A 114,176-nucleotide genomic window follows, 5' to 3' on the forward strand; every position below is an offset into this window, starting at 1 on the left:
TGCTGCAACGTCGCGCCGATGTCCGACGTACGCGTCGTCGTCATCGACTGCACCGAGACCGGCGCGTCCCCGCCGACCGCCACCGACCCCACCTGAATGCGCCGCGTGTGGCGGCGTATCGCGATCGGCCTGGCCGGCGGCACGGGAAGCCCCAGCGAGACCGGCTCTCCTGCTGTCATGTCGTCACCGCGTCCCGGCGACCGTCTCACGGACCGCGCGCAGCGACTCCTTGAGCGATCCCATGGTGGCGAGGACGGCGGTCGGCTCATATCCGCAGTGCGCCATGCAGTTGGCGCAGCGCGCGTCCTTGCCGCGGCCGTACTTGTCCCAGTCCGTCTCCTCGATGAGCTGCCGGTACGTCGGCACATACCCGTCGCTCATCAGATAGCAGGGGCGCTGCCAGCCGAAGAGCGAGTAGTTGGGGATGGCCCACGCCGTGCACGGGAAGTCGGCCTTGCCTTCGAGGAAGTCCAGGAACAGCGGTGAGTGGTTGAGCCGCCAGCGTGCCCGGTTACCGCCGGCGAACGACTTCTTGAACAGTTCCCGGGTCTGCTCGACGCCCAGGAAGTGCTCCTGGTCGGGGGCCTTCTCGTAGGCGTAGGCAGGCGAGATCATCATCTCGTCGACCTTGAGATCGTCATTGAGGTAGTTGAGCACCTCGATGATGGTCTGCGGGGTGTCGGTGTTGAAAAAGGTGGAGTTGGTGGTCACCCGGAAACCGCGGCGCTTGGCCTCCTTGATGGCCGCCACGGCCTCGTCGAACACGCCCTCCTTCGCCACGGACTCGTCGTGCCGTTCACGCAGCCCGTCGATGTGCACCGCGAAGGCGAAATACGGCGAAGGGGTGAATTTCTCGATCTTCTTGCGCAGCAGCATCGCGTTGGTGCACAGGAAGACGTATTTCCGCTTCGCCACCAGCTGCCGGACGATCTCGTCGATCTGCGGATGCATCAGCGGCTCGCCACCGGCGATGGAGACCATGGGCGCCCCGGACTCCAGCACCGCTCCGACGGCCTGGGCAACGGGCATACGCTGCTTCAGGATGCCGGCCGGGTGCTGGATCTTGCCGCAGCCCTCACATTTCAGATTGCAGGCGAAGAGGGGTTCCAGCTCGACGATGAGCGGAAACTTCTCACGCTTGCGGAGTTTCTGTTCAAAGAGGTACGTCCCGACCCTGATGGTCTGACGGAGCGGCATGGCCATCTAGCTCACCTCCTGGGGAGCAGCAAAGAACGGTGCCATTCATGGAAAGCCGGCAGGACGGCACGGAGAACGCGGAAGGCTGATATTCCACCGCGCACTGTGCCAATTCGGACGAGCTCATGCTCTGGAGCGTCCACGACCACCCGGACGGCCGCAACCGGGCGGGACCCGGCGCTCAGAGCACTTCGGAGTGTCGCCGCGGACTCCATGTCCACCGCGACCGCCCCCGTGGCGCGCAGTTGGGCCCGCTCCTGACCACGAATCACGTGGTCGGAGCCGGTCAGCGGGCCGGTGTGGACCGTACGCCCCGGCACGGCCCTGGCCAGCGCGTCCACCAGCAGTCCGGTGCCGGTACAGGGCGCGGAGCCGTTCGGGTACCGGGTCTCGTCGGCGACGATGAGATCCCCCGGGTTCATCCCGGGGACGAGTCCGGCACAGAACCCGGACGCGATCACGGCCGCGTCCCTGTTCCGGGTCTCTCCGAGCGCGCGTGCCACGGCGCGCTCGGCGTTCTTGGATCCCATGCCCGTACGCAGGACGGTCACCGGCCCCGCCTCGCGGGACCGGCCCGCGCGCAGGGCGAACCGCTCGATACCGAGCGCGCAGGCGATCAGCAGCGGCGCGGCGGGACCGGGTGCCGGACGCGACGACGGGCCGGAGGAGGGAGCCGAGGACGGCCCGGAGGACCGTTCCATCAGCTCCCCTTGCGGACGCCCGCGCGGACCGCGAGCGGCTTGGGCTCGCCGTGGAGGTACCGGCCGAGCGCGGTGAGCGGGAACACCTGCCGGTACAGGTGGTAGTTGATGGAGAAGTCCCAGGGGAAGCCGGTACCGGTGAAGTACGGCTCGTCCCAGGAGCCGTCCTCCCGCTGGGCCCCGGCGAGCCAGGCGATCCCCCGTTCGACGGCCTTGCTCTCCCGCTCGCCGGCCGCGAGGAGCGCGAGGAGCGCCCACGCGGTCTGGGAGGCGGTCGTGGCGCCGCGTCCGATCCACGCCTCGTCGTTGTACGAACGCAGATCCTCGCCCCAGCCGCCGTCCTCGTTCTGCACGGATTCGAGCCAGGAGACCGCGCGGCGGATCGCGGGGTGGGAGGCCGGCAGTCCGGCCGCGGTCAGCGCGGGCACCACAGAGCCGGTCCCGTATACATAGTTGACGCCCCAGCGGCCGAACCAGGCGCCGTTGGTCTCCTGTTCGGCGAGGAGCCACTCGATGCCGCGGCGGGTGCCGGGGTGGTGGGACTTGCCCTCGAAGGCGAGCATCTCCACGACATGCGCGGTGACATCCGCCGACGGCGGGTCGATGACCTCGCCGAAGTCACAGAAGGGCAGCCGGTTGGGGAACGGACTGGTGTTGTCGGCGTCGAAGGCGCCCCAGGCTCCGTTCCTCGACTGCATGCCCAGATTCCACCGGGCGCCGCGTTCGATGGCCGCGTCGAGCCGCTCGGCGTCCGGATGTCTGACCCGGCGCAGCGCGAGGATGACCTCGGCGGTGTCGTCGATGTCCGGGTAGTTGTCGTTGTGGAACTCGAACGCCCAGCCGCCCGGGGCGAGTCCGGGCCGGCGTACGGTCCAGTCGCCGGGGCGCACGATCTGTTCGCCGATCATCCAGTCGGCGGCCTTGACCAGGGCCGGATGGTCCGGGTTCAGCCCGGCGTCGGCGAGTGCGATGGTGGCGAGGCAGGTGTCCCAGACCGGGGACTGACAGGCCTCGATCATCCGGGCGCCGTCCTCGCGCCGGACGGCGAACCGGTCGAGCGATTCCAGACCGGCGCGCATGATCGGGTGGTCGAGGTCGTAGCCGAGCAGATGCAGCGCGATCACGGAGTAGACGGCGGGGGGCTGGATTCCGCCCCAGCAGCCGTCGTTCTCCTGCCGTTCGATGATCCAGCGCGCGGCGGCGTTCATCGCGGTACGGCGCAGCCTGCGCGGCGCGACCTTGTGGTAGGAGTGCAGCGCCTTGTCGAGGCGCTGGAACACGCCGTCCCAACTGGCCATGGGGGCGAAGGACTTGCCCGGGTTGGGGCGCGCGGGGTCGGTGTGCAACTCGTCCAGGGCGAACGGCGCGGGCCGGACGGGGCGCTTCGCGGAGACGATGGTGAGCGGCACGATCGTCTGCCGCGCCCAGCAGCCGAAGTCATAGATGTTGAGCGGGAACCACTTGGGAAAGAAGATCAGTTCGGGCGGCAGTTCCGGCAGGTCGTCCCACTTCCACCAGCCGAAGAGGGCGAGCCAGACCCGGGTGAAGACCCGGGAGCCCGCGATGCCGCCCTGTTCGCGCACCCAGTGGGAGGCGCGCGCCATGTGCGGGTCTTCGGGACCGTCTCCGGCGAGCCGCAGGGCGACATACGCCTCGATGGTGGCGGAGAGGTCGGCGGGACCTCCGTAGAAGGTGGCCCATGTACCGTCCGCGCGCTGCTCACCGCGGATGAAGAGGGCCGACGCCTCCGTGGTGCGCGCGTCCTGGACTCCGAGGAACTGGCGGAGCAGCAGATCCTCGGCGTCCATCGTCACATTGGTCGCCAGGTCGCCCTTCCACCAGCCCTGGGCGTCCTGCCTGCCGAGCAGATGCTCGACGGATCGTGCGGTGGCCCGCTCGGCGGCGACCCGAAGGTCACCGCCCGCCGCGGGGGTGATGGTTACGGTCGGTTCGCTGGCCGAGGCTGCGCGGGGTCCCACGGCCCCGGTGCTTCCGTCGGTCGTCGCTGTCATGGCTTCCCCTTCGTGCAGTGGTGTGCTTCTGCTGTGCTGGGGTCTCCGTCGTCCGGTGCCCTACGGGCTGTGGACGGCGACTGCGAGTCATATGGGAATAGTGATCATCTCTTTCGTACGACGACGAAGTCCGCGAGCGCGATGAGTTGCGCCCGGACCTGTTCCGGCATGTCAACTCCATCCAGGGCCTCGATGGCCACGGCGTGCTGCCTGCGGGCCTCCTGGGAGGTCCACTCCCGGCCACCCGCCTCTTCGATCAACGCCGCCCTGGTGGCGAACTCTTCCTCCGAGAAGGTCTCGAAATCATTGCTTTTGGCGTCGGCGGCGAGCAGTTCACCGAGCCGTTCCGACGCCGGGCCGCCCGCGGCGAGCGCGGCGACGACCGGCAGGGACTTCTTGCGCTGACGCAGGTCGCTCCAGGTCTGCTTGCCGGTGGCCTCCGGGTCGCCCCAGATGCCGAGCAGATCGTCAATGGCCTGGAAGGCAAGGCCGAGATGGTGCCCGTACGCCTCCAGCGTGTCGGCCGTACGGTCGTCGGCGCCGCCGAGGACGGCGCCGATGGAGACGGCGCAGGCGAGCAGGGCGCCGGTCTTGTTGCCCTCCATCGCCAGGCACTCCTCGACGGTGACCCGGTCGCGGTGCTCGAAGGAGATGTCCTGCGCCTGACCGTCGATCAGTTTGCGGGAAGCGGTGGTCAGCCGGCGTGTCGCGCGGCCCGCCTCGACCGTCCCGATCTCCAGAAGCACCTCATTGGCGAGCGCGAAGAGGGCGTCGCCGACGAGGATCGCCTGAGCGGGACCGTGCATCTTCCATACGGTGTCGCGGTGACGGCGCTGCTCGTCGCCGTCCATCAGATCGTCGTGCAGCAGTGAGAAGTTGTGGACCAGTTCCACCGCGACCGCGCCGGGGACGCCCCTCTCCGCCGGGGCGCCGGCGGCCTCCGCGGAGAGCAGCGCGAGCGCCGGGCGCACCGCCTTCCCGCCGTCTCCGTCGGCGGGCCGGCCCTCGGCGTCGATCCAGCCGAAGTGATAGGCCGCGACGGTGTCCATGGGCGCGGCGAGCCGCTCAACAGCGGCGCGCAGCACCGGCGTTGACAGGCTCCGCCCACGCTCCAGCAGCGCGTGGACGTCCGCGGTGTCGACAGCCGGATTCGCCGGGGGCACAGTCGGCACGGTCTCTCCTCTTGTTCCAGTACTCGTTGGTGCGGTACTCGGGCTCATGCCGCCTCCCGCAAGGGGTGTTCATGGCGGTGCCCCAGCTCGGAGAGGGCCGCGCCCGCGGCGCTGAAGCCGCTGCGCACCGCTCCCTCCATGGTCGCGGGCCAACCGGTGGCGGTCCATGCTCCGGCCAGGAAGAGACGGGGCGCGCGGGTGTGGGCCGTCGGCCGCAGTCTTCCCACACCCGGTGCGGGCGCGAACGTCGCGGTGCGCTCGCGTGTCACGAAGAAGTCCCGCACCTCCGCGCGCCGGGTGGCTGGAAGGAGTCGTTCCAGTTCGGGCAGATAGCGCGCGCGCAACTCCGACACCGGCGTGTCGATCTCGTCCTGGGCGGCCGACTGCGACACCGCCAGATACTGGCCGTCCTTCAGCCCGGAGGCCTCGGTGCGGTCGAAGACCCACTGGACCGGGCTGCCGAGCGCGGCGAAGAACGGCCGGCGCAGCACCTCGCGGTCGTACACGACATGGAGGTTGAGGATCGGCGCGGTGCCGATGTCCAGCAGCCGGTCGGGGTCCGACAGCGCGCCCCCGGGCAGCAGCGCGTGGGCCTCGCGCTGGGGTACGGCGAGGACGACGGCGTCCGCGTCGAGCCGCTCTCCGTCCATGTCGACATGCCAACCGCCGTTCTCCGCGCGGGAGACGGAGCTGACACGGGCGCGGGTCTCGGTCCGTACCCCCGCGGAGTCGAGTGCCTTGCGGGCGAGCGTGTCGTGCAGTTCACCGAGCGGGACACGCGCCCAGCCGATGTCGGCGGCTCCGGGCTCGGAGAGCAGCCCGGTCTTGAAGACCATCGCGGCGAGCCCCATGGACGCGTGCGGCGCGGTGGCGTTGAGGGTCGCCACGCCCACCAGGTCCCAGAGGGCCTCGATGGTGCGCTCCGACTGGCCGTGCCGGCCGAGCCAGGTGGCGAAGTCGATGCCGTCCAGCGCCGGATCGGCGGGGTCGAGCCGCTTCAGCGCGAGCGCGGCGCGCCCGACGGAGGCGCGCTCGGCCAGCGAGAGATGCGGATACGTCGCGAGCCCGGCGGCCAGGTGCAGCGGTACGGGCAGCCCGTTGCGGCGGATCCGTCCCAGCCTGGGGCCGCCGGCCGGGGCGACATCGAGTACGGGTACGTCCAGCCGGTCCTGGAGCGGCGCGAGCGCGGCGCCGTCCACCCGGTCCAGGAACCAGCGGTACGCCGTGCAGCAGCGCAGATACACATGCTGGCCGTTGTCCACGGTGAGGTCACCGCGCTGGAAGGAGAAGGCGAGCCCGCCGAGCCGGGGCCGCCCCTCGACGAGCGTGACCCGCACTCCGGCGTCGGCGAGCTGAAGGGCGGCCGTGATGCCGGCGAGTCCCGCGCCGACCACGACCGCGTGGCGGGACGTGCCCTCGGCCGTCGTCATTCGTGTCCTCCTCGCGCGTGTCCGTGACGTTTCGCCAGGACCGCCGGTTCCGTCACCGTCAGGGACGCGTCATGGCGACGCGGGGTTGAGAACCGCTGGTGCGCGTACGTGTTCCGGTGGATTCCGCGGGGCGTGGGGATCGGGCCGAATCGGGCGGAGAGCCGCATCAGCCACGCCTCCTGATGGTCTGCCGGGAGATCTGGCGCGCGTCGAGCCCCGAGAGCCCGCGCACGGCGACATAGGCCTTCTCACGTCCCGGCAGCGAGACCCGGCCGCGCAGCACGGCCTCGGGGTCGCGTGCGATGCGGTCGAGCAGCCGACGGTAGATACCGGCCATGGCGGCAACGCAGGCGCCACTGCGCCGGTCGAGCATGGGCAGCAGGCGCAGCCCCTCGGCGAAGAGCGAGCGGGCACGGCGTACCTCGAAGTGCACCAGTCCGGCGAAGTCGGCCCCCTCGGCCGGGGTCGCGCTGTGGAAGCCCGCGGAACAGCCGAACTTGGCGAGGTCGTCGGAGGGCAGATACGTACGGCCGTTGCCCGCGTCCTCGCGTACGTCGCGCAGGATATTGGTCAACTGGAGGGCGAGTCCCAGCGTGTCGGCGTACTCGGCGGCGCGCTCGGCGCCGGGCGCGCCGGGGGTGGTGCCGAACACGCCGAGCGACACCCGGCCGATGGCGCCCGCGACACACCGGCAGTAGGCCTTCAGGTCGTCCCAGGTCTCATAGGTGTCGCCGCGTACGTCCATCAGCACGCCGTCGATCAGCTCGTCGAGACCGCCGAGCGGGATCGGGAAGCGGCGCGCCGCGTCGGTGAGCGCGACGGCGACGGGGTCGGTGTCGTCCTCGTCCACCGCGCCCTTTCTGACCCGGTCCAGGAGGGCACGGGTGTCGTCGAGGCGTGCGTGCTTGGCCTCCGGGGCGAGTGTGCCGTCGCCGATGTCGTCCACCCGCCGGGAGAGGGCGTACAGCGCGGACATGGCCTGTCGCTTCTCGGCCGGCAGCAGTCTGATGCCATAGGCGAAGTTACGGGCCTGCTGCCCGGTGACGGCCTCGCAGTAGCTGTAGGCCGCCAGTACCGGCGCGGACATGGGCGTCTGTCCCTCCATGTTCCGGCTCACCCCTCTCTGTGCACACTTCGCAGGACAGCTCCCACTTCGCGCAGCAGACGCGGCTTGGTGGGTTTGGGCGGCCCGGGGAGCACATCGTGCCCGGCGGCCGCGATCGAAGCGAGGGCGGCACGCCCTCCGGCGACGAATCCGGCGAGCAGCAGCCGGAGCCTGCCGTGGACGCTACCCACCAAGGGGATGCCCTCATCCAGCAGCTGCCCGGCACGTTCGGCCTCGAAGGCCACCAGCGCGCGCACCGACGCGTTCGCGGTGCCCGCGGCCAGGTCCGCCTCAGTGACATGAAACCTTTTCATGTCCTGGGCGGGCAGGTAAATACGGTCGCCGCCGAGGTCCTCGGTGACGTCCTGGAGATGTTCGACGATCTGCAGCGCCGTGCAGACGGCGTCGGAGCGGCGGACCCGCTCGGCGCTCGCGGTGCCGGTGATCTGGAGGACGAGACGGCCGACCGGGTTGGCGGACAGCTCGCAGTAGGCGAGCAGGTCGTCGTAGGTCTCGTAGCAACGCACCAACTGGTCCTGGCGGTTGGCCGCGATGAGTCCGAGGAACGGCTCGGGGGTGAGCGTACGGCGCCGTACGGTCGAGGTGAGGGCGCGCAGCAGCGGATGCGCCGGAGCCGGGCCCTGCGGGTCGAAGACGCGCCGCAGATCGGCCTCGAAGGCGTCGAGCATGACCAGCCGGTCGTCGGCCCGGGCGGGTTCGACGCCCAGGTGGCGGGCGTCGCCGCCGCCGGGGGCGAGATCGCCGTCACCGATGTCGTCGACAAGCCGGGCGAAGCCGTACACGGCCATCAGATCGTCTCGCCACGCGCGCGGCAGAAAGAACGGGGCCACGGGAAAGTTCTCGTCGGCGGCCTTGTCCAGAGTGGTGCGCGCGGAGGCGTCGGAGCGTACCTGTGGGGGGCCCGTCATCGCGTGCTGCCCGGTACGGGGACGGCGGAATCCTCGCGGAGCTGGAGATTTTCCGTCATTGCCGTCACATCTCCCGTTCTACACTGCCGACCCAATACATCCCATTTCGGACACGCCGCCCGCTCTCCCGAGTACAGAAGGCTGTCAGGCGGGCGGGGCGCTCTGTGGGAATGACCCCACTTGCCGCGAATCAGCCCTGCACAGCTTACGTTGTACAACTAAGAGGAACACGTCGGGGTGATACGCGCATTAAAAGAGCGTCGCAATACATGCCAACCTTCCCCCGACCCACCGGACTTGACCGATCTTTGACGATCGACTCACCAGGAGGCCCCCACCGGCGCGGTCCGGCGGGGGCCCGTTCGATCGTGGCAGACCGGGCTACTTGCCGGTCTCCTTCTCGTACGCCTTGATGACCTCGTCGGTCGGGCCGTCCATCAGGAGCTCGCCCTTCTCCAGCCACAGCACCCGGTCGCAGGTGTCCCTGATCGACTTGTTGCTGTGGCTGACCAGGAAGACCGTACCCGCCTCCTTGCGCAGCTCGCGGATCCGCTGCTCGGAGCGGATCTGGAACTTGCGGTCGCCGGTGGCCAGCGCCTCGTCGATCATCAGGACGTCGTGGTCCTTGGCGGCGGCGATGGAGAACCGGAGCCTGGCGGCCATGCCGGAGGAGTAGGTCCGCATGGGGAGGGTGATGAAGTCGCCCTTCTCGTTGATGCCGGAGAAGTCGACGATGCCCTGGTAACGCTCCCGGATCTCCTCGCGGGTCATCCCCATGGCCAGACCGCCGAGGATGACATTGCGTTCACCGGTCAGATCGTTCATCAGAGCCGCGTTGACCCCCAGCAGGGACGGCTGGCCGTCGGTGTAGACCTTGCCGCTCTCGGCCGGCAGCAGACCGGCGATCGCGCGCAGCAGGGTCGACTTGCCGGAACCGTTGGTGCCGATCAGCCCGATCGCCTCGCCGCGGTACGCGGTGAAGGTGACCCCCCGGACGGCATGGACCTTGCGGACGCCCCGCGACTCCCCCTTGCCGCGGCGGAGTATGCGGCTGAGCGCGGCGGTGGCGCTGCCCTTGCCGCCGCCACCGCCGTTGACGCGGTACACGATGTGCACGTCGTCGGCGATGACCGTGGGGATACGCCCCTGCGTGTTGTCCTCAGCCACGGCCGTAGCGCTCCTCAGCCTTCCAGAAGTAGACGAAGCCGACGACGCCCAGGAGCACGGACCACGCCAGCGCGACCAGCCAGACATGCGCGGGCAGGTTCGACGAACCGTAGCCGTCGATCAGCGCGTACCTGACCAGGTCCATGTAGACGGCGGCCGGGTTGTACTGGAGCACGTCGGCGATCCAGGCGGGCTTGTCCTTGAGCATCAACGGGATCGAGAACATCACGCCCGAGGCGTACATCCAGGTGCGCATCACGAACGGCATCAGCTGGGCGAGGTCGGGGGTCTTGCTGCCCAGCCTCGCCATGATCAGCGCGAGCCCGGTGTTGAAGACGAACTGGAGCGCCAGCGCGGGCACGACCAGCAGCCAGCTCAGGGCCGGGTAACTACCGAAGGCCACCGCGACGGCGACCAGCACGATCATCGAGAACAGAAGCTGCTGGAGCTGCTGGAGGGAGAAGGAGATCGGCAGCGAGGCCCGGGGGAAGTGCAGGGCCCGGACGAGCCCCAGATTGCCGGAGATGGCACGGACACCGGCCATCACGGAGCTCTGGGTGAAGGTGAAGACGAAGACCCCGGTGACCAGGAAGGGCACGAAGACATCCTGCGGGATGCCCCTCTTGGTCCCCAGGATGAGACCGAAGATCAAGTAGTAGACAAAGGCGTTCAGCAGGGGGGTCGCCACCTGCCAGAGCTGGCCCAGCTTCGCCTGGCTGTACTGGGCCGTGAGCTTCGCCTGGGAGAAGGCCAGGATGAAATGACGCCGGCCCCACAGCTGCCGGATGTAGTCGCGCAGCCCTGGCCGGGCACCGCTCACCGACAGACCGTACTTGGCGGCGAGATCCGCCGCGGACAGACCGTCGTCGGGCGACGGGGGGGCGCTCACAGCGATCGCACCCTCTTGGGTTGTGTCACTCACAAGTTGAAACTTTCGTGTTCAAGATGCGCAGCCGGTCGGGCACGGGCGCGGACGGCCCGGCCCCGGGGGGTAAGAGGCAGGCGGCCTCTTGTCCGATGCTCTCAGAACCGAGCTTGTCAGATGACAGGCGGTCGGCCCAGCCGGGTCAGCCGCCATACCGTACGCCACTTCATCGGACGGCGCGGCCCGCACGGGGTGGCCCAGCCCTCCCGGAACCCGCCGAACCACGCCTTCAGCGCGGTCAGGGAAGGGCGCCGGACCAGAGTGAGCAGCACCCATACGCCGACATAGAGCGGAACGACGACGGCGGGCAGATTACGACGGGCGAGCCAGACCCGGTTGCGGGCAACCATGCGATGGTAGACCGCGTGCCGGGACGGCGGCATGGTCGGGTGGTTCAGCACCATGTCGGCGCGGTAGTCGATCATCCAGCCGGCGTCCAGCGCCCGCCAGGCGAGATCGGTCTCCTCATGGGCGTAGAAGAAACCGCCGGGCAGCGCGCCGACCTCCGCGAGGACCTTCGTCCGCACGGCGCTGGCACCGCCGAGGAAGGTCGTCACCCGGGAGGACCGCAGCGGGTCCGAGGCGCGCAGCCGCGGGACGTGGCGGCGCTGGGTGAGACCCGTCTCCGGGTCGGTGATCCGGAAGCTGACGATCCCGAGCACGGGATCGGCCGCGAAGGCCTCGCGGATCAGCTCGGCGGTGTCGGTGTGGGGCAGCAGACCGTCGTCGTCCAGGAAGAGCAGGGCGTCCACGGCCGAGCCGGCGGCCCCGAACGCCTCGATCCCGACATTGCGGCCGCCGGGGATACCGAGGTTCTCGGGCAGCTCGACGGTCCGTACACCGTCGGGGACGGCGCCCACGGGGGCGCCGTTCCCGACCACGACGATCTCGACCGGGTCGCCGTTCTGGTGGCGGACGGAGTCGATCAGCGCACGCAGTTCGCCGGGGCGGTCACCCATGGTGATGATCACCGCGCCGAGCCGCATGTCGCTCACCTCAGCCTGCTGGACGCCAGGATGGAGACGAGGTGCAGCAGGGTCTGGACGACGGCGATTCCGGCCAGGATGGCGATCCCGAGGCGGCTGAAGAACAGATCGCCGTGGACCACGTCCAGGATCGCCGCCACCAGGATGAAGAGGCTGGCCTCGATCCCGCCGACGAGCCGGTGGAACTTGAGCATGGCGGCCGCCCTGCGGGCCAGCGCCAGACCGGAGGAGCGGGGCACGGACGCCTCGTCCTTGACGGCGGGCAGTCCGCTGCGCTGACGGGCCACATCGACCAGATCGGTCTCGGCCTTGATCAGGATCGCGCCCAGCGCGGCGAGTGTGCCGAGGAAGGCCCAGAGCCAGTTCGTGGACGTGCCGTTCTGGTGGAAGACGTCCGCGCCGCGTACCCCGAAGCCGATCAGCAGAGCGGCCTCGCAGAGATAGTGGCCGATGCGGTCGAGATAGACACCGGTGATGGAGGTCTGCTTGCGCCAGCGGGCCACCTCGCCGTCGACACAGTCGAGCAGCAGATAGACCTGGAACAGGACCGCCGCGAGGATCGCGCCGGTGAGTCCGGGCACGAGAAGGGCGGCACCGCCGATGACACCCACGACCACCATGAGGTAGGTGAGCTGGTTGGGCGTGATCCGGGTGTTCACCAGATACGGGTCTATGTGCAGCGAGATCTCCCGCATGTACAGGCGCCCGGCCCAGTGCTCCCCGCTGCGCCGGTCCTTGACCCCCTCCGGGTGTACGACCGGGCGGAGTTCAGCTACTGATGGTCTTGGCATAGTCGGCGTACGCGTCCCTGATCTGGTCGGTGGACAGGTCGAGGTGCTCAAGGATGGTGAAGCGGCCCGGACGGGTCTGCGGCGCGTAGGCGACGGCCCGTACGAACTCCTCCACGGTGAAGCCGATCTCCTCGGGCAGCACGGGCAGCCCGTGCCGGTGCAGCACCTCGGTGAACAGGTGTGACTCCTCATGGGCGCCGCGCAGATGCATCGCGAAGGCGGCGCCGATGCCGACCTGTTCGCCATGGAGCGCGGCACGCTTGGGGTAGAGCAGGTCGAAGGCGTGGCTGATCTCGTGACAGGCGCCGGACGAGGGGCGGGTGTCCCCGCTGATCGACATGGCGATACCGGTGAGCACCAGCGCCTCCGCCAGGACGGTCAGGAACTCGTCGTCACCGGCCCCGCCGGGGTGGCGCAGCACGGCTTCGCCCGCGGTACGGGCCATGGCGGCGGCCAGTCCGTCCACCTGCTCGCCGTTGGTACGGTGCGACAGCTCCCAGTCCGCGATGGCCGAGAGGTTCGAGATGGCGTCGCCGATGCCGGACCGGACGAAGCGGACCGGCGCGTCCCTGATCACATCGAGGTCGATGACGACGGCGATGGGGGTGGGGACGCCGTACGAGCCGCGGCCGTTGTCGTTGTCGAGCGTCGCGACCGGTGAACACAGGCCGTCGTGCGAGAGGTTGGTGGCGACGGCCACCATCGGCAGGCCCACCCGGGCCGCCGCGTACTTCGTCACGTCGATGATCTTGCCGCCGCCGACGGCGACCACGGCGTCGTACCGCTTGCCCTTGATACCGTCCGCGAGCCTGACCGCCGAGTCGATCGTGCCGTCCGCGACGGAGAACCAGTCCGCGCCCGGCAGGTCCGGCGCGAGCCGCTCCCGCAGTACCTGTCCGGAGCCGTCGCTTATGGCCACGGCGAGCCGGCCCGAGCTGGAGATCCGCTGGTCGGCGAGGAGGCCCGCGAGATCGTCCAGGGCGCCGCGGCTGATGTCGACGACGACCGGGGACGGGATGAGCCGGGTCAGTACTGGCACGCGATCTCACGACCCTTCGCGAGGTCGTCGTGGTTGTCGATCTCGACCCAGGGGATGTCGCCGATGGGCGCCACGTCGAGGGTGAAGCCTCGGTTCACCAGCTCCTGGTAGCCGTCCTCGTAGTAGAGGTCGGGGTCGCGCTCGAAGGTGGCCTTCAGCGCGTCGGCGAGGTCCGCGGCGGCCTCGGGCTCGATCAGTGTGACGCCGATGTACTCGCCGGTGGCGGTGGCCGGGTCCATCAGCTTGGTGATCCGGCGTACGCCCTTGGCGCCGTCCGTGATGACCTTCATCTCCTCGTCGGCCAGCCGCTTGACCGTATCGAGGGCGAGGATGATCCTGCGGTCCTCACCGCGGGCCGCGAGGAGGGTCTTCTCGACGGAGACCGGGTGCACGGTGTCGCCGTTGACGAGGATCACCCCCCGCGTCAGCACATCACGCGCGCACCAGAGGGAGTAGGCGTTGTTCCACTCCTCGGCCTTGTCGTTGTCGACGAGGGTGAGCTTCAGCCCGTACGTCTTCTCCAGGGCGGCCTTCCGCTCGTACACGGCCTCCTTGCGGTAGCCGACGACGATCGCGGCCTCGGTGAGGCCGACCTCGGCGAAGTTGCCGAGGGTCAGGTCGAGAACCGTGGTGGTCCCCTCCCCCGCCGGGTCCACCGGCACGAGCGCCTTCGGCAGCGTGTCGGTGTAGGGGCGCAGACGCCTTCCGGCACCGGCGGCGAGTACGAGGCCGATCATGCGGGTTCTCCTTCGTCATGTACGGCGGGGGCTCCGGAGGACACCCAGAACCGGATGGACTCCGTGAGGGCGACCAGCGCCACGGCGACGGCGAGCACCGTCAGTTCCAGCGGGAAGTCGAACTCGCGCGTGGAGAGGGCGGCGGCCAGGGTGACCAGCAGCGTGCGGCCCTCGTGTCCGCCGAGTATCCGGACGAGGAGGCGGGGCGGGGCGCCGGCCCCGGCGCGAATGCGGTACACCGTGTCGTAGTGATGGTAGGCGACCGTCGCCACCAGCCCGAAAGCCGCGGGCAGCGCGCCGGGCACATCGGCGCGGGCGGCGAACACCAGGATGGTGGTGTACTCGGCCGACCGGAAGACCGGTGGGATGAGCCAGTCGAGGGCGCCGCCCATCCGGCGGGCGACGGCGAAACCCGAGGCCAGGACGTACACCAGGGCGCCGAGGACGAGCACGGCGCTGTCGAGGGGCGCATAGCCCGGCCAGGGGCTCTTCAGCGGCCCGAAGGCAGCCGTGGCGACGAGCGCGACGCCACCGGCCAGCGCGATCAGGAACGGCAGCACGCCGGGCAGCGCGCGGGCCGGGCGCCGCAGCACCCGTGCGACGAGCTCGGCGAGCGGTCCCGAGTCGGCGAGGTCCGCGAGGGCGCGGGCGGCCCGGTCGGTACGGGTGGCCCTGCGGGTCACCGAGCGCAGGACACGGCCGGCCGTGGTGTAGCAGGCGGCGAAGGCGCAGCCGATGAGCAGCGCGTAGAAGACGATGCGGGGCGTGGTAACGGCCGTCAGGACGGCGATCATCGCCCAGCGCTCGCCGATCGGCAGCACGATCATCCGGCGTACCCAGACCGTCCAGCCGACGCTGTCGAGTTTGCTGGAGAGGGCCGCGGTGGGGGTGCCCACGACGGCCTTGCCCTCGGTGTTCGCGGCCGTGGCGTCGACGTTTGCCTCGTTGAACGAGAAATCCACGACATGGCGGCACGTCTGGAGGACCATCGCGCCGAGAGCGAGCGCCCATACGTCGTCGCCGCCCCGCGCGGCGCCGAGCGCCAGACCCGCGTAGTAGGCGTACTCCTTGGCGCGGTCGAACGTCGCGTCCAGCCAGGCGCCCATCGTGGAGTACTGGAGCGAGTAACGGGCGAGCTGCCCGTCGGTGCAGTCCAGGACGAAGGAGAAGAGCAGCAGCAGGCCGGCGGCGACATAGCCGCCGCGGGTGCCGGTGGCCGCGCAGGCCGCCGCGATCAGCGCGGTGATCAGCGACGCGGTGGTGACCTGGTTGGGGGTCAGGCCGCGGCGCGCGCACCAGCGGGCGAGATAGCGGGAGTACGGGCTGACGCAGAAGGTGGTGAAGAAGCCGTCGCGGGCCTTCACTGCGGAGCGCAGCCGTACGGCCTCGTCGTCCACGGCGGCGACGGCGGCCCCGGCCTGTTCCCGGGCGGCGGCGTCGGCCGGTACGGCGGCGACGAGCGAGCCGAGTTCGGGGCGGGTGACGGCGGTGCCCGCGGCGTCGAGCGTGGTCGCGACCCGGTCGGCGAGCGGTTCAGACGGAGCCACGGCGGTGGCGGCCGTCCGCTGGGCCTCGGCCGCCGCGCCGCCGAGCGGCTGGGGGCCGTCCTCGTCCCCGTCCAGGGCGGTCATGGCGCGCAGCAGCGCGGCACGGGCGCCGGGCTGGGCGGTGAGCGCGCCGGGCACCGCGGCGGCCGGGAAGCGGGGGTCGGTCAGGGCCAGCCGCAGGGCGTGGACATGGCCGACGAAGCGGGAGTCGACCAGAGCGACACGCTCGGTCGCGGGGGCGGCGGCGAGCAGGCCCCGGGCCTCTTCCGCGCCCGGCGCGGTGCGTACGTCGAAGCCCAGCGACCGCAGATCGCCTTCGAGCGACGATCCGGGTACCGGAGGACCGGTGAGGATGGCGGTCGACAGACGAACTCACTCCTTGGCGCTGACAGGGCTGGGTGCGCGGCGAACGCCCCGGGGTCCGGGCTGCGGCACGTCGGCAGAGGCTATCGGATGAACGGAAGACTTAGTTCACCGACCGTTTACGTCCCGGACGCCATGATCTGAGCCGGGAGCAGCCCGCGTGGAGATCATCATCGTCGATCGACGGCCCGCCCCACAAACCGTGGGTGCCGGGGACGGGACCATGACGTGAACAGGACCTGAGCGGGGGCGCCGGAACGGACGTCCAGGCCCTCTCCGGTCGATCTTCCCGGGCCGCGAAGAACGGCCGGACAGGGCCTGGGGCCTGTCTTCAAAGGCGTGGGTGCCGGGCGCCGCCGGACAGGCGGGACTTTGAAGACAGGCCCTAGGGTGACGGCATGACGTGGCTGATCACAGGTGGAGCGGGTTATATCGGGGCACACGTGGCGCGGTCCATGGCCGCGGCGGGTGAGCGGGTCGTCGTGCTCGACGATCTGTCGACCGGTGTCGCCGACCGGCTGCCCGCACAGATCCCGCTCGTGCGGGGCTCCTTGCTGGACCGGGGGCTCGCCGACCGTACGCTCGCCGGGCACGGGATCACCGGAGTCGTGCATCTGGCGGCGAAGAAGCAGGTCGGGGAGTCCGTCGAGCAGCCGCTGATGTACTACCGGGAGAATCTGCACGGGCTCACGGTGCTGCTGGAGGCCGTGGTGGCGGCGCGGGTGCGGCGGTTCCTCTTCTCCTCCTCGGCGGCCGTGTACGGCGTGCCGGATGTGGAGTTGATCACGGAGCGGACGCCCGCCGTGCCGATCAATCCGTACGGCGAGACCAAGCTCGCGGGTGAGTGGCTGGTACGGGCGACCGGACGGGCGCACTCCATCGCCACCGGCTGTCTGCGCTACTTCAATGTGGCGGGCGCCGCGCGGCCCGAGCTCGCGGACACCGGAGTGTTCAACATCATCCCGATGTTCTTCGACCGGATCAGCCGGGGCGAGGCGCCGCGGATCTTCGGCGCCGACTATCCGACACCGGACGGCACCTGCATCCGGGACTACATCCATGTCGCCGATCTCGCCGAGGCCCATCTCGCGGCGGCCCGGTGGCTGGCCGGCCAGAAGGACGCCAGCGATCTCACGGTGAATATCGGCCGCGGCGAGGGCGTCTCGGTCCGGGAGCTGGCCGATCTGGTGGCGGAGGTCACCGGTGACCGTACGGAGCCGGTGGTCGAGGCGCGCCGTCCCGGTGACGCCGCGCGGGCCGTCGCGGCGGTCGGGCTGATCGCCGAGGAGCTGGGCTGGACGGCGAGCCGCGGTGTGCGCGAGATGGTCGAGTCGGCCTGGCAGGGCTGGCGACTGCACCATCCCACGGCCTCGGTCGGGTGACCGTGCCGCGCTCTGACCTGCGACCATTTCCGCAGGTCAGAGCATATGACAACGGTGTTCAGTGCCGTGTTGCCGGATACCCCCCGCCCGTAGTTCACTGACCTCGTCGGCAGTTCGGCCGGAGGACCGGGAGGCGTCTTCATGGGGGCAGGGCACAACCACGGGCACACACACGGAACACCACCGGCGGGCACCGCGACCGCCGCGTACCGGGGCCGGCTGCGGATCGCTCTGTCCATCACCCTGTCCGTGATGGTGGTGGAGATCATCGGTGGTATCGCCTCCGACTCTCTCGCCCTGGTCGCGGACGCGGCGCACATGGCGACGGACGCGGTGGGCCTCGGGATGGCCCTGCTGGCCATCCACTTCGCCGCGCGGCCCGCGGACGAGACGCGCACCTTCGGTTTCGCGCGGGCCGAGATCCTCGCCGCGCTGGCCAACTGTCTGCTGTTGCTCGGGGTCGGCGGCTTCCTGCTGTACGAGGCGATCGAGCGCTTCATCGCGCCGCCCGAGACCAGGGGCGGCCTCACGATCATCTTCGCCCTGGTGGGCATGGCCGCCAACATGGTCTCGCTCTCGCTGCTGATACGGGGGCAGAAGGAGAGCCTCAATGTGCGCGGCGCGTATCTGGAGGTCCTCGCGGACACCCTGGGCTCGCTCGCGGTGCTGGTCTCGGCCGTCGTCATCCTGACCACGGGCTGGCAGACTGCCGACCCGATCGCGGGCCTGCTGATCGGGCTCATGATCGTCCCGCGTACGGTGAAGCTGCTGCGGGAGACGCTGAACGTCCTGCTGGAAGCGGCGCCCAAGAACGTGGACATGAATGAGGTACGCGCACATATGCTCGCGCTGCCCGGCGTTGCGGACGTACACGATCTCCATGTGTGGACGATCACTTCCGGAATGCCGGTCCTCTCCGCGCATGTCGTGGTGGACCAGGACGCGCTGGACGCGGTGGGCCACGAGAAGATGCTCCATGACCTGCAGGGATGTCTGGGGCATCACTTCGATGTCGAGCACTGCACCTTCCAGCTGGAGCCCCGGGGCCACGCGGAGCACGAGGCGAAGCTCTGCCACTGACGCCCGTGAGGCGAACGAACATGCCCACGCGCTCGAAGTGCGGACACGAGGCTTTTGTACGGCAGACTTGGGCCCCGAGGCCCGATGCGAAGGATGGTTATGCCGACCACACCAGTCACTGCGGCGAACAGCCCGTCGAACGGCGCACAAGAAACGATCATGCTGGAGCTGGTCGACGAGCACGGCAATACCATCGGCACCGCCGAGAAGCTCTCGGCCCATCAGCCGCCGGGCAGGCTGCACCGGGCGTTCTCGGTCTTCCTCTTCGACGAGCAGGGGCGGCTGCTGATCCAGCGCCGCGCGCTCGGCAAGTACCACTCCCCGGGCGTCTGGTCGAACACCTGCTGCGGGCATCCGTACCCGGGTGAGGCGCCGTTCGCCGCCGCCGCCCGCCGTACCCACGAGGAGCTGGGCATCTCGCCGTCGCTGCTCGCCGAGGCGGGGACGGTGCGCTACAACCACCCCGACCCGGCCTCGGGGCTGGTCGAGCAGGAGTACAACCATCTCTTCGTGGGGCTTGCGCAGTCCGCGCCGAGCCCGGATCCCGTCGAGGTCTGCGAGACGGTGTTCGTCACCCCGGAGGAGCTGACGAAGCGGCATGGCGAGGCCATGTTCTCCGCGTGGTTCATGACCGTTCTGGACACGGCGCGCCCGGCCATCAGAGAGCTCACCGGGCCTGCCGGGGGCTGGTAACACGTCCCCTCGGCGCCTCCTCGGACGCGGCCGGCGACGGAAAGGGCAGCACCGCCCAGACGATCTTCCCGCCGCCGGCGGTGTGCTCCACCCCGCAGTTCCCGCCGGCCTCACGCGAGATCTCCTGTACGAGCAGCAGCCCACGCCCGCCGGTCCGGGCGTGATCCGTCTCCAGCGCCGTGGGCCGGTAGGGATGGTTGTCCTCGACCGACACCCGGATCCACGCCGCGCCGATGGCGACCTCGACGGCGATCTCCGGCGAGAGCAGGGCCGCGTGTTGTACGGCGTTGGTGACCAGTTCGGAGACGATGAGCAACACCTCCTGGACGACCCCGTCCCTGGCCGGTACGCGCTGACGTCTCAGCAGGTCACGTACGGCGTGTCTGGCCTGCGGTACGGAGATGTCGACGGCGGGTGCGGTGAACCGCCAGACCCCCTCGTACGACAGCGGCCGGGCCGGAACACTTCCGCGGCTCTCCATCGTGCGGCACCCACCCTTGCCTCGAACGGTGTCGTCCATCGGTACCGAGTCTTGGGACCGGGGCCGTCCGCACCAGAGACTGAACAGAAGTCAGCCGGAATTGGCGCGTCGCGACCGCCTTTGAGCGACACGACCAGAGATACGATCGCCTCTGCTCATCTGCTGGCGATTTCGGAGCGGTTGCCAGTGTCACGGAGAGCGGGGATAGCATCCGGCGCATGGAGCCCCAGCTGCTGCACACCGTCGCGGACGGCATCGCGACCGTGGTGATCCACCATCCCGCCAAGCGCAACGCGATGACCGCGCGGATGTGGCGGGAGCTGCCGCCGCTGCTCGCGGTACTGGCGGACGACCCCGCCGTACGGGTGCTGGTACTGACCGGCGAGGGCGCCACCTTCTGCGCGGGCGCCGACATCGCCTCGTTGCGCGAGCCGGGCCGGGATCCGGGGTCTCTGGCGGTGGCCGCGGAAGACGCGCTGGCCGCCTTCCCCAAGCCGACGCTCGCGGCCGTACGCGGCTACTGCGTGGGCGGCGGCTGTCAGCTGGCCGCGGCCTGCGATCTGCGGTTCGCCGAGGAGGGGGCGCGGTTCGGGGTCACTCCGGCACGGCTCGGGATCGTCTACTCGGAGTCGTCCACCCGTCGGCTGGTCTCGCTGGTGGGTCCGGCCACGGCCAAATACCTATTGTTTTCGGCCGAGTTGATCGAGGCGGAACGGGCGCTGCGTACCGGACTCGTCGACGAGGTGCTGCCGGAAGGCGAGTTGGGTGAGCGGGTGGCGGAGTTCGCCCGGGTGCTGGTCTCGCGTTCGCGGCTGACCCAGACGGCGGCCAAGGAGTTCACCGCGGGCCGTACGGACCGTGCGGCGTACTGGACGGCGCAGGCACGCGGCAGCGGCGACACCGCCGAGGGGGTCGCCGCTTTCCTGGAGCGCCGCGAGCCGCGTTTCAGCTGGACTTCCGGACCCGCCGGCGCGGGCGGAACGGTCACTGAAGGATGAAACGGCTCCCGTCCCGCATCTCCGCGACCAGATCCGCGGGCGCCTTGTCCGCCGAGCCCGCGTCGTAGGGCGGCCGCGGGTCGTACTCCGTCAGCAGCTGGACGGACTGGGCGAACCGGTCGCCGGCGAGCCGCCCCGCGAGGGTGAGGCCCATGTCGATCCCGGCGGAGACACCGGCGGCCGTGACGTATTTGCCGTCGGTGACGACACGTTCGCCAGTGGGCTCGGCGCCATACGCGCGCAGTGTCTCCACGGCCAGCCAGTGGGAGGTGGCCCGGCGCCGCCGTAGCAGCCCGGCGGCGGCGAGCAGCAGGGAGCCGGTGCAGACCGAGGTGGTCCAGGTGGTGGTGGCGTCGGCCGCGCGCAGCCACCCGAGGAGCGTCTCGTTCTCCATCTGCCGCTCCTGGCCGGGCCCGCCGGGCACCACCACCACGTCCGGCGCGGGGACCTCGGCGAGCGTCTTCCCGGCGACGAGCGAGAGAGAGCCGGCGTCGTCGGCCACGGGCCCGGTCTTCTCGGCGACGAAGAACGTCTCGGCGCCGGGGGTGTAACAGAGCATCTGGTAGGGACCGACGGCGTCGAGCGCGGTGAAGCCGTCGAAGAGGACGATCGCGATCTTCATAACGGACCTTTCATAGGGGTCCCATAGGGGTCGCTGGGACGCTGGATCGCTGGTCAGTGGGTGACGGGTGCGGGGGCCGGGCCCGGCCGGAAACGGCGGCGGTACTCGGCGGGCGCCGTGCCGAGGGCTCTGACGAAGGCGCGGCGCATGGCCTCGGGCGTGCCGTAGCCGCACGCGCGGGAGATCTCCTCGACGCCGTCGGCGCTGTCCTCCAGCAGCCTTCTGGCGTGTTCGACCCGTACGCGCTCCACATAGCGGCCCGGTGTCATACCGGTCTCCGCCCGGAAGGCGCGCGCGAAGTGACGCGGCGAGAGTCTGGCCCGCGCCGCCAGTGCCTCGACCGAGAGATCGCCGCCGGGGTGGTCGCTGATCCAGCTCTGTACCTCGCGCAGCGGCTCGCGCTGCGCGGTCTGAGCGGCGAGCTGGGCGCTGAACTGTGCCTGATTGCCGGGACGGCGCAGGAAGACCACGAGATGGCGGGCCACGGTGAGCGCCACCTCGCGGCCGAGGTCCTCCTCGATGAGGGCGAGGGCGAGATCGATGCCCGAGGTGACGCCGGCGGAGGTGGCGATCTTCCCGTCCCGTATGTAGATCGGGTCCGGGTCGACCTCGATGGCGGGGTAGTTCCTGGCGAGCAGGTCGGCGGTCCTCCAGTGGGTGGTCGCGCGGCGCCCGTCGAGCAGCCCCGCCGCGGCGAGCAGCAGGGCTCCGGTACAGATCGAGACGAGCCGTTCGGCGCGAGGCGCCCGCTCGCGCAGCCACGCGATCAGCAGCGGGTCGGGGCCGCGGGTGCCGTTTCCGCCGGGCACGACGAGCGTGTGCGGGTCGGGGGCCTCGGTGAGCGCGAGATCGGGGACGAGTGTCAGTCCGCTGGAGGTCCGCACGGGCGAGCCGTGGAGCGAAGCCGTACGGATCCGGTACGCGCCGCGGTCGCCGGTGGCGAACCCGGCTCCTTTGAACACCTCGACGGGCCCCGTCACATCAAGGCTCTGCACCTCGTCGAAGAGGACGACGAGTACGGATCGCTCTGTCATGGTTCTCATCCTGGGTCCGGTGGGCGATGGCCGCAATGACGAGTACCCCTCTCTTCCTGCCATTACGGGTCCGCCCTCTCCCCGTCCCGCCCCCGTCCTCTCCCCGTCCCGCCCCCGTCCTGTCTCCGTCCTGCCCTCGTCCCGTCCGCGTCCCTGTCGCGCGTACCGACCAGTCGGTAACGTACGGGCATGACCTCTCTGCCCGAGCGTGCCGCGCGGCGCTGTTACGCCGTCGTCAATCCGTTCCACTCGGCCCTCTACTTCTCCCCCGACCTCGGCCGCGAGTGCGCGCGCGCCGGTCTGGACAACGCGCGGGCCGCCTACTTCGTGGCTCGCGCAGCGCCCCTGGGGCGGGTCGGCGCCGGACCCGTCACCGCTGCCTTCTACAACTTCCGGCACGACCTCGTCGCCCGCCACATCCCGCGCTCCTGGGACTTCGTCTCCCCCGAGGACGCGCTCGGCGCGCGGCTGCGGGCGGTCGACTCACTGATGCGCCGGCTGCTGGGAGAGGAGGCCCTGGCCTCAAGGGAGCTGGCCGAGGCGGCGGAGCTCGCGCTGCGGGCCGCCGAGGCGTGCACGCGCCACGCGCGTCCGCTGTACGCCGCCAACGCCGATCTGCCGGTGCCCGACGCGCCGCATCTGGCGTACTGGCACGCGGCCACGCTGCTGCGGGAGTACCGCGGTGACGGCCATCTGGCCGCTCTGCTGAGCGCCGGGCTCGACCCGCTGGAGGCGCTGGCCAGCCATACCGCCAGCGGCCGGGGCATGGCACCGAAGTGGGTCCTGGCCACCCGGGGCTGGAGCCAGGAGGAGTGGGAGGCGGCCAGGGAGCGGCTGCGCGGGCGGGGGCTGCTGGACGCGGACGGTGAGCTGACCGCGTCGGGTACCGAGCTGCGCAAGGCCCTGGAGGACGAGACCGACCGGCTGGACCGGGCACCGTACGAACATCTGGGGGCGGCCGGCGTGGCCCGCCTCACCGAGCTGGGCGGGGCTCTCGCGGGGGCGGCGCGGGCGGCCGGCGCGTTTCCCGCGGACCTCATCGGAAAACGCTGAGTTCCGCGCCGCTCACGGCCCGTGCCCGTACGCGGGCACCGGGCCATGGGCTGCCGTACGGCCCCTGTCCGGTCGTCACCGCCGGTCGTGCCCGCTGATGTCGGTGCCACCTGCCACAATGCACACGGCGGACCACTGAACAGCGGAGCGTGATCGTGACGACGTCCATCGAAGGCAGGATCGCCGAGGAACTCGGCGTACGGGAGCGGCAGGTGAAAGCGGCCGTCGAGCTGCTCGACGGCGGGTCGACCGTGCCGTTCATCGCGCGCTATCGCAAAGAAGCGACCGAGATGCTCGACGACGCGCAGCTGCGCACGCTCGAGGAGCGGCTGCGTTATCTTCGCGAACTGGAAGAGCGGCGGGGAGCGATCCTGGAGTCCGTACGCGAGCAGGGCAAGCTCGACGAAGCCCTGGAGGCGCGGATCCGGGCCGCCGACACCAAGGCGCGGCTGGAGGACATCTATCTGCCGTTCAAGCCGAAGCGGCGTACGAAGGCGCAGATCGCCCGGGAGGCCGGTCTGGAGCCGCTCGCCGAGGGGCTGTTGAGCGATCCCTCGGTGGAACCGCTCGCGGCTGCCACCGCGTTCGTGGACGCGGACAAGGGGGTCGCCGACCCCGCGGCGGCGCTGGAAGGCGCCCGCGCCATCCTCGCGGAGCGGTTCTCCGAGGACGCCGATCTCATCGGTGAGCTGCGTGAACGGATGTGGACCCGGGGCCGGCTCGTGGCGAAGGTACGGGACGGCAAGGAGGAGGCCGGCGCCAAGTTCGCCGACTACTTCGATTTCGCCGAGGGCTTCTCCCAGCTGCCCTCCCACCGCGTGCTCGCGATGCTCCGGGGCGAGAAGGAGGATGTCCTCGATCTTGTCCTGGAGCCCGAGGAGCCGTCGGAGCAGCCGGGCCCGAGCATGTACGAGAACATGGTCGCGCGCCGCTTCGGCGTGGCCGACCGCGGCCGTCCCGCCGACAAGTGGCTCGCCGACACGGTCCGTTGGGCGTGGCGTACCCGCATCCTGGTGCATCTCGGGATCGACCTCCGGCTCCGGCTGCGGACCGCCGCCGAGGACGAGGCGGTACGGGTGTTCGCCGCGAACCTCCGCGATCTGCTGCTCGCGGCCCCGGCCGGTACCCGCGCCACGCTCGGGCTCGACCCCGGGTTCCGTACGGGCGTGAAGGTGGCCGTGGTCGACGCGACCGGCAAGGTCGTCGCCATCGACACGATCTACCCCCATGTCCCCGCGAACAAGTGGGACGAGTCGCTCGCGAAGCTGGCCCGGCTCGCGAAGGAACACTCCGTCGATCTGATCGCCATCGGCAATGGCACGGCGTCCCGGGAGACCGACAAGCTCGCGGGCGAGCTCTGTGCCAAGCACCCCGAGCTGAAGCTCACGAAGGTGATGGTCTCGGAGGCGGGCGCCTCCGTGTACTCCGCCTCCGCGTTCGCCTCGCAGGAGCTGCCCGACCTGGATGTGTCGATCCGTGGCGCGGTCTCCATCGCGCGCCGGCTCCAGGACCCGCTGGCCGAGCTGGTGAAGATCGACCCCAAGTCGATCGGTGTCGGCCAGTACCAGCACGATCTGTCCGAGGTGAAGCTGTCCCGCTCGCTGGACGCGGTCGTCGAGGACTGTGTGAACGGCGTCGGTGTCGACGTCAACACCGCGTCCGCGCCGCTGCTCTCGCGCGTGTCGGGCATCGGGGCGGGACTCGCCGAGAACATCGTGGCCCACCGCGACGCCAATGGGCCGTTCCGTTCGCGGCGCGCGCTCAAGGATGTGGCGCGGCTCGGTCCGAAGGCGTACGAGCAGTGCGCGGGCTTCCTCCGTATCCGCGGCGGTGACGACCCGCTGGACGCGTCGAGCGTGCACCCCGAGGCGTATCCGGTGGTGCGGTCGATGGTGAAGACGACGGGCAGTGAGGTCGCCTCGCTGATCGGGAACGCGTCGGTGCTGCGCACCCTGCGGCCCGGCGATTTCGTGAACGAGTCCTTCGGTCTGCCGACCGTCACCGACATCCTGCGCGAGCTGGAGAAGCCGGGGCGGGACCCGAGGCCGGCTTTCAAGACGGCCACGTTCAAGGACGGCGTCGAGAAGCTCGGCGATCTGGCGTCCGGGATGGTGCTGGAGGGGGTCGTGACGAACGTCGCCGCGTTCGGCGCGTTCGTCGACATCGGGGTGCACCAGGACGGTCTGGTCCATGTCTCCGCCATGTCCAGGAACTTCGTGAAGGACCCGCGGGAGGTGGTGAAGCCGGGTGATGTGGTCAAGGTGAAGGTGATGGACGTCGACATTCCCCGTAAGCGGATCTCCCTGACGCTGCGGCTGGACGACGAGGCGCAGCCGGCCAGGCAGGACCGGGAACGGTCCGGGGGCGGCGGCGGGCGGCCCCCGCAGCAGCGGCAAGGGGCGCGCGGTGGGCGAGGCGGCGGTGGCGGACGTCAGGCGACGGCCCCGCCGCCGGCCAACAGCGCGATGGCGGACGCCTTGCGACGGGCGGGTCTGACGGATCCGAACGGCGGCGGCAAGCGACGCTGAGGCCCCCGGACGCGGCGGTGCGGGGGCTCCGGAGATGGACGGGAGTCCCCGCGCCGGTGTCAGATCTCGGTGACCTTGCCGTCCGCCACATCGAGACGGCGGGTCGTATGCACCGCGTTCAGCATTCTGCGGTCATGGGTGACCAGCAGCAGTGTGCCGTCATAGGAGTCGAGCGCCGACTCCAGCTGTTCGATGGCCGGCAGGTCGAGGTGGTTGGTCGGCTCGTCCAGGACCAGGAGATTGACGCCCCGGCCCTGGAGGAGCGCGAGCGCGGAGCGGGTGCGCTCGCCCGGCGAGAGGGTGGTCGCGGGGCGCAGGAGGTGGCCGGACTTGAGGCCGAACTTCGCGAGCAGCGTACGGATTTCGGCCGGTTCGGTGTCCGGGACCGCCTTGCGGAAGGCGTCCAGCAGGGTCTCGGGACCATGGAAGAGGGCGCGTGCCTGGTCCACCTCGCCGACGACCACGCCCGAGCCGAGCGTGGCGTGGCCCGCGTCCAGCGGTAGGCGGCCCAGCAGGGCGGCCAGGAGCGTGGACTTGCCGCTGCCGTTGGCTCCGGTGATGGCGACCCGGTCGGCCCGGTCGATCTGGAGCGTGACCGGCCCGAAGTGGAAGTCTCCGCGCGCCACTTCGGCCGCGCGGAGCGTCGCCACCACCGCCCCCGACCGGTCCGCGGCGGCGATCTCCATCCGCAGTTCCCACTCCTTGCGGGGCTCCTCGACCACATCGAGGCGTTCGATCAGCCGCTGTGTCTGGCGCGCCTTGGCGGCCTGCTGCTCGCTCGATTCGGTACGGAACTTCCGCCCGATCTTGTCGTTGTCGGTCGCCTTGCGCCGGGCGTTCCTGACGCCCTTCTCCATCCATGAGCGCTGGGTGTGGGCCCGCGTCTCCAGGGCGGACTTCTTGTCCGCGTACTCCTCGAACTCCTCCCGGGCATGGCGCCGTGCGGTCTCGCGCTCCTCCAGATACGCCTCGTAGCCACCGCCGAAGAGCGTGATCTTCTGCTGGGCGAGGTCGAGTTCGAGCACTTTGGTCACGGTGCGTACCAGGAACTCGCGGTCATGGCTGACGACGACCGTGCCGGCGCGCAGGCCCGCGACGAAGCCCTCAAGGCGGTCGAGGCCGTCGAGGTCGAGATCGTTGGTCGGCTCGTCGAGCAGGAAGATGTCGTAGCGCGAGAGCAGCAGTGAGGCCAGACCCGCGCGGGCGGCCTGGCCGCCGGAGAGGGTGGTCATGGGCTGGTCGAGGCCGACGGTCAGGCCGAGTGAGGCGGCGACCTCCTCGGCCCGCTCGTCGAGGTCGGCGCCGCCGAGGGCGAGCCAGCGCTCCAGGCCGGTCGCGTAGGCGTCATCGGCGCCGGGCGCGCCGTCGACCAGCGCCTGCGTCGCCTCGTCCAGGGCGGTCTGCGCCGCGGTGACGCCGGTGCGGCGGCCCAGGAAGGCCCGTACGGTCTCCCCCCGGCGCCGCTCGGGCTCCTGGGGGAGGTGGCCGACGGCGGCGGTGGGCGGGGACAGCCTCAGCTGTCCGTTCTCCGGCGTATCCATTCCGGCGAGCAGCCGGAGGAGGGTGGACTTCCCGGCGCCGTTGGCACCCACGAGTCCGGTCACATCGCCGGGCGCGACGACCAGATCGAGCCCGGAGAAGAGTGAGCGGTCGCCGTGTCCCGCGGCGAGGTCTTTGGCTACGAGCGTGGCAGTCATCAGACCGCCGATCCTACCGGGGCGGATTCCGGTACGGTCCGGGCATGAGCGGCACAGACACTGATGTGATCGTGGTGGGCGGCGGAGTCATCGGGCTGACGACGGCGGTGGTCCTCGCGGAGGGCGGCCACCGCGTCGGGCTGTGGACCCGCGATCCGGTGGCGCGGACCACCTCGGCGGTGGCGGGAGCGCTGGTCTGGCCCTATCGCATCGAGCCCGCGCGCCAGGTCGGCGCCTGGCTGGAGGAGTCGCTGCGCCACTACGTACAGCTGGCGCGAACCCCGGACAGGACCGGGGTGCGTATCGTCGCGGGGCTGATGGCGGACACCCCGCTCGGGGGACTGGGCAGTTGGGCCTCCCAGGTGCCCGAGCTGCGCGAGGCCCGTACGGACGAACTGCCCGACGGCGTCGACCAGGGGCTGCGGGCCGCGGTCCCGCTGATCGACATGCCGGTGTATCTGCGCTATCTGAAGGCGCGGTTGCGCACGGCGGGCGGCACCGTCGAACGGAGGTCGGTCACCGGCTTCGCCGAGCCGGCGGCCGAGTCGTCCGTCGTGGTCGACTGCACCGGGCTCGGTGCCCGGGAGCTGGCGGGGGACGCCTCGCTGTATCCGGTGCGCGGTCAGGTGGTGATCGTGGAGAACCCGGGGATCGACGAGTGGTTCGTGGCGGCCGTCCCCGGCTCCTCCGAGACGACGTATCTGATGCCCCAGCCGTACGGGGTACTGCTCGGCGGCACGGCGAGCGATCACTCCTGGGACCTGAGCCCCGACCCCGCCGAGGCCGAGGCCATCGTCGCGCGCTGCGCCCGGATCCGGCCCGAACTGGCCGGGGCGCGGGTGCTGGAGCACCGGGTGGGGCTGCGGCCCGCCCGTCCCCGGGTGCGGCTGGAGGCCGTACCTCTGCCCGGGGGCGGGCGGGTGGTGCACAACTACGGGCACGGCGGCGCGGGGGTCACCGTGGCCTGGGGCTGCGCGGAGGCCGCCGCCCGGCTGGCTGCGGCCTCCGTCTAGATCGAGCCGGATCGAGCAGGAACGAGCCGGAACGAGCCGGAACGAGCGGTCAGCAGGCGGCGGGCGTCGCGGTCGTCAGGTGGTACTCCGCCCGCTCGTCGAGCAGCAGCGGAACCAGATTCCGCTGCGACTGGCGGAGCGGTACGAACGCGCCCTTGCCGTGCGGCACGGACACCACTCCGTGCAGGGCGAGCTCGTCCTTGACGTCCGCGTACTGGGCCGCGTCGAGACGGTAGCCGCACGGCGGGTCCTGGAGGATCTTCTCGGGGGCCGCGGGTTCGTTGTCGGCGCCGCCGAGATAGACCGGGCCACGGTCCTTGAGCCCGGCCAGCCGGGCGGTGGCCGTGGCGGTCACGATCCGCGCCCTTCGCTCATCGGTGAAGGTGAACAGGCCCTTCAGGGAGTCGAGTTGGCTGGTCACGCGGCGCCGGTTGTTGAGCGCCTCGTCGGCCTTCTCCGCGTCGGTGACGGGATCGACCCGGCTCTCGATCAGCAGGCCGATCGAGTGCTTGACGCCCGAGGCGTTGCGCAGGATGCGTTCCTGACCGTCGCCGGCGGTCTGCCTGATGGGGTCGCCGGTCACCGGGTCGGTCCAGATGCCGTAGGTGCCGATGGAGTGGCCGGCCGCGCGCGCGGCGGGCCGTACGTACCGCTCCGACAGCGCCTGCGCCTCGTCGTGCACCCGCGCGTCGGTGTTGAGATTGCGCGGCCAGAGGTCGAACAGATCCTTGTCGTAGTACGGCGGGGTGGCGCCGTACTCGTGCAGGTCGTAGATGATGTCCGGCTGACGGTCGCGGATGAGGGCGGCCATCGTGCGGCCCTCGGCCGTCTTCAGCGCGATGTGGTCGCGGTTGATGTCGACGCCGTCGGAGTTGCCACGGGTGTCGGCGGCCCGGCCGTCCGGGTTGGCGGTCGGGACGACGAGCACGCTCGTACGGGCCAGGAAACGCTGGGTGGCGCGGTCCTTGGCGTAGGCGAGATCGCGGACGGTGGTCAGACACGCCTCACGGCCGGACGGTTCGTCGCCGTGCTGGCTGCACACCAGCAGCACGGTGGCGGGCGCGCGCCGGGCGCCGAGCTCGACGAGCTGGAGCGGCCGGCCCTGTTTGGTGGTGCCGATGGTGGTGAGGGTGGCGCGGTCGCTGCCCCGGTCGACGGCGGACAGGAACTGCTGCTCCTGCGTCTGGCTGGTCCAGTTGGCGCCGTCGCTGGTCTCGAATTCCGTACGCGGCGGGGTATCGGCGCCACGACCGGAGGCGGACTGGCCGGAGGTGGCCTGGGAGGAGGTGGCCTGGGAGGAGGTGGCCTGGGCGGGGAGGGCCGCGATCGGCAGCACGAGGGCCGCGGTGGTCATCGCCAGGACGAGGGTGCGTAGACGGGGTGTCATCAGGTGCGGTCTCCCGGGATCGGAGGTGTCCGGCGTGGCTCGGCCACGCCGTTCGGACGGGACTCTCGGGGTGCGCCGCGCGGCGGGACGGTGCCGGTCGTGGCGCGGGTGAACGCCTCGGCTCCGCCGACGAGCGGCAGTTTCGCGGACGTTCGGGCCAGATCGAGGGTGAGGGTCGGGGTGGTGGACGGCGGGTCGATCAGGCCCTGGTCCGTTCCGCCGATGATCAGGGCGAGCCGGTGGCCCGCGGGTACGACATGGTCGCTCGCGGCGAGTTGGACGGTGAGGGTGTACGGCCTGCCGGGCGTGAGCGGGCGGCCGTGGCCGGCCGAGGCGTACGTGCCGAGATCGGCCCAGCCCCGGCTGAAGACGGTGTAGTCGACGTCCGCCGTCCTGGCCGCGGTCTCCCGGTAGCAGGAGCTGTCGGCGGTGGTGCTCGGGCCCCAGCAGGTGCGTTCGGTGAGGGTGGTGATGCCCTCGCCCGCGTGCCCGTAGTCACGGATGGTGTCGGGGCCGAGGTCGACAAGGACCGCGGACAGATGGGCCGTCGAGGTGGACGGGGTGGCGGTGACGGTCACCATGGAGGAGCCGGAGAGCCGTAGATCGCGGCTGAGCGGCTGGGTGACGAAGCCGGACTTGGCGGAGGTGGACCGGTCGATGTCCGCGGCCCAGTCGGACTCGCTCAGGCGCGGATCGTCCGTGAAGGTCTCGGTCGTACCGGGCCGGGCGGGGGTACGGCCGAGCGTGCCGACGCCGGGGACCGTGCCCGCGGCGGGCCGCACGGTGGTGGCGTCGGTGGTGCGCGGCGGCCACACCGTATCGGTGGTCCAGCGGTCGGGGGCGCGCTCGATGTCCGCCATGGGCTCGCGGTCGACGCCGTTGTCGTAACCGAGCAGATAGTGGTCGAACCAGCGGTGCAGGGAGGCGACCCATTCGGTGCGGCGGAAGTCGAACGGGTCGACATGGCCGGTCTGGGAGAGCCAGATCTTGCGCTCCACGCCCGCGTCGGCGAGCGCGTCCCACCACTGGCCGAGGTGCTTGGTGCGGACGTTGAGGTCCTGCATGCCGTGTACGGCGAAGACGCTGGCCCTGACCTTGTCGGCGTTCCGTACGTAGTCGCGCTCGCTCCACAGCCGGGTCCAGTCGCCGGTGCGCGGCGCTTCGTCGATCAGCCGCTGCTGGACGGCCTGGCAGCGGGCGCGGGCCTCGGGGCTCTCCACGTAGTCGGAGAGCCACTCGGGTCCCGAGTCGTAGAGGGGGGCGCCCTGGGCGAAGTAGTAGTCGTACCAGGAACTGATCGCGGCGATCGGGACGATGGTCCTGAGGCCCTTGACGCCGGTGGCGGCGACGCCGTTGGCGATGGTGCCGTCGTAGCTCTTGCCGATCATGCCGGTGGCGCCGGTGGTCCAGGAGGCCCGTACGGGGTCGGTACCGGTACGGCTGCCGTACGCGCGGGCCCGGCCGCCCAGCCAGTCGACGACGGCCTTGGCCGACAGGACGTCGGAGCGTCCGCCGATGTCGATACAGCCGTCGGAGCGGTTGGTGCCGGTCAGGTCGACGGCGACGAAGGCGTAGCCGCGCGGCACGAAGTAGTTGTCGTAGTGCAGCGGGAAGCCGGCGGGGTCGCCGTTCGCGTCATAGGTCTTCTTCTGGCTCTCGTTGCCGCGTCCGCAGCAGGAGTAGTACGGGGAGGCGTCCATGATCACGGGGATCTTCCGGCCCGACAGCGCGGCCTCGCGGGGCCGTACGACATCGACGGCCACCCGGTCGGTGCTGCCGTTCGCGTCGCCGTCGATCCCGGTGTCCACCCAGACCGACTCCCGGATGGCGTTCTCGTAGGAGTAGACGGGCTCGCTCTGACGCGGGGGCGACTCGGCCGTCACCGCCGTCGGCCGCAGGCCCTGTGGTCCCTGTGCTGCTTGAGCTCCCTGGGCTGTTTGTGCTCCCTGGGCTGTTTGTGCTCCCTGGGCTCCCGTCGGAGTGAGTAATACCCCCAGCAGCGCGGCCGAGGCTGCCGCGACCAGCGTTCTGCATGACCAGCGGGCGCCCCGCGCACGGATCTCCATGGGGCGGAAGGTACCCCCGTCAACTCCCGTGCAAAAGAGGGCAGTCGTGGGAGACGAGGGGAGGGCGGGGCCCGTACGGGGTGTCCGCGGCATGGCCATCCCGGGTGGCGCGGCACGGTGCTTTCCCTGCTGGGGCGGCATGGGAGCGCTCTCAGGGAATTGCCGGGAGCGGCTAGGCTGGGGGTTGTCCTGTCCGTTGTACGACGAGGAGCGCACGTCTTGACCGAGCCGTTCCCTGGGGCCCGCCCCACTCTGGAAGCCGTCGCGGCGCTCGCCGGTGTCTCCCGGGCCACGGCCTCCCGGGTCGTCAACGGCGGTGCGGGGGTGCGACAGCCGCTGGTCGAGAAGGTGCAACGGGCGGTCGAGGAGCTGGGATACGTACCGAACCACGCGGCCCGCACGCTGGTCACCCGGCGTACCGGCGCCGTCGCCGTGATCATCGCCGAGCCGGAGATCCGGATCTTCTCCGACCCGTTCTTCTCCCAGCAGATCCGCGGAATCAGCAAGGAACTGACCGCGCACGACTACCAGTTGGTGCTGCTGCTGCTCGAAGGCCCCGGTGACTACGACCGGATCGCCCGCTATCTGGCGGGCGGCCATGTCGACGGCGCGCTCGCCTTCTCTCTGCACACCGACGATCCGATTCCCGACATCACCCGGCGGGCCGGGATGCCGACCGTCTACGGCGGCCGGCCGGGCTGGACGACCGTACCGGACCACCGGGCCGTGCCGTATGTGGACGCCGACAACCGTGGCGGCGCCCGGGAGGCCGTGCGGTATCTGTGGGACCTCGGGCGGCGGCGGATCGCGCATATCGCGGGACCGCGCGACCAGACCTCGGCCACGGACCGGCTCGACGGCTACCGCGATGTGCTGCTGGGCGAGAATCCCGCGCTGATCGCCGAGGGGGCGTTCACCGAGGAGAGCGGGGCGCTCGCGATGACCGAGCTGCTGGAGCGGTGTCCCGATCTGGACGCGGTGTTCGCCGCCAACGATCTGATGGCCTCGGGCGCGCTGCGGGTGCTCAAGGAGCGCGGGATCGCGGTGCCGGACGAGGTGGCGCTGGTGGGGTTCGACGACATGGACTCGGTCGCCGCGGTCACCGACCCGCCGCTGACCACCGTCCAGCAGGACATCGAGGGGCAGGGTCGGCTGATGGCGCGGCTGCTGCTGCGCGGGCTCGACCGCGAGCGCGAGGGCGAGGGCGAGCGGGCCCCGGCGTCGGTGATCACCCCGACCACGCTGGTACGGCGGGCCTCGGCCTGAGCCGGGCCCGCCGTCCCTCGTTCGCCTGTCGGCAGGGGGGCTTGACCAGTACCCCTCCCGGCAACGTTCGCCCCGTCGCGGCGGCCGGCACGCGCGCTCGGCGTTGGCCACAAGCCCGGGTAGCTCCGCTACCAGGACTTCCGGCCGCCTTGCGATCACACGCACCGGCCGCCGCTCCTCAATGGGCGAACATTGCCGGTCGCGGCACTACTTCGACGCTGTCGAGCGGGCCGGTACGTCGAGTGTCGTACCGTCCGAGAAGGTGACGGTCCGCGCCACCGACTCGAAGTTGTGCGCCGCGTAGGTGCGGACGCCGCCCTTGCTGAAGACGGCCGAGGCCGGGACGGACCCGGTCACCGTCGGGTCGGGAGCGCCGAGCGCGTCGAGCGTGGCGATCCAGTGATAGGTGTGCGCCTTGGACTCACCGGCCTCGGGGGTGTACCCCGCGTTGCCCGCGTCCCACTTGGCCTTGGCGCCCGCCGGATCGGCGAGGGCCTCGAACTCCCAGAGGATGTCGCGCCATTCGACGGCCGGGCCGCCGTTCTCCCGTTCCAGCTCGGCGAGATTGCGCTGGATCGCCGCCTTCTCCCGGCCCAGATGCAGTGAACCGCCGGTCACGGGGAGGACGTTGATGCCGTGGATCTCCTCCGGGTTGGCGGTCCACCAGGTGGAGTACGCGCCGCCGCTGCCCCACACCATGCCGACCGTGTCATGGCCGAAGGAGGACGGGAAGACCTCCTCGTCGGCGTCGAACCAGTACTGGGCGATCGCCTCGGACTCGGTGGCCAGCAAGTAGCTTCCCAGATCGCGCAGTTCGGCGTCACCGGTGGCGGAGCCCCACAGGACGAGTGCGGCGCTGAGGTTGGTGGACTCCGACGACGACTCCTGGTTGTTGCCCGCGGCGAACCCCTGGTGTCCGGAGGCCCAGCTGTGGCCCGCGTACACATCGAAACCGCGCAGGAAGGGGAAGTCGGTGTCGGTACGGCTGGGGTTGGCGGCGTCGCGGACCAGTGTCTTCACCATGCCGCCCCAGGCGGAGTCGGCTGCCCACCGCTGGTCGTACTGGGCGACGATCGCCGCCGCGTACACGTAGTAGCTGTAGTGGAAGTGGTGATCGTTGAGTTCCGTGTCACTGCCGTAGGACGCCGGGTAGCCGATCAGCGTCCTCCAGTCCTTGTCGTACGAGAACTCACTCGCGCCGCCCGCCGTGAACCACTCCTCCAGCCGGCTCTTGAGCAGTCCGAGGAGCTTGTCGCGGGTCGCGCTCTCACCGATCTGGTCGGCCATGGGCACCAGTTGGGCGAGTCTGCCCAGTGCCTTTCCGGTCCAGTACGTGTCGGTCGCGCCCGAGAACGGATCGGCCGCGCCCGCCACCTCGTCCAGATAGCCCTTGAGCCGCGCCTGGTCGACGCCGCTCGACTTCGGCAGCGCGGGCAGCACCCCGGCGGACGCCTGGGAGGTGGTGAAGGAGGCGGCCTCGCGGACCTTCATCGTGCCGCGGGGTGAGACATAGGTGTACGGGGTCAGCGCGTCGGTGGTGTTCAGCCACTGGTGCCGGTAGAGGGCCTGGAGGGTGCCGGTCTCGGTGCCCTCCTGCGGCTCGGTGGTGAGGCTGTAGGTCGCCCTGACCGTGCCGCCCTCGGCGCTCCAACTCACCTTCGAGCCGGTGACGAAGCTGTACGCGTACTTCCGGTACGTGGCGAGCGCGTCGGTGGACGGGAGGACCGCCAGCGAGAAGTAGTCGGCGCCGCCGAGCCCGGCCGTCACGGTGGATCCGGCGACGGCCCAGTCGCTGCCGGACGGGGCGAACAGGGCGTAGTGGTGGCCCGCGACCGTGATACCGAGGACATTGCCGTCGTCGGCGAAGACATCGGGCGCGGCGGCGGTGGTGATCCGCGCGTCGCCGCCCGAGCCCTTGGCGTAGACGAAGGGCAGACCGTGGCCGATGGTGGCCCGCAGGGTGCGGGCGCCGTCGGACCAGTACGGCGTGACGGTCCAGTCCGACCAGGCGTCGGCCTTGGTGTCGGGCGAGTTGAGCCCGGTCAGGCCGAGGGTGAGATCGGCCTTGTGGGCGTATTCGTACTGGCGGCCGTCGCCGACGATCGCCGGGGTGGTCGGATAGCCGACCTCCAGACCACCCGCCGTCGCCTGATAGGTGAGGGGGTGGCCGTACATGGGGGTGGAGTACGGATTGTCGCCGTATCGCTGGAAGGCCAGCGAGGACCACCAGTCGTTGGTGGGCAGGGGCTGGTCGCGCGCGGCCTCGGTCACCTTCGGGGTGACGGGAGTGCCGGTGTTGGTGGTCGGACCGGATGTGCCGGCGGGCCGGCTGTCCGAGTAACTGCCGGAGCCCACAGGCACGTTGGCGGCCAGCGCCGGGGACGCGGCGGGGCCGAGGCCGACAGCGGCCAGGGCGGTGGCCAGAATCAGCGCCGAGGCGGCTCTGGCGCGGGAGACGGACATGGACGGCACCTCGAAAACATGGGGGGCAAGGGCGTCCGAGAGCGCTCTCAGATGGCAGGAAACGTAAAACTCCTGAAACAGAAGTGTCAATACGTCTGGCACGGACAGCAGTTCATGGCGAGCCTTGGTCCAGACCGACAGCCGTTATGTGTTCGAGTCTTGACGAAGGGTGGCGGGCCGGGGCACGCTCCAAGCCATCTCTTGAGAGCGCTCTCAACTACCTCTCGCGGGTACTCCGTTGTATTCCGAAGCCAAGGGAGGCTTCCCATGCCCAACGCCCGAGCCGCCAGGAGGGCCGCAGTCCGTCTCGGTGCGGTCGTGCTCTCCGGGGCACTCCTCGCCGCGTGCGGATCCGGTTCCTCGGGGGGAACCTCCGACAGCGCGGGTGGCAAGGTCACGCTGACGGTCGACCTCTTCGGATCGTTCGGCTACAAGGAGGCGGGACTCTACGCGGAGTACCAGAAGCTCCACCCGGACATCACGATCAAGCAGAGCGACACCGAGGACGAGGCCGACTACTGGAAGTCGCTCCAGACCCGGCTGGCCGGCGGGGGCGGGCTCGGCGATGTGCAGGGTGTCGAAGTGGGCCGGATCGCCTCGGTCACCCAGCAGCAGTCCGACAAGTTCGAAGACTTGAAGCAGTACGGCGCGGACAAGCTGAAGGACCAGTTCGCCGAAGCCAAGTGGTCCGCCGCCACCACGGAGGACGGCCGGATCCTGGGTCTTGGCACGGATGTCGGGCCCGAGGCGATGTGCTACCGCACGGATCTGTTCAAGCAGGCGGGGCTGCCGACGGACCGTGACGAGCTGAGCCGGAAGTGGTCCACGTGGGACGGCTATCTGGCCCTCGGAAGGGAGTACCAGAGGAAGGCACCCGGGAAGGGCGCCTGGATCGACAGCATCGCCAGCCTCTACTCGATCATGATCGGCCAGGAGAAGGAGCGGTACTACGACGCCTCCGGAAAGCTGATCTACGAGAACAACCCGGCCGTGAAGACCGCCTGGGACACCTCGGTGGAGGCCGCGGGCTCCGGGCTGAGCGCCAAGCTCGACCAGTGGACGCCGCCGTGGAACCAGGCGTTCGCGGCCGGCTCGTTCGCCACCATTCCGTGCCCCGCCTGGATGCTCAGCTACATCAAGGGCCAGGCCGGGGAGGCCGGTTCGGGCAAGTGGGACATCGCCAAGCTGCCCGGCGGGGCGGGCAACTGGGGCGGCTCCTATCTCTCCGTCCCGCGCGCCGCCAAGCACAAGAAGGAGGCGTACGAGCTGATCGAGTGGCTGACCGCACCCGAGCAGCAGGCGAAGCTCTTCCAGAAGCAGGGGCTCTTCCCGTCCGCCACGGGCGCCATCGAGAAGGTCTCGGGCGCCAAGGACCCGTACTTCTCGGACGCGCCGATCGGCCAGATCTTCGGTGACGCGGCCAAGTCCTCCCCCGTACAGGTCCTCGGGGTCCATGACGCCAATGTCGCCCAGCAGATCACCAACGCGCTGAGCGAGGTGGAGCGCAAGGGCACCTCGTCCGACAAGGCGTGGTCCACCGCGAAGAAGGGCGTCGACAACGTCATCGGCTGACGTCGGCATCGTCATCGGCTGATCACCGCATCGGCCGACACGGTCGCCGGGGGCGGGTTCCGGGCGGTTTCCACATCTCGTCCCCGCTCGGGGCCCGCCCCCGGTCCCGGTCCCGTCCTTCCCCCGCTCACCCTCCCGAAGGCCGTTCCATGACCCTCACCGCCACCGCGAAGGCCGCGTCCCCGCCGCCGTCCGGACCACCCGCCGCCCGGCCGTCCGCCGCGCGCCGCGCCTGGCGCGCCTTCTCCCCGTACGCCTATATCGCCCCGTTCTTCACGCTGTTCGCGGCCTTCGGGCTCTTCCCGCTGCTCTACACCGCGTTCGTCTCGCTCTACCGGGTGGAGCTCCAGACGCCCGGCGACATGGAGTGGCGCGGTCTCGGCAACTACACCGCGCTCTTCACCGACGAGTTCTTCTGGACCTCGCTGCGCAACACCTTCACCATCGGGGTGCTGTCGACCGTCCCGCAGCTGGCGATGGCCCTCGTCCTGGCCCATCTGCTCAACTACAAGCTGCGCGGCCGGACTTTCATCCGTACGGCGATCCTGCTGCCCTACGCCACCTCGGTCGCCGCCGCGACGCTGGTCTTCGCCCAGCTCTTCGGCCGCGACTTCGGTCTGATCAACTACGCGCTGGGGCTGGTCGGTTTCCATCCGGTGGACTGGCAGACCGGTACGGTCGCCTCGCAGATCGCCGTCTCGTCGATCGTCATCTGGCGCTGGACCGGCTACAACGCGCTGATCTATCTGGCCGGCATGCAGTCCATCCCCAGCGAGCTGTACGAGGCCGCCGAGGTCGACGGGGCCTCGCGCTGGCGGCAGTTCCTCCATGTCACCCTGCCGGGGCTGCGCCCCACGATCGTCTTCACCGCCGTCGTCTCCACGATCGGCGCCACCCAGCTCTTCGGTGAGCCGCTGCTCTTCGAGGGGTCCATCTCGGGCGGTATCTCGCATCAGTACCAGACCCTCGGCCTCTATATGTACGAGCAGGGCTGGGGCTTCTTCCATCTGGGCCGGGCCGCCGCGATCGCCTGGGTGATGTTCGTCCTGATCCTGCTGCTGGTCGGCGTCAACGCCCTGATCGCCCGCCGCCGTTCCCGTAAGGAGGCCGGCCGATGACCGCGCTCGCCGCACAGCCCACCCCGCCGCCGGGGACCGAGGACCGGCCACGGCGCTCCGTACGACGCGGCGGCCGGGCCGGGCGCACGATGCACGGAGGCAGGCTCTCGTACGCGATCCTGGCCGTCGCGCTGCTCATCTCGGTGTTCCCGTTCTACTGGACGATCGTCGCCGCCAGCCGTTCCAACGCCGACCTGGCGTCGGTACCGCCGAGCCTGCTGCCGGGGCCGAACCTCATCCGCAACTTCGAGGCGGTGCTGCAGGAAGCCGATATCGGCAAGGCGCTCCTCAACTCCTTCATCGTGTCCGGCTCGATCACCGTGGGCACGGTGCTGTGCTGCACCCTCGCGGGATTCGCCTTCGCCAAACTGCGCTTCCGCGGCCGGGGCGCGCTGCTCGCCGTGACCGTGGGCACGATGATGATCCCGCCGCAGCTCGGCGTGATCCCGCTGTTCATGCTGATCGCCGAACTCCAGTGGGTGAACCAGCTCCAGGCCGTCATCCTGCCCGGACTCGTCTCCGCGTTCGGGGTGTTCTTCATGCGGCAGTATCTGGTGCAGTCGCTGCCCGACGAGCTGATCGAGGCCGCCCGGGTGGACGGCGCCTCCACCGCACGGATCTTCTGGTCGATCGTGGTGCCCATCGCCAGGCCCGGGATGGCCGTGCTCGGGATGCTGACCTTCATGGCCGCCTGGAACGACTTCTTCTGGCCGATCATCGCGCTCTCCTCGCAGAATCCGACCGTGCAGGTGGCGCTGCGCCAGCTCGGCGGCGGCTATGTCCACGACCAGTCCGTGATCATGGCGGGCACCCTGCTCGGCACGCTTCCCGTGCTGCTGGTCTTCGGTCTGCTGGGCCGGCAGATCGTCGGCGGCATCATGCAGGGCGCCGTCAAGGGCTGATCCCCCCCATCCCCACCACCACCTGCCGCGCGTCCCACCGCCTGCCGCGCACCCGCCCACCGCACCCGTACCAGTCGGTCCCCCGCCGCCTCCCCCCTCTGTTCTGTCTCATCTCATGGGAGTTCCATCCATATGACCGCTGTCGACGCACGTCCCCAGACCACCGCGGAGCTGCGCTTCCCCCGTGGCTTCCGGTGGGGGACGGCCACCGCCGCGTACCAGATCGAGGGGGCCGCCACCGAGGACGGCCGTACCCCGTCCATCTGGGACACCTTCAGCCGCGCTCCCGGCCGGGTCCGCAACGGCGACACCGGCGACATCGCCGCCGACCACTACCACCGGATGGACGAGGACGTCGCGCTGCTGAAGGAGCTGGGGGTCACGGACTACCGCTTCTCGGTGGCCTGGCCGCGCGTCCAGCCGACCGGCCGCGGTCCCGCCGTACAACGCGGTCTGGACTTCTACCGGCGGCTGGTGGACGCGCTGCTGGCGGCCGGGATCCGGCCGGTCGCCACGCTCTACCACTGGGATCTGCCCCAGGAGCTGGAGGACGCGGGCGGCTGGCCGCAGCGCGACACGGCGGTGCGGTTCGCGGAGTACGCGAAGATCGTCGCCGAGGCCCTCGGCGACCGGGTGGCCACCTGGACCACCCTCAACGAGCCGTGGTGCGCGGCGTTTCTGGGGTACGCCTCCGGTGTCCATGCCCCGGGCCGTACGGATCCGGTCGCCGCGCTGCGCGCCGCCCACCACTTCAATCTCGCCCACGGTCTGGCCACCCGCGCGCTGCGCGACGCGCTGCCGAGGAAGTCCGAGATCTCGCTGACCCTCAATCTGCACGCCGCCCGGCCGCTGACGGACTCGGCGGCCGATCTCGACGCGGTGCGCAGGATCGACGCCGTCGGGAACCGGATCTTCCTCGATCCGGTGTTCCACGGGCGGCTGCCCGCGGACCTGGTCGAGGACACCGCCGCGCTGACGGACTGGTCGTTCGTCCGGGACGGCGATCTGGCGACCGCCTCGACGCCCATCGACTCGCTGGGGATCAACTACTACTCCCCCACGGTCGTCGCGGCCGGGTCCTGCGACACCCCGTCACCGTGGCCCGGCGCGGAGAAACATGTGCGGTTCGTACCCGCGCCGGGACCGCGTACCGCGATGGACTGGCCGGTCGACGCGGACGGGCTGTACGAACTGCTGACGCGGCTGCGGGACGAGCTGCCGGCCACCCCGCTGATGGTCACCGAGAACGGCGCGGCGTACGACGACTACGCGGATCCGTCCGGCGCGGTGCACGACCCCGAGCGGGTGGCCTATCTGCGTGCCCATCTCGACGCCGTCCACCGCGCGATCGAGGACGGCGCGAAGGTGCGCGGCTATTTCCTCTGGTCGCTGCTGGACAACTTCGAGTGGGCGTACGGCTACAGCAAGCGGTTCGGCATCGTCCATGTGGACTTCGCGACGCAGCGCCGTACGGTGAAGGACAGCGCGCGCTGGTACGCGGGGGTCGTCGGCCGGGGCGGTCTGGACTGAGCCGCGGCCCTGTATTCCGGCCCTGACGGATTTCCGCCGGGACGCCACGTCGGGCGTGGCGCCCGGGGCGGCGCACCTTTCATCGTCCCGATGGCACTCGAACGCGGCCGTGGGCCGGGTCCGTTCAGCCGCCGGCGCCGAACGCCTCGCCCCGCTGCGCCTTCTCGACCAGCAGCGCGGGCGGCTCGAACCGGGCGCCGTACCGCTCCGCCAGCTCTCGGGCGCGCGCCACGAAGCCGGGCAGGCCGCCCTCGTACCCGTTGATGTACTGGAGCACTCCGCCCGTCCAGGCCGGGAAGCCGATGCCCATGATGGAGCCGATATTGGCGTCCGCGACCGAGGTCAGGACGTTCTCCTCCAGACAGCGGACGGAGTCCAGCGCCTCGGAGAAGAGCATCCGTTCCTTCATGTCGAGGAACGGGACCTCCGCGCCGGCCTCGCCCTCCGGCGTGCCGAAGTGCTCGCGCAGGCCGGGCCAGAGACGGGTCCGCTTGCCGTCCTCGCCGTATTCGTAGAAGCCCGCGCCCCCGCTGCGTCCCGGCCGGCCGAACTCGTCCACCATCCGGTCGATGACCGCGTCCGCCGGGTGCGCGGTCCAGGTGCCTCCGGCCTCCTCGACCGCGCGCCTCGCCTCGTTCCGGATCTTCCTCGGCAGGGTGAGTGTCAGCTCGTCCATCAGCGAGAGGACCTTGGCGGGGTAGCCCGCCTGCGCGGCGGCCTGTTCGACCGAGGCGGGCTCGACGCCCTCGCCGACCAGCGCCACCCCCTCGTTGATGAACTGCCCGATCACCCGCGAGGTGAAGAAGCCGCGCGAGTCATTGACCACGATCGGGGTCTTCCTGATCGCGCGCACCAGATCGAACGCACGGGCCAGTGCCTCGTCCCCGGTCCGCTCACCCTTGATGATCTCCACGAGCGGCATCTTGTCGACCGGCGAGAAGAAGTGCAGCCCGATGAAGTCGGCGGGCCGGGAGACGCTCTCGGCGAGCACCGTGATGGGCAGGGTGGAGGTGTTGGAGCAGAGCAGCGCGTCGGGCTCGACGATGTCCTGGATCTCCTGGAACACCTTGTGCTTGAGCGCGGTGTCCTCGAAGACCGCCTCGATCACCACGTCGCATCCGGCGAGGTCGGCGGGGTCGGCGGTCGGGCTGATCCGGGCGAGCAGCGCGGCACGCTCGGCCTCGGTCGTACGGCCCCGGGAGAGCGCCTTGGCGAGCAGCTTCTCGGAGTACGCCTTCCCCTTGGCCGCGGCGCCCTCCGAGACGTCCTTCAGTACGACGTCGAATCCGGCACGCGCGCAGGAGTACGCGATGCCCGCGCCCATCATCCCGGCGCCGAGGACCGCGACCTTGCGGATCTCGCGCGGTGCGATGCCCTGGGGTCGGCCGGCGCCCGAATTGACGGCCTGGAGGTCGAAGAAGAACGCCTGGATCATGTTCTTGGCGGTCTGTCCGGTGACCAGTTCGGTGAAGTAACGGGCCTCGATGGTCTGCGCGGCCTCGAAGTCGACCTGGGAGCCCTCGACGGCCGCCGCGAGGATATTGCGCGGCGCCGGGTAGGGGGCGCCCGCCGTCCGCTTCTTCAGACTGGCGGGAAACGCGGGCAGATTGGCGGCGAAGCGGGGGCTGGAAGGCGTACCGCCGGGGATCTTGTAGCCCTTGACGTCCCACGGCTGGGACGATTCGGGGTGGGCGTCGATAAAGGCGCGGGCGCGCGCGAGCATGTCGTCCGCGGTGGCGGCGACCTCATGGACCAGCCCGTTCTCCAGGGCGCGCGCCGGGGTGTACTGGGTGCCCTGGAGCAGCACCTTGAGCAGCGCGTCCGCGACGCCCATCAGCCGTACGGTACGGGTGACCCCGCCGCCCGCGGGCAGCAGCCCGAGCGTGACCTCGGGCAGCCCGATCTTGGAGCCGGGCGTGTCCAGGGCGATCCGGTGGTGGCAGGCGAGGGCGATCTCGTAACCGCCGCCCAGGGCCGCGCCGTTGAGGGCGGCGACGACAGGCTTGCCGAGGTTCTCGATGCGGCGCAGGGCGCGCTTCATGGCCATGCTGCTCTCGAAGACCCGCGCGGCGTCGGCCGGGCCGAGCCTGATCATGTCCTTGAGGTCGCCGCCCGCGAAGAAGGTCTTCTTCGCGGAGGTGACGATGATGCCGCGGATGCTGTCCTTCTCGGCCTCCACGCGGTCGGCGATCGCCGCGATGGACTGCCGGAACGCCTGATTCATGGTGTTGGCGGACTGGACGGGGTCGTCGAGGACGAGGGTGACGACGCCGGTCCCGTCCTGCTCCCAGCGAATCGCCGGGGAGGCCGGGGTGGTGGACTCGCTCATGCTGCTGCTCCGTATCGGGGGAATCCGGGCGGGGGATCCAGGAGGACGGGGGTCCAGGAAGGCGGGGGTCCAGGAAGGCGGGGGTCCAGGAAGGCGAGGGACCGGGAAAGCGGGGGGGCAGGAAGGCCAGGGGGCCAGGAAGGCGAGGGGGCCGGGAAGGCAGGGGCGCGGGCCGTCAGAGACGTTCCACGACGGTGGCGACGCCCATGCCGCCGCCGACGCAGAGCGTGGCGAGGCCGAACCGCTTGTCCTGGCGCTCCAGTTCGTCGACGAGTGTGCCGAGGATCATCGCGCCGGTGGCCCCGAGCGGATGGCCGAGCGCGATGGCGCCGCCGTTGACATTGACCTTGTCGAGCGAGAGGCCCATCTCGCCGACGAAGCGCAGGACGACCGCCGCGAAGGCTTCGTTGATCTCGACGAGATCGATGTCGTCGATGGTCAGTCCGGCCTTGGCGAGTGCCTTGCGGCTGGCCGGGGCGGGTCCGGTCAGCATGATGGTCGGCTCGGAACCGGTGACCGCCGCGGAGACGATCCTGGCCCGGGGCGTGAGTCCGTAGCGCTCGCCGGTCTCCCGGGAGCCGATGGCGACCAGGGCCGCGCCGTCCACGATGCCGGACGAGTTGCCCGCGTGGTGGACATGGTCGATCTTCTCGACCCAGTGGTACTTCTGGAGGACGACGGCGTCGAAGCCGCCCATCTCACCGATCCCCGCGAACGAGGGTTTCAGCGCGGCGAGCGAGTCGGCGGTGGTGCCGGGGCGCATGTGCTCGTCGTGGTCGAGGACGGTGAGCCCGTTGCGGTCGAGGACCGGCACGACCGAGCGGTCGAAGCGGCCCTCCTTCCACGCGGTGGCCGCCCGCTCCTGGGACAGCGCGGCGAACTCGTCCACATCGCGCCTGCTGAAGCCGCCGAGGGTGGCGATCAGGTCGGCGCCGACGCCCTGCGGGGCGAAGCCGGTCGCGAAGCCGGTCATCGGGTCCATGGCCCAGGCGCCGCCGTCGGAGCCCATCGGCACCCGCGACATCGACTCGACGCCGCCCGCGAGGATCAGATCCTCCCAGCCGGAGCGGATCTTGGCGGCGGCCAGATTGACGGCCTCCAGACCGGAGGCGCAGAAGCGATTCTCCTGTACGCCGGCGACGGAGTCGGGAAGTCCTGCGGCGATGGCCGCGATCCGGGCGATGTCCGAGCCCTGGTCGCCGAGCGGGCTCACCACACCGAGCACGATGTCATCGATCGCCGCCGGGTCGAGTCCGGGGAAGCGGCGGCGCAGCTCATGGATCAGTCCGACGACGAGATCGATCGGCTTCGTGCCGTGCAGGGCGCCATTGGCCTTGCCGCGGCCGCGCGGGGTGCGGATCGCGTCGTAGACGAACGCTTCGGTACTCACGGCGACTGCCTTTCAGGATGAGGAGGAGAACGGAACGATGCGGTGGTGCTGGAGTGCGGACGGCGGCCGTCCGAACGCCTCGCGCTCCCGCGCGTACCACGTACGGATGGTCGCGGTACGGACGGTCGCGCGGAACACCTGGTGCTCGGCGGTGAGGATCTGGCGCTTCAACTCAGCTGCCCTCCTCGGCGCGTACGGGCAGATCCCAGTCGCGTGCCACCTCGGCGGTGTCGGCGCCGGGCCGCGCGGGCGGGCGGCGCACCGCCCCGGGGGTGACGGAGAACCGCGGCGCGGGGGCGGGCTGGGTGAGTCCCGCGTGGTCGGTGAAGGTGCCACGGGCCGCCAGATGGGGGTGGGCCGGGGCCTCGCGCAAGGAGAGGACCGGCGCGACACAGGCGTCGGAGCCCTCGAAGACCGCCGTCCATTCCTGGCGCGTCTTCGTTCTGAACCGGGCCGCGACCGCCTCGCGCAGTTCGTCCCAGCGCCCGAAGTCCTTGCGCGACGGCAGCTCTTCGGCGATGCCGAGCAGCTCAACGAACTCGTTGTAGAACCGCTGTTCCAGCGCGCCGACCGCCATGTACTCGCCGTCGGCGGTCTCGTACGCCCCGTAGAACGGACTGCCCCCGTCGAGCAGATTGGCGCCCCGCCGGTCCTGCCAGCCGCCCGCGCCCATCATGGCGTGGATCATGGTGGTGAGATGGGCCGTGCCGTCCACGATCGCCGCGTCCACCACCTGTCCCGCGCCGTCGGGTGTACGCGCGTGCTGGAGCGCCGCGAGGACCCCGATGACCAGATAGAGCGAGCCGCCCGCGTAGTCGCCGAGCAGATTCGCCGGGAGCGCGGGGGCCTCCCCCGCCGTGCCGATCATGGAGAGCGCGCCGGTGACCGCGATATAGCCGATGTCGTGCCCGGCGCGCTCGGCGAGCGGGCCGTCCTGGCCCCAGCCGGTCATCCGCCCGTACACCAGCCGGGGATTGCGCTCCAGACACTCCCGCGGGCCGACGCCGAGGCGCTCGGCGACACCCGGCCGGTATCCCTCGATGAGTACGTCGGCGCGTTCGGCCAGATCGAGGACGCGGGCCGCGCCGTCCTCGGTCTTGAGGTCGATCAGCACGGACCGCTTGTTGCGGTTGGTCAGGTCGTGGGACGGATCGATGCCGAGGCCCGCGCCGCCGGGACGGTCGACCCGAACGACATCGGCGCCGAGGTCGGCGAGGGTCATCGCGGCGAACGGGCCGGGGCCGATACCGGCCAGCTCGACCACGCGTACGCCGGTCAGCGGACCGTTTCCTGCGACTGCCATCGGACTCCCAGACCTGTGTGACACTGCTGGTGTAACAGCGGTGATGCCACGAACGTGTTCCACTCCGCACAACCCTTCGGGCAGAGCAAGCGCTTAGTTCCCTACCGAGCCTATGCCGACCCGCACCGGTTTCGCGATGAGCGTTCCCGCTCACGCCCGTGAGATCTCACATCAGGGCCGGACAATCACCGCCGGGAGGGGCCACCGGCAATGGAGAACGGCGGAGGAGCCAATGGCCAGGAGGAACGGGACGGAGCGCCCGTACGACATCGTGCTGTTCGGAGCGACGGGCTTCGTGGGGACGCTGACCGCGGAGTATCTCGCGGCCCACGCGCCCGAGAACTGCCGCTGGGCCATCGCGGGGCGCGATCTCACCCGACTGGAGCGGCTGCGGGAACGGCTCACCGCGCTCAATCCGGGCTGCGCCGTGCTCCCCGTACTGCGGGCCGACTCGGCGGACCCCGACTCGCTGCGGGCCCTCGCCGAGTCCGCCCGGGTCATCGCCTCGACCGTCGGGCCGTATCTCTGGTACGGCGAGGGACTCGTCGCGGCGTGCGCGGAGGCGGGGACGGACTACGCCGATCTGTGTGGTGAGGCCGAGTTCCTGGACCGTATGTATCTGCACTACGACGTCCGTGCCCGGGAGACCGGGGCACGGCTCGTGCACGCCTGCGGCTTCGACGCGGTCCCCAGCGACCTGGGCGCCTACCTCACCGTCCGGCATCTGCCGGAGGGCGTACCGCTGCGCGTGGACGCGTTCGTACGCTCCAACGCCCTCTTCTCCGGCGGAACGCTCGCGTCCGTGCTGACCGCCATGAGCCGCGGCCGGCAGCTGCTGCACGCCGCGCGGGAGCGGCGGCTGTACGAGCCGAGGCAGGTCGACCGCCGCGCGCGGGGGTCGCTCGGCGCACCGCACTTCAGCCGGGAGACCGGGTACTGGGCGCTGCCGCTGCCGACGCTCGACGCACAGGTGGTGGCGCGCTCGGCGGCGGCGCTGCCGCGCTACGGGCCCGATTTCCGCTACCGGTACTTCGCCGGGGTGAGAACACTGCCGGGGGCGCTGGGCGGGAGCGCGGCGGCCGGAGTGGGCGTCGCCCTGGCCCAACTGCCTGCGGTTCGCGGCTGGTTGACGCGCCGCTTCGAGTCGGGCAGCGGCCCCGACGTCGATCGCAGGCGGGCGAGCAGCTTCTCGCTGCGGCTCGTGGGCACGGGCGGCGGACAGCGGGTCTTCACCGAGGTCTCCGGCGGCGATCCCGGCTATGACGAGTCGGCGAAGATGCTGGCCGAGTCGGCACTCTCGCTCGCCCTGGACGAGCTGCCGGACACCGCGGGCCAGGTGACCACGGCGGTGGCGATGGGCGACGCGCTGCTGGGGCGGCTGCGGGCGGCGGGGCTGGGGTTCAGGATCGTGGACGCGCGCGAGCTGGACACGTGAGTCCGGCGGGGCGGCTGGGGATCCGCTTCAGCCGGTCGCGTCGCGCAGCGCGCGGCGGCAGAGCGCGTCGGCCCGCCGGGTGGACTCGGGAAGACGGTGGTCGGGCGCCAGCCGCAGCGTGTGCGCGCAGGCGTTGTCGAGGCCGACACGGTGGCCGACCGAGACGAACACCGGCTTGACGCCCTCCTGCGTCCGCAGCGCCCGCCCCACCTCCTCGCCGTCGTCGGCCAGCAGCGGCGAGGAGTCACCGCGCCGGCTGCCCGGCTGCTCGTACGAGAACGTGAACGGGTTCTTGGCCACGCCGATCACGGGGAGGCCGGTGAGCACCCCGAGATGCGCGGCGAGCCCGAAGCGCCGAGGATGGGCGAGGCCGTAGCCGTCGCAGACGACGAGACCGGGGTCCGAGGTGAGCGCTTCGAGGGCGGCCAGGACGGTGGGAATCTCCCGGAAGGCGAGCAGCCCGGGTACGTACGGGAAGGCGACGGCGCCGACGGCGGTGGCCTCCTCGACGACGGCGAGGGTCGCGGCGTCGAGCACGACGGCCGCCGCGGCGACGACATCGCGCTCGTCGTCGTACGCCACGTCGACCCCCGTCACCAGCCCGGTAGCGGGCGGCGGCCCCGGCTCGTCCCGTACGACCAGACCGCGCAGCTCGTCCTGGATGGCACGGGCCTCGGTCTCGCCCTCGGGCGTTCTGATCATCTTCATGGTGATCACAGCCTAGGGCGTGTCTTCAAAGGAGCGCCGTCCGCCCGCCGGGCAGGCGGGACTTTGAAGACAGGCCCCAGGGTCTGTCCCGCACTCGCCGGGGATTACGGGACAGCCCTTGGCCGGACGGGACTTCGCGGCACTAGACCTCCAGCCGGGCGACGCGGCCCTGTTCGCCCGCGGCCCAGCAGCCGACGTCCGGGGTGCAGTCGACGGTGTCGTACGAACCGGTGTCGATGGTGCGCCAGTTACGGCCGCCGTCCGTCGTGAGGTCCGTTCCGGTCGGGCCGACGGCGAGTGCGGCCGAGCGGCTGTGCGGCAGCCAGGCCACGCCCGAACGGTAGGCGGGCGGTGGGGTGTTCGCCTGGCGCCAGCTCCGTCCGCCGTCGCCGCTGACGGCCGCGGCCCGCGGGGACTGCTGGTCGGCGCGGTAGTCGCCGCCGACGGCCAGACCGTGCCGCCGGTCGCGGAAGGCGAGCCCGAAGACACCGCGCGCCGGATCGCCCCCGGGGAGCGTCGAGTCGGTGACGGTCCAGTGCACACCGCGGTCGGTGGAGTGCAGGACCCGCGCGGTGGCGCCGCCGCCGGTGGCCAGCCAGACGTCCTGGGGACCCGAACTGACCAGGCACTGACCGCCGGCGGCGAAGCCCGCCTCGCCCGGCAGCGCGGCCGGCATCCCGTCGCTGGGCAGCACCCGCCACGTCGAGCCGCCGTCGCCGGTGGACAGGATGCGGTACTTGCCGTCGACGGGGTCGCTCATCGCGAGGCCATGGCGGCTGTCGAAGAAGGTCACGCAGTCGTAGAAGGCCCTGGGGTCGGTGTTGCGGAAGGACTCCGTCCAGTGCGCCCCGCCGTCCTCCGTACGGTAGATCCTGGACGCCTCGCCCTCGCCGATGGCCAGGACGACGGCCCGCCGCCCGTCGAACGCCTCGATGTCGCGGAACTCCAACTCGCCCGCCCCGGCCGGGGAGACATCGCGCCAGCTGCGGCCTCCGTCGGCGGTGCGCAGCACCGTACCCCCGGAGCCGGCGACCCAGGCGGCGCGGCGGCTCACGGCGGCGAGCCCGCGGAAGCGCGCGTCGCTGCCGGTGTCCGTGAGGTGCCAGCCGGGTGTTCCGCCGCCGGGCCTGCCGCCGCCATCCGTTCCGCCCGCCGCGGCCGCCCCGTCCGCCTGTGCCGGTACGGCCAGGGCCGCGGCCAGCGCCGCCCCGCTCACCCCGATCGCGAGCCCCGCCCACCACATGCGTCGCGTCTTCCGCGTCGTCCCCGTCTTCCCCATGGACCTCATGGCGCTGGAAGTTAACTCACCGGCGCGACCCCGTCCAGAGTGCGCCCGCGTACGCCCGAGCAGGCGCGCGCCGCCGGGCCGGAAACACGTCGCGTCGGGGACCGACCGACGCACGGTGACACAGCTCACTCCCGATTCGGAGCACGTATCGAGGCTCTCCACCGTCTCTCTCATAGAAGAGAAGACCTCATCCAGGTCCGGCGAAGGGGAGCAGACCATGACGCTCGTCATTGAACAGGCCGTACAGGCCCGGCTGGTCGCGTCCGTCCCCCGGCTGGAGACCGTACCCGCGACCTTGCGCTACGACCGGGCGGACCCCTTCGCCGTACGTATGGCGTTCCCGCCCCCGGCGACGCTGGAGGGCACCGAGGTGACCTGGGAGTTCTCCCGTGAGCTGCTGGAGACGGGCATGACCGAGCCCGTCGGGTTCGGGGACGTACGGGTGCGGCCCTTCGGGTACGGCCGTACGGTGCTGGAGTTCCACGCTCCCGAGGGCACCGCGATGGTCCATCTGCGCACCTCCGAGCTGCGGCGTTTCCTGGAGCGCTCACAGGATCTCGTCCCGGCCGGACACGAACATCTCTATCTGGATCTCGACCACGACCTGACCGAATTGCTGCGCGACGCCTGCTGAGCCCGCGCCCGCGTATCCGTACCCGACGGCCGTAATCGCCCGCCCGGATCCTGTCCGGACACCGGGCGCTAACCGGAAAACTCGACAGAAGATGTCGGGTTTCCCGGTTAGCGTCGGGGCATGCCTCAGAACATCACCATCACGGGTGCCCGTGAGAACAACCTCCGGGACGTGTCCCTCACCATTCCGAAGGGCAAGATCACCGTCTTCACCGGGGTATCGGGATCGGGTAAGTCCTCGATCGTCTTCGACACCGTCGCGGTGGAGTCACAGCGCCAACTGAACGAGACCTTCAGCTCGTTCATCAGAAGCTTCCTGCCGAAGTACGAGCGCCCGCACGTCGACGGGATCGACGATCTCTCGGTGGCGGTCGTCGTCGACCAGAAGCCGATCGGCGGCAATGTCCGCTCCACGGTCGGCACGATGACGGACATCTACTCCGTGATCCGGGTGCTGTTCTCGCGCCATGGCGTCCCGAGCGCGGGGGCGGCCACCGCGTACTCCTTCAACGACCCGTCGGGGATGTGCACGGTCTGTGACGGGGTGGGCCGGGTGGTGGCGCTCGACATCGACCGCGCGATCGACTGGTCCAAGTCGCTCGACGAGGGCGCGCTGCTGCTGCCGGGGCTCTCGGTGAACAGCTGGGAGTGGAGTCTGTACGCCGAGTCGGGCCACTTCGACCGGGCGAAGCCACTCGCCGAGTACACCGACGAGGAGCGTGAACTGCTGCTGCACGGCGGCGACTTCAAGGTCCGGATCGAGGTGAGGTCGGGCGCGGTCGATATGCGGTTCGAGGGAATCGTCACCCGCTTCACCCGGCTCTTCCTCAAGCGTGACACCGCCAATCTCTCCGAGAAGCGCAAGGAGGCGGCGGCCCGCTTCACGGTGGACCGGCTGTGCGAGGCATGCGGCGGGGCGCGCCTCAACGAGGCGGCGCTCGCCTCCCGGATCGACGGGTTGAGCATCGCCGATCACACCCGGATGGAAGTCGCCGATCTGGTGGAGGTGCTGGGCCGGATAGCCGACCCCGTGGCGACCCCGATCGCGGCCGCCGCCCGTGAGCGGCTGGAGCGGCTGATCGGGATCGGGCTCGGCTATCTCAGTCTGGACCGGGAGACGACCACGCTGTCCGGCGGCGAGGGCCAGCGGCTCAAGATGGTGCGCCATCTGGGGAGTTCGCTGACCGGCCTCACGTTCATCTTCGACGAGCCGAGTGTGGGTCTGCATCCGCGCGATGTCGGCCGGCTGAACGATCTGCTGGTACGGCTGCGCGACAAGGGCAATACGGTGCTGGTGGTGGAGCACGACCCGGATGTGATGGCGATCGCGGACCATATCGTCGACATGGGCCCGAAGGCCGGGACGGACGGCGGCCAGGTCGTCTACGAGGGCCCGGTGGACCGCCTCCGGGAGGCCGACACGCTCACCGGCCGCTGTCTGCGCCGCCGTACCCCCGTCAAGGAGTCGTTCCGCTCCCCCGCCGACTGGCTTCCGGTGACCGGCGCGGCACTGCACAACCTCAAGAGCATCGACGTACGGTTCCCGACCGGGGTGCTCACGGCGGTGACCGGGGTGGCGGGGTCCGGGAAGTCGACCCTGATCTCGGAGGAGTTCACGGCGGCCTATCCGGAGGCGATCGTCATCGACCAGGGCGCCATCACCGCCTCGTCCCGCTCCACCCCCGCCTCGTATCTCGGCATCATGGACACGGTCCGCAAGATCTTCGCCAAGGAGAACGGGGTCGCGCCGGGGCTGTTCAGCTTCAACTCCTCGGGGGCGTGCGCGGAGTGCTCGGGACGCGGGCTGATCTACACCGATCTCGCCTTCATGGACCCGGTGACCACGACGTGCCACGCGTGCGAGGGACGGCGCTTCCACGACGAGGTGCTGCGGCACACGGTACGGGGCCGCTCCATCGTCGACGTACTGGACATGACGGCGGCGGTGGCCATGGAGTTCTTCGAGGACAAGGCGCTGCTGCGGAAGCTGCGCACGCTCAATGACGTCGGGCTGACCTATCTCACACTCGGCCAGCCGCTCAGCTCGCTCTCCGGCGGCGAGCGCCAGCGCATCAAGCTGGCCACACAACTGCACCGCACGGGCAGTGTGTACGTACTCGACGAGCCGACCACCGGGCTGCACATGGCGGACGTGGACACGCTGGTGGCGCTGCTGGACCGGCTGGTCGACGCCGGGAACTCGGTGATCTGCGTCGAGCACAACATGGATGTGGTCAAACGGGCGGACTGGGTGATCGATCTCGGTCCCGACGGCGGCAAGCACGGCGGAGAGATCGTCTTCGAGGGCACTCCACGGCAGCTCCTGGAGCACCCCAAGTCCTTCACGGCCGACTATCTGCGCCGGGAGCTGGACCGGGCCACCGTCTCGGTCTGAGCCGGAAGAGTCCGCGTCCGGTGGGCGCGGCGGGTCATGATGAGCGGGTCCGGATCCCGCACGGGTCCGGGCCCCTCACCGATCTGGAGACTCGCCCGTGCCCCGCAGGAAAGCCCTGATCCGACGCCCGAGCCCGCGCCTCGCCGATGCTCGGCGGCGGCAGGCTGCTGATGGCCGCGAGCGCGCCGAGGAGCGCGGAACTGTTCGGGCGGCTCGGTCATGAGCCCATACCGGTCGACATCGGCGAGTACGAGAAGCTCGAAGGCTGCGTGACCTGCCTCTCTGTGCGCCTTCGCGACCTGTCCGACCTGCGCGCATGACCGGAACTGGGGGTGTTCGAGGTCGCCGGGCTTGGCCTTCGGCTTACTGCGGCCTTAACCTACGGTGTCGTAACCTACGAACCCGTAGGTAAACCTCCCGTCCCCCCTGGAGTACCCGTGTCGATCACCTCTCCCCACCTCGGCAGTTCGGACGCGTGGACCGACGCCCGACTGCTGTACGCGCTGGAAGAGGTGGTGGAGAAGGAGCTCAACCGCCATCTCAAGGTCGCCAAGGACTGGATGCCGCACGAGTACGTGCCGTGGTCCGACGGCCGTAACTTCCCGGGCGTCTTCGAGAACGGTGAAGCCTGGGACCGCGCGCAGTCGAAGGTCACCGACATCGGCAAGATCGCGCTCGTGGTCAACCTGTTGACCGAGGACAACCTCCCCAGCTACCACCACGAGATCGCCAGCCTCTTCGGCCGCGACGGAGCCTGGGGCACCTGGGTGCACCGCTGGACCGCGGAAGAGGGCCGGCACGGCATCGTGATGCGGGACTATCTCCTCACCTCGCGGGCCGTCGACCCCGACAAGCTGGAGCAGTTCCGGATGGCGCACATGTCGGAGGGCTTCGAGTCCGACAACCGCCACTCCATGCTGCACTCCGTCGCCTATGTCGCCTTCCAGGAGTTGGCGACCCGGGTCTCGCACCGCAACACAGGACACCAGTCGGGCGACCCGGTCTGTGACCGCATGCTGGCGCGGATCGCCACCGACGAGAACCTGCACATGGTCTTCTACCGGAATCTTCTGGGCGCGGCCTTCGAGATCGCCCCGGATCTGACCATGCGGTCCGTCCGCGACGTCGTCGTGAACTTCCGGATGCCCGGACACGGCATGCCCGGCTTCGAGCGCGCCGCCGCGCAGATGGCCATAGGCGAGATCTACAACATGCGGATCCATCACGACGATGTGCTCCAGCCCGTGCTGCGCTATCTGAAGGTCCTCGACATCGACGGGCTCGGCCCGGAGGGACTCAAGGCGCAGGAGGAACTCGGCATGTACATGGGCGGCCTGAACAGCGAGGCGAGCAAGTTCGACGAGAAGCTCGCCCTGCGCAAGGCACGGATGGCGGCGCGCGCCGCGAGCTGATTCACCGGCCGGGCCCCGTACCGGCGGCCCATATCGTCGCCGTCGCCGTGATGTTCGGCGGCGGCGACGATCCGCTCGGACGCGCCGAGCACACGCGCGCGGTTCAGCTGCTGTGCAGTCCCGCCGCGTCGCGACGCAGGTTCTGTCGCTCCTTCTCCGAGAGACCGCCCCAGACGCCGAATCGCTCGTCATGGGCGAGCGCGTACTGGAGGCAGGCCACCCGGCCCTCACAGGCGCCGCAGAGCCGCTTGGCCTCGCGGGTGGAGGAACCGGGGGCGGGGAAGAAGAATTCCGGCCCGGTCTGGGCGCACAACGCGCTCTCCTGCCAGGAGAGTTCATGCTCGCTGCGGTCGGTTGTGTCGGTCGTGCTGGTGGTGATGTTGATCGGCATGCGGGACAGGCTGCCCGGCCGCGATAAACAGGTGATTGACGAACGCTCAACGAGATCCCCGGCCGGCGAAGGACCGGGCGTCTCCCGCGCCGCGAGGGACCCGGGTGTCTCCCGCGCCGCCGTCAGCCGGCCTGGTCCACGCCCTGCATCAGCGCGAACCGTGTCCCGGAGGGATCGGCGAGCTTCGCGAACCGGCCGACGCCCTCGATATCGGTCGGCGCCACCCGGACCGTACCGCCCAGCTTCCGCGCGGCCGTCACAGAAGCGTCGCAGTCCGTCACCGCAAAGTACAGGAGCCAGTGCGGCCCCGTGTCGGACTCCGCCGGGTCGGTGCCGATCGGCACGAAGCCGCCGAACATCCCCTCGGGGCCCTGGCCTGCCGGGTTCACCATCCGGTAGCCGCTGTTTCCGTCCGGCATCGGCATGCTGGTGGTCTCCCAGCCGAAGACCGAGTTGTAGAAGTGGTACGCGGCGTCCTCGTCCGGGGTGTACAGCTCGCCCCAGCAGACGCTGCCCGGCTCGTTGACCACGTCCAGGCCCTTGTTCTCGGCCGGCTGCCAGACCGAGAAGCCCGCGCCCGACGGATCGGTGAAGACCGCCATCCTGCCGAGGTCCATCACGTCCATCGGCTCGAAGACAACAGAACCGCCGCTCTGCTGAACGGACTTGGCCGTGGCGTCGGCGTCGGGTGTCTGGAAGTACAAGGACCAGGCAGGCGGTGCCTGACCGGGCTCCACGGGCATGACACCGGCCGCTGTCCTGCCGTTCAGCTGGAACAGGCCGTAGCCGCCCGCATCCGGGCCGGCGGAGACGAAGTCCCAGCCGAATATGCCGTGGTAGAAGGCGGCCGCGCTGTCGATATCCGGGGTGCCGAGGTCGATCCACACCGGGGAGCCAGTGACAAACGGACTACTGACCATGGCGCGCTCCTTCAGGGGATCCCATAGCTCTCCCCTCCGAGTCTGCTCCCCGCGCGGTGCCCTCGCATGTGCTGCCGGGCCCGTCAGCACATGCCCGGCCCGACAGGAGGCCGCACGATCGTGCGTTCAGTAGAGTGGGGGAATGAGCGGCACACGCGGCGACGGAGGAACCCAGGGACGTACCCGGGGACGAACCGAGGCACGTAGCGAGGCACATACCGACGGGCGCGTCGAGCGCGGCAATCAGACCCGGCGGCTGGTGCTCGACCGCACGATGGACATCGCGTCGGTCGAGGGGCTGGAAGGGCTCTCCCTGGGCCGTATCGCCACTGAGCTGAAGCTGAGCAAGAGCGGTGTCTTCGCCCTCTTCGGCTCGAAGGAGGAACTTCAGCTGGCGACGGTACGGGCGGCCGCCGATGTCTACGCCAGGCATGTCGTGCGGCCGACGCGCGAGCTGCCCCCGGGCACCGGGCGGGTCTGGGCGCTGTGCCGCAACTGGCTGACGTACTCCTCGACCCGCGTCTTCGCCGGCGGCTGCTTCTTCTACGCCGTCGCCGCCGAATTCGACGCGCGCAGCGGCCCGGTGCACGACGCGATCGCCACATCCCTGGACGACTGGGTGAGTTATGTGGAACGCACCATCGAGAAGGCACGGCTCGCGGGTGGCTTCCGGGCCGAACTGGACGTGCCGCAGCTGGCGTTCGAGATCATCGCGCTGATGGAGGCGGCCAACGCCAAGTCCGTACTGCACGGCGACGAGGTCGCGTACGAGAGGGCGGCCCGGGGCATTCTGAACCGGCTGCGCGCCGGCGCGACCGCCCCGGCCGCCCTGCCGGACAGCCCTGACTTCGGGAGGTACGTACAGACGTCGGGGACGGCCGCGTCAGAGGACGGCTGATCCGGGGCGCGGGGCGGCGTGCTGCCGCTGTCCGTGTACGAAGTCCACGGCGGCGGCGACCACTTCGGGGTCGCCCAGGATCCGCCGGTGGCCGAGCCCCCGGGTGACGACGAGCCGCGCGCCCTCCCCGTACGCGCGGGCGAGGGCCCGGGACTGGCCGAGCGGCACCCTGTCGTCGTGCTCGTCGTGGAAGAGCAGTACGGGGGCGCCGATCTCCGTCGGGCGGTACGTGGCGTTCAGGCGCCGCCAGATGTCCGGCTCTCCCGGGAACATGACCCGCTCGACATGGCCGCGCATATCGCGGGTTATGCGCTCGCGCAGGCCGAGCGCCGTACGGAACGTGTCGATGATCCAGTCGAATTCGGCGACTCCGCCGATCCCCACCACCCGGCGCGCCTCAACGCCGTCACGCAGGGCGAAGAACGTCGCGAGCACGCCGAACGAGTGGGCGATGACGGCCTCGAATTCGCCGTACTCCGCGTGCAACTGCCTGATGATCTCCCGGTATTCGAGGATCGAGGTGTCACGCCCCGAGGAGGCGCCGTGCGCCGGAGCGTCGAACGCGACCGGACTGTAGCCCCGCGCGCGCACCGCCGCGACAAATGCCCCGAGCCGCGAGGCGCGTGACTCCCAGCCGTGCACGAGCAGCACGGGACGGGAGCCGTCGCCCCACTGGTGGGTGACGACGGATTTGCCGTTCACGGTGAGTTGTCCGCTACGGGCGTCGGCGAGCAGTTCACTCTCCTCCGGGCGGAGCCTGCTGCGCCCGGCGGGGCGGAGGGAGACGGCCAAGGCGGTGCGTCCGGCCAGCCGGGGTGCGAGGAACGAGGTGGTGTTGAGGGCGGTGCGCAGGGCGGTACGAGAGACGGTCTGGACGAGCGCGGTCATGGGTGACATGGCCCGGATCTCCTTGATCGGCCGGCGATGGGGAAAATGCTAGCACGATCGTTCGTTTAGTTTCGTTGCCCGCCCCGGTCTCGGCCGGGCCGGGACGTCCGGTGGGCGTGGGAGCATATGAGCCGGCCGGATCCGGGCAGATTGGGTCAGTCCGGTGCCGGGAACGGGTGTCCGGTGTGGTCTGTCGGGGCGTCGGGTGTCGGGGCGTCGTCTGTCGGGTGTCGGGTGTCGGGTGTCGGGTGGAGAGGCGTATGAGAGGTGCGGGGGCAGCGCCGGGACATGCTCCGGTGCCCGCGGGACGCAGGGCCAGGGCCGTGCTCGACGCGGCGATGTCGCTGCTCGACAGCGCGCAGCGGCTGCTCGATGACCACGACCGCGCCGTCACCGCCATACGGGACGCCTACCGTCCGCTCCAGCGGGAGCTGACGGGCGCGGAACTCGCCGCCATCCCGGTCTCCCGGCTGAAGGAGGTCACCGCGGGCCGGTTACGGCTCGGGGCCCTCGAACAGGCCGGCTTCACCTCCGTGGGCGAGGTGTACGAGGCCGGCCGGCACGCGCTGCGGCAACTGCCGGGCGTCGGCGGACACACCGCCGATCAGGCGGTGGCCGCCGCCACGCGGATCGCCGAGGCGGTCGGTGAGACCGTCTCCGTACGCATCGACATAGACCGCCCCGAGCCGCGCACGACAGCGCTGGTGACCGCTCTGCACCGGCTGGTCGAGGCGGGACCGGGGCTGCGGCGCGCGCATGACTCCGCTGAGCGGCTCACAACGGAACTGCGCGCACTGCTGCCTGAGGCCGAACCCGCCCGTGGCCGGCTGCGTATGGCGCTCGCGGGACGGGAACGGCGGGCACGGGCTCTCGGCGCGGCCGGCCGGATCCGGCAGCGGCTCGACGAGGCCGCGGAAGCGGACGTACCGCTGCTGCTCGCGCAGATCTCGGTGGATCTCCTGCGGGAGCCGGCCTCGGACGTCGAGTGCTGGGTCGATTTCGAGCTGCGCTCGGCCGAGTACTACAGCGTGCTCGCGGAGACCACCGGAAGCGCTCCCGATGCCGCCGCGTCCGAGGGGTTCATGCCGTCCGAGATCGCGGGGCGGGTACGGGCCCAGGAGTTGGACGACACCAGACTGCGGGTGTCGCTGCGCGGCTATCAGTCGTTCGGGGCACGCTTCGCGCTGAGCCAGCGGCGGGTGATCATCGGCGACGAGATGGGGCTCGGCAAAACGGTGCAGGCCATCGCGGCGCTCGCGCATCTCGCGGCGTGCGGCGGCACGCACTTCATGGTGGTGTGCCCCAGCAGTGTGCTGATCAACTGGACCCGGGAGATCCGCGCCCGGAGCACACTGCGGGCGGTTCCGGTACACGGTCCGGAGCGGCGGGAGGCGTTCACGGAGTGGCGCGAGCGGGGCGGCGTCGCCGTCACCACCTTCGACTCCCTGCATACGCTGCCGCCGGCCGGGGACACGGAGCCGCCGGCCGGGCAGGTGAGGCCGCTGCCCCGGGAGCCGCGAATGCTGGTCGTCGACGAGGCCCACTATGTGAAGAACCCGGACACCCGCAGATCACGCGCCCTCTCCGGCTGGACGGCGCAGGCCGAACACGTCCTGTTCATGACGGGCACGCCGATGGAGAACCGGGTCGCGGAGTTCCGCAGCCTGGTCCAGCGTCTGCGGCCCGAACTGACGCCGGACATCGAGGGAATCGACGCGGTCGCGGGCTCCCACGCCTTCCGGCGCGCGGTCGCCCCCACCTACCTGCGCCGCAACCAGCAGGATGTCCTCGCCGAACTGCCCGCGCTGGTCCAGGTCGACGAGTGGGAGGAGCTGAGCGCCGGGGATCTGGCGGCCTACCGGGAGGCTGTGACCGCCGCCCACTTCATGCGGATGCGCCGGGCCGCGTACGCCCGCCCGGAGACCTCGGCGAAACTCGGACGTCTACGGGAGCTGGTGGCCGAGGCGGCCGGGAACGAACTGAAGGTCGTCGTCTTCTCGTACTTCCAGGAAGTTCTCGCCACGGTCCGAAACGCCCTGGGCGAAGGGGTGTTCGGCCCGCTGTCCGGCAGCGTACCGGCGGCGCGCCGCCAGGGGATCGTCGACCGCTTCACCGCCGTCCCGGGCCATGCCGTGCTGCTGAGCCAGATCCAGGCGGGCGGGATCGGGCTCAACATGCAGGCCGCGTCGGTGGTCATCCTCTGCGAACCGCAGGTCAAACCCACCCTGGAACACCAGGCGGTGGCCCGCGCCCACCGGATGGGACAGGTCCGTCCGGTGCAGGTCCACCGACTGCTCGCGGTGGACAGCGTGGACCAACGCCTGCTGGACATCCTCGCGGACAAGAACCGCCTGTTCGACGCGTACGCCAGGCGCAGCGACCTGGCGGACGCCACGCCCGACGCGATCGACGTCTCGGACCGCGACCTCGCGCGCAGGATCGTGGAGGAGGAGCAGACGCGACTGACGGAGGGGAGGGGGCGGGGAAAGGACGGGGCGGGTTCGCACCGAGGGTCAGGGCCGAGGGGTAGTCGGGGTCCTAACCTCGGTCCTAACTCCCGGCACGGACCCGCACCCCGGCACCTTCCCCAATGCCCCTAATGCTCCATCCCCTTCATATCTCCCGTCCCCTTCGCATCCCCCGCCCCCATCGGGTGGTCCGGATGGTGCGGCTCGTACCCCGGGATCGTGCCGTCCGGTTTCGACACCAGGAGCAGGCCGGCCATCCCCATGTCCGAGTGGCTCTGGACATGGCAGTGGTACATCCAGGCGCCCGCGCCCACGTGTTCACCCGCGATGACCTGGAAGCCGAAGGAGTCCGCCGGTCCCGTTATCTTGTTGTCGACCACCCGGCTGGAGTCCTCCGGGCCGGTGAGCAGGCCCGTTCTGTTGTCCGCCCAGCGGTGACCGTGGATATGGAACGTGTGGTAGAACTCGCCGTGCGTGATCATGATGATCTCGACACGATCCCCTACCGTGGCCTCGAAGTTGGGACTCTCCGCGCCCGGCTTGTTGTTGATCGTCATGTCGTTGAAGACGATCGTGAACTGCTTGTCCGGGAGGATGTCACCCTTCCTGCGGACGATCACCGGCCCGTAGAGGCCCTTCCGGATGCCGCCCGTGCCGTGGTCCGTACCGACGACATGGTCGTGGTAGTGCCAGTACCCCGCGCTGCCCGGCCGGTAGGTGCCGTCCGCGCGCTTGCCGGGCGTATGGGTGCGCCAGGTGTACGTACGCGTACCGCCGGGCTCCACGTGGCTCTTGGTCATCCTGGTGCCGTCGCTGGCGATGTCGTAGTCCACACCGTGGACATGGAGACTGGCCGCCACGTCCGAAGCGTTCTCGAACTCGATATGGAGGGTGTCCCCCTCCGTGATCTCGATCAGCGGACCCGGGATGCTCGCCTTGCCCTTCTCCAGGCCGTAGCCCATCTGACCGTTCGGCAAGTTCTCGGCGTAGAGCTTGAGATGGCGTACCTGACCGCCCGCCGGTGCGGTTCTGGGCGGAGTCACCGCCGAGGGCGCCGAGGTGGCCGCGGGGGCCGAGGCAACCGACAACGATGTCACCCCTGTCGCGGCGACCGCGCCTCCCGCCAGCAGGCGCCTATTGAAGCTCCGTCTGTCCATGGCCATAACGAACTCCCCAGTGCCGTATGGAGATTACGGGGCACAAGAGGCCCCGGGGACGGCCACACGGTAGACCACCGATCTTCGTTTATCCACACTCAGGACAAAGTTGGTGGGATTGCGGTCGTACCTATTGGCGAACTGACGAAAGAGGTCTAGTTTCAGGCGCTGTTGCTGTGACCAAAGAGGGGTGGGTGAACACATGCAGCGCGCACCACATCACCGGTCGAGATCCAGGCGCGGAATGGCCGCGGCCCTGGTGGCCGGCACCATGGCGGCGTCCCTGCTCGGCGGGACCGCTGCCACGGCCAAGCCGTACCCGGAGCCGCCGTCGACAACGTTGTCCCTTCCGTCGCCGCCCGGCGGCGAGAATGTCAAGGTCCTTGTCTTCCACGCCTCGTCCACCGAGGAGTCGCCGGTTGTCAACGCCGGTATCGAGGCGATCGAGACGATCGGTCTGACGGGACCCGCGGCCGGACGCTTCAAGACCGAGGCCACGGACGACGGTTCGGTCTTCACCAACGCCACCAAGCTCGGCAAGTTCAACGCGGTCGTCTTCCTCACGGGCGGCGGCGATGTGCTCGATCCCGAGCAGGAAGCGGGCCTAGAAGCCTATGTGGAGGCCGGTGGCGGCTTCCTCGGCATTCATGACGCGGCCCGTACCGAGCCGTACTCCGACTGGTTCACCGGGCTGATCGGAGCGCGTCCCGGGACCAGCCCCGCCACCGTCCAGCGCGCGACGGTCGAGGTCGGCGACCGCGTCAACCCGGCCACCAAGAACTTGCCGCTGGAGTGGAAGCGGCCGGACAAGTGGCTCAACTGGGCCACCAACCCGACCGGCAAGGTGCATACGGTCGCCCGCGTCAGGGAGGCCAGTTACAAGCCCGGCACGGGTGCCAACGGCACCGACCACCCGATCTCCTGGTGCCGTGACTACGACGGCGGCCGGTCCTTCTACACCGGGATGGGCGGCACGGCCGACTCGTACGCCGAGACCGACTTCCGCGACCATCTGCGCGGCGCGCTCCAGTGGACCACCCGTATCTCCCCCGCCGACTGCAAGGCGACGATCGACTCCAACTACAAGGCGGAGCGCGTCACCCAGCCGAACCAGGCGGGCCAGCAGGACCAGATCGGCGAGCCGCACGGCATGGTCGTGGCGCCCGACGGGCGCGTGCTGTACATCGGCCGCGGCGGTGGCGACAACAGCGCCCCCGTGGTGACCGACTGGGCCGACCCGAACGTCGGCAAGGGTCTGGGCCAGATCCATGTCTATGACCCGAAGACGAAGAAGGTGACGCTCGCGGGCGCGCTGACGATCTTCGGTAACAAGGGCGGCGGCGATGAGCTGATCAAGGTCGAGGAGGGGCTGCTCGGTATCGAGCTGGACCCCGGCTTCGAGACCAACGGCTTGGTGTACCTGCACTACACCCCGCACTCCCAGCTCAACCGTGACACCCGGATGGCGGAACGCCGCGTCTCCCGCTTCAAGCTGGACCTGGCGACCAACAAGCTGGATCTCGCCTCCGAGAAGGTCCTGCTGAAGTGGCCGGTGCAGGTGAACAGCTGCTGCCACGCCGGCGGCGGCATGGCCTGGGACTCGAAGGGCAACCTCTACATCGCTACCGGTGACAACAACTCGTCCGGATTCAGCGACGGTTACTCGGGCAACAACCCGCAGCCGAACTACAAGGGTGTCTCCTTCGCGGACGCGCGCCGCACCGCGGGCAACACCAACAACCTGAACGGCAAGATCCTCCGTATCCACCCGGAGCCCGACGGCACGTACACCCTGCCCGAGGGGAACCTCTTCACGGGCAAGGAGCAGGCCGAGGGCGGCGGCAAGACCCGCGGCGAGATCTATGTGATGGGCGTGCGCAACCCCGCGCGTATCTCCATCGACAAGAAGACCGACGTTCTGTACGCGGGCTGGGTCGGCCCGGACGCCGGTTCGCCGTCCACCGTCTGGGGCCCGGCGAAGTACGACACCTTCTCCGCGATCACCAAGGCGGGCAACCACGGCTGGCCGTACTGCATGGGCAACAACCAGCCCTACCGGGACCGTAACCTGCCCGACCCGAGCAAGCCGCTCGGATGGTACAACTGCGCGGCGCCGAAGAACGAGTCGCCCAACAACGACGGCCTGGTGAACCTGCCTCCCGTCACGGGCAACACGATCTGGTACTCGCCCCAGGGCGGTGCCCCGGACTACCCGCGCGACGCGAACGGCGTGCCCAGCTACAAGCCGGAGGAGGCCAAGTACCTCCTGCCGTGGCTCAAGGGCGGCGGCCAGGCCACCATGGACGGCCCGGTCTACCGGTACGACGCGCAGAGCGCCAGCACCGAGAAGTGGCCGGAGTACTGGGACGGCAAGTGGTTCGTCGGTGACTTCTACGACGCCGCCGACAGCCCGCGCCACGCGGTGGTGACGGACCCGAAGACCATCGGTCAGGGCGGTCTGCCGGTGCACGCGGAGTCGCTGAAGAAGATCATTCCGGTCGGTCAGGGCGGTATCCGCAACCTGATGGACTGGAAGTTCGCCCCGGACGGCTCGCTCTATGTCCTCGACTACGGGCGGGGCTTCTTCACCTCGGACAACCAGTCCGCGCTGTGGCGCGTGACGTACAAGGGTGGCGCGCCGACACCGGCCGCCGACAACCTGGTCAGGAAGGCGGCGCAGTGAGACACCGATCTCCCCTGAGGCATCGGCCTCTACGCCTGTGGACGGCCCTGATGGGCGCGTTCCTGATGGTGCTGGGGCTGACCTCGACGGCGGCCTACGGCCGTACCGACGACCGTACGGACAGCGGGAAGGCGGCCGCGGCCCAGGTGCTGACCTGGACGGCCGGCGACCCCATCGACAAGTACGTCTCCTTCCCGACCACCGCGCTGGCCGGGCCGACCACGATCGTCTTCGAGAACAGCGCGGCCACCGGCAACACCACCGGGATGCCGCACACGCTGACCTTCGACGTGTCCGATCCCGAGTACAACAACGACGTCCAGCTGAACATCCTGGCCAACCCCAGTGACGCCAACGGCGGCAAGTACACCGCCGAGGTCAATCTGACCCCGGGCAAGTACCGCTTCCACTGCTCCATCCCGGGCCACGGCCAGATGACTGGTGTGCTCACCGTGACCGAGGTCGGTCCGGGGGACACCACGGCTCCCGAGACCGACGCCAAGGTGGAGGGGCAGCAGAACGCCGACGGCGCGTACGTCGGCTCCGCGACGGTCTCGGTGACGGCGACCGACGAGGGCTCCGGGCTGGCGACGACCGAGTACGCGGTCGGCGCCGACGGACCCTGGCAGCCCTACACCGCTCCGGTGGTGGTCGACCAGGTCGGTGACCACACGATCAGGTACCGGGCCACCGACCAGTCGGGGAACGTGGCGGCGGAGAAGTCCGTCTCCTTCAAGGTCGTTCCCCCGCCGACCGATGACGCGACCCCGCCGGAGACCTCGGCGACCGTGAGCGGCGAGAAGGACGAGGCTGGCAACTATCTGACGATGGCCACGGTCACCGTCACCGCCTCGGACACCGGCTCGGGCGTGAACACCATCGAGTACGCGCTCGGTGCCGACGGCGCCTGGCAGCCGTACACCGCTCCCGTGATGGTGCACGAGGTCGGTACCCACCAGGTCCGCTACCGCGCGACCGACAAGGCGGGCAACGCGGCGGCCGAGAAGTCCGTCGACTTCACCGTCGTGGAGGCACCGGCGAAGGACACCACCGCGCCGGTGACCGGGGCGGTCGTGACCGGTGACAAGAACGCCAACGGCGCGTTCATCACCAGCGCCAAGGCGACCGTCACCGCGACCGACGCCGAATCCGGTGTGGACAAGATCGAGTACTCCCTCGACGGCGGCCCGTATCTCGCGTACACGACGCCCGTGATCGTCGACCAGGTCGGCTACCACGTCCTCGCGTACCGGGCGACCGACAAGGCGGGCAACACCGCGCAGGCCAAGCAGGCGTCGTTCACCATCGCGCAGGGCGGCGGCGTTCCGGCGCCCAACTGCCCCGAGTTCGATGAGCGGTTGACGGTCATCGTCGGTGCGGTCGACACGGGTGTGCCGAACCGGCTGACCCGTAACCGGTGCACGATCAACGAGTTGATCGAGGACGAGAGGGACTGGAGCTCGCAGGCGCTCTTCCTCAAGCACGTCGACTCCGTGCTCGACAAGCTGCTCGCCGACAATGTCATCGACCAGCGCGAGTTCAACAAGATCACCAAGGCCGCCAAGCAGTCCAGGATCGGTAAGCCCGGACAGACCGAGGGCTACCGCGATCTCTTCGACGGCACGGCGGCGTCCCTCGCCAAGTGGGAGCAGGTCGGCGGCGGTAAGTTCGCGCTCTCCGGCGACGGTGCCATCACCAGCAGCACCACGGTCGAGGGCATGGGCATGCTGTGGTTCCCGGAGCGCAAGTACGGCGACTTCTCGCTGAAGCTCCAGTTCCGCGACGACGCCCCGGGCAACGGCAACGCCAACGGCGGTGTCTTCGTCCGCTTCCCGAATGTCCACGACCACCCGGAGGAGTCCCGGCCGGAGTGGGTCGCCATCAACTACGGCCATGAGATCCAGATTCTCGACAAGCCCGACGGCGACATGTACAAGACCGGCTCGGTCTACGGGTTCGACCGCGTGGGTCTGGGCGGCGCGGGGGTCACTCCGAAGGGCACCTGGAACGACTACGAGATCCGCGTGGTCGACCAGCACTTCACGATCCTGCGCAACGGTGTCGTGATCAATGAGTTCGACAATGTGGGCGGGCAGACCTTCTACCCGGAGCGTGGCGGAGACCCCGGCACGGACGGCCGGCGGTACGCCACCGGTTATGTCGGGCTTCAGGTCCACGGTACGACGGACGTGATCTCGTACCGCGACATCCGCATCAAGGAACTGTAGGCAGAGGAACAATCAGCACGGATGTGCCCCCTCTCCGCCGGAGAGGGGGCACATCCGCTTACTGCCCCTCTTTCCTGGCCCGGCTCGGCTGGACCCGTTTCGGCTCCCCCGGCATCTTCGGGTAGTCCGGCGGGTACGGCATGTCCCCGAGGCCGTGGTCCCGTTCGTACCGGTCGGCCAGCTCCAGCAGCCCTTCCAGGCTGTGCGGCCGGTCGGCCATCTCGGCGTGCAGATCGCCCACTTCGGTGAAGCGCACCGGCATCGTCGCCAGATCGAAGTCCTGCGGGGCGACCTCGTCCAGCTCGGCCCAGCGCAGCGGCGCGGAGACCGGGGCGTGCGGCTTGGGGCGTACGGAGTAGGCGGACGCGATGGTGCGGTCGCGGGCGGTCTGGTTGTAGTCGACGAAGATCCGCCGGCCGCGCTCCTCTTTCCACCAGGCGGTGGTCACCCGGCCCGGCATCCGCCGCTCCAGTTCATGACCGACGGTGATGGCGCACCGGCGTACCTCGGTGAAGGTCCAGCGCGACTCGATCGGTACGAACACATGGAGGCCGCGTCCTCCGGAGGTCTTGGGCCAGCCGCGCAGCCCTTGTTCCTCCAGGAACGCGTGGAGTTCGTGGGCGGCCGAGACCGCGTCCTTGAAGTCCGTGCCGGGCTGCGGGTCGAGGTCGATGCGCAGCTCGTCGGGGTGGTCGGTGCGGCCCTTGCGCACCGGCCAGGGGTGGAAGGTGAGACAGCCGAGGTTCGCCGCCCAGAGGACGGCGCCGACCTCCGTCGGGCAGATCTCGTCGGCCGACCGGCCGCTGGGGAAGTCGATACGGGCGGTGGGGATCCAGTCGGGCAGGTTCTTGGGGGCGCGCTTCTGGAAGAAGGACTCGCCGTCGACGCCTTCGGGGAAGCGCTCCAGGGTGGTGGGCCGGTCGCGCAGGGCGCGCAGGATGCCCGGCCCGACGGCGAGGAAGTAGCGCGCGACATCCAGCTTGGTGAAACCGCGCTCGGGAAAGTAGATCTTGTCCGGGCTGGACAGCCGTACGGCCCTGCCGTCCGCTTCCAGCTCCACCGCTGCACCCATGTGCGCCACGGTAGGCCGGGCCCGCGCGGAGCGCATATCGGGCGGAGGCCGCTGTTCCCGAGCACAATCGGGGCATGGATCTGCCGGTGATGCCTCCCGTGAAACCCATGCTCGCCAAGTCCGTGGCGCGTATCCCGCCCGGGATGCAGTACGAGGCCAAGTGGGACGGCTTCCGGGCGATCGTCCACCGCGACGGCGACGAGGTGGTGATCGGCAGCAGGACCGGCAAGCCGCTGACCCGGTACTTCCCGGAGCTGGTCACGGCCCTGCGCGCCGAGCTGCCCGGACGCTGTGTGGTGGACGGCGAGATCGTGATCGTCCATGGGGACCGGCTGGACTTCGACCAGCTGACCGAGCGCATCCATCCGGCGAGGTCCCGGGTGGACCTGCTCGCCGAGCGCACCCCGGCGAGCTTCGTGATCTTCGACCTGCTGGCCCTCGGGGACTCGTCACTGCTCACCATCGCCCAGGCGCGGCGCAGGGAGGCGCTGGAGGCCGCCTTCGCGGTGCTGCACCCCCCGGTGTATCTGGCGCCCGCCACGAGCGATATCGAGGTGGCCCAGGAGTGGTTCGAACGGTACGAGGGCGCAGGTCTTGACGGGGTGATCGCCAAACCCCCGGATCTGCCGTACCGGCCCGACACCCGGTCCATGTACAAGATCAAGCATGAGCGGACGGCGGATGTGGTCGTCGCCGGATACCGCCACCACAAGAGCGGTCCCGTGGTGGGCTCGCTGCTCCTGGGGCTGTACGACGCCGCGGGCGCGCTCCAGCATGTCGGGGTGTGCGCCGCGTTCCCGATGAAGCGCCGGGCGGAGCTGATCGAGGAACTGGCGCCGCTGCGTATGGAGTCGGCGGAGGGCCATCCCTGGGCCGCGTGGGCGGAGGAGTCCGCGCACGAGAGCGCCCGGCTGCCGGGCGCGCCGAGCCGCTGGTCCGGTACGAAGGATCTGTCCTGGCTTCCGCTGCGGCCGGAGCGGGTGTGCGAGGTCGCGTACGACCATATGGAGGGCGACCGGTTCCGGCACACCGCGCAGTTCCGCCGCTGGCGGCCCGACCGTACGCCCGCGAGCTGTACGTACGCGCAGTTGGAGGAGCCCGTGCGGTACGACCTGGCAGAGGTGCTCCGGGCGCCCGGAGCGTAGGCCTTGTCCTGGGCCTTGTCCTGGGCCTTGTCCTGGGCCTTGTCCTGGGCCTTGTCCTGGGCTCTGTCCTGGGCCCTGTCCTGCGGAGCCACACGGGGCCCGCGATCTTACGGACCTGTGACGCCCCGGCGCGTGGCCGCGCGCGGCGGCCGGGCGCCGCATAGCGTCCCCGTCATGCGTGTACTCGTCACCGGAGGCGCGGGCTTCATCGGCTCGCACATCGTCACCTCTCTCGGCTCTCTCGGCCATCGGCCCGTCGTCCTGGACGCTCTGCTGCCCTCGGCGCACCCCGTCCCACCGCCGCGTCCCCGGGAGGCGGAGTGGATCCACGCCGACGTACGGGACCGGACCGACCTCGCCCGCGCCCTGCGCGGTGTGGAGGTGGTGTGCCACCAGGCCGCGATGGTCGGGCTCGGCAAGGACTTCGCGGACGCACCCGACTATGTGAGCTGCAACGATCTGGGCACGTCCGTACTGCTCGCGGCCATGGCGGAGGCCGGTGTGCGGGATCTGGTGCTCGCCGGGTCGATGGTCGTCTACGGCGAGGGCCGCTACGACTGCCCCCGGCACGGCCGGGTCGCACCGGGCCCGCGGACCGTGGCGGACCTGGACGCCGGGCGCTTCGAACCCGGCTGCCCGTCCTGTGGCGCGGAGTTGACGCCGGGGCTGATCGGCGAGGACGCGGCCACCGATCCGCGCAATGTGTACGCGGCGACGAAGCTGGCCCAGGAGCATCTGGCGGCGGCCTGGGCGCGGGCCACCGGCGGCCGGGCAGTCTCGCTGCGCTACCACAACGTGTACGGGCCGGGGATGCCGCGCGACACCCCGTACGCGGGGGTCGCCTCGTTCTTCCGCTCCTCGCTCGCCCGGGGCGAGGCGCCGCGGGTCTTCGAGGACGGGCGGCAGCGGCGGGACTTCGTCCATGTACGGGATGTGGCGTCGGCGAACGCGCTGGCGCTGAGTGCCGTACGGATCCGGGAGCCCGGTGTGCTGAGCGCGTTCAACACCGGCAGCGGAGAGCCGCACACGGTCGGCGAGATGGCCGGGGCGCTGGCGGCGGCGCACGGCGGCCCCGAACCGGTGGTCACCGGGGAGCACCGGCTCGGCGACGTCCGGCACATCACGGCGTCGTCGGCGCGGCTCAGGGCGGAGCTCGGCTGGCGGCCGTCGGTCGGGTTCGCCGAGGGCATGGCGGAGTTCGCCGCGGCGGGTCAGCGGGCGGCCGCGGTTCTCTGACCACCGCGTACGTAGGGCCCGGAGCGGTACGGCGACCCGGGCCGGTCCCGGCTGCCCCGGTGCGGCGCCGTGTGCTGTGACCCGAACGGCCCGGGGCCGGTCGCCGCCCCGTGCATGTCCGTGTTTCGTAAGGCCTCACATCCCTTTTGTCGGCTCCCGAATTCATACGGTGATGGACGTGACCCCCTCCGAACCCACGACGGTTGACGTCGTACTCCCCTGTCTTGACGAGGCCCTCGCCCTGCCCTGGGTGCTTGAGCACATGCCGGACGGCTGGCGCGCGATCGTCGTCGACAACGGCTCGGCCGACGGCTCGGCGGAGATCGCCGCCGGGCTCGGCGCGACGGTGGTGCACGAGCCGCGGCGCGGGTTCGGGGCCGCCTGTCACGCCGGACTGCTCGCGGCCGAGGCGGAATTCGTCTGCTTCTGCGACTGCGACGCCTCGCTCGACCCCGGGCTGCTGCCCGCTTTCGTGGCGGAGATCGCCGCGGGCCGGGCCGATCTGGTGCTGGGCCGCCGTCGGCCGCGGGCGCGCGGAGCCTGGCCGGCCCACGCGCGGGCCGGGAATCTGGCGCTGGCCCGGATGCTGCGCCGCAGAACCGGTCTGCGGCTGCGGGATCTCGGCCCCCTGCGCGCGGCGCGCCGCGAGGCGCTCCTCGGACTCGGTCTTACGGACCGCCGCAGCGGCTACCCGCTCCAGATGGTCGTACGAGCGGCCGACGCGGGCTGGCGGGTGGTGGAACGTGACGTGCCGTATCTGCCGCGCACCGGCAGGTCGAAGGTGACCGGCACCTGGCGCGGCACCTGGCAGGCGGTGCACGACATGCGCGGAGTGCTGGCGGAGCCACCGGCAGGGAAGGCGACGGACGGATCGCGCGCCGAGCGGGGCGGGACGAGCCGGGCGGGTGTCCGATGACCACGCTCCTTGTGCTGGCGAAGGCGCCCGTGGCCGGGCGCGTCAAGACGCGGCTCACGCCCCCCTTCCGGCCGGAGGAGGCCGCCCAGCTCGCCGAGGCGGCGCTGTGCGACACGCTCGCGGCGGTCCTGGCCGCGCCCGTACGCCGGCGGTTGCTCGTCCTGGACGGTGTCCCGGGAAGCTGGCTGCCGGCCGGGATCGAGGTCATATCGCAGTCGGGCGGCGGGCTGGACGAGCGACTGGCCGCCGCCTTCGGACTCTGTACGGGGCCCGCCGTGCTCGTCGGGATGGACACCCCGCAGCTCACCCCGGAGCTGCTGGCCCCCGCGCTCGCGCCCGACGCGTGGCAGGGCTGTGACGCGTGGTTCGGGCCCGCTCCGGACGGCGGGTTCTGGGCGCTGGGCCTCGCCGCGCCGGACCCCGCGCTGCTGCTGGGCGTACCGATGTCGGTGCCCGAGACCGGGGCCGTACAGCGTGCGCGGCTGCTGGACGCGGGGCTCGCCGTACGGGATCTGCCGCCGTTGCGCGATGTCGACACCGCGCGGGACGCCACGCTGGTGGCGGCCGAGGCACCGGACAGCCGGTTCGCCGCGGCCTTCGGCCGGCTCGCCGGGACCGGGGTGCGATGACCACCGCCAGGACCACCGCCCAGGCCCACACCCCGGCCCACGCCCAGGCCCATGCCCAGGCCCATGCCCCGGCCCCGCCCCGGTCGCCCGCCGCGGGCGCCCTGCGGCAGCGCCGTACGGCTCCCTGGCAGGCGGACCCGTACACCGACGCGCTGCGTACCGGCCGCGGCCCGCTCTTCCTGCGGCGCGCCGACGGCTGGCTGCTGCCACTGGAGGTGGAGCGCTGGTGCGCGGAGCCCGACAGCGCCGATCTCACGGTGCTTGAGCGCTGCCGGGGCACCGTGCTCGACATCGGCTGCGGCCCCGGCAGGCTCGTGGCGGCACTGGCGTCCCGGGGCCGCCCCTCCTTGGGCATCGACATCAGCCCGGCGGCCGTGGCGCACGCCGTGCGCGCGGGCGGCAGCGCGCTGGTGCGGTCGGTGTTCGATCCGCTGCCGCGCGAGGGCGGCTGGCACACCGCGCTGCTCATGGACGGCAACATCGGTATCGGCGGAGACCCGTTGGCGCTGCTCTCCCGGCTCACGAGGGTGGTCGGCACGGCGGGTTCGCTGATCGTCGAGACGGCCGCGGCCGGGATGGACGCCGAGCTGGACGAGCGCGTCCGGGTACGGGTCGACAATGGCAACGGCGCCCCGGGCGAGGCGTTCTCCTGGGCCCGGGTCGGCACCCGCGCGCTCATACGGCACGCCCGCGCCACGGGCTGGGCCGCGTCCGAGCAGTGGACGGCGGCGGGCCGCCGCTTCGTCACGCTGGAACGTCCGGACTGATCCCGCCCACCCGCTCGTACGGCAGGTCGCGCGGGCTCCGCATCGGCCGGGCCGCATGACGCGCCAACCGGGTACGCCGCTCAGGTGAGGACGCGGGCACCGCTCAGATGTGACCTACGTACACCCAGGCGCCGTCGTGGCGCGCGAACCGGCTGTGCTCCTCCTGGACACCCGGTTCGCCCCGCCGGGTGAAACGGGCCCGGAAGGTGACCGTGCCCGTGGTGTGGAACGGGCTGCCGTCGGTGACGTCCAGGATCTCCAGGCCGGTCCACCGCGTCGCGGGGTCGAGTTCGAGGGTCGGCGGGCGGGTCGCCGGGTCCCAGGAGCGCAGCAGGTAGGCCGCGTCGAGGACGGCGAAGGCGGTGTAGCGGGAGCGCATCAGCAGCTCGGCGGTGGGTGCGGTGGCGGGACCGGTGTGGAACCGTCCGCAGCACGCGCCGTACGTGGCGGCCCGTCCGCAGGGGCAGGGCGAGTCGGCGGTGACGGCGGACCGGCTGGATCCGCTGGGTCGGGCGGGGCGGCTGGGGCGAGCGGGGCGTCGGGCCATGTGCCTATTCTCGCCGCACGATCCACCCGCGTCCCACCGCACGATCCACCCGCGCCCCCCATGCGTCCGATCCCGAGTGCGCCTTCACCCTCCTCGGTCACCGCCGGCTCGTCACTGCCCCCGGTGACCGAGCCGCGCCGAGAGCGCGCCCGCTCCTTTCACCGCGAGCTGGGCGAGCTCCTTCTCGCGAGCGCCGCTCCACCGGATCATCGGCACGGAGATGGACAGGGCCGCGACGACCCGGCCCGCGCTGTCGCGTACCGGCGCCGCCACACAGCTCACATCGGGGTTGGACTCGCGGTGCTCGACGGCGACGCCGCGTTCCCTGATCCCCGCCAGCTCCGCCCGCAACACCTCCGGATCGGTGATGCTGGCGGGCGTCATCGCGGTGAACTCATGCCCGGCGATACGGTTCTCCAACTCGCCGGCGGGCAGTGAGGCGAGCAGCATCTTGCCGACCGAGGTGCAGTGGGCGGGCAGCCGGCGGCCGGCCGCCGAGACCATCCTGACCGCGTGCGTGGAGTCCACCTTCGCGATGTAGATGACGTCGGTCTCCTCCAGGATCGCGACATGTACGGTCTCGTCGCACGTCTCGGCGATCTCGCGGGCGACATGCCCGCCCTCGGCGGCGATATCGAGCTGTTCCGCGTATCTGCTGCCGAGTTGGTAGGAGCGCACGCCGAGCCGGTAGCGGCCGGGCTGCCCCGGGACGGCCGCCAGATACGAGCGGGCCGCGAGCGTGGTGAGCAGTTCGTGCACGGTGGTGCGCGGCAGTTGGAGTCTCCTGATGACATCGGGCGCGGTGAGCGTGCCGTCGCCGTCCAGGAACAGTTCGAGTATGTCCAGGGCCCGCGTCACCGCGGGGACCAGCCGTCCCACGACCGCTCACCCACCCTTCGTGTTCGGTACTTCGGCCATCGGCCGGAATGACGAACACAGGCTAACCGTCGCGCAACCCATTGACACCCCTCGGAGTGCCTGAATACCGTCACGCCACGATTTCGAACGGGCGACGAAATACCGAACAGACGAGGGGCAACTGCCGTGCGCATCACGGGAATCAGCACACACGTGGTCGGTACGCCCTGGCGTAACCTCACGTATGTCCTCGTTCATACGGACGAAGGGCTCACCGGGGTCGGCGAGACCCGGATGCTCGGCAGGACGGACGCGCTGCTCGGCTATCTGCGCGAGGCCGAGGCCAACCACATCCAGGGCTCGGACCCGTTCGCCGTCGAGGATCTCGTACGGCGGATGAAGTACGGCGATTACGGGCGGGCCGGCGAGATCGTGATGTCGGGCATCGCGGTCGTCGAGATGGCTTGCTGGGACATCAAGGGCAAGGCGCTGGGCGTGCCGGTCTGGCAGTTGCTCGGCGGCAAGGTCACCGACCGGGTCAAGGCGTACGCCAACGGCTGGTACACCACGGAACGGACCCCGGAGGCGTACCACAAGGCGGCCGAGGCGGTGATCGCGCGCGGCTACCGGGCGCTGAAGATCGACCCGTTCGGCACCGGCCACTTCGAGTTGGACCGGGCGGCGTCGAACGAGGCGGTGGCGCTGATCGAGGCGGTACGGGACGCGATCGGGCCCGACGCGGAGCTGATGCTGGAGATGCACGGGCGGTTCAGCCCGTCGACCGCCGTACGGCTGGCGCGTGAGATGGCGCCGTACGCCCCGGCCTGGCTGGAGGAGCCGGTGCCGCCGGAGAATCTCAAGGCGCTGAGCAAGGTCGCGGAGAAGGTCGAACTGCCGATCGCGACCGGTGAACGGATCCATGACCGGGTCGAGTTCCGTGAGCTGTTCGAGTCGCAGGCCGCCGACATCATCCAGCCGGACGTGGGGCACATCGGCGGCATCCTGGAGACCCGGAAGCTGGCCGCGACCGCCGAAACACACTACACACTGATCGCACCGCACAATGTCGGCGGCTCGGTGCTGACCGCCGCGAGCCTTCAACTGGCCGCCTGTACACCGAACTTCAAGATTCTTGAGCACTTCAATGACTTCGCGGACGCGGAGATCAAGAAGGTCGTCACCGGCGCTCCGGAGATCGATCCCGGGACAGGGTGTTTCGAGGTGTCGCACGCGCCGGGCCTCGGGGTCGAGTTCGATGTGGCGGCGGCGGCCGAATTCCCGCAGCAGCACGCGCGGTTCGACCTGTGGGCCGAGGGCTGGGAGAAGCGCGACCCGAAGGCGCCGCGGTGACCGGCCCGACGGCGGACGGCACGACGACGGACGGCCCAACGGTGGACGGCACGGGTGTGGACGGAGTGGGCATGGACGGCACGACCGGCCGCGCGATCATCGTCGACCGGCCCGGCGTCCACCGGCTGGTGAGCGGTCCCGTGCCCGTCCCCGGGCCCGGCGAGGTGCGGGTACGGGTCGTCGCCGCCGGGATCTGTATGAGCGACCGCGAGGTGTACGACGGCCATCGCGACGCGGCCTATGTGCGCTATCCGGTGACGCCCGGTCATGAATGGTCGGGGACGGTCGACGCGGTGGGCGAGGGTGTCGACGCGCGGCTGACCGGCCGCGCGACGGTCGCCGAGGGCTTCCGGTACTGCGGGACCTGCGCGCGCTGCCGGACCGGTGAGACCTCGCTGTGCACCAGCGGCTACGACGAGACGGGCTTCACCGTTCCCGGCGCGTTCGCCGACCATGTCGTGGTGCCCGCACGGCTGTTGCATCCGCTCGCCGATGACGCGGATCTGCGGGCCGCCGCCCTGCTGGAACCGGCCGCCGTGGTGGCCGCGGCGGTGCGGGCCGGCCGCCCGGAGCCCGGTGAGCGGATCGCGGTGGTGGGCGCGGGCACGCTCGGGCAGCTCGCCGTGCAGCTGCTCGCCGCCTCCTCCCCCGCCGAGCTGGCGGTGATCGACCCGCGGACCGAACGGACCCTGCTGGCACGGGAGTTCGGCGCGACGCTGACCGGGACCCCCGAGGACGCGAAGGAACTGCACGGCCGGTACGACCTGGTGGCGGAGACCGCCGGGGCACCGTCCACGGCAGCCTCGTCCTGTCTGCTGGCCCGGCGCGGCGGCCGGGTGGTGCTCACCGGGATGTTCGCCCCCGGCGCGACCGGGATCGACCCCGTGCTGCTGACGCTCAATCAGCTGACGGTACGGGCGGTGTTCGGCGCGCCGTCCGCCGCCTGGGCCTTCGCCGTACGGGCGTTCACCGCCGGGCTGCTGGCCCCGGCTCCGCTGATCACCCACGAATTCCCGCTGGAGCGGTACGGCGAGGCCGTATCCCTGGTCGGCGGCGGCGCTCCCGGCACCGGGAAGGTACTGCTGCGCCCCTGACCCGGATCCGCACGACATCACGCACCACTGAACCGGAGGACTCGTCCGTGACCGACGTATCAGCCCCCGCTCCTCGCCGACCCGGCGCACAGGCGCTCGCCACGCTCGGACTGGCCGCACCCGAACCCCGCCCCGCGGACGCCTCCCCGCACACCTTCCCCGACGGTGGCCGCTGGCGTACCGAGATCCCCTCGGTCGAGGGCCCCGAGAGCCTGGCCGAGGTCCTGAAGGAGTCCGCCCGTCTCGATGTGCCCATCCACCGCGTCAGCCAGGGCAGCGGCGTCTGGATGCTCTCCGACGCCGATATCACCGAGATGGCCGACGCCTGCGCGGCCCGCGACATCGAGCTGTGCCTGTTCACCGGGCCGCGCGGGACGTGGGACACCGGCGGCTCGACCCGTACGGACTCCGGCGGCGCGGGACTACGCGCCCGGGGCCATGACGCCCTGGCCGGCTGTGTCGAGGACGCCCTGCGCGCGACCGGGCTCGGGGTGAAGTGTCTGCTCGTCGCGGACGAGGGCGTGCTGTGGACCCTGCACCGGCTGCGCGCCCGGGGCGTGCTGCCCGCCGACACCACCTTCAAGGTGTCGGCGCTGATCGGCCCGGTCAACCCGGCCTCGTACGCGGTGTTCGAGCAGCTGGGCGCCGACTCGATCAATATCCCCTCGGATCTGGCGCTCGCGCATTTCAGCGAGATCCGCCGGACGAGCCGCGCGCCGATGGACCTCTACATCGAAGCGCCGGACGATCTCGGCGGCTACGTGCGGATGTACGAGACGGCGGAGCTGATCCGGCGCGGCGCCCCGCTCTATCTCAAGTTCGGGCTGTCGAAGTCGCCCGGAATCTATCCGTACGGCGCCCAGTTGCGGGAAACCGCCCTCAGCAGCGCCCGTGAACGGGTCCGCCGCGGGCGGCTCGTCCTCGATCTCCTCATCCGGCACGGCGCCGACGGCGGGATGTCGCCGCTCGGCTCCCGACTGCCCGGTCCGCTCAGCCGCTTCCCTCTGACCCCAGACCCCAGACCAGCCATAGCCCCAGACCAGCCATAGCCCTACACCAGCCCAGCCCAGCCCAGCCCAGCCATGAACGCAGACAAGGACTGATGCACCCATGCGCACTCGCCGAGCCGCACTCGCCGTCACCGCCGTATCGCTGGTCCTCTCACTCGCCGCCTGCGGGCAGAGCAGTGAGGGCGGCAGCAAGGACGACACGAAGGACAGCGGGGGCTCCACCGTCGGTATCGCGATGCCGACCAAATCATCCGAGCGCTGGATAGCCGACGGCGCGAACATGGTCGCCCAGTTCGAGAAGCTGGGCTACAAGACCAACCTCCAGTACGGCGAGGACAACGTTGCCCAACAGGTAGCCCAGATCGAGAACATGATCACCAAGGGGGTGGACGTCCTGGTGGTCGCGGCCATCGACGGCCGGGCCCTCAGCGATGTCCTCCAGCAGGCGGCCGACCAGAACATCAAGGTGATCTCGTACGACCGGCTGATCCTCGGCACGGAGAACGTCGACTACTACGCGTCCTTCGACAACGAGAAGGTCGGCGTCCTCCAGGCCACGTATCTCATCGACAAGCTGGGCCTGAAGGACGGCAGCAAGGAGGGCCCGTTCAATATCGAGTTGTTCGCCGGATCGCCGGACGACAACAACACCCGCTACTTCTTCGACGGCGCGTGGAAGACCCTCAAGCCGTTCATCGACAAGAAGCAGCTCGTCGTACGGAGCGGCCAGACCAAGCTGGACCAGGTCACCACGTTGCGCTGGGACGGCGGCACCGCGCAGACGCGGATGGACGACCTGCTGACCGGGTCGTACGGCTCGCAGCGGGTGGACGCGGTGCTCTCGCCGTACGACGGCATCTCCATCGGCATCCTGTCGGCGCTCAAGTCCGACGGCTACGGCACAGCCGCCCAGCCGTACCCGCTGGTCACCGGGCAGGACGCGGAGGTCGCCTCGGTCAAGTCGATCATCGCGGGCCAGCAGACGCAGACGGTCTACAAGGACACCCGCGCGCTCGCCAAGCAGGCCGTGCAGATGGCGGACGCCGTGCTCAACGACAAGAAGCCGGAGGTCAATGACGAGAAGACCTACGACAACGAGGTGAAGGTCGTCCCGGCCTATCTGCTGGACCCGGTCAGCGTCGACAAGTCCAACTACCGTGCGGAGCTGGTCGATTCCGGCTACATCAAGGCGAGTGACCTGACGTGACCAGTCACACCGACGGGACGGCTCCGGTCCTGGAGATGCGCTCCATCGTGAAGACCTTCCCGGGGGTCAGGGCGCTCGCCGATGTCAGCCTCACGGTCGCCCAGGGAGAGGTGCACGCCGTCTGCGGGGAGAACGGTGCGGGCAAGTCGACGCTCATGAAGGTGCTCAGCGGAGTACATCCGCACGGCAGTTACGAGGGCGAGATCCTCTTCGAGGGCTCTCCCTGCGCCTTCCGGGACATCAGGGCCAGTGAGGCCCAGGGGATTGTGATAATCCATCAGGAGCTCGCCCTGATCCCCTACTTGTCGATCGCGGAGAACATCTTCCTCGGCAACGAGCACGCCACCCGTGGCTTCATCAGCTGGAACGACACCCTCAGACACGCGGCTTCGCTGCTCAAGCGGGTGGGTCTGGACGAGCGTCCGCAGACCCGGGTCGCCGATATCGGGGTCGGCAAGCAGCAGCTCGTGGAGATCGCGAAGGCACTCGCCAAGAGGGTGAAGCTGCTGATCCTGGACGAGCCGACCGCCGCGCTCAACGATGGCGACAGCGCCCAGCTCCTGCGGCTGATAAAGGAGTTGAAGGAGCAGGGCATCACCTCGATCATCATCTCGCACAAGCTGAACGAGATAGCCGAGGTGGCCGACTCCGTCACGATCCTGCGGGACGGCCGGACCATCGAGACCCTCGATGTGAAGGCCGAGTCGACCACCGAGGACCGGATCATCCGGGGCATGGTCGGCCGCGATCTGGACCACCGTTTCCCCGAACGCACCCCCTACGAGGGCGATCCGGGCGCCCACCCCGCGCTGGAGGTGCGCGACTGGACGGTGCACCACCCGATCGACCAGCAGCGCAAGGTCGTCGACGGAGTCTCGGTCCGGGTCCGCAGGGGCGAGATCGTCGGGATCGCCGGGCTGATGGGCGCGGGCCGCACCGAACTGGCGATGAGCGTCTTCGGCCGCTCGTACGGCCGGAACATCAGCGGGACCGTGCTCAAGGAGGGCCGGGAGATCAGTACGCGGACGGTGCCGGAGGCCGTCGCGCACGGCATCGCGTATGTCACCGAGGACCGCAAGCAGTACGGGCTCAATCTCATCGACACCATCGGCCGGAACATCACCCTGAGCGCCCTGTCGAGGGTCGCCAGGCGCGGCGTGGTCGACGAGCACGAGGAGACGCGGGTCGCCGAGTCGTACCGCGCGAGCATGAACATCAAGGCGCCGACGGTCTTCGAACAGGTCGGCAGGCTGTCGGGCGGCAATCAGCAGAAGGTCGTCCTCAGCAAGTGGATCTTCGCGGGACCCGATGTGCTGATCCTCGACGAGCCCACCCGCGGTATCGATGTCGGCGCGAAGTACGAGATCTACACCGTCATCGACCGGCTCGCCGCCGAGGGCAAGGCCGTCATCTTCATCTCCTCCGAACTCCCCGAACTGCTCGGTATGTGCGACCGCGTTTACACGATGGCGGCCGGCCGGCTCACCGGTGAGATCCCGCGGGCGGAAGCGACCCAGGAAGTCCTGATGCGTCACATGACCAAGAACACGAGGTAGTCGACATGGGTCCGGTCACCACCGATGCGCCGAAGGGCGACACACCGAAGGAATCGCCACCGTCGCCCCCGTCCGGGCGGAGCGGTACGGGGGCGCTCCTGCTGGACGCCGCGCGCCGCAATATGCGGCAGTACGGCATGCTGATCGCCCTCGGCCTGATCGTCGTCCTGTTCGAGATCTGGACCGATGGCGTCCTCCTCAAGCCGAACAACGTCACCAATCTGGTGCTGCAGAACAGCTACATCCTGGTCCTCGCCATCGGCATGATGATCGTCATCATCGCGGGCCATATCGATCTCTCGGTGGGCTCGCTGGCCGCCTTCGTCTCCGCCGCCTGCGCGGTGATGATGGTCGAGCACGACATCCCGTGGGTGCTCGCGCTGGTCCTCGGGCTGCTCATCGGGGCGGTCGCCGGGGCCTGGCAGGGATTCTGGATCGCGTATGTCGGCATTCCGTCGTTCATCGTCACGCTCGCCGGGATGCTGCTGTTCCGCGGCGGTACGCAGATCTTCCTGGGGTCGCGCTCGCTCGGCCCGTTCCCCGAGGGTTTCCAGAAGATCTCGACCGGCTATCTCCCCGAGATCGGCCCGGCCACCAACTACCACAATCTGACACTGCTGATGGGGCTGGCGCTCCTGGCGTTCGCGCTGTTCCAGGAGTTCAGGGACCGGCGCCGGCAGCGGGCGTACGACCTGGAGGTGCTCCCCCGCAATCTCTTCCTCGTCAAGTGCGTGGCGCTCGCCGCCGCCGTACTCGCCTTCACGATGACCCTGGCCAGCTACCGCGGGGTGCCGGTCGTCCTGCTGCTGCTCGCGGCGCTGCTGATCGGCTTCGGCTACGTCATGCGCAACGCCGTCGTCGGCCGTCATGTGTACGCGCTCGGCGGCAATCAGGCCGCGGCGAAGCTGTCCGGGGTCAAGGACAAACGCGTCACGTTCCTCGTCTTCGTGAACATGGGCGTACTCGCGGCGCTGGCCGGAATCGTCTACGCGGCCCGGCTCAACGCGGGTGTGCCCCAGGCCGGGATCAACTTCGAACTGGAGGCCATCGCGGCCGCGTTCATCGGCGGCGCGTCGATGAGCGGCGGCGTCGGCACGGTCTTCGGCGCGATCATCGGCGGGCTGGTGCTCGGTGTGCTCAACAACGGCATGTCGCTCGTGGGCATCGGCACGGACTATCAACAGGTCATCAAGGGCCTGGTGTTGCTCGCGGCGGTCGGCTTCGACGTCTGGAACAAACGCCGAGTGGGCGCCTGAGAGTCACCGGTCACGACTTGCGCGCGGCGTCGCAGCACACCTGAATAGTGCTGCGACGCCGCGCCCCCGTTACCGGTTACAGCTTGCGTGCCACTGCCGCGTACCCCGGGATCGGCTCATTGCCGGGGACCGGCACGACCTCACCCAGCCCGGGACGCCAGTCGGCGGCCAGCGAGACCCCGGGCTCGACCAGGTCGAGCCCGGTGAAGAACGCGGCGAACTCGTCCCGCGAACGGAGGGCCAGGGTCAGACCGCGCTGCCGGTACAGCGCACGGGCCTGGTCCGAACTCTCCCTGTCGAAATCGCCCGTGGCGTGGGAGATGACGAGATAGCTGCCGGACGGCAGCGGTTCGAGCAGCCGGCGCACCAGCTCGTACGCGCCGTCCTCGTCCGCGACGAAGTGGAGCAGCGCGACGAGGGAGAGCGCGACCGGCCGGGTGAGGTCCAGGATCTTGCCGGCGGCCTCGATGATGCTCCCCGGCTCGCGGACATCGGCCTGGACGTACTCGGTGACGCCCTCCGGGGTGCTGCGCAGCAGCGCCTCGGCGTGCCGGAGGACGATCGGGTCGTTGTCGGTGTAGACGATCCGGGAGTCGGGTGCGACCTCCTGGGCTATCTGGTGGAGATTGGGCTCGGTGGGGATACCCGTACCGATGTCGAGGAACTGGCGCACCCCGCCTTCGGTGCCGAGCCAGCGGGTGGCGCGGTGCATGAACGCCCGGTTGACCCGGGCCATTTCGGGACCCCTGGCGTCCAGTGCGAGAAGCTGCTTCGCCATCTCCTCGTCCACCGGGTAATTGTCCTTGCCGCCGAGGAACCAGTCGTACACCCGGGCCGGATGCGGCTTGGTGGTGTCGATCGGGTCATGCCCGGTCATGTGCGCTCCATGAGTCTCAGGTCAATGAGTCGATGAGTGGAGATGCGGAGATGCGGAGAAAACAGGGGTTGAGCGGGTTCGACTGAGCATGTTCGGCTGAGGGGATCAGGTGAGCAGGAAGTCCGCCTGGCCCGACTTGGCACCTTGGATGAAGGCGGCGATCTCATTGGTGGTGTAGATCAGTGCGGGGCCGTCAGGGTCGGCGGACTGGCGCACGGCGACTCTGCCGTCGGCCAGCTTCATGGCCTCGATGCAGTTGCCGCCGTTGCCACCACTCCACGGCTTGTGCCAGCCTTCGGCGCCGAGGTCGGCGGCGGGCATGCCGTTGTATATGGGATCCATTCACAGCTCCTTGCGGACATCCCTGAGGATCTCCTTCGTGCGTTGTGCAGTTGCGGCCTGGGCCGCCATCCGGTCCATGACCTCCAGGTGGGTGGCCACTTCGGGACGAGCATCGAGATAAACGGCACCGGTGAGGTACTCGCTGTAGACCATGTCCGGCAGCTCCGGTACCGCGAAACGGAAGATCACGAACGGCCCGTAGGTACCGGGGTGGTGTCCGGTCGAGAATTCCGCGATCTGCAGGGTCACATTGGACTGGGCGGTGGCTTCGAGCAGCCGGTCGATCTGTTCCCGCATGATCTCCGGGCTGTCGCCCACCGGGCGGCGCAGCACCGTCTCATCCATGATCACCCAGAATTTGGGCGCGTCCACGCGGGTCAGGAGAGACTGGCGTTCCATCCGGAGCGCCACGTGGCGCTCGATGTCCTCCGGCCGCGCCTGCCCCACGGCGCCGGCGTTCATGACGGCGCGCGCGTAGCCCTCGGTCTGGAGCAGCCCGGGTACGAAGTGCGGTTCGTACGCCCTGAGCAGCGCGGCGGACCCCTCCAGGCTGACATACATGCTGAACCAGTCCGGCAGGATGTCGTGGAACCGCTGCCACCAGCCGGGCTTATTGGCTTCCTCGGTGAGTTCGACAAACGCGTCGGCCTCGTCCTCGGGGATCCCATAGGCCCTGAGCAGCACCTGTACATAGGGGATCTTGAGCGCGACCTCGGCCGTCTCCATCCGGCGTATCGTCGCCGGGGCCACGCGGAGGAGCTTGGCGGCCTCCTCGCGTTTCAGCCCTGCACGCTCGCGCAGATCCTGCAGGCGTCTGCCCAGTACGACCTGTCCCACGGTCGGGGCGGACCGCGGCTCACTCACTTTTGGGTCCTCCCCACGCACGGTTGATAGCAGTCTGCCATGTCTCTTCCACGAAGAACACGGCACTCTGAAAAATTCAGAGTGCTACTTGCCAAGTGTCCTCGGCGGGTGGAGAGTGGATCGGTGAACCAGTTCACGCGGTCGTCGCGCTCTGCCACGGGAGAGGTCTTGGGCGCGAACGCCGCTCCCCCACCGTTAGGAATCGGTCGTGGCACCTGGTAACGCGCTCACCCCACAGCTCACAGCCCTGTGCCCTGGCAACGTTGTCCGTCGTTACGGGTTCCAATTGCCGGCTCACGCCGAGTCCGTCTGTCGCGCGAGACAGCTGACCCGCGACCGTCTCGCCACCTGGGATGCGGACGAGGAGACCCGCGAGACCGCGGCGCTCGTGGTGTCGGAGCTGGTCACCAACGCGGTGGTGCACGCCGCGGGCGACCATGTCGTCTGCGAGATACGGCAGACCAGGGGAAAGCTGCGGATAGCGGTGGAGGACCAGGGGTACGGGCCGACGGGGCCGCAGCTGCACCGCACCGAGGAAGGCGAGAGCGAGGGCGAGAGCGGCCGCGGACTGTTTCTCGTCGATTCCATATGCAGCGCCTGGGGAGCCCACGACACATCGGGATATGGGCCCGGACGTGTCGTCTGGGCGGAACTGTCACACGGAGCGGAGCATTCATGCTGAAGACCACGTTGCATCGCCTTTCGCGCGGCCTGCGCAACGAGTCATCTCCCGAACACGTACAGCTGCCGCTCCCCCCGACCCTGCCCGCCTCGCTGGGGTGTGACGCCGTGGGTATCCCGGCGCGGCACGGCTTCCGGCTGATGGCGCGGCTACCGAGGAAGGGCTGCATCTTCGCCGACGCCGAGTGGTGGTGGTGGATCGTTCCGGCGGGCTCGGACCTGGATCTGACCTGGCCGTCGCCGGCCCGCTATGTCGCGGGGACGAGCGTGCCCGCGACGCACCCCCGGCTGATCCACTGGCCGGAGGACCCCACGCCGTACACCCCGCCGATCCCCTTCTACCTCATGGTCTGCCAGCTGACCGGCACCGCGCCGTCCTGGGAGCCCGACGGCGCGGCGGGGACGGTACCGGCACGGCGGAGCTAGAGGGAGCAGCTCCTGTTCCCGGAGCGGGACCGGCTGATCGGTCGGTCGGCTTCGCACTCCGGTCCCGTTACCGCGGGCCGATCACATAGGCTCATGTGTGAGATGAACAACAACCACACTTCCCTCGGCCCGAAGGCCGACAAAGAGACCGTACGCCGGCACAATCTGAGCCTTGTGCTACGAGCGGTACGGGACGAGGGCGAGGCGACCCGGGCCGGGGTCGCGGCACGGGTGGGCCTGACCCGGGCGGCCGTGTCGTCCCTGGTCGAACAGCTACTGGACAGCGGGTTCCTCTCCGAGTCCGGCAAGACGTTCAGCGGCCAGGCCGGGCGGCCTGGCACCGTGCTGAAGGTGACGCGCACGGGACCCGCGGGGATCGGCGTCGAGATCAATATCGACTATGTGTCGGTGTGTGTGGTCGACCTGTCCGGCACCGACCGGGTCCGGCTGACCGAACACCTCGACAACCGGGACTCCCGCCCCGTCGATGTGCTGGCCCGCTGCGCCAGGATCGCCGCCCATACCCTGGAGTCCGCCGCCGAGCAGGATCTGCTGCCGGTCGGGGTCCAACTCGCCCTGCCGGGGCTGGTGTCGGGCCGTACGGTCCGGCAGGCCCCGAATCTCGGCTGGAACCTGGTGCCCTCCGACGAGTTGTTCGCCTCCGCGCTGGCCGAGCTGCGGCCCGATCTGCCGCCGCTGCCGGTGAGTTCGGAGAACGAGGCCAATCTCGCGGCGCTGGCGGAGCTGTGGTTCGGCGATCTCGGCCCGCTCCGTACCTTCCTCTATCTGACCGGTGAGATCGGCGTCGGCGGCGCGCTGGTACTCAACGGCGAACTGCTGCGCGGGGCCCATGGGTTCGCCGGGGAGATCGGCCATGTGGTCGTCGATCCGGAGGGGCCGCTGTGCCGTTGTGGCTCCCGGGGGTGCCTGGAGCAGTACGCGGGTCAGTCCGCGCTGCTGCGGGCGGCGGGGATCGACGAGAACGCCGGGGTGCCGGGCGTGGCCGAGCTGGGGCTGCGCGCGGCCGCGGGCGACCCCCAGGCCGTCGCCGCCGTGGAGCGGGCCGGGCAGACGCTGGGCCGGGTGCTGTCGGGTGCGGTGAACCTCTTCGACCCGGACGCGGTCGTCCTCGGCGGGATCTACCGCGAGCTGATGCCCTGGCTCTCGCCGGCCGCGGACCGGGAGCTGACCGCGCGAGTGGTGTCGGGCCTGTGGAAGAGCGACAGCGGGCGGCTGCGCGGGTCCTCCTCGGCGGGGGACGCGGCGCGCGGCGCGGCGGCTCTGGTCGTCCAGGCGGTGCTGGCGGATCCGGTGGCGTACGTACACCGCGAGGCGCGCGGAACGGGCTGACGTACGGCACAGCCGAAGCGACGCGGGACGGCCGGCGCAAGCCCGTCCCGCGTGCGTTCGTGGCGTGGCTCCTACGGTCAGCGGACGCCGAGGAGGTGGTCCATGGCGAGCTGGTCGAGGTGCTCGAACGCCATGCCGCGCGCGGCGGCGGCATCCACGTCGAACTCCTCGTAGGCGCTGCGGTCGGCCAGCAGCGCGGTCACGCCCTCGGGGGCGGTGGGCTGCGCGAGTTCGTCCACGCGGGAGGCGCGCAGTGCCTCCTGGACGAGGGGGTCGGCGCGGAAGGAGGCAGCCCGCTCCTTGAGGATCAGATAGTTGCGCATGCAGCCGGCGGCGGAGGCCCACACCCCGTCGAAGTCCTCGGTGCGCGGCGGCTTGAAGTCGAAGTGCCGCGCGCCCTCCCAGCCCGCGTTCTCCAACAGGTCGACCAGCCAGAAGGCGGCACGCAGGTCGCCGGCGCCGAACCGCAGGTCCTGGTCGTAGCGGGTGCCGTGCTGGCCGTTGAGGTCGATGTGGAAGAGCTTGCCCGACCAGAGCGCCTGGGCGATGGCGTGCGGGAAGTTGAGCCCGGCCATCTGCTCGTGGCCGACCTCGGGGTTGACGCCGAACAGCTCGGGGCGCTCCAGGCGGTCGATGAACGCCAGGGCATGGCCGACGGTGGGCAGCAGGATGTCGCCGCGCGGCTCGTTGGGCTTGGGCTCGACGGCGAACTTGAGGTCGTAGCCCTGCTCGACGACATACTCCCCGAGCAGGTCGAAGGCCTCCTTCATCCGGTCGAGGGCGAGGCGTATGTCCTTGGCCCCGCCCGACTCGGCGCCTTCACGGCCACCCCAGGCGACGAAGGTCCTGGCGCCCAGTTCGGCCGCGAGGTCGACATTGCGCAGCACCTTGCGCAGGGCGTAGCGGCGGATGTCGCGGTCGTTCGCGGTGAAGCCACCCTCCTTGAAAACGGGGTGGGTGAAGAGGTTGGTGGTGACCATCTCGACCGTGATCCCGGTCTCTTCGGTCGCCTGCGTGAACCGCTTGATGTGCGCTTCGCGCTCCGCCTCCGTCGAGCCGAACGGAATGAGGTCGTCGTCGTGGAAGGTCACACCCCACGAGCCGAGCTCCGCGAGTCGGTGAACCGATTCGACGGGATCCAGCGCCGGGCGGGTCTCGTCGCCGAACGGGTCCTTGCCCTGCCAGCCCACCGTCCAGAGGCCGAAACTGAACTTGTCCTCGGGGGTGGGTGTGAAGCGTTCCGTCATGACTCTGGCCGCCTTCGATACCTCAGGTCCGGCACGTGCCGACCTCATTTGTTTCCTGACATGACTAATAATGCACGGGGATGGGGGTGTGCAAAAGACCCCACACGCGCACGCACACAGGATGATGATCGTCGGCACGGTTCCGGTGTGCCACGCCATCGCGTAATTTGTTTCACCGACGCTCAATCTGGAGGTAAGCCCCATGTCGCGGAACCCGGTCGTCATCGGCGTGGACAGCTCCACCCAGTCCACGAAGGCGGCCTTCACGGACGCCGCCACAGGCCGGCTGCTCGCCGTGGGCCGCGCGCCGCACCGGGTGACCGGTGAGGGCGGCGCCCGGGAGACGGACCCGGAGGTGTGGTGGAACGCGCTGCGCGAGGCGGTCGCCGCCGGTCTGAGGGAATCCGGGGTGGACGCCTCGGCCGTGACCGGCATAGCCGTCGCCGGGCAGCAGCACGGTCTGGTGGTGCTCGACCGCACCGGCCGGCCGCTGCGCCCCGCGCTGCTCTGGAACGACACCCGCTCCGCCCCGCAGGCGGCCGCGCTCACCGAGGCGCTGGGCGGCCCCGACGCCTGGACGGCGCGCACGGGCTCCGTACCGGTGGCCTCGATGACGGCCTCCAAGTGGCAGTGGCTGCGGGAGAACGACCCCGCCATCGCCGAGGCCACGGCGGCCATCCGGCTCCCCCACGACTTTCTCACCGAGCGGCTCTCGGGCACCGCGGCCACCGACGCCGGTGACGCCTCGGGCACCTGCTGGTACTCCACCGCCACCGGAGAGTACGACCCCGAGCTGCTGGCGCTCCTCGGCCTCGACGCCGATCTGCTGCCCGCCGTCGCCGCGACCGGCGCCGCGCGCGTCGGCTCGCTCACGGCGGGCTCCGCGGCGGAACTGGGACTGCCCGCGGGCATCGCCGTGGCCGCCGGCACCGGCGACAACATGAGCGCGGCCGTCGGGCTGGGCTTCGGCGGCGCCGGTCTGCTGGACCACCCGGTGCTGAGCCTCGGCACGTCGGGGACGGTCTTCGCCGCCACGCGCACCCGCCCCGTCTCCCCCGCGCTCGCCGGGTTCGCGGCGGCGGACGGTACGTATCTGCCGCTGGCCTGCACGCTCAACTGCACGCTCGCCGTGGACAAGGTGGCCTCGCTGCTCCGGCTCGACCGGGAGGACGCGCTGCCGGGCGGCGAAGCCGTACTGCTCCCCTATCTGGACGGCGAACGCACCCCCGATCTCCCCGCCGCCTCGGGCCTGCTGACCGGGCTGCGCCATGACACCACCCCGCAGCAACTGCTGGGCGCCGCCTACGAGGGCGCGGCCGTCACCGTACTGCGCGCGCTAAACGAGGTACTGCGCTCCTGCGGCCTCGACCCCGCGGCCCCGGAGGTGGCGAGCCGCCCGCTGCGCCTGGTCGGCGGCGGCGCGCAGGGCCGTATGTGGGTGGATACGGTCCGCCGGCTCTCAGGCCGCCGGGTGATCGTCCCGACGAGCGGCGAACTGGTCGCGCTGGGCGCCGCCGCGCTGGCCGCGGGCGCCGCGACGGGCGAGGACCCGGTGGCGATCGCGACCTCCTGGCGGACCGGCGACGGGCCCGAACTGCCCCCGGTGGAACGGGACATGGAGACCTGGGAGCGCGTGGGATCGGTCCTGGACAGGGCGGCGCCGAGCCTGCTGGGCTGAGCCGAGCCCGCTGAACCGAGCAGCCCGCCGCGGCAGCGGCACGCTGTCGCGGCGGTGCGTGCGATCGGCGGGCGGTGGATCGTCGCACCCGCCCCCACCGTGGCGTCAACCACGGGTTGACAGTGGTCGACTGTCAACCTAGGGTTGCCTCATGGTGGAACCGACTCAGACAAACAATTCCGTCCGCCTCGACGACCTCATCGAGGCGATCAAGAAGGTGCACGGTGACGCTCTCGATCAGCTCCAGAGCGCCGTCGTCGCCGCCGACCATCTCGGCGAAGTGGCCGATCACCTCATCGGTCACTTCGTCGACCAAGCCCGCCGCTCCGGTGCCTCATGGACCGAGATCGGCAAGTCCATGGGGGTCACGCGGCAGGCCGCCCAGAAGCGATTCGTGACGAAGGACGAGCCGGCGCCCGACGCGAACCAGGACTTCGGCAGGTTCACCCCACGGGCCAGGAACGTCGTCGTCGCGTCCCAGAACAAGGCCCGCGAAGGCCGTCACACACAAATCGGCACCGGGCATCTCGTGCTCGGCCTGCTCGACGACCCGGAAGGGCTGGCCGCACAGGTACTCGTCGCCCAGGGCGTACGGCTGGAGACGATCGCGGCCGCCGTGGCCGAGACGCTGCCGAAGCCCTCCGGCGAGCCCGTGCCCGACCTCGTGCCCTTCGACGCCCGGGCGAAGAAGGCCCTCGAACTCACCTTCCGCGAGGCACTGCGGCTGGGCCACAACTACATCGGCACGGAGCACCTGTTGCTGGCGCTGCTGGAGCAGGAGGACGGCAAGGGCGTACTCAGCGGGCTCGGCCTCGACAAAACAAGCACCGAGGAGCACGTGTCGGCCGCCCTGCGGGCGATCCGGGAGAAGCTCCAGGAATAGCAGTGGCGCACCGGCCCGCCCGTGCCCCGCGGGCGGGCCCGCACAGCGGCGACGCCACCCGTTCCCTCACCGGAATCGGTACGGGCGATCCCGTCGCCGGCCGCCGTCAGTCCGTCGTCAGGCCACCCGCCGCCCGCGCCAGGGCGTCGAGGAGCGGACGGATCAGCGGGTGCGCCTCCGCGCCCCTGCGTACGGCGGCGAAGACCCTGCGGGTCGCGGCCGGGCCCGCCACGGGGCGTACGACCGTACCCTTCAGCTCCATGCCGCGCAGCGCGGAGCGCGGGACCAGCGCCACTCCCGCGCCCGCGCCCGCGAGGGCCACGACCGCGCGGAAATCGTCGGAGGAGTGCGCCAGACGCGGCTCGAAACCCGCCAGCTCGCAGGCGAGCTGGATCACGTCATGGCAGGGGTTGCCGGGGTACGGGCCGATCCAGTCGCTGTCGGCCAGCTCGGCGAGCACGACCTCGGCACCGAGGCCGAGCGGATGCGCGGCGGGCAGGACGGCGTCGAACGGCTCCGCGTACAGCGGCACCCGCCACAGCCGCAGATCGTCCTCGCGCGGGGCGCCCCGGTACTCGACCGCGACCGCCAGATCCGCTTCTCCGTCGAGCACCATCGGCAGGCTCGCGTCACCCTCGGCGTCCCGTACGCGTACCCGTATGTCGGGGTGCGGTCCGGCGAGCAGTTGAAGGGCCGGGGCCAGTACTTCCGCGATGCCCGTGGCGAAGGCGGCGACCGTGACCTCGCCCGCCGTCCCGCCCGCGTACGCCGCGAGTTCCGCCTCGGCGCGCTCCAGCTGCGCGAGGACGGCGTGCGCGTGAGTGAGCAGGATCTCCCCGGCGGCGGTCAGCCGTACGCCCCGGCCGCTGCGGGTCAGCAGCGCGTGCCCGGTCTCGTGCTCCAGTGCGGCGAGCTGCTGGGAGACGGCGGAGGGCGTGAGATAGAGCGCGGCGGCCGCGGCGGTCACCGTACGGTGGTCCGCCACGGCCCGCAGGACACGCAGCCGTCGGGGGTCGATCACCCGGCCCATTTTGCCAGGTCTGCCCGGAAGTCCACCCCCACCGGCATCGGCCGCGCCACCGCCCTCAGCCCTCCCGCTTCATCGCCTCGCGCGCGTCGACGAACGCCGCGACGGCCCGCTCCACATCGTCCGTGGAGTGCGCGGCGGACAGCTGCACCCGGATCCGCGCCCGGCCCATGGGGACGACGGGGTACGAGAAGCCGATCACATAGACCCCGCGCTCCAGCAGCAGTTCGGCCATCCGGCCCGCCTCGGCGGCGTCGCCGATCATGACGGGAGCGATGGCGTGGTCACCGGGCAGGATCTCGAACCCAGCCGCCGTCATCTCCGCGCGGAAGAGCGCGGTGTTGGCGTTCAGCCGGTCCCGCAGCTCGCCCGCGCTCTCCAGTAGATCGAGGACCTTGATCGACGCGGCGGCGATGACCGGCGCGAGGGAGTTGGAGAAGAGATACGGGCGCGAGCGCTGGCGCAGGAGCGCGACGATCTCGGCGCGGGCCGCGACATAGCCGCCGGAGGCGCCGCCGAGCGCCTTGCCGAGCGTGCCGGTGATGATGTCGACCCGGTCCATGACGCCGTGCAGCTCGGGGGTGCCCCGGCCACCGGGGCCGACGAAACCGACGGCGTGCGAGTCGTCGACCATGACCATCGCGTCGTACCGGTCGGCGAGATCACAGATCTCGGCCAGCGGGGCGACGTACCCGTCCATCGAGAACACGCCGTCCGTGACGATCAGCCGGCGACGGGCGTCCTGGGACTCCTTGAGCCGGGTCTCCAGCTCGGTCAGGTCGCGGTTGGCGTACCGGAGACGGCGGGCCTTCGAGAGCCGGATGCCGTCGATGATGCTGGCGTGGTTGAGGGCGTCGGAGATGACGGCGTCCTCCGGGCCGAGGAGCGTCTCGAACACCCCTCCGTTGGCGTCGAAGCAGGAGGAGTAGAGGATCGTGTCCTCCTGGCCGAGGAACGCCGACAGCCGCTGCTCCAGCTCCTTGTGGATCTCCTGCGTGCCGCAGATGAAGCGTACGGACGCCATGCCGTAGCCCCAGCGGTCGAGCGCGTCCTTGGCGGCGGCGACGACCTCGGGGTGGTCGGCGAGTCCGAGGTAGTTGTTGGCGCAGAAGTTGAGGACATCACCGGGGGCGCCGCCCGTGGTGACGGCGACGGAGGCGCTCTGCGGGGTCGAGATCACGCGCTCGGGCTTGAAGAGACCCGCGTCGCGGATCTCGTCGAGGGTGGCGGAGAGGTCGTCCCGGACGGACGCGTACATGAAGGGCTCCTTCTTCTGGGGCTCGGTGCGCCAGGTCCTGTCCGACTGGACGTGACCTGGGGCCTTTCGTTTGGATCAGGCCGGATCAGGGAGCGAGGTCTGGTGCTGTGGATCGCAAGGCGGAGGAGGGAGCCCACGCGGAGCGCAGGCGACCGACGACAACGCGGCGAGGCATGGTGCCAGGGCTCGCGAGCCCGGCAAGATCCAAACGAGAGGCCCTGGGGGGCCGGTGGGGCGGTCAGGCGCTCCAGTTGAGAATGATCTTGCCGCTGCGCGCGGAGGACGCTTCGTCGAACGCCGCGTCGAAGTGCTCGTATCCGTAGCTGCCGGTGATGACGGGCGTGAGGTCGAGCCCGCCTTCGAGCAGGACCGTCATCGCGTACCAGGTCTCGAACATCTCGCGTCCGTAGATGCCCTTGACCGTGATCATCGAGGTGACGATCTTCGACCAGTCGACTGCGAACTCCTCGGCGGGCAGCCCGAGCATGGCGATCCGGCCGCCGTGCGTCATGTTGTCGACCATGTCGCGCATGGCCTCGGGACGTCCCGACATCTCCAGACCGACGTCGAAGCCCTCCTTGAGGCCGAGCTGCCGCTGTGCGTCGGCGATGCCGATGTCGGCGGGCGAGACGTCGAGGGCGAGGGTGGCACCGGCCTTGCGGGCGAGTTCGAGGCGGTGCGGGCTGACGTCGGTGATCACGACATTGCGCGCACCGGCGTGCCGGGCGACGGCCGCGGCCATGATGCCGATCGGGCCCGCGCCGGTGATCAGCACGTCCTCACCGACGAGAGGGAAGGAGAGCGCGGTGTGCACGGCGTTGCCGAACGGGTCGAAGATCGCGGCGACATCGAGATTCACCTCGGCGCGGTGGACCCAGACGTTCGCGGCGGGCAGGGAGACGTACTCCGCGAAGGCGCCGTCGCGGCCGACACCGAGCCCGACGGTGCTGCGGCACAGATGCCTGCGGCCGGCCAGGCAGTTGCGGCACTTGCCGCAGACGAGATGGCCCTCGCCGCTGACCAGATCACCGACGGAGACGTCCTGCACGGCGGCGCCGACGGCGGCCACCTCGCCGACGAACTCGTGGCCGAGGACGCGGGGTGTGGTGACGGCCTGCTGGGCCCAGCCGTCCCAGGACCGGATGTGCAGGTCGGTGCCGCAGATGCCGGTACGGAGCACCTTGATCAGTACGTCACCGTCCCCGTACTCCGGCTCGGGCACATCCATGAGCCACAGCCCCGGCTCGGCCTTCTGTTTGACAAGTGCCTTCATGGGCGCGGCTCCCGGGGGTGGTGGTGCGTAGTGCGCGGTGCATGGCGCTGAGCGGTGATCACTGTTCGGTGGTCGTGCACCAATCTGCCGAGCGGTGACCGTTCAGTCCATCGAGGATTTCTTAAGCGGCCCAACAGCGCAGCTTCACGCGCCGCGGCGCGCCGGGAAGACCGACCGGGTGGCGGGAGGGAAGGGAGCTGTCTGTCCGCGTACGCGGCTATCGGTACGTACAGTCCCCGCGGCGACGCGCGCACCGGCGTTCCCGGAGCTCCCGTCGCGACCGCAGGGGGTGCGGTCGCCAGGGCGGTCGCACGGCGAGCGTGCCGGGCGTCGAAGCACCCTGCGCGGGTACGCCCGTGCCGGGCCATCCGTCCGCGGCGGCCGACTCCACGGCGTGGCCACCGGGGTCGGGACGCGTCGGCGACACGGCCGCGGGGACGGCGGACCGCTGTCCGGGCACCTGCGCCGTGGGGGTCACCGTCATCGCCGCCGTCATCACGGGTGCGGTCACCGCCGTACGGGTCAGCAGCACCACGCCCCGAGCCGCGAGCACCGCGCCGACGAGCGCCGCCGTCACTCCCAGGGCGCCGCCCTGGAGGCGCTCCCCCAGCAGGCTCAGACCGATGACAGCCGCCACGAGCGGGTTGGCCAGGGTCAGGACCGCGAGCGGCGCTCCGAGTCCGCCGCGGTAGGCACGCTGCGACAGCAGCAGACCACCGGACGCGAAGGCCGCGACCACCAGTGCCACGGCCGCCACCTGCCAGATCGGCAGCCCGTCCGCGTCGCGCGCGGTGGCGGCGACCGTCACTGTCTGAGTGAGGGCCGAGGCGACGCCCGAGGTGATGCCGGAGGCCGCCGCGTGCCGGAGCCCGGACCCGGCACCCGGCCGGGTCAGCAGCGCGACCAGCGCCATCGCCACGCCCGCGACGCCGAGCGCCTGCGGCAGGCTGAGCGTCTCGTCGGCGGAGCTTCCGGCCGCCGCGAGCAGGATGGCCGCGAGGCCGACCAGCGTGAAGGCCGTGCCACGCCACTCGCCCCGGCTGACCTGCCGCCCGGCACGACGGGCCCCCAGTGGTACGGCCGCGACGAGGGTGAGCGCGCCCAGCGGCTGGACGACCGTGAGCGGTCCGTAGGTCAGCGCCACGACATGCAGCAGCGCGCCGGTCGCGTTCAGTCCGACCGACCACCACCAGGCGCCGCGGGTCAGCAGAGTGAACAGCCCGGTGTCCGGTGCCGTACGGGCCGCCAGCCGCTCCTGCGCCACCGCGGCGGAGGCGTACGCGACGGCCGAGACCAGCGACAGCGCCACGGCCACGGCCGTCGCCCCGTTCATCGGACGGCCCCTGAGGTGACGGGAGCGACAGGTGCCCCCGGCGGGACCCGTGCGGCGGCGGAGCGTGCGACCAGCAGGCCGCGCCGCGGGTAGCGGGGACGTGGCGCCCTGATGACCGTCAGCGCGCCCGTGAGCAGGGCGACGGCCACGAGGGCGTCGAGCCAGTAGTGGTTGGCGGTGCCTATGACCACGAGCAGCGTCAGCAGCGGATGGAGCAGCCAGAGCCACCGCCACCGTGACCGCGTGGCGGCGATGAGGCCCACGGCCACCATCAGGGCCCAGCCGACATGCAGCGACGGCATCGCCGCGAACTGGTTCGCCAGCGCGTCGGTGTCCGGGCTCTCGCCGTACACCGTCGGCCCGTACACCTGGCCGGTGTCCACCAGGCCGGACGCCGCGAGCAGCCGCGGCGGCGCGAGGGGCATCAGCAGATGCAGCACGAGCGCGGCCCCGGTCAGTACGGACAGGGCGCGCCTGGCCCACAGGTAGTGGCCGGGGCGGCGCCAGTAGAGCCAGCCGAGGAAGAGCACCGTCGCCGAGAAGTGCACGGTCGCGTAGTACGTGTTCGCCAGGTGGACCAGCGTGCCGCTGTCCAGCAGCACGCCCTGTACGGAGCCCTCACCCGGCAGATGGAGGGCGCGCTCCCAGTCCCAGACCCGGTCGGCGTTCCGGAATGCCTCGCCGGTCCGGCCGGTGGCGGCCAGCCTGCCGAATTTGTAGACGAGGAAGAGTCCGGCGACGAGCAACAGCTCACGTACGAGGGGCGGTCGGGCGGAAGCTTCCGGCTTCCGTGCGGCGGGCCCGGTGCGGGTGCGTATCACCCGACCCCCTTACCTGGACAACACGGCGCGGCAGAACGTCGTGGCAGTGCGGCGGCGCGGTCCTGAACCGCGCCCTATCGATACGCCAGTGTACCGATACGGATTCGTATCGGTACACTGGCGTATCGGTACACTGACGTATCGCCGCCGGAGCCGTATCGGAACCGAGTGGCAGAGACGGGGAGAGACGATGACGCCGCAGCGCCGCTCCAAGATCACGCCGGAACGGGAGCTGGAACTCTACGAAGCCGCCCTGGAGCTGCTCAGAGAGAGCGGGTACGAGGCGCTGACCATGGAGGGTGTGGCCGCTCGTTCCCGCTGCGGCAAGTCCACGCTCTACCGTCAGTGGGGCACGAAACCGCAACTGGTCGCGGCGGCGCTGCGTGGCACCCGCTGCGTCAAGCTCATGGACGTCGACACGGGCACCCTCGCCGGAGACCTGCGGGCGGCGGCCCGTGCGGCGGTGGAGGGCGCGGGGCGCGACACCGCGCTGATGCACGCGCTCAGCCACGCGGCCTTCCAGAATCCGGAGCTGTTGCGCGCCCTGCGCGAGAACCTCATCGAACCGGAGTTCGCGGCGATCAACACCATGGTCGAACGCGCCGTGGCCCGCGGCGAGATCGCGGCCGACAACCCCGCGGCCGAGTTCGTGGCCACCCAGCTGATGGGCGTCATGCGCGCCCGGCCGATGGTGGAGGGCCGGCAGGCCGACGAGGCATATCTCCACCGCTTCCTGGATGCCGCGGTCTTCCCCGCACTCGGCCTGCGCGCCACCTCGCGAGTCATCTCGCACACCTGACCGGTGGGCCGTCGTCCGAGCGGATGACGACGACTCACCGGCGCCGCACCGTGGGGACGGGAGCGGCGCACTCCATGCCTGCGGGCCCCTTCCCCGGAGGGGGCCCACAGGCATGCCGGGGCCTGCGCGGCGACAGGTCACGCGACCACCCGGGCCCTTGGAGGGATGGGAGAACGGGGAGATGCGTGCGGAGGCCGGTCTCGTACAGGTCTCGTACATTCGTCTCCGTAGATCATCGCTCAATGACGTAGTGATAACGATCAGAATGGCGACGGCATCCGGGAGGAGCCGTATACGAGCCGTGACGAACGCCTTCGGCCGACGGCGGGTGCCGGGGGTTCGGGGAGGGCCGGGGGGCGGGGGTGGGGTGGTATGAACCACGGGCGCACGGCGCGCGTGTGGCCCTTGTTCGGGGGCTGCGTGGCTTGAGCGCGGTCGCTTCGGCTCTCGACCCGTACGGATCGCGTCAGTTCACAATCAGTCAATTTCAGCCAGCGGCACGCCAGTTGCGCAGTTGTTGACGATCCGACTTGGGCAGATACGCTCCACCCGAACGGCATCGCCCCTTGTCCGCACACGTATTGCGCCCTTGCCGCATCAGGAGGCCGATCATGACCTGTGTCTCGGAACAGCGCTTGGTCCAACAGCTTCCGGCTGTGCCGTTCTACTGCCCCGTACCGCCCGCCAGACATCCCTCGGTCGAGGCCCTCAACGACCAGACCGTGCGATGGATGCTCCAACAGCGCCTCGACAGCGACGAGCATCAACTCAAACGTCTGGCCGTCTGCGACTTCGGCGGCCTCACCGCCTCGACCATGCCGTACGGAGCGCTCGAACCGCTCACGCTGATGGCCAAATTCCACGCCGTGCTCTTCTCGCTCGACGACAGCGTGTGCGACGAGTCCGAAGCCACGGCCGATCTGCTGGCCCAGGAGACCGCGCGCATGATGCGCGCCGTGGAGGCACCGACCGCGCGGGCGCTCGGCGACTCACCGCACACCGCCGCGCTGCGCAGGCTGCGGCTGGAACTGGAGCAGTACGCGTCGCCGCGTCAGGTGCGCCGTTTGACGGAGGCCATGCGCGTCTACACCTCGGGGCTGGTGTGGGAGGCGTCCTGGCGCCGTGCCCCGGAACTTCCCTCGCTCGACGACTACGTCACGCTCTGGATGCGCGCCATCGGGATGGCGCCCTCCACCGCGATGATCGAGGTAGTCGGCGGTTTCTCCGTGGCGGACGAGGACATGCAGGACGCGCGGGTACGCGCGCTCACGGAGATCACCTGGACGCTGGTCAGCTGGGACAACGATCTCTACTCCCGCAACAAGGAGTTGCTGCGGGCCGACGACAATCTGAATCTGATCGACGTCCTCTGTCAGGAGCAGCACTGCGACCCGCGTCGCGCACTCGTACGCGTCGTGGCGATGCGGGACCGCGTGATGGTGCTGTTCGACCGGCTGGCCCAACAGGTGCTCAAGGAGGCGGACGACAGCCTGCGCCGCTATGTGCAGGGGCTCGGCCAGTTCGTCCGGGGGCATCTCGACTGGGCGTCGATCTGCCCCCGCTACTCCGTGCCGTCGGGTCCGCGGGCGACCCCGGGCGGGTGGTGGAAGCAGCAGCCGGCCGACACCAGCCTGGAGCCGCTGCCGATCCCCACGATCTCCTGGTGGTGGGACCAGCTCGCCCCGGCGCGCTGACCGGCCGACGCGCTGACCGGCCGGCCCCGCCGCTGCCCCGTCGCTGCCCCGCCGCTGCCCCGTCCGTTGCTCCGTCCGTTGCTCCGTCCGTTGCTCCGTCAGTGGCCGCGCCACCAGCGCGCCACCGCCCGCCAGGCCCGCTTCGGGGCGCTCACCGCGCGCTGTTCCTGGCGCTGCTCCGGGCGCTGTTCCGGGATCATCCCCGTTGCCTCCGGGACCGCCCCCGCCCCGTCGGTCCCGGCCTCCGAAGGGGACGGGACCGCGGCCTCGGCCGGTGGCCGCACCGCGTCGGGGCGCGGCGAATCCACCTGCCACCGCGGTCGTGGTACGGCGGCCGACGCGCTCGGTGGCCCGGTGACGTCCTGCGGCGGACGCGGTGCGAAGGTCACCGGAAGCTCCAGCAGCTGACGGGACATCAGAGCGCCCGCGTACCGCAGTTCATGCTCCTCCACGGCGAGTTGGATGTCGGGCAGTCGCAGCAGCAGCGCGTCGATCCCGGTGTCGGCGATCGCCCGCCCGATGTCCTGGCCCGGACACTCGTGCGGGCCGCCGCTGAAGGCGAGATGGGCCCGGTTGCCCCGCATGGACGCGTTGAGATCGGGCCGTACCACCGGGTCCACATTGGCCGCGGCGATCCCGACCACCAGCGCGTCCCCCGCCCTGATGCGCTGCCCGCCGAGTTCGGTGTCACCGACCGCCCAGCGGCCGAAGATCGTGGTGAAGGGCGGCTCGTCCCAGAGCGTCTGCTCGACCGCCTCCGGCAGGGTCATATGGCCACCGCTCAGCTGCGCCCGGAAGCGCGGATCGGTGAGGACCATGCGCAGCACATTGGCGATGAGGTTCGCGGTGGTCTCGTACGCCGCGATGAGCACCAGCCGCAGATGCTGGCCGACCTCTTCGTCGGTGAGTCCGGCCCGGTGTTCGGTGAGCCAGGTCGCGAAATCCTCCTCGGGCGCGATACGGCGGCGCTTCACCAGCCTGGTCAGTGTGGCCATCACATACGCGTTGCTCTCGTTGGCGGTCGCGGTGCCCTTGATCATGTCGCGCGCGGCCTGCACGAGGCGTTCGCTGTACTCCTCAGGCATCCCGAGGATCTGCGTCATCACCATCATCGGCAGATGCTCGGCGAACCTGCTGACCAGATCCGCCCTGCCGTCCCGGCAGAACTCGTTGACCAGCCGGTTGCTGTAGCGGTTGATATAGCGCCGGACGCCCCGGTGGTCGATGCGCGCGATCGAGTCGGTGACCGCGCCGCGCAGCCGCTCATGGTCCGCTCCGTCGGCGAAGACGCAGATGGGCTGCCAGGTGAAGACCGGCGCGAGGGGATGGTCGGGGGGCGCGCTACCGTCGTGCAGCGCGCGCCAGCGCCGGGAGTCCCGGGAGAACTGCGACGGCGTGCGCGTCATATGCAGATTGTCGCCGTGCCCGAGGACGAGCCAGGCGGGTACGTCGCCGTGGAGCAGCACGGGCGCGACGGAGCCGTGTTCGGCGCGCAGCTTCTCGTACAGACCCATGGGGTCGTTCTCGGCCTCGGGTCCGTACAGCCGCCGCAGCCCACGGGCGGCGAGACCGTCCAGTGTCGGCCCTATGGAGTCCTGGCCGCTCCGGCCGGGGGAGTTCAGCTCGTCGGCGGTCATGCCATGGGCCGGGCAGCCGGGGGGCGGCGCCATGGGGCCGTCCGGCCCGGGTCGGTGGGAATAAGGGGTGGTCACGGTCGCTCCAGGGATCAGGCCGGAAGGTGTACGTGCACAGGTACAAGTACGGGTACCGGTACGGGTACGGGGATGGCGTGTGGCGCTCGGTGCGCGGAAAACCGCGCGCGTCCGGTCGGCCGGCCGGCCACAAGGCCGGGGTCATGGGGCCGGTCATGAGGCCGCCGCAGGGGCCGCTCAGGCGGACGGCAGCGCCAGCGAGTGCAGGTAGTGCATCAGCGTCAGCAGCACATCGCGGCTCGACGCCCGCAGCCGCGCGTCGCAGTCGACCAGCGGGACCTCGTCGGGCAGGTCCAGGGCCGTCCGCAGCGCCTCGACGGGGTGGTGCGGCGCGTCCGGGAAGGTGTTGACCGCGACGACGAACGGTACGCCGCGCTCCTCCAGACGTCCGATCACATCGAAGCTGACTTCGAGGCGGCGGGTGTCGACGAGTACCACGGCTCCCAGGGCGCCTTCGAAGAGGCCGTTCCACAGGAACCAGAAGCGCTCCTGGCCGGGGGTGCCGAAGAGATAGAGGACCAGCTGTTCGGTGATGCTGATCCGGCCGAAGTCCATGGCGACGGTGGTGGCGGTCTTGGTCTCCACACCGGAGTTGTCGTCCACCCCCACCCCGGCCTGGGTCATGGTCTCTTCGGTGGTGAGCGGACGGATCTCGCTGACCGAGCCCACCATCGTCGTCTTGCCGACCCCGAATCCGCCCACGATCACGATCTTCACCGCGGAGGTGGCCGTGGTGGGCAGGACGTCCTCGCTCCTGGGACCCGTGATCGTGTCAGAGTTTCTGAAGTCCATGCATCACCGCTTCGAGAAGGGACCGGTCGGGAAGCGCGGCGCGGACGATGGGCGCGCGCGATTCGACCAGCTCGGTCGCGAGGAGTTCGGTCAGCAGCGCGGTCACCACGCTGAAGGGGAGGCTGAGATAGGCGGAGATCTCGGCCACGGACAGCGGTGCCCGGCAGAGCCGCAGAATCGCGGCCTGTTCCGGCTGCACCGTCGGCGAGGGTTCGTCGCGGGCCACGATCATGGTGACCAGATCGAGCGGCGCCCGTTCGGCGCCGTCGGGGCCGCCGGTGATCACGTACAGCCGTTCCGGGTCCCCCACATCCGCCTCGGGGCGCCGGCGTTCTCGTCGGGGAGGCGTGGTCATCCGGTCTGCCCGTCATGGCGCGGCGGACTCGTCAGATGCGCTCCGATACGGACCACCATGTCCCGCATCCGGGCCCCCACCAGCCCCGCGTCCACCGTCTCGTCGGCGAGGACCGCGAGATACGCGCCCGCTCCGGCCTCCATCAGATAGAAGAAGCCGCCCCCGATCTCGATGACGACAAGCCGCATCCGGCCGTCGCTGGAGGGGATTTCAGCGGCGACGGCCGCGGCCAGACTCTGCAGTCCGGCGCAGGCGGCGGCAAGCCGGTCGGCGACATCCGGGTCACCGCCGTGCCGGGCGATCCGGAGCCCGTCGGCGGAGAGCACCACGATCTGCTGGATCTGCGGCACTCCGTCGGCCAGCTCCTTGAGCATCCAGTCCATGTTCGCGCGCTGCTGGATCACTTCAGATCTCCCTTGCCCCACACATCGTCGGATTCGCCCTGGTCACCGGGGTGGCCCGGCGCCTCCCCCGCCCCGGCCGACGGCTCACCCGGAGTGCCGTTGACCGCCTTGGTGAACGCTTCGAGCCAGATGCCGGGACCGGGCTTCCTCTCCGGCGTACCGCCATCGCGCCGCGCGCCGTCCCGCGCGCCACCCGGGGCGCCGCCGCGCCCGCCGTTGTACCCGCCGCCGCCGTAACCGTTGCTCCTGCCGTTGGCCAGGCCATTACCTTGGGTGTGGCTGTCGCTCCGGCCGTCGGCCCGGCTGTCTTTCCTGCCGCCGTTCCCGCCGCCGTTCCCGCCGTCGCCTCGTGCGGCGGCCGGCGCGCGGCCGGTGTTCTGGAGGCCGAGGTTGTGGGAGCCGAGCGGGGCGCGGCCACGGCTGCGCCGCTGCGGCAGCCCGTTCTCCGTCCACTCCGTCACCACGGGAATGTCGTCTTCCACGGGGCCCGCCACCGGCAGCGACGGCTGTGGCCCGGTGGCCGGCCGCGGCACCCGGTCGGCGGGCCGCAGTACGTCCGTCGTGGGCAGTCCCGCACCACTGCCGCGGGGCAGCGCCGAGGCGCCGATGCCGTGGGCGATACCGGGCGCGGGACCGGTGGTGACGACATCGCGCGGCACGATGAGGACGGCCCGGACACCGCCGTACGCCGACTGCCGCAGCGAGACCTGCAGGTTGTACATCTGGCAGAGCCGGCCGACCACGGCCATACCGAGCCGGGGTGTCTCGCCCAGGTCATTGAGGTCGATACCGGCCTGGGCCTGCGCGAGCATGGTCTCGGCCCGTGCCCGTGCCTCCTCGCTGAGGCTGACGCCGCCGTCCTCGATCTCGATCGCGATCCCGGTCTGCACCTCGACCGCGGTGACATGGACGCGGGTCTGCGGCGGCGAGTAGCGGGTGGCGTTGTCGAGGAGTTCGGCGCACGCGTGGATGAGCGGTTCCACGGCCGTGCCGATGATGGCGACCTTGGCGATGGAGTGCAGATCGACGCGCTGGTACTCCAGGATCCGGGACATCGCGCCGCGCAACACGCTGAACAGCGGTACGGGCTTCGGCCATTGGCGTCCCGGACGGGCCTTGCCGAGTACCGCGACACTGTCCGCGAGCCGGCCGATCAGCGCGGTGCCGTGGTCGATGCGCAGCAGGTCGTCGAAGACCTCGGGGTTGTGGCCGTGTGCCTCTTCCATCTCCCGCAGTTCGCTGGCCTGCTGGTGCACGATGGACTGGACGCGGCGTGCGATGTTGACGAAGGAACGCTGCGCGGACTCGCGCATGGCTTCCTCGTCGTCCACGATCTGCAGGACGGAACGGAGCAAGGACCGCTGCGCGGTGGGCAGTTCGCGGTAGCGCTCGTCCCCGTCCACCACGGCGCGGATGACTTCCGCGGGCGATTCACCCTGGCGCAGCCGGTGGATCGTGGCCGGCATCAGCTCCTTGCCGAGCCGTACGGTCTCCTCGTCGTGCTGGGCGAGACGCCCTTCCAGCTGTGCGAGGCGGTACGCGTAGTGCTCGTGCAGCGTACTGACGGTCCTGGCGCGCCGGGACAGTTCTCCCGCACACCAGGCGACGACGATCGTCGCAACCGCGCCGTATACCACGAGCGGTATCCGGGCGGCGTCGGGAACAAGAGCCACCGCGACCGCTGTGGCCGCCACGATCAGGACGGCGGGAAGTACAAGCGCGCGGACGGCGGGGGATGCTTGATCACTCGGGGGTGCTTCAACACGAACCATGTAAGCCCTCTGGCGGTCGATTCAGATCAGATAATTCAAACGATCAAGGCACATAGGGAACAAGTGCCTGATTACGTATCAACTCGGCGCGCTCCGCGAGAGCTTAGCCCGATGAAATCGGCGCATCGGCATATTCACCCAACCTCGTGCGCGGGCAATGCCGTTAGGCATAGACTCGCGCGTTTGCACGCTGAGCTGCCACAAAAGCACGAACAGTAACGGCCCTGAGCCATGCCAATGGCCCTGATATCGGGCTTTTATTGGCTGATCATGCTCGTATGACAGGCTCGCCCGCACGAGGCCGGACCCGGTGCGGCTCCGCGCGCCGATCGAGGGATCGCCAACGATCTTCACTCTCCGGGGTGAAGGACATCCACGTGGCAACGCGGCCGCGCGCCGTCCGCCGAGTGGTTATCGTGGCGAGTCGGAACGGGCGACGGCAACAACGTGGAACGGGGAGGACGGACGGTGGGCGAGGGGCGGGCCGACTGGATCCGGGTGCCGGTGGGGGCCGACTCGGCGCGGTGGGCGACCCGGGGGCGCTGCAAGCTCGTGCTGTTCGTCGTGCACAACGTGACCTCGGCGACCCGGCTGCTGGATGTCCTGCCGCTGTTCCGCGACGATCTGCGGGTGCAACTGCTCGCCACGTGGACCGGTTCGTCGCCGTTCCGGGCCGGGGTGGCCGAGCTGCTCGCGGAGACCGGCGTACCGGTACTGCCGTGGGAGCAGGCGCTCGAACTTCCGGTGGATCTGACGATATCGGCCAGCTTCGGTGGTCAACTTCACGCGTTTTCAGAGAAGTTGACCGTTCTCTCGCATGGCGTTGGCTACAATAAGAGGCTCGCAACACCGGACACCGGACACCGGACACCGGACACCGGACGCCCTTCGCCCGAGGCGGAGAGCGGTACGCCCGGCGCCCGGCAACCGCCCGTCTTCGGACTCTCCCCGGACTGGCTGCTCGTCGACGGCTCCCCCGTCGCCGACGCGCTGGTCCTCTCCCACCCCGAACAGCTGGAGCGGCTGCGCGCCGCGTGCCCGGAGGCGGTGCCCACCGCCGTACTCGCCGGGGACCCGTGTTTCGACCGCGTACTGGCGGCCCTCCCCTATCGCGAGCGCTTCCGCCGGGCCCTCGATGTACGGCCGGGACAGCGGCTCGTCCTGCTGAACTCGACCTGGAACCCGGACTCCCTCTTCGGGGACGGCGGCGAGGACATACTGCCGTCGCTGCTGCCGCGGCTCACCGCCGAACTGCCCGCCGACGAGTACCGGCCGGTGGCCGTACTGCACCCCAATATCTGGCACGGTCACGGGCCCGGCCAGATCCGCGTCTGGCTGGACCGGGCCCGGCGGGGCGGGCTGGCGCTGGTGGATCCGCTGGAGGGATGGCGCCAGGCGCTCATCGCGGCCGATGTGGTCATCGGGGACGCCGGCTCGGTCAGCTACTACGCTGCGGCTCTCGGCACCCCCGTACTGATGGGCGCGGCATCGCCGGACGGACTCGACGCCCGGTCGCCGGTGGCCGCGTTCGTACGGCAGGCTCCCCGGCTCTCGCCGTACGCCCCGTTGCGGGCCCAGCTGGACGCGCTGCTCGATGGAGCGGAACGACGTCGGCCGGGGCCGCTCCCCGGCCCCGCCGAACTGGTCTCCTCGGCTCCGGGTGAGGCGGCGACGCTGCTGCGCCGCCACTTCTACCGGGTCATCGGAATCCCCGAGCCGCAGGAGCCCGCTCTGCTGGACCCGCTGCCGCTCCCCCCGTACGAGCGGGTGACGCGGACGGCCCCCATGCGGGTGGTGACCCGGCTGCTGGGGACCGGTGAGATCGAGGTGAGCCGGTACGCGGACCCCCGGTCGGAGCCGACGGGTGACGGGGACGCGCATACGGCCGTGCACGAGGACACCCTGGACCCGGACAGACGCGCGCTCGCCGATGTGATCTTCCGGTACGGCGCGGTGGACGATCCCCGGTACGGCAGCCCGGAGGAGTGGACGGCGGAGGTACTGGCCCGCCACCCCTACTGTGCGCTGGCGGCACTGGTCACCGGTCCCGGCAGCTGTACGGTCCGCACGCGGACCGGCACACTGCTGCGGCTCTCCGGCGCGCCCGCCGCCGCCGACCCCGCCGCGTATGTCTCCGCTCTGTACGCCTGGCTGGCCGCGGGCAAGGCGTGGGAGGAGCTGGCGGCGGGCGGGATGACCGTACACACCGGCAGGAGCGGCCCGCACCATGTGTCGGTCGGTCCGGTCGGTCCGGTCGGTCCAGGGACTCAGGCCCGTCCGGTCGGTCCGGAGGGCCCGAACGTTCCCCTCACTCCCCCGAACTGAGGCAGCGCTCGCGCAGTGTCCGCAGATGCGCGAGATGGTAGGCGGCCTTCTCGGCGTCGAGCGCGGCTGCCGCCTCATCGATCAGCGGCAGCGCGCGGTGCGGGTCCCCCTCGGCGAGACAGGTCTCGGCGAGGTCGGTGAGCGTCCTCGCGGTGTTGTACGACTCCCCGGCGACGTCGCGGAAGAACACCAGCGCCGCGGCCAGCCGCTCATGGGCCTCGGCGTAGCGGCCGAGACCGCGCAGGGCCCGGCCCCGATGCCGGTCCAACAGGGCACGGGCGCGGGGCAGATCACACTCGCCCTCGTCCCCGGCACCGATGCCGTCGAGGATCGCCGCCGCCTCGTCGAAGCGGTCGTACGCTTCCTGGAAGCGCCACTGCCGCAGCCGCAGCAGACCCAGCGACTCCACACAGGAGGCGTGTCCGCGCAGATGCCCGGACTGCTCCTCGGCCCGTGCGGCGGCGGCCAGTTCGGGCTCGGCCTCCTCGTACCGCCGTAGCTCCATCAGGTCCAGCGCCAGCAGCAGATGCGTCCGCCCGGCCATCGGGGATCCGGGGTCATGGGCATCGGCGACGCGCGCGCCCGCCCGCAGCGCGGGGAGCAGCTCGTCGTGGTATCCCGCCTTCAGCTGGAGCGGCCAGAGGGCCTGGCACAGCTGGTAGACGGCTTCCGGCCGGCCGAACTCCTCGGCCGCGTAGACCGCTTGGACCAGATTGCCCAGCTCGGCCACCAGCGCGGAGAGCGCCTCGCCCTCGTTGGGATACAGGCTTGGGCCCCCAGCCAGCTCCTCGTAGAGCGGGCCGATGCCCCAGCCTCCCGGCAGGGCGCCGAGCCTGGCCCGTACGGCGAAGCGCAGATACCAGTCCACCGTTCGCTGCACGGCCGCCGAGTACGCCGGGATGCCGTCCACGCGGACGGCGGTCTCCTCGGCATGGCCGCGGACCACGGGACGGTAGCGGTAGCGGCCGGTGTCCACGGACTCCAGCAACCCGCGGTCGACGAGTTCGCCGAGGATACGGGCTGCTTCGGCCTCCGGCAGGGAGACGGTGGCCGCGACAGCGGCCGGGCCGAACGCGGGCCACTCGCGCAGTGACATCAGCCGGTAGACCTTGGCCGCGGCGGGCTCCAGCTCGCGGTACAAGTCCTCGACCGCGGTACGGACGGGGTCGCTGTCGGACACGTCGGGCGCCTCCTCCTGCCGGTTCGGGCCGGGGTCCGTACCGGACAGCGGATACGGCTCGGCCAGCTGTGACGCCGCCGCCCGCAGCGCGTACGGCGAACCACCGCACCGCTCCAGCACGCGCGGCAGTACGGCGCGGGCGGCCGCCACCGTCTCCCGGTCGGTGAGGTCGGTGAGCAGCCGGCGCGCGTCCTTGTCGGAGAGCGGCCCGACGGGGATCCGCAGCGCGTCCAGACCGCGCAGCGGCCTCGGCGCGACCACTACCGTGAACACCTCCGGCGCGGCCGTCAGCAAGGGCCGGACCTGCGCCGCCGACTGGGCGTGGTCCAGCACGACGAGCAGGCGCCGGCTCGCGAGGGCGCGCCGGAACCACTCACGCCGGTCCGCCGCGTCCGGCGGGATCTCGTCCCGCGCCATCCCCAGCTGGACGAGCAGGCTCCGCAGGACCGTGGACGCGTCCAGCGCGGTGCTCGCGGAGGCGCCGCGCAGATCGGCGTACAGCTGTCCGCCCGGGAAGAGGCGCTCCGCTTCCCGGCACCCCCAGTGGATGGCGAGGGCGCTGGTGCCGATGCCTTCGGGTCCATGGATCAGTGCGACGCGTGGCCGTCCGTCCGCCGGGCGCGAGGCCTCGCGCTCCAGGAGCCTCATCGGTTCCTGACGGTCCGTGAAGAACCGTATGGAGGCGGGCAGCGCCGGCACGGCGTGGGCCGTCCCCGGACCGGGAGCGGTACGGGCGAACGCCTCCCAGGCGCGGGCGAGCGCGGGATCGCTCCCTACCGCCTCGTGGATCAGCTCGGCCACGGCCGTCAGCTCGGCCGGGCCCGTGGGCGCCGTCACCTCCCGGCCGACGATGCGCCGCACCAGGCCACCGGCCGACTCCCAGGCCCACTTCCCGGCCTCATTGGCCATTCCCGCGCCCACGGCGCTCAGCACCGCGGCGATCGCCGCCAGCGACATGGGCTCCAGCATGCCCACTCCCCCATTCCCCGTTCTCCGATCCCCGGTCCGGATCCCCGGGCCCGTCCCCGGCCCGATCACCCGAGCCCGGTCCCGCTCCCCGGCGAAGCGCCGGCGGAGGCCGCGCGCCACGTTCCGGATCAACCGTAATAGCGATCACGGCGCTACGGGTGCGGTTGGCGACTACTCGCAACCCCTGTTGCCGAAGGGGACGTTCGGGGAAGGGGCGGCCGGTCGGCCGGATGTCACGGGAGGGGCGTCGGACGCCCTGGGGCCGAGCGCTTCCGGAGGGGGTTCCGGGGGCGCTTCCACCGGGAAAATCGGGCGATATCAGGCGGTTGCCGCCGTACGCGCTGATACTGACTCCATGACCCGACACGGAGAGCTGGGCACAGCCCTGCACCGCTGGCGTGACCGGATCACACCGGGTGAAGCCGGTCTGCCCGCGGGCGAGCCCGGCCGCGCGGCCGGGCTGCGGCATGAGGAGCTGGCCCAGCTGACCGGTCTGTCCGTGGACTATCTCGTCCGGTTGGAAGAGGGGCGGGCGACCTCCCCGTCCGTCCAGGTCCTCACCTCGCTGGCCCGTGCCCTGCGGCTCTCCGACGACGAGCGCAGACATCTCTTCCTGCTCGCCGGGCAGTCACCGCCCGCCCTCGGACGGGTCTCGGACCACATCCCGCCGAGTGTGCGGCGGCTGCTCGGACGGCTCCCGGGGACCCCGCTCGGGGTCCATGACGCGGCCTGGAACCTGATCACCTGGAATCCGCTCTGGGCCGCGCTGCTCGGGGACCCGGCGGCGGTCCCGGGGCGGGGGCGCAACGCCGCGTGGCTGCACTTCACGGGTCAGCCCAGCCGGATCAGCCACACCGTGGAGCAGGAGGCGCGGTTCGAGGCGGCTCTCGTCGCCGATCTCCGGTCCGCGACGGTCCACTACCCCACCGATGTACGGCTGCGCTTCCTCATCGGGGAGCTGCGGCGGGTCAGCAGCCGGTTCGCGGTGCTGTGGAACTCCCGTATCACCGACTCCCACGACACCGGCATCAGGACCATCCATCACCCGGATGTCGGACCGGTGATCGTGGACTGCGACACCCTCACCGTTCCGGGCTGCGATCTCCGTATCGCCGCGTACTCCGCCGCCCCGGGCACGGACGCCGCCGACAAGCTCAGGCTCCTCGACGTGATCGGCACGGAGATGACCGGGATGGTCGAGCCGACGGACATGGGCGAGTTGGCGCGGGGGTCCGCCCCTGCCGCCCCCGCCACGGCCACGGCCACGGCCCCGGCCACGAACTCCGTTCTCGACACTCCCGGCCACGAACCCGGTCACGATCCCGATCCCGGATCCGGCCCCGGCGCCGGATCCGGGTCTGATTCCAGCCTCGCCGCCGCGCCGGAGCCGGCCGACCGATGAGGACGAACAAGGTCTGCACCGGCGCCAGCATGTCGTTGGACGGCTATATCACGGGCCCGGAGGAGACGGGCTTCGACAAGCTGTTCAGGTGGTACAGCAACGGTTCGGTGCGCGTGCCGACCGCCCGTGACGACCTCACCTTCACCATGTCCCCGGTGAGCGTGGAGGCGTGGCGTGGCACGGTCCGGCGCACCGGCGCGCTGGTCGTCGGCCGGCGGCTCTTCGATCTCACCTCGGGCTGGGAGGGAAATCACCCGATCGGGTGCCCGGTGGTCGTGCTCACGCACCACGTGCCGGAGGACTGGCCGTACGAGGACGCGCCCTTCACCTTCGTCACGGACGGCATCGAGAGCGCCGTGGAACGGGCCAGGGAACTCGCGGGGCCCGGCAGGACCGTCGCCGTCAACGGCGGCACGATCGCACGGCAGTGCCTGGACGCGCGGCTGCTCGACGAGGTGTGGATCGATCTCGTACCGGTGCTGCTCGGCGCCGGGACGCCGTTCTTCGATCGGCTGAAGAACGTCCCGGTGGAGCTGGAGGGGCCGCTGTCGATGGCCCAGGGCATCGACGTCACCCATTTGCGCTATCGGGTCCGCTATCCATGACGGATGCGCGCCGGCCGAAACCTGGAAGAGCCGGCCGGACAGTGATACATCCGTTCGGCCCACGTAACGGGCGCGGGGCGCGGTCCGTTCCTACCGTGGCGGAATGATCAACAGATCCGTGACGCGCTCCGCGCTCTCCGGCACGGTGGCTCTCGCCGCCACCGGCCTGCTGGTCCTTCTGCCGTCGTCCCCGCCGGCTGCCGCGGACTCCCGCAGCGATCCGGCCGTACGGGCTCCGGGCCTGCCCCGTGTCCCCGTGGTCGCCGGCTTCCCCGGCGTCCATGGCTCAGCCGGATCTCCCGGAGCTTCCGGATCTCCCCGATCCTCCGGATCTCCCGGATCTCATGGATCCCCTCGATCCGTCTCCGCCGCGCACGGACCGGCCGCCGGCGCGCACGGACCCGCGAGCGCGCCGGGAGCCGATATCGACCGCGCTCTGCTGTACCGGCCGGGTACGCATGCGCGGCCCAAGCCCGGCGCCCCCGCTCCGCCGGAGCTGTCGGCGGTGTCCTGGCTGGTCGCGGACGCCGGTACGGGCGAGGTCCTCGCCGCGCGCGACGCGCACCTCAAACTGCCCCCGGCCTCCACCCTGAAGACGCTCTTCGCCATCACCGCGCTGCCGCGTCTGGCCGAACACTCAAAGCACAAGGTCAGCGAGGAGGAGCTGGACGACATCGGCCCCGGCAGCAGCACGGTGGGAATCGTCGGCGGCGAATCGTACGAAGTGGCCGATCTGTGGCGGGGCGTGTTCCTCAGCTCCGGCAACGACGCGGTGCGCGCCCTCTCCGAGATGAACGGCGGCTGGGACTCGACGGTCGCTCAGATGCGGAAGAAGGCCAAGCTGCTGGGCGCGCTCGACACCCATGTCGTGTCCCCCGACGGCTATGACGCGCCCGGTCAGGTGTCGTCGGCGTACGACCTGTCCGTCTTCGCCCGTGCGGGCCTGTCGTCGCCGGAGTTCGTACGGTACAGCTCGACCGTGGACGCCGAGTTCCCCGGCTACGGCGGCACCTTCGGCATCGTCAACACCAACCGGCTGCTGAGCGGTGAGGACGGGGTCGAGCCCTATCCGGGGCTGATCGGCGTCAAGAACGGCTACACCTCCGAGGCCGGCTACACCCTGATCGCGGCGGCCAAGCGCGGGGGCCGCACGGTGCTGGTGACGGTGATGAACCCGCAGTGGGGCGGCGTCCACGCGGTGTACGAGGAGGCCAGGGAGCTGCTGGACTGGGGCTTCACCGCCGGGAAGCGGGTCGTTCCGGTGGGCACGCTCAAGCCGCCTCCGCCCCCCGTGCCGCCGATGCCGCCGACCCCGCCGAAGCCAGCGGGTCCGGGGTCGAGCCCGATGGCGAAGGTGGCGGGGGCGGCGCCGGGGGCCCGGTCGGTGACCGTCGCGCGGGCGCAGGACGACGGTTCCGGGTCCGGCTATCTGGTGCCCGCGGCCTTCGTGGGCTCGGCCTGTCTCGCGGCCGTCGGACTCTTCGTCGTACGGCACGTACGGCGCTCGGGCAGGCGGCGGCCGAAGGAGGAAGAGATCATCCACTGAGCACGGTGCCGGGCGGGGTGCCGCCCCCTGTCGGGGGGCCTACCAGTGAGCGGGGCGCGCGAGCGACGGCGGGAGTCTGGTCGCCGCGTCCCCCTTCGCGGCGTTGACCTGGGTCTGGACGAGGAAGATGCTGCCGGTCAGATCGGCGCCCCGCAGATCCGCGTCCCTCAGGTCGGCCCCGATCAGATCGGCCAGGCGCAGATCCGCCCCCCGCAGATCGGCGGCGATCAGATACGCCCCGCGCAGATCGGCGCCGCGCAGATCCGCGCCCTTGAGCTTCGCGCCGAAGAGGTCGGCTCCCCTGCGGCTCTTCCGCTTGCCCCGGAACGGGGCCCGTACCAGCTCGCTCGTGCGCAGCAGCAGGGTGTTGACGGCCGCGCGCCGCTCCGCCACGTCCAGTTCGAGCAGGGCCTCGGGGGCGCTCCGGGTGAGGCGCTCGGTCTCGTCCAGGGCGCGGCGGATCGCACCGTGGAGCGTACGGGCGGGCTCAAGCGCCAGGGCCTCGTCGAGATACCACAGCAGTTCCTGGAGCTGCCGCATCATGGGAAGCGCGGCGAACATCCGCTCCGCGCTCTCCGGGGCCTGCCGCCAGTCCCGTCCGCCGAAGGTGAGCTGGGAGACCTTCTGACCCGCGCCGAAGCAGTCGTAGACCGTGCACCCCTGGAAGCCCCGCTCCCTCAGGGTGCTGTGGACGCCACAGCGGAAGTCCGTCCGCAGATGGCGGCAGGGCTCTCCGGCGGCCTTGTCGACCGGGAAGTCCGCCGAGACCGAGAAGGTCAGCGCGACACAGCAGAGTCCGAAGCAGTTCGCGCAGTCGGCCCGCAGATCAAGGCCGGAGGGCCCGGGGCCGGGGGACCCGGGGCTGTGAGCGCCCTCGCGGTGGGAGGGATTTGAGGGGTCGGGCTGATCTGACAAGGGTTCCGGTCTCCTGTGCCTGCTGGGCGGCGGTCGCCCGACGGAGCGTACCTTCCGGCGCCGACGCAGCATGTGCAACGGGGGGTTGACGGTCCCCTGTCATCGGTCTAGGGCCTCTCGTTTGGATCAGGCCGGATCAGGGAGCGGGGGCTGGTGCCGTGGATCGCAAGCGGAGCGCGGCTACCCGTACAGCCGGTCCGTCCGGAGACCAGGGACGCGGCGCTCCTCGATCTGGTCTCCGGCGAACGGCTGGAGACCGTGGAGATCGGTCCGTACGGCGTACGGGTGCTGGACCGCGCCCGCACGCAACGCCCTGACGGGCTGACGGGCTGACGGCAGTGACGTCGTAAGGCCCCACGTCCCGGGCCGATGGGCAGTCAGCGGGGCGCCGGGCGGGCGTCCATCGCCCGGCGCGCCCGGTCCGCCAGACCGTCCGCGCCACAGCTCTCGGCCAGTTCGAGCCCGCAGGCCAGCTCGGCGGGGAACCCGGCGGCGATGCCGTACTCCACCCGGGCGACGGCGAGTTCGTACGCGGAGGGTGACGTTTCCAGATGGGCGACGGCCTGCGCCAGCAACTCGACCTTCTCCGCGCCCTCCTTCAGGGACGCGGCACAGCACAGCGCGACCCCGATGGCGGTGTGCGTGCCGAAGCGTTCCGCCCGGTCCCTGGCGTACGAGGCGAGAGAGGCCGCGCGGCGCGGATCGTCGTCGGCGACCGCACGCGCGAGGTCGCACGCCCAGGGAGCCATGACGATGTTGTGACGGCCACGCGCGGTCAACGCCTGCCCGGCCGCTTCCAGTTCGACAATGGCTTCCTTCGTACGGCCGAGGGCGAGCAGCAGCCGGCCCCGGACGCACGGCGCGTCGGGGATGACGATCGAGGAGGAGTACGGCGGGGCGAACGCGTGGCGCTCGGCCGCCTCCAAGGCCTTGTCGACATGGCCGCGTGCGAGCAGGGTGTCGATCAGCATGCACGCCGCGTCCCAGTGCATCGGCAGACCGTTGCCGACCCGGTCGGCGAGCCGCAGGCTCTCGCGCAGATACGTCTCGGCGTCCGCGAGCCGGCCACGTCTGCGGTGGCCGTAGCCGACGAGAGCATGGGCGAAGGCCAGATGGCCTCCGCTCCAGCCGGAGATCTCGAAGGCCCGCAGCCCTTCCTGGAACAGGCTCTCGGCGCGGTCGAGCCGGTCGGCGAAGGCATACGAGAGACCGAGCAGCGCCGGTGGTTCGAAACCCCACGCCGAGTCGGCCCAGCCCACTCCGGGCGGCAACCGGCCGTCGCTCAGGGCGCGTTCACCGATCTGAACGTTCTCCTCGGCGCTCTCGCCCCGGGCCGTACCGTCGAACGCGCGCAGCATCAGCAGGATGCGTTCGGTGTTGTCACGTCCGGTGAGCCCGTCCGCCAGCCGGGCGAGCCGGCGGGAGCGCTCGGGGCCGTTCTCCTCGATGGCCTGCACGCCCTCCCACAGGAAGTGGGCGCCCTGGAGCCGCATCCTGGCGGGTCCGTCTTCGGTACGCGCGACCTCGGTGGCCACCACATGCGCGGCGTCACCGGTCTGGTTGTTGTGTGTCAGCGCCTGGGCCAGCCGGAACACCACATCCACCCGCAGGGCCGCGTCCAGCTGCGGGGTGTCGAGCGCGGCGCGCAGATGTCCGACCGTGGTGGCCGGTGAGGTGAGCAGTGTGGCGCAGCCCAGCTCGTACAGCACCAGTGGCCGCACGGACTCCAACGGCGGTTCCGCCAGCGCGCGTTCGAGGCAGCGCCGGGCGGCGTCCGGCGCGCCCACCGCGAGATGTTCGGCGGCGGCTTCGCGCAGCTGCTCGACGAGTTCGGGGTCGCCGTCCGGATGCACTTCGAGGAGGTGCGGCGCGGCTGCCGCCGATCCCCTGCCGCTGCGGGAGACGGCCCAGGCGGCGAGTCCGTGCATCGCGGTGCGCACACCCGGCGGGATCGCCCGGTAGACGGCGCCCGCGATGAGCGGGTGGACGAACTCCAAGGGGTCCGTGCCCACGAGGATGCGCGCGGCCCGTAGCCGTTCCGCGCACTCGCCGGCCTCTTCGGGGCTCATTCCCGACAGTGAGATCGCCAGATCGAGTGAGATGTCGGTGCCCAGGATGGCGGCCGCCCAGGCGAATCGGGTGGTGGCGGTGCCCAGTTCCTCCAGCCGGGCGATCAGACCGGTGCCACGTGCGGAGGCGCCGAGGGCGCGCAGTTCGCCGGCGAAGTCCTCGACGGGTTCGAGTTCGCTGTCCCGCACCTTGGCGAGCAGTTCGACGGTCTCGTACGCGTTGCCGCCGGTCACCGCCCATACCTCACGGCAGAACGGATCGTCCGCGTGCTCACCGAGGGCGGCGCGGGCCAGCTCGGCCGTGGCGTCGGAGGTCAGCTCGCTCAGCGTGACCACCAGCTTCGCCGCCGCTCCGATCTTCTGGAGAAACCATTCGGTCTCGCCGATGGCCTCCTCGGTGCGGTACGCGACGACGACCAGGACGGGCAGCCCGAGGGCCGGGCGCTCGGCGAAGGAGGTGAGCCAGGCGAGGGTCTCCAGGTCGGCCCACTGCGCGTCGTCCACGAGGAGGACGAGCGGTCCGTGGACGGCGGCGAGCCGCCCGACCAGGGCGTCGAGACCGTCCCGGACGCCCTGCGGGTCCGCGTGTTGGTCGCCCGGTGGCGCTATGCCGAGGGCCGGGCCGACGATCTCGTACCGGTCACCGAGCAACTCCCGTGCGTCCGTGGGACCGTCCGCCGGTCCGGACGCCGGTTCGGACACCGCTTCGGCGTCCGTCAGCGCGGGCTGGAGCAGCTGCCGTACGACATGGAAGGGGACGGAAGTGACGGTCTCGCCGCCGCGCGCGGACCACACCGCACAGCGCCCGGTGGCGAGTCGGCGCACCTCCGAGAGCAGCGCCGTCTTACCGAGCCCGGCGGCGCCGCGGTAGACGAGAAGCCCACTGGAACGCTTGCTTCCGCACAGTGCGTCCACGGCGTTGGCCGCCGCGGCGAGTTCGGGTTCACGCTCCAGCAGCGGGAGGGTGACCGAGTCATCCGGCCGGTACACCGGCATCCCTCGCTTTCTCGAACAGTGCGCAGGTCAAGTGTTGAGGGTAGCCCCGGAGCGCCCCGAGTGGACCCGAATCAAAACGAATTCGGCCGTTCGACTGCGCGACGGCGGTTCCAGGAGTAGAGAAATCCAGAAGCGTGATGCCCGGTCCGGCCGGAAGACGGCCCCGTGGAGGTGCGGCCGCGGGCGGCTGGGGGCCGGCGGCTGTGGGCGGGTACCCGGCGGCAGGGCGTCGCGAGGCGCCGAACACCCGTCCGCGGGACGGGTACGGGCCTCAGGCCGGCCGTCGTACGGCGCGCGGTGTACCGCAGGCCGGGCAGTCCGGTCTGCGGTCGTACCGTTCCTCCACCGGTTCGGACAGCGCCATCAGATTGAGGCCGAAGCGGAAGCCGGGTTCCATCTCCGGTACGCCCGTGAGCAGCGCGATCG

At 70.6% G+C, this 114,176-nt stretch carries 97 protein-coding genes and 1 pseudogene (1 of these 98 running past the window's edge); 45 read left to right on the forward strand and 53 right to left on the reverse strand.

All coding sequences use genetic code 11. The features are described from left to right. From ACIRQP_RS24915 to ACIRQP_RS24985, 15 genes are all read right to left on the reverse strand, one after another. Positions 1-179, reverse strand: a 179-nt coding sequence (locus tag ACIRQP_RS24915; protein WP_403893483.1) for a flavodoxin-dependent (E)-4-hydroxy-3-methylbut-2-enyl-diphosphate synthase, incomplete at its 3' end; no start/stop codon positions are given. A gap of 4 nt (positions 180-183) precedes the next feature. Beyond that, entirely contained in the window at positions 184-1,203 is a 1,020-nt protein-coding gene (gene hpnH / locus ACIRQP_RS24920) for an adenosyl-hopene transferase HpnH (RefSeq protein WP_403893344.1), read from the reverse strand. Between the two features lie 5 nt (positions 1,204-1,208). Then, positions 1,209-1,898: a 1-hydroxy-2-methyl-2-butenyl 4-diphosphate reductase gene (locus ACIRQP_RS24925; protein ID WP_403893345.1), complete on the reverse strand. Its 690-nt coding sequence runs from the start codon at positions 1,896-1,898 to the stop codon at positions 1,209-1,211. After that, positions 1,898-3,910, reverse strand: a complete 2,013-nt coding sequence (shc, locus tag ACIRQP_RS24930) for a squalene--hopene cyclase (RefSeq protein ID WP_403893346.1) — start codon at positions 3,908-3,910, stop codon at positions 1,898-1,900. The genes ACIRQP_RS24925 and shc overlap by 1 nt, the downstream gene beginning before the upstream one ends. 104 nt (positions 3,911-4,014) lie before the next feature. Next, positions 4,015-5,073 carry a polyprenyl synthetase family protein gene (locus ACIRQP_RS24935; protein ID WP_403893484.1) on the reverse strand — a complete coding sequence of 353 codons (1,059 nt, stop codon included), beginning with the start codon at positions 5,071-5,073 and terminating at the stop codon, positions 4,015-4,017. A gap of 53 nt (positions 5,074-5,126) precedes the next feature. Then, positions 5,127-6,512: a hydroxysqualene dehydroxylase HpnE gene (hpnE, locus tag ACIRQP_RS24940; RefSeq protein ID WP_403893347.1), complete on the reverse strand. Its 1,386-nt coding sequence runs from the start codon at positions 6,510-6,512 to the stop codon at positions 5,127-5,129. 166 nt (positions 6,513-6,678) lie between these two features. Continuing rightward, positions 6,679-7,617: a presqualene diphosphate synthase HpnD gene (gene hpnD / locus ACIRQP_RS24945; protein ID WP_403893348.1), complete on the reverse strand. Its 939-nt coding sequence runs from the start codon at positions 7,615-7,617 to the stop codon at positions 6,679-6,681. Between the two features lie 8 nt (positions 7,618-7,625). After that, complete coding sequence (gene hpnC / locus ACIRQP_RS24950; protein ID WP_403893349.1) at positions 7,626-8,546, reverse strand: squalene synthase HpnC; 921 nt, start codon at positions 8,544-8,546, stop codon at positions 7,626-7,628. A gap of 381 nt (positions 8,547-8,927) precedes the next feature. Continuing rightward, the gene (locus ACIRQP_RS24955) at positions 8,928-9,713 is read right to left on the reverse strand and encodes an ABC transporter ATP-binding protein (protein ID WP_403893350.1); all 786 of its coding nucleotides are present in this window, start codon (positions 9,711-9,713) and stop codon (positions 8,928-8,930) included. Further along, on the reverse strand, positions 9,706-10,635 hold the full coding sequence (locus ACIRQP_RS24960) for an ABC transporter permease (RefSeq protein WP_403893351.1): 930 nt from the start codon (positions 10,633-10,635) through the stop codon (positions 9,706-9,708). Before ACIRQP_RS24960 ends, ACIRQP_RS24955 begins: the two co-directional genes overlap by 8 nt. Positions 10,636-10,751: 116 nt before the next feature. Then, on the reverse strand, positions 10,752-11,624 hold the full coding sequence (locus ACIRQP_RS24965; protein ID WP_403893485.1) for a glycosyltransferase family 2 protein: 873 nt from the start codon (positions 11,622-11,624) through the stop codon (positions 10,752-10,754). 5 nt (positions 11,625-11,629) lie between these two features. Continuing rightward, positions 11,630-12,415, reverse strand: coding sequence for a CDP-alcohol phosphatidyltransferase family protein (locus ACIRQP_RS24970; RefSeq protein WP_403893352.1), 786 nt, complete (start codon positions 12,413-12,415; stop codon positions 11,630-11,632). Then, positions 12,393-13,454, reverse strand: coding sequence for an iron-containing alcohol dehydrogenase family protein (locus tag ACIRQP_RS24975; RefSeq protein WP_403893353.1), 1,062 nt, complete (start codon positions 13,452-13,454; stop codon positions 12,393-12,395). Before ACIRQP_RS24975 ends, ACIRQP_RS24970 begins: the two co-directional genes overlap by 23 nt. Beyond that, entirely contained in the window at positions 13,442-14,191 is a 750-nt protein-coding gene (locus tag ACIRQP_RS24980) for a sugar phosphate nucleotidyltransferase (protein ID WP_403893354.1), read from the reverse strand. Before ACIRQP_RS24980 ends, ACIRQP_RS24975 begins: the two co-directional genes overlap by 13 nt. Then, the gene (locus ACIRQP_RS24985; protein ID WP_403893355.1) at positions 14,188-15,876 is read right to left on the reverse strand and encodes a DUF5941 domain-containing protein; all 1,689 of its coding nucleotides are present in this window, start codon (positions 15,874-15,876) and stop codon (positions 14,188-14,190) included. Before ACIRQP_RS24985 ends, ACIRQP_RS24980 begins: the two co-directional genes overlap by 4 nt. 51 nt (positions 15,877-15,927) lie before the next feature. Between ACIRQP_RS24985 and ACIRQP_RS24990 the strand changes: the two genes are divergently transcribed. The 4 genes from ACIRQP_RS24990 to idi all read left to right on the forward strand — a co-directional run bounded on the left by ACIRQP_RS24990 (position 15,928) and on the right by idi (position 19,256). After that, positions 15,928-16,245 (forward strand): hypothetical protein, encoded by a 318-nt coding sequence (locus ACIRQP_RS24990; RefSeq protein WP_403893356.1) that lies wholly within the window; start codon positions 15,928-15,930, stop codon positions 16,243-16,245. Between the two features lie 254 nt (positions 16,246-16,499). Further along, positions 16,500-17,483, forward strand: a complete 984-nt coding sequence (galE, locus tag ACIRQP_RS24995) for a UDP-glucose 4-epimerase GalE (protein WP_403893357.1) — start codon at positions 16,500-16,502, stop codon at positions 17,481-17,483. Between the two features lie 141 nt (positions 17,484-17,624). Further along, complete coding sequence (locus ACIRQP_RS25000) at positions 17,625-18,563, forward strand: cation diffusion facilitator family transporter (RefSeq protein WP_403893358.1); 939 nt, start codon at positions 17,625-17,627, stop codon at positions 18,561-18,563. A gap of 99 nt (positions 18,564-18,662) precedes the next feature. Continuing rightward, positions 18,663-19,256: an isopentenyl-diphosphate Delta-isomerase gene (gene idi, locus ACIRQP_RS25005; protein ID WP_403893359.1), complete on the forward strand. Its 594-nt coding sequence runs from the start codon at positions 18,663-18,665 to the stop codon at positions 19,254-19,256. Here idi and ACIRQP_RS25010 read toward each other — a convergent pair. Next, complete coding sequence (locus ACIRQP_RS25010) at positions 19,231-19,737, reverse strand: ATP-binding protein (protein ID WP_403893360.1); 507 nt, start codon at positions 19,735-19,737, stop codon at positions 19,231-19,233. The genes idi and ACIRQP_RS25010 overlap by 26 nt on opposite strands. Before the next feature lie 218 nt (positions 19,738-19,955). Between ACIRQP_RS25010 and ACIRQP_RS25015 the strand changes: the two genes are divergently transcribed. Further along, entirely contained in the window at positions 19,956-20,735 is a 780-nt protein-coding gene (locus ACIRQP_RS25015; protein WP_403893361.1) for an enoyl-CoA hydratase/isomerase family protein, read from the forward strand. On the opposite strand, the gene ACIRQP_RS25020 is transcribed toward ACIRQP_RS25015, so the two are convergent. After that, a complete protein-coding gene (locus ACIRQP_RS25020) occupies positions 20,722-21,357 on the reverse strand; it encodes a DJ-1/PfpI family protein (protein WP_403893362.1) in 636 nt (211 codons plus the stop codon). The genes ACIRQP_RS25015 and ACIRQP_RS25020 overlap by 14 nt on opposite strands. Positions 21,358-21,410: 53 nt before the next feature. Further along, positions 21,411-22,391 (reverse strand): GlxA family transcriptional regulator, encoded by a 981-nt coding sequence (locus ACIRQP_RS25025; RefSeq protein ID WP_403893363.1) that lies wholly within the window; start codon positions 22,389-22,391, stop codon positions 21,411-21,413. 189 nt (positions 22,392-22,580) lie between these two features. Between ACIRQP_RS25025 and ACIRQP_RS25030 the strand changes: the two genes are divergently transcribed. Together ACIRQP_RS25030 and ACIRQP_RS25035 are read left to right on the forward strand one after the other, a co-directional pair. Continuing rightward, positions 22,581-23,444, forward strand: a complete 864-nt coding sequence (locus ACIRQP_RS25030; protein ID WP_403893364.1) for a hypothetical protein — start codon at positions 22,581-22,583, stop codon at positions 23,442-23,444. 155 nt (positions 23,445-23,599) lie between these two features. Further along, complete coding sequence (locus tag ACIRQP_RS25035) at positions 23,600-25,972, forward strand: Tex family protein (RefSeq protein ID WP_403893365.1); 2,373 nt, start codon at positions 23,600-23,602, stop codon at positions 25,970-25,972. Between the two features lie 59 nt (positions 25,973-26,031). On the opposite strand, the gene ACIRQP_RS25040 is transcribed toward ACIRQP_RS25035, so the two are convergent. After that, the gene (locus ACIRQP_RS25040; RefSeq protein WP_403893366.1) at positions 26,032-27,669 is read right to left on the reverse strand and encodes an ABC-F family ATP-binding cassette domain-containing protein; all 1,638 of its coding nucleotides are present in this window, start codon (positions 27,667-27,669) and stop codon (positions 26,032-26,034) included. A 44-nt stretch (positions 27,670-27,713) separates the two neighbouring features. Between ACIRQP_RS25040 and ACIRQP_RS25045 the strand changes: the two genes are divergently transcribed. Further along, positions 27,714-28,682 carry an FAD-dependent oxidoreductase gene (locus ACIRQP_RS25045; protein WP_403893367.1) on the forward strand — a complete coding sequence of 323 codons (969 nt, stop codon included), beginning with the start codon at positions 27,714-27,716 and terminating at the stop codon, positions 28,680-28,682. A gap of 49 nt (positions 28,683-28,731) precedes the next feature. On the opposite strand, the gene ACIRQP_RS25050 is transcribed toward ACIRQP_RS25045, so the two are convergent. Both ACIRQP_RS25050 and ACIRQP_RS25055 read right to left on the reverse strand, forming a co-directional pair. Continuing rightward, positions 28,732-30,069 carry a M14 family metallocarboxypeptidase gene (locus ACIRQP_RS25050; protein WP_403893368.1) on the reverse strand — a complete coding sequence of 446 codons (1,338 nt, stop codon included), beginning with the start codon at positions 30,067-30,069 and terminating at the stop codon, positions 28,732-28,734. After that, a complete protein-coding gene (locus ACIRQP_RS25055; RefSeq protein WP_403893369.1) occupies positions 30,069-32,135 on the reverse strand; it encodes a Xaa-Pro dipeptidyl-peptidase in 2,067 nt (688 codons plus the stop codon). The genes ACIRQP_RS25050 and ACIRQP_RS25055 overlap by 1 nt, the downstream gene beginning before the upstream one ends. Before the next feature lie 219 nt (positions 32,136-32,354). On the opposite strand from ACIRQP_RS25055, the gene ACIRQP_RS25060 reads away from it, so the two are divergent. Then, positions 32,355-33,401: a LacI family DNA-binding transcriptional regulator gene (locus tag ACIRQP_RS25060; RefSeq protein WP_403893370.1), complete on the forward strand. Its 1,047-nt coding sequence runs from the start codon at positions 32,355-32,357 to the stop codon at positions 33,399-33,401. Positions 33,402-33,608: 207 nt separating this feature from the next. Here the strand turns inward: ACIRQP_RS25060 and ACIRQP_RS25065 are convergent, their stop codons facing one another. Then, entirely contained in the window at positions 33,609-35,864 is a 2,256-nt protein-coding gene (locus ACIRQP_RS25065) for a glycosyl hydrolase (RefSeq protein ID WP_403893371.1), read from the reverse strand. Positions 35,865-36,131: 267 nt separating this feature from the next. Here ACIRQP_RS25065 and ACIRQP_RS25070 point away from each other — a divergent pair, with 267 nt between their 5' ends. From ACIRQP_RS25070 to ACIRQP_RS25085, 4 genes are all read left to right on the forward strand, one after another. After that, positions 36,132-37,436: an ABC transporter substrate-binding protein gene (locus tag ACIRQP_RS25070; protein WP_403893372.1), complete on the forward strand. Its 1,305-nt coding sequence runs from the start codon at positions 36,132-36,134 to the stop codon at positions 37,434-37,436. Positions 37,437-37,585: 149 nt separating this feature from the next. After that, complete coding sequence (locus ACIRQP_RS25075; RefSeq protein ID WP_403893373.1) at positions 37,586-38,554, forward strand: carbohydrate ABC transporter permease; 969 nt, start codon at positions 37,586-37,588, stop codon at positions 38,552-38,554. Then, a complete protein-coding gene (locus ACIRQP_RS25080; RefSeq protein WP_403893374.1) occupies positions 38,551-39,456 on the forward strand; it encodes a carbohydrate ABC transporter permease in 906 nt (301 codons plus the stop codon). The genes ACIRQP_RS25075 and ACIRQP_RS25080 overlap by 4 nt, the downstream gene beginning before the upstream one ends. A gap of 132 nt (positions 39,457-39,588) precedes the next feature. Next, a complete protein-coding gene (locus ACIRQP_RS25085) occupies positions 39,589-40,986 on the forward strand; it encodes a GH1 family beta-glucosidase (protein ID WP_403893375.1) in 1,398 nt (465 codons plus the stop codon). A gap of 124 nt (positions 40,987-41,110) precedes the next feature. Here ACIRQP_RS25085 and ACIRQP_RS25090 read toward each other — a convergent pair whose 3' ends face one another. From ACIRQP_RS25090 to ACIRQP_RS25105, 4 genes are all read right to left on the reverse strand, one after another. Next, the gene (locus tag ACIRQP_RS25090; RefSeq protein ID WP_403893376.1) at positions 41,111-43,315 is read right to left on the reverse strand and encodes a 3-hydroxyacyl-CoA dehydrogenase NAD-binding domain-containing protein; all 2,205 of its coding nucleotides are present in this window, start codon (positions 43,313-43,315) and stop codon (positions 41,111-41,113) included. 175 nt (positions 43,316-43,490) lie between these two features. Then, complete coding sequence (locus ACIRQP_RS25095; RefSeq protein ID WP_403893377.1) at positions 43,491-44,705, reverse strand: acetyl-CoA C-acetyltransferase; 1,215 nt, start codon at positions 44,703-44,705, stop codon at positions 43,491-43,493. 12 nt (positions 44,706-44,717) lie between these two features. Next, the gene (locus tag ACIRQP_RS25100) at positions 44,718-44,876 is read right to left on the reverse strand and encodes a hypothetical protein (RefSeq protein WP_403893378.1); all 159 of its coding nucleotides are present in this window, start codon (positions 44,874-44,876) and stop codon (positions 44,718-44,720) included. Position 44,877: 1 nt separating this feature from the next. Then, on the reverse strand, positions 44,878-46,008 hold the full coding sequence (locus tag ACIRQP_RS25105) for a CaiB/BaiF CoA transferase family protein (RefSeq protein ID WP_403893379.1): 1,131 nt from the start codon (positions 46,006-46,008) through the stop codon (positions 44,878-44,880). A 232-nt stretch (positions 46,009-46,240) separates the two neighbouring features. Here ACIRQP_RS25105 and ACIRQP_RS25110 point away from each other — a divergent pair, with 232 nt between their 5' ends. Beyond that, positions 46,241-47,443, forward strand: a complete 1,203-nt coding sequence (locus tag ACIRQP_RS25110) for a saccharopine dehydrogenase family protein (RefSeq protein WP_403893380.1) — start codon at positions 46,241-46,243, stop codon at positions 47,441-47,443. 27 nt (positions 47,444-47,470) lie between these two features. Here the strand turns inward: ACIRQP_RS25110 and ACIRQP_RS25115 are convergent, their stop codons facing one another. Next, complete coding sequence (locus tag ACIRQP_RS25115; RefSeq protein ID WP_403893381.1) at positions 47,471-48,151, reverse strand: endonuclease V; 681 nt, start codon at positions 48,149-48,151, stop codon at positions 47,471-47,473. Positions 48,152-48,293: 142 nt separating this feature from the next. Continuing rightward, positions 48,294-49,394 carry a WD40/YVTN/BNR-like repeat-containing protein gene (locus tag ACIRQP_RS25120; RefSeq protein ID WP_403893486.1) on the reverse strand — a complete coding sequence of 367 codons (1,101 nt, stop codon included), beginning with the start codon at positions 49,392-49,394 and terminating at the stop codon, positions 48,294-48,296. 262 nt (positions 49,395-49,656) lie between these two features. On the opposite strand from ACIRQP_RS25120, the gene ACIRQP_RS25125 reads away from it, so the two are divergent. The 4 genes and pseudogenes from ACIRQP_RS25125 to ACIRQP_RS25140 all read left to right on the forward strand — a co-directional run bounded on the left by ACIRQP_RS25125 (position 49,657) and on the right by ACIRQP_RS25140 (position 53,879). Then, positions 49,657-50,073, forward strand: a complete 417-nt coding sequence (locus ACIRQP_RS25125) for an SsgA family sporulation/cell division regulator (RefSeq protein WP_403893382.1) — start codon at positions 49,657-49,659, stop codon at positions 50,071-50,073. Between the two features lie 120 nt (positions 50,074-50,193). Further along, on the forward strand, positions 50,194-52,467 hold the full coding sequence (locus ACIRQP_RS25130) for an ATP-binding cassette domain-containing protein (RefSeq protein ID WP_403893383.1): 2,274 nt from the start codon (positions 50,194-50,196) through the stop codon (positions 52,465-52,467). A 146-nt stretch (positions 52,468-52,613) separates the two neighbouring features. After that, a pseudogene (locus tag ACIRQP_RS25135) lies at positions 52,614-52,787 on the forward strand (N(G),N(G)-dimethylarginine dimethylaminohydrolase); the annotation flags it as partial. Positions 52,788-52,904: 117 nt separating this feature from the next. After that, positions 52,905-53,879 (forward strand): acyl-ACP desaturase, encoded by a 975-nt coding sequence (locus tag ACIRQP_RS25140; RefSeq protein WP_403893384.1) that lies wholly within the window; start codon positions 52,905-52,907, stop codon positions 53,877-53,879. A 103-nt stretch (positions 53,880-53,982) separates the two neighbouring features. Here the strand turns inward: ACIRQP_RS25140 and ACIRQP_RS25145 are convergent, their stop codons facing one another. Beyond that, complete coding sequence (locus tag ACIRQP_RS25145; RefSeq protein WP_403893385.1) at positions 53,983-54,270, reverse strand: WhiB family transcriptional regulator; 288 nt, start codon at positions 54,268-54,270, stop codon at positions 53,983-53,985. A 122-nt stretch (positions 54,271-54,392) separates the two neighbouring features. Then, positions 54,393-55,190, reverse strand: coding sequence for a VOC family protein (locus ACIRQP_RS25150; protein WP_403893386.1), 798 nt, complete (start codon positions 55,188-55,190; stop codon positions 54,393-54,395). A 142-nt stretch (positions 55,191-55,332) separates the two neighbouring features. Here ACIRQP_RS25150 and ACIRQP_RS25155 point away from each other — a divergent pair, with 142 nt between their 5' ends. Continuing rightward, positions 55,333-56,088, forward strand: a complete 756-nt coding sequence (locus ACIRQP_RS25155) for a TetR/AcrR family transcriptional regulator (protein ID WP_403893387.1) — start codon at positions 55,333-55,335, stop codon at positions 56,086-56,088. On the opposite strand, the gene ACIRQP_RS25160 is transcribed toward ACIRQP_RS25155, so the two are convergent. Next, entirely contained in the window at positions 56,074-56,985 is a 912-nt protein-coding gene (locus ACIRQP_RS25160) for an alpha/beta fold hydrolase (RefSeq protein ID WP_403893388.1), read from the reverse strand. The two genes, ACIRQP_RS25155 and ACIRQP_RS25160, sit on opposite strands and share 15 nt — an antisense overlap. A gap of 251 nt (positions 56,986-57,236) precedes the next feature. Between ACIRQP_RS25160 and ACIRQP_RS25165 the strand changes: the two genes are divergently transcribed. Continuing rightward, positions 57,237-59,576 (forward strand): DEAD/DEAH box helicase, encoded by a 2,340-nt coding sequence (locus ACIRQP_RS25165; protein WP_403893389.1) that lies wholly within the window; start codon positions 57,237-57,239, stop codon positions 59,574-59,576. Here ACIRQP_RS25165 and ACIRQP_RS25170 read toward each other — a convergent pair. Next, positions 59,573-60,601: a multicopper oxidase domain-containing protein gene (locus ACIRQP_RS25170; protein WP_403893487.1), complete on the reverse strand. Its 1,029-nt coding sequence runs from the start codon at positions 60,599-60,601 to the stop codon at positions 59,573-59,575. The two genes, ACIRQP_RS25165 and ACIRQP_RS25170, sit on opposite strands and share 4 nt — an antisense overlap. 202 nt (positions 60,602-60,803) lie before the next feature. Between ACIRQP_RS25170 and ACIRQP_RS25175 the strand changes: the two genes are divergently transcribed. Both ACIRQP_RS25175 and ACIRQP_RS25180 read left to right on the forward strand, forming a co-directional pair. Further along, the gene (locus tag ACIRQP_RS25175) at positions 60,804-63,284 is read left to right on the forward strand and encodes a ThuA domain-containing protein (protein WP_403893390.1); all 2,481 of its coding nucleotides are present in this window, start codon (positions 60,804-60,806) and stop codon (positions 63,282-63,284) included. 50 nt (positions 63,285-63,334) lie between these two features. Continuing rightward, positions 63,335-65,512: an OmpL47-type beta-barrel domain-containing protein gene (locus tag ACIRQP_RS25180; protein WP_403893391.1), complete on the forward strand. Its 2,178-nt coding sequence runs from the start codon at positions 63,335-63,337 to the stop codon at positions 65,510-65,512. A gap of 58 nt (positions 65,513-65,570) precedes the next feature. On the opposite strand, the gene ligD is transcribed toward ACIRQP_RS25180, so the two are convergent. Further along, positions 65,571-66,584 carry a non-homologous end-joining DNA ligase gene (gene ligD, locus ACIRQP_RS25185; protein ID WP_403893392.1) on the reverse strand — a complete coding sequence of 338 codons (1,014 nt, stop codon included), beginning with the start codon at positions 66,582-66,584 and terminating at the stop codon, positions 65,571-65,573. 74 nt (positions 66,585-66,658) lie between these two features. On the opposite strand from ligD, the gene ACIRQP_RS25190 reads away from it, so the two are divergent. The 5 genes from ACIRQP_RS25190 to ACIRQP_RS25210 all read left to right on the forward strand — a co-directional run bounded on the left by ACIRQP_RS25190 (position 66,659) and on the right by ACIRQP_RS25210 (position 71,277). Then, positions 66,659-67,729, forward strand: coding sequence for an ATP-dependent DNA ligase (locus ACIRQP_RS25190; protein ID WP_403893393.1), 1,071 nt, complete (start codon positions 66,659-66,661; stop codon positions 67,727-67,729). 174 nt (positions 67,730-67,903) lie between these two features. Beyond that, positions 67,904-68,965, forward strand: a complete 1,062-nt coding sequence (locus ACIRQP_RS25195) for an NAD-dependent epimerase/dehydratase family protein (protein ID WP_403893394.1) — start codon at positions 67,904-67,906, stop codon at positions 68,963-68,965. A gap of 172 nt (positions 68,966-69,137) precedes the next feature. After that, positions 69,138-69,881, forward strand: a complete 744-nt coding sequence (locus ACIRQP_RS25200; RefSeq protein ID WP_403893395.1) for a glycosyltransferase family 2 protein — start codon at positions 69,138-69,140, stop codon at positions 69,879-69,881. Beyond that, entirely contained in the window at positions 69,878-70,510 is a 633-nt protein-coding gene (locus ACIRQP_RS25205) for a DUF2064 domain-containing protein (RefSeq protein WP_403893396.1), read from the forward strand. Before ACIRQP_RS25200 ends, ACIRQP_RS25205 begins: the two co-directional genes overlap by 4 nt. Beyond that, entirely contained in the window at positions 70,507-71,277 is a 771-nt protein-coding gene (locus ACIRQP_RS25210) for a class I SAM-dependent methyltransferase (protein ID WP_403893397.1), read from the forward strand. The genes ACIRQP_RS25205 and ACIRQP_RS25210 overlap by 4 nt, the downstream gene beginning before the upstream one ends. Positions 71,278-71,380: 103 nt before the next feature. Here the strand turns inward: ACIRQP_RS25210 and ACIRQP_RS25215 are convergent, their stop codons facing one another. Then, positions 71,381-71,824, reverse strand: coding sequence for a YchJ family protein (locus tag ACIRQP_RS25215; RefSeq protein ID WP_403893398.1), 444 nt, complete (start codon positions 71,822-71,824; stop codon positions 71,381-71,383). 111 nt (positions 71,825-71,935) lie between these two features. Next, positions 71,936-72,703, reverse strand: coding sequence for an IclR family transcriptional regulator (locus ACIRQP_RS25220; protein ID WP_403893399.1), 768 nt, complete (start codon positions 72,701-72,703; stop codon positions 71,936-71,938). Positions 72,704-72,868: 165 nt separating this feature from the next. Between ACIRQP_RS25220 and ACIRQP_RS25225 the strand changes: the two genes are divergently transcribed. From ACIRQP_RS25225 to mmsB, 6 genes are all read left to right on the forward strand, one after another. Beyond that, positions 72,869-74,032 carry a mandelate racemase/muconate lactonizing enzyme family protein gene (locus tag ACIRQP_RS25225; protein WP_403893400.1) on the forward strand — a complete coding sequence of 388 codons (1,164 nt, stop codon included), beginning with the start codon at positions 72,869-72,871 and terminating at the stop codon, positions 74,030-74,032. Between the two features lie 71 nt (positions 74,033-74,103). Continuing rightward, entirely contained in the window at positions 74,104-75,126 is a 1,023-nt protein-coding gene (locus ACIRQP_RS25230; protein ID WP_403893488.1) for a zinc-binding dehydrogenase, read from the forward strand. Between the two features lie 47 nt (positions 75,127-75,173). Further along, the gene (locus tag ACIRQP_RS25235) at positions 75,174-76,175 is read left to right on the forward strand and encodes a hypothetical protein (protein ID WP_403893401.1); all 1,002 of its coding nucleotides are present in this window, start codon (positions 75,174-75,176) and stop codon (positions 76,173-76,175) included. Positions 76,176-76,236: 61 nt separating this feature from the next. Beyond that, the gene (gene chvE / locus ACIRQP_RS25240; RefSeq protein WP_403893402.1) at positions 76,237-77,343 is read left to right on the forward strand and encodes a multiple monosaccharide ABC transporter substrate-binding protein; all 1,107 of its coding nucleotides are present in this window, start codon (positions 76,237-76,239) and stop codon (positions 77,341-77,343) included. A gap of 35 nt (positions 77,344-77,378) precedes the next feature. Then, positions 77,379-78,899 carry a multiple monosaccharide ABC transporter ATP-binding protein gene (gene mmsA, locus ACIRQP_RS25245; protein ID WP_403893489.1) on the forward strand — a complete coding sequence of 507 codons (1,521 nt, stop codon included), beginning with the start codon at positions 77,379-77,381 and terminating at the stop codon, positions 78,897-78,899. Positions 78,900-78,904: 5 nt separating this feature from the next. Beyond that, positions 78,905-80,155 carry a multiple monosaccharide ABC transporter permease gene (gene mmsB, locus ACIRQP_RS25250; protein WP_403893403.1) on the forward strand — a complete coding sequence of 417 codons (1,251 nt, stop codon included), beginning with the start codon at positions 78,905-78,907 and terminating at the stop codon, positions 80,153-80,155. Between the two features lie 76 nt (positions 80,156-80,231). On the opposite strand, the gene ACIRQP_RS25255 is transcribed toward mmsB, so the two are convergent. From ACIRQP_RS25255 to ACIRQP_RS25265, 3 genes are all read right to left on the reverse strand, one after another. Beyond that, the gene (locus ACIRQP_RS25255; protein WP_403893404.1) at positions 80,232-81,032 is read right to left on the reverse strand and encodes an SAM-dependent methyltransferase; all 801 of its coding nucleotides are present in this window, start codon (positions 81,030-81,032) and stop codon (positions 80,232-80,234) included. Between the two features lie 105 nt (positions 81,033-81,137). After that, on the reverse strand, positions 81,138-81,374 hold the full coding sequence (locus ACIRQP_RS25260) for a DUF397 domain-containing protein (RefSeq protein ID WP_030350290.1): 237 nt from the start codon (positions 81,372-81,374) through the stop codon (positions 81,138-81,140). Further along, positions 81,375-82,238 carry a helix-turn-helix domain-containing protein gene (locus tag ACIRQP_RS25265; RefSeq protein ID WP_403893405.1) on the reverse strand — a complete coding sequence of 288 codons (864 nt, stop codon included), beginning with the start codon at positions 82,236-82,238 and terminating at the stop codon, positions 81,375-81,377. Positions 82,239-82,446: 208 nt separating this feature from the next. Here ACIRQP_RS25265 and ACIRQP_RS25270 point away from each other — a divergent pair, with 208 nt between their 5' ends. The 3 genes from ACIRQP_RS25270 to ACIRQP_RS25280 all read left to right on the forward strand — a co-directional run bounded on the left by ACIRQP_RS25270 (position 82,447) and on the right by ACIRQP_RS25280 (position 84,695). After that, positions 82,447-82,920, forward strand: a complete 474-nt coding sequence (locus tag ACIRQP_RS25270; protein ID WP_403893406.1) for an ATP-binding protein — start codon at positions 82,447-82,449, stop codon at positions 82,918-82,920. Then, positions 82,914-83,345, forward strand: coding sequence for a hypothetical protein (locus ACIRQP_RS25275; RefSeq protein WP_403893407.1), 432 nt, complete (start codon positions 82,914-82,916; stop codon positions 83,343-83,345). Before ACIRQP_RS25270 ends, ACIRQP_RS25275 begins: the two co-directional genes overlap by 7 nt. A gap of 102 nt (positions 83,346-83,447) precedes the next feature. Continuing rightward, positions 83,448-84,695, forward strand: a complete 1,248-nt coding sequence (locus tag ACIRQP_RS25280; protein ID WP_403893408.1) for an ROK family protein — start codon at positions 83,448-83,450, stop codon at positions 84,693-84,695. Positions 84,696-84,772: 77 nt separating this feature from the next. On the opposite strand, the gene xylA is transcribed toward ACIRQP_RS25280, so the two are convergent. Continuing rightward, positions 84,773-85,942, reverse strand: coding sequence for a xylose isomerase (gene xylA / locus ACIRQP_RS25285; RefSeq protein WP_403893409.1), 1,170 nt, complete (start codon positions 85,940-85,942; stop codon positions 84,773-84,775). A 202-nt stretch (positions 85,943-86,144) separates the two neighbouring features. Between xylA and xylB the strand changes: the two genes are divergently transcribed. After that, positions 86,145-87,620: a xylulokinase gene (gene xylB / locus ACIRQP_RS25290; protein WP_403893410.1), complete on the forward strand. Its 1,476-nt coding sequence runs from the start codon at positions 86,145-86,147 to the stop codon at positions 87,618-87,620. Between the two features lie 151 nt (positions 87,621-87,771). Continuing rightward, positions 87,772-88,503 (forward strand): Clp protease N-terminal domain-containing protein, encoded by a 732-nt coding sequence (locus ACIRQP_RS25295; protein ID WP_403893411.1) that lies wholly within the window; start codon positions 87,772-87,774, stop codon positions 88,501-88,503. A gap of 106 nt (positions 88,504-88,609) precedes the next feature. Here the strand turns inward: ACIRQP_RS25295 and ACIRQP_RS25300 are convergent, their stop codons facing one another. From ACIRQP_RS25300 to ACIRQP_RS25320, 5 genes are all read right to left on the reverse strand, one after another. Beyond that, positions 88,610-89,524, reverse strand: a complete 915-nt coding sequence (locus ACIRQP_RS25300) for a LysR family transcriptional regulator (RefSeq protein ID WP_403893412.1) — start codon at positions 89,522-89,524, stop codon at positions 88,610-88,612. 64 nt (positions 89,525-89,588) lie between these two features. Then, positions 89,589-90,788, reverse strand: a complete 1,200-nt coding sequence (locus ACIRQP_RS25305) for a glycine C-acetyltransferase (protein WP_403893413.1) — start codon at positions 90,786-90,788, stop codon at positions 89,589-89,591. 238 nt (positions 90,789-91,026) lie between these two features. Beyond that, positions 91,027-92,061 carry an L-threonine 3-dehydrogenase gene (gene tdh, locus ACIRQP_RS25310; protein ID WP_403893414.1) on the reverse strand — a complete coding sequence of 345 codons (1,035 nt, stop codon included), beginning with the start codon at positions 92,059-92,061 and terminating at the stop codon, positions 91,027-91,029. 217 nt (positions 92,062-92,278) lie between these two features. After that, complete coding sequence (locus tag ACIRQP_RS25315) at positions 92,279-93,394, reverse strand: hypothetical protein (protein WP_403893415.1); 1,116 nt, start codon at positions 93,392-93,394, stop codon at positions 92,279-92,281. Then, the gene (locus ACIRQP_RS25320; RefSeq protein ID WP_403893416.1) at positions 93,391-94,215 is read right to left on the reverse strand and encodes a phosphatase PAP2 family protein; all 825 of its coding nucleotides are present in this window, start codon (positions 94,213-94,215) and stop codon (positions 93,391-93,393) included. Before ACIRQP_RS25320 ends, ACIRQP_RS25315 begins: the two co-directional genes overlap by 4 nt. A 190-nt stretch (positions 94,216-94,405) precedes the next feature. Between ACIRQP_RS25320 and ACIRQP_RS25325 the strand changes: the two genes are divergently transcribed. After that, positions 94,406-95,014, forward strand: a complete 609-nt coding sequence (locus ACIRQP_RS25325) for a TetR/AcrR family transcriptional regulator (protein ID WP_403893417.1) — start codon at positions 94,406-94,408, stop codon at positions 95,012-95,014. Between the two features lie 611 nt (positions 95,015-95,625). Further along, positions 95,626-96,708, forward strand: a complete 1,083-nt coding sequence (locus ACIRQP_RS25330) for a hypothetical protein (RefSeq protein ID WP_403893418.1) — start codon at positions 95,626-95,628, stop codon at positions 96,706-96,708. A gap of 98 nt (positions 96,709-96,806) precedes the next feature. Here ACIRQP_RS25330 and ACIRQP_RS25335 read toward each other — a convergent pair whose 3' ends face one another. From ACIRQP_RS25335 to ACIRQP_RS25355, 5 genes are all read right to left on the reverse strand, one after another. Continuing rightward, positions 96,807-98,420, reverse strand: a complete 1,614-nt coding sequence (locus ACIRQP_RS25335) for a cytochrome P450 (RefSeq protein ID WP_403893419.1) — start codon at positions 98,418-98,420, stop codon at positions 96,807-96,809. Positions 98,421-98,597: 177 nt separating this feature from the next. Then, positions 98,598-99,212, reverse strand: a complete 615-nt coding sequence (locus ACIRQP_RS25340; RefSeq protein WP_403893420.1) for a GTP-binding protein — start codon at positions 99,210-99,212, stop codon at positions 98,598-98,600. Next, on the reverse strand, positions 99,193-99,567 hold the full coding sequence (locus tag ACIRQP_RS25345; protein WP_403893421.1) for a DUF742 domain-containing protein: 375 nt from the start codon (positions 99,565-99,567) through the stop codon (positions 99,193-99,195). The genes ACIRQP_RS25340 and ACIRQP_RS25345 overlap by 20 nt, the downstream gene beginning before the upstream one ends. Further along, positions 99,564-99,971, reverse strand: coding sequence for a roadblock/LC7 domain-containing protein (locus tag ACIRQP_RS25350; protein WP_403893422.1), 408 nt, complete (start codon positions 99,969-99,971; stop codon positions 99,564-99,566). The genes ACIRQP_RS25345 and ACIRQP_RS25350 overlap by 4 nt, the downstream gene beginning before the upstream one ends. Beyond that, positions 99,968-101,743, reverse strand: a complete 1,776-nt coding sequence (locus ACIRQP_RS25355; protein ID WP_403893423.1) for a sensor histidine kinase — start codon at positions 101,741-101,743, stop codon at positions 99,968-99,970. Before ACIRQP_RS25355 ends, ACIRQP_RS25350 begins: the two co-directional genes overlap by 4 nt. Positions 101,744-102,211: 468 nt before the next feature. Here ACIRQP_RS25355 and ACIRQP_RS25360 point away from each other — a divergent pair, with 468 nt between their 5' ends. Beyond that, positions 102,212-104,068, forward strand: coding sequence for a hypothetical protein (locus ACIRQP_RS25360; protein WP_403893424.1), 1,857 nt, complete (start codon positions 102,212-102,214; stop codon positions 104,066-104,068). Here ACIRQP_RS25360 and ACIRQP_RS25365 read toward each other — a convergent pair. Beyond that, positions 104,052-106,217: a tetratricopeptide repeat protein gene (locus ACIRQP_RS25365; RefSeq protein ID WP_403893425.1), complete on the reverse strand. Its 2,166-nt coding sequence runs from the start codon at positions 106,215-106,217 to the stop codon at positions 104,052-104,054. The genes ACIRQP_RS25360 and ACIRQP_RS25365 overlap by 17 nt on opposite strands. A gap of 355 nt (positions 106,218-106,572) precedes the next feature. Here ACIRQP_RS25365 and ACIRQP_RS25370 point away from each other — a divergent pair, with 355 nt between their 5' ends. From ACIRQP_RS25370 to ACIRQP_RS25380, 3 genes are all read left to right on the forward strand, one after another. Next, positions 106,573-107,619 carry a helix-turn-helix transcriptional regulator gene (locus tag ACIRQP_RS25370; RefSeq protein ID WP_403893426.1) on the forward strand — a complete coding sequence of 349 codons (1,047 nt, stop codon included), beginning with the start codon at positions 106,573-106,575 and terminating at the stop codon, positions 107,617-107,619. Continuing rightward, positions 107,616-108,224 (forward strand): dihydrofolate reductase family protein, encoded by a 609-nt coding sequence (locus ACIRQP_RS25375; RefSeq protein WP_403893427.1) that lies wholly within the window; start codon positions 107,616-107,618, stop codon positions 108,222-108,224. The genes ACIRQP_RS25370 and ACIRQP_RS25375 overlap by 4 nt, the downstream gene beginning before the upstream one ends. 103 nt (positions 108,225-108,327) lie before the next feature. After that, positions 108,328-109,770 carry a D-alanyl-D-alanine carboxypeptidase family protein gene (locus ACIRQP_RS25380; RefSeq protein ID WP_403893428.1) on the forward strand — a complete coding sequence of 481 codons (1,443 nt, stop codon included), beginning with the start codon at positions 108,328-108,330 and terminating at the stop codon, positions 109,768-109,770. A 39-nt stretch (positions 109,771-109,809) separates the two neighbouring features. Here the strand turns inward: ACIRQP_RS25380 and ACIRQP_RS25385 are convergent, their stop codons facing one another. Then, positions 109,810-110,685: a pentapeptide repeat-containing protein gene (locus ACIRQP_RS25385; RefSeq protein ID WP_403893429.1), complete on the reverse strand. Its 876-nt coding sequence runs from the start codon at positions 110,683-110,685 to the stop codon at positions 109,810-109,812. A gap of 153 nt (positions 110,686-110,838) precedes the next feature. Here ACIRQP_RS25385 and ACIRQP_RS25390 point away from each other — a divergent pair, with 153 nt between their 5' ends. After that, positions 110,839-111,018, forward strand: a complete 180-nt coding sequence (locus ACIRQP_RS25390; RefSeq protein ID WP_403893430.1) for a hypothetical protein — start codon at positions 110,839-110,841, stop codon at positions 111,016-111,018. A 44-nt stretch (positions 111,019-111,062) separates the two neighbouring features. Here the strand turns inward: ACIRQP_RS25390 and ACIRQP_RS25395 are convergent, their stop codons facing one another. Both ACIRQP_RS25395 and ACIRQP_RS25400 read right to left on the reverse strand, forming a co-directional pair. Then, positions 111,063-113,744 (reverse strand): ATP-binding protein, encoded by a 2,682-nt coding sequence (locus ACIRQP_RS25395; protein WP_403893431.1) that lies wholly within the window; start codon positions 113,742-113,744, stop codon positions 111,063-111,065. A 277-nt stretch (positions 113,745-114,021) separates the two neighbouring features. Beyond that, positions 114,022-114,176, reverse strand: partial view of a HesA/MoeB/ThiF family protein gene (locus tag ACIRQP_RS25400; RefSeq protein WP_403893432.1) — the end only. Its footprint extends 1,006 nt past the window's final position; only the last 155 of its 1,161 coding nucleotides appear in the window; its start codon lies beyond the right edge, outside the window — the gene reads right to left on this strand; the stop codon is at positions 114,022-114,024.

The sequence above is a fragment of the Streptomyces sp. NPDC102274 genome, assembly GCF_044766385.1.
GTDB lineage: Bacteria > Actinomycetota > Actinomycetes > Streptomycetales > Streptomycetaceae > Streptomyces.

Excerpts from the sequence above, each read along its gene's own strand:
- mmsB (WP_403893403.1), top strand. The coding sequence starts at position 78,905 with ATGGGTCCGGTCACCACCGATGCGCCGAAGGGCGACACACCGAAGGAA.
- ACIRQP_RS25205 (WP_403893396.1), top strand. The coding sequence starts at position 69,878 with ATGACCACGCTCCTTGTGCTGGCGAAGGCGCCCGTGGCCGGGCGCGTC.
- ACIRQP_RS25020 (WP_403893362.1), bottom strand. The coding sequence starts at position 21,357 with ATGAAGATCGCGATCGTCCTCTTCGACGGCTTCACCGCGCTCGACGCC.
- ACIRQP_RS25355 (WP_403893423.1), bottom strand. The coding sequence starts at position 101,743 with ATGGTTCGTGTTGAAGCACCCCCGAGTGATCAAGCATCCCCCGCCGTC.
- ACIRQP_RS25115 (WP_403893381.1), bottom strand. The coding sequence starts at position 48,151 with ATGAAGATGATCAGAACGCCCGAGGGCGAGACCGAGGCCCGTGCCATC.
- ACIRQP_RS25105 (WP_403893379.1), bottom strand. The coding sequence starts at position 46,008 with ATGGCAGTCGCAGGAAACGGTCCGCTGACCGGCGTACGCGTGGTCGAG.
- hpnD (WP_403893348.1), bottom strand. The coding sequence starts at position 7,617 with ATGGAGGGACAGACGCCCATGTCCGCGCCGGTACTGGCGGCCTACAGC.
- ACIRQP_RS25370 (WP_403893426.1), top strand. The coding sequence starts at position 106,573 with ATGACCCGACACGGAGAGCTGGGCACAGCCCTGCACCGCTGGCGTGAC.
- ACIRQP_RS25030 (WP_403893364.1), top strand. The coding sequence starts at position 22,581 with ATGACCTCTCTGCCCGAGCGTGCCGCGCGGCGCTGTTACGCCGTCGTC.
- ACIRQP_RS25150 (WP_403893386.1), bottom strand. The coding sequence starts at position 55,190 with ATGGTCAGTAGTCCGTTTGTCACTGGCTCCCCGGTGTGGATCGACCTC.
- ACIRQP_RS25230 (WP_403893488.1), top strand. The coding sequence starts at position 74,104 with ATGGACGGCACGACCGGCCGCGCGATCATCGTCGACCGGCCCGGCGTC.
- ACIRQP_RS25000 (WP_403893358.1), top strand. The coding sequence starts at position 17,625 with ATGGGGGCAGGGCACAACCACGGGCACACACACGGAACACCACCGGCG.
- ACIRQP_RS25070 (WP_403893372.1), top strand. The coding sequence starts at position 36,132 with ATGCCCAACGCCCGAGCCGCCAGGAGGGCCGCAGTCCGTCTCGGTGCG.
- ACIRQP_RS25260 (WP_030350290.1), bottom strand. The coding sequence starts at position 81,374 with ATGGATCCCATATACAACGGCATGCCCGCCGCCGACCTCGGCGCCGAA.
- ACIRQP_RS25120 (WP_403893486.1), bottom strand. The coding sequence starts at position 49,394 with ATGTGGTGGGCGGGGCTCGCGATCGGGGTGAGCGGGGCGGCGCTGGCC.
- ACIRQP_RS25175 (WP_403893390.1), top strand. The coding sequence starts at position 60,804 with ATGCAGCGCGCACCACATCACCGGTCGAGATCCAGGCGCGGAATGGCC.
- shc (WP_403893346.1), bottom strand. The coding sequence starts at position 3,910 with ATGACAGCGACGACCGACGGAAGCACCGGGGCCGTGGGACCCCGCGCA.
- ACIRQP_RS25065 (WP_403893371.1), bottom strand. The coding sequence starts at position 35,864 with ATGTCCGTCTCCCGCGCCAGAGCCGCCTCGGCGCTGATTCTGGCCACC.
- ACIRQP_RS25130 (WP_403893383.1), top strand. The coding sequence starts at position 50,194 with ATGCCTCAGAACATCACCATCACGGGTGCCCGTGAGAACAACCTCCGG.
- ACIRQP_RS25275 (WP_403893407.1), top strand. The coding sequence starts at position 82,914 with ATGCTGAAGACCACGTTGCATCGCCTTTCGCGCGGCCTGCGCAACGAG.
- ACIRQP_RS25190 (WP_403893393.1), top strand. The coding sequence starts at position 66,659 with ATGGATCTGCCGGTGATGCCTCCCGTGAAACCCATGCTCGCCAAGTCC.
- ACIRQP_RS24925 (WP_403893345.1), bottom strand. The coding sequence starts at position 1,898 with ATGGAACGGTCCTCCGGGCCGTCCTCGGCTCCCTCCTCCGGCCCGTCG.
- xylA (WP_403893409.1), bottom strand. The coding sequence starts at position 85,942 with ATGACGGAACGCTTCACACCCACCCCCGAGGACAAGTTCAGTTTCGGC.
- ACIRQP_RS25155 (WP_403893387.1), top strand. The coding sequence starts at position 55,333 with ATGAGCGGCACACGCGGCGACGGAGGAACCCAGGGACGTACCCGGGGA.
- ACIRQP_RS25200 (WP_403893395.1), top strand. The coding sequence starts at position 69,138 with ATGGACGTGACCCCCTCCGAACCCACGACGGTTGACGTCGTACTCCCC.
- ACIRQP_RS25170 (WP_403893487.1), bottom strand. The coding sequence starts at position 60,601 with ATGGACAGACGGAGCTTCAATAGGCGCCTGCTGGCGGGAGGCGCGGTC.
- tdh (WP_403893414.1), bottom strand. The coding sequence starts at position 92,061 with ATGAAGGCACTTGTCAAACAGAAGGCCGAGCCGGGGCTGTGGCTCATG.
- ACIRQP_RS25050 (WP_403893368.1), bottom strand. The coding sequence starts at position 30,069 with ATGACACCCCGTCTACGCACCCTCGTCCTGGCGATGACCACCGCGGCC.
- ACIRQP_RS25110 (WP_403893380.1), top strand. The coding sequence starts at position 46,241 with ATGGCCAGGAGGAACGGGACGGAGCGCCCGTACGACATCGTGCTGTTC.
- ACIRQP_RS25195 (WP_403893394.1), top strand. The coding sequence starts at position 67,904 with ATGCGTGTACTCGTCACCGGAGGCGCGGGCTTCATCGGCTCGCACATC.
- xylB (WP_403893410.1), top strand. The coding sequence starts at position 86,145 with ATGTCGCGGAACCCGGTCGTCATCGGCGTGGACAGCTCCACCCAGTCC.
- ACIRQP_RS25305 (WP_403893413.1), bottom strand. The coding sequence starts at position 90,788 with ATGTACGCGTCCGTCCGGGACGACCTCTCCGCCACCCTCGACGAGATC.
- ACIRQP_RS24990 (WP_403893356.1), top strand. The coding sequence starts at position 15,928 with ATGGCCGACGAAGCGGGAGTCGACCAGAGCGACACGCTCGGTCGCGGG.
- ACIRQP_RS25210 (WP_403893397.1), top strand. The coding sequence starts at position 70,507 with ATGACCACCGCCAGGACCACCGCCCAGGCCCACACCCCGGCCCACGCC.
- ACIRQP_RS24980 (WP_403893354.1), bottom strand. The coding sequence starts at position 14,191 with ATGATCGGCCTCGTACTCGCCGCCGGTGCCGGAAGGCGTCTGCGCCCC.
- ACIRQP_RS25145 (WP_403893385.1), bottom strand. The coding sequence starts at position 54,270 with ATGCCGATCAACATCACCACCAGCACGACCGACACAACCGACCGCAGC.
- ACIRQP_RS25330 (WP_403893418.1), top strand. The coding sequence starts at position 95,626 with ATGACCTGTGTCTCGGAACAGCGCTTGGTCCAACAGCTTCCGGCTGTG.
- ACIRQP_RS25090 (WP_403893376.1), bottom strand. The coding sequence starts at position 43,315 with ATGAGCGAGTCCACCACCCCGGCCTCCCCGGCGATTCGCTGGGAGCAG.
- ACIRQP_RS25040 (WP_403893366.1), bottom strand. The coding sequence starts at position 27,669 with ATGACTGCCACGCTCGTAGCCAAAGACCTCGCCGCGGGACACGGCGAC.
- ACIRQP_RS24970 (WP_403893352.1), bottom strand. The coding sequence starts at position 12,415 with ATGCCAAGACCATCAGTAGCTGAACTCCGCCCGGTCGTACACCCGGAG.
- ACIRQP_RS25255 (WP_403893404.1), bottom strand. The coding sequence starts at position 81,032 with ATGACCGGGCATGACCCGATCGACACCACCAAGCCGCATCCGGCCCGG.
- ACIRQP_RS25340 (WP_403893420.1), bottom strand. The coding sequence starts at position 99,212 with ATGGACTTCAGAAACTCTGACACGATCACGGGTCCCAGGAGCGAGGAC.
- ACIRQP_RS25010 (WP_403893360.1), bottom strand. The coding sequence starts at position 19,737 with ATGGAGAGCCGCGGAAGTGTTCCGGCCCGGCCGCTGTCGTACGAGGGG.
- ACIRQP_RS25325 (WP_403893417.1), top strand. The coding sequence starts at position 94,406 with ATGACGCCGCAGCGCCGCTCCAAGATCACGCCGGAACGGGAGCTGGAA.
- ACIRQP_RS25215 (WP_403893398.1), bottom strand. The coding sequence starts at position 71,824 with ATGGCCCGACGCCCCGCTCGCCCCAGCCGCCCCGCCCGACCCAGCGGA.
- ACIRQP_RS25125 (WP_403893382.1), top strand. The coding sequence starts at position 49,657 with ATGACGCTCGTCATTGAACAGGCCGTACAGGCCCGGCTGGTCGCGTCC.
- galE (WP_403893357.1), top strand. The coding sequence starts at position 16,500 with ATGACGTGGCTGATCACAGGTGGAGCGGGTTATATCGGGGCACACGTG.
- ACIRQP_RS25165 (WP_403893389.1), top strand. The coding sequence starts at position 57,237 with ATGAGAGGTGCGGGGGCAGCGCCGGGACATGCTCCGGTGCCCGCGGGA.
- ACIRQP_RS25375 (WP_403893427.1), top strand. The coding sequence starts at position 107,616 with ATGAGGACGAACAAGGTCTGCACCGGCGCCAGCATGTCGTTGGACGGC.
- chvE (WP_403893402.1), top strand. The coding sequence starts at position 76,237 with ATGCGCACTCGCCGAGCCGCACTCGCCGTCACCGCCGTATCGCTGGTC.
- mmsA (WP_403893489.1), top strand. The coding sequence starts at position 77,379 with ATGCGCTCCATCGTGAAGACCTTCCCGGGGGTCAGGGCGCTCGCCGAT.
- ACIRQP_RS25365 (WP_403893425.1), bottom strand. The coding sequence starts at position 106,217 with ATGCTGGAGCCCATGTCGCTGGCGGCGATCGCCGCGGTGCTGAGCGCC.
- ACIRQP_RS25295 (WP_403893411.1), top strand. The coding sequence starts at position 87,772 with ATGGTGGAACCGACTCAGACAAACAATTCCGTCCGCCTCGACGACCTC.
- ACIRQP_RS25075 (WP_403893373.1), top strand. The coding sequence starts at position 37,586 with ATGACCCTCACCGCCACCGCGAAGGCCGCGTCCCCGCCGCCGTCCGGA.
- ACIRQP_RS25280 (WP_403893408.1), top strand. The coding sequence starts at position 83,448 with ATGAACAACAACCACACTTCCCTCGGCCCGAAGGCCGACAAAGAGACC.
- ACIRQP_RS25055 (WP_403893369.1), bottom strand. The coding sequence starts at position 32,135 with ATGGAGATCCGTGCGCGGGGCGCCCGCTGGTCATGCAGAACGCTGGTC.
- ACIRQP_RS25160 (WP_403893388.1), bottom strand. The coding sequence starts at position 56,985 with ATGTCACCCATGACCGCGCTCGTCCAGACCGTCTCTCGTACCGCCCTG.
- ACIRQP_RS25315 (WP_403893415.1), bottom strand. The coding sequence starts at position 93,394 with ATGAACGGGGCGACGGCCGTGGCCGTGGCGCTGTCGCTGGTCTCGGCC.
- hpnH (WP_403893344.1), bottom strand. The coding sequence starts at position 1,203 with ATGGCCATGCCGCTCCGTCAGACCATCAGGGTCGGGACGTACCTCTTT.
- ACIRQP_RS25380 (WP_403893428.1), top strand. The coding sequence starts at position 108,328 with ATGATCAACAGATCCGTGACGCGCTCCGCGCTCTCCGGCACGGTGGCT.
- hpnE (WP_403893347.1), bottom strand. The coding sequence starts at position 6,512 with ATGACGACGGCCGAGGGCACGTCCCGCCACGCGGTCGTGGTCGGCGCG.
- ACIRQP_RS25045 (WP_403893367.1), top strand. The coding sequence starts at position 27,714 with ATGAGCGGCACAGACACTGATGTGATCGTGGTGGGCGGCGGAGTCATC.
- ACIRQP_RS25025 (WP_403893363.1), bottom strand. The coding sequence starts at position 22,391 with ATGACAGAGCGATCCGTACTCGTCGTCCTCTTCGACGAGGTGCAGAGC.
- ACIRQP_RS25180 (WP_403893391.1), top strand. The coding sequence starts at position 63,335 with ATGGGCGCGTTCCTGATGGTGCTGGGGCTGACCTCGACGGCGGCCTAC.
- ACIRQP_RS25345 (WP_403893421.1), bottom strand. The coding sequence starts at position 99,567 with ATGACCACGCCTCCCCGACGAGAACGCCGGCGCCCCGAGGCGGATGTG.
- ACIRQP_RS25015 (WP_403893361.1), top strand. The coding sequence starts at position 19,956 with ATGGAGCCCCAGCTGCTGCACACCGTCGCGGACGGCATCGCGACCGTG.
- ACIRQP_RS25080 (WP_403893374.1), top strand. The coding sequence starts at position 38,551 with ATGACCGCGCTCGCCGCACAGCCCACCCCGCCGCCGGGGACCGAGGAC.
- idi (WP_403893359.1), top strand. The coding sequence starts at position 18,663 with ATGCCGACCACACCAGTCACTGCGGCGAACAGCCCGTCGAACGGCGCA.
- ACIRQP_RS24965 (WP_403893485.1), bottom strand. The coding sequence starts at position 11,624 with ATGCGGCTCGGCGCGGTGATCATCACCATGGGTGACCGCCCCGGCGAA.
- ACIRQP_RS25085 (WP_403893375.1), top strand. The coding sequence starts at position 39,589 with ATGACCGCTGTCGACGCACGTCCCCAGACCACCGCGGAGCTGCGCTTC.
- hpnC (WP_403893349.1), bottom strand. The coding sequence starts at position 8,546 with ATGACGGGCCCCCCACAGGTACGCTCCGACGCCTCCGCGCGCACCACT.
- ligD (WP_403893392.1), bottom strand. The coding sequence starts at position 66,584 with ATGGGTGCAGCGGTGGAGCTGGAAGCGGACGGCAGGGCCGTACGGCTG.